Origin of the sequence: Terribium retamae, from assembly GCF_022347545.1 — a bacterium.
GTDB classification, from domain to species: Bacteria; Pseudomonadota; Alphaproteobacteria; order Rhizobiales; family Rhizobiaceae; genus Mesorhizobium; species Mesorhizobium retamae.
Map to the genome: position 1 here is coordinate 54,974 of NZ_JAKREW010000003.1, position 110,305 is coordinate 165,278.

Sequence of the window (110,305 nt, forward strand, 5' to 3'; positions counted from 1 at the left end):
GTGTGCTGACCCACATCCATCAATCCTATGCGCGGGAAATCCGGCTGGAGGAACTTGCCGGCATCGCTGCGCTCAGCGTTTCGGGGACGCACCGGCTGTTTCGCCGGCACATGCGCGCGACGATTTCAGACTACATCATCCGCCTGCGCATCGGCGACGCCTGCGCGCGCCTGTCAGGAACGAACCAGCCGATCCAGCACATCGCGAGTGCGATCGGGTACGGCTCATTCGCCAACTTCAACAGGCATTTCCGTCGCCTGCGCGGTATGTCGCCTCGCGACTACCGCGCAAAGTTCAGATCTTAGCGGTCTGCATACCGATCACGGACTGATCAATGCGTGGCTCTCTCTGCCCGCACCAGCGCGCCGGTTGGGCGCCAGCCGTCGCCGCTAGAGCATTTTGTAGCCAGGTGGAATCACTTGGCGTTACAAAAATGCGACGAAAACAAAAACTTAGAGCGTTTCCGCGTTTCCGTGAAAAACGGAAACGCTCTAGACCCGGCTGAGCAGGGCGGCGTTGAGCGCATCCATGTCCTTCTCGGCCGGCTGGGTCTCCAGCGAAAGCACCGGCAGCTGCCGGCGCAGATGGTCGTGATGCGTGCGCACACCATACTCCAGGTCGGACATGTAGAAGCCGGCGAAAGCCTCCGACAGCATCGATTCGTTCGACCAGACCGAAAGCTGAACATCTTCGGCCATGGTGTCGCGGTCGATGCGGAAGGCAAGATAGCGAGCGGCAGCCTGCTCGCGGCTCTCGTCGGCATAACGGTAGATGGCGCCGCGGAGCAGCGTTTCGCCGGTCGACAGCGGGAATTCCTGATAGAACTGCACCGATTCCGGGGTTACCGCGATGACGGCGTTGGGAAAGAGACCATAATAGATCCAAGCCTTCTTCTGCGCATCGGGAAGGTGGTCCGGTTGCGGCGCAATCCGGACATAGTTCTTGACGCTCCAGCGGCGGCCAGCATGCGGATTGTAGGTTGCATAGGAGCGCGAGACGCCATTGATGAAAGGCTCGTCGTAATAGGTTGAGCCATAAAGGTCTTGTAGCGCCGGATGCGCCATCGCGACGTGGTAGCCTTCATTGTCGACGTCACGCACCGACTTCCAGTTGACCGGGCTTTTCTGGGTCCAGATGCCCCAGGACGGAACCATGTCCGCGGCACGGTAGGGCACGAACTCTGCTTCGATCGGTTTCAAAAGCTCGGCCACCGAAGGCTGTGGACCGCCGTCTCGGAAACGGATGAAGATGAAGCCCATCCAGATTTCCAGATCGAGTGGCTTCAGGCCGAATTCGGTCTTGTCCAGTTCGGGAAAAGACCGAGGGCGGGCGGCGCCGCGCAGCGTGCCGTCGAGATTATAGACCCAGCCGTGGAAAGGGCAGACCAAGGCGTTGGCGCAATGGCCCTGAGTGTCGGCCACCACCCGGCTGCCGCGATGCCGGCACAGATTGTGGAAGCCACGCACGACGCCGTCCTTGCCGCGCACGATCAGCGCGCGTTCGCCGACCACATCCATGGTCAGATAGTCGCCCGGATTTGAGACGTCGGAGACGTGGCCGGCGATCTGCCAATGGGTGCGGAACAGATGCTCCTTCTCCAGTTCCAGCAGCGCATCGGAGTGATAGGCCCAGCCCGGCAAGCCGCTGCGATCCCAATTGTCGGGAATTGCCACATCGCGAAAATGTGGGTTCATGATGGATGCTTTCTTATTGAATAATCATTCAATATAAGCATATTTGTTATGGAAATGCAACGGCTTGTGATTTTCGTGGTTCGCACGTGCGAAAACGCCGAGGTGCTTGTGCAGGAATTTTTCTGGCTTTCCCGGTATTAATCGATGCTCGGTGCGGGCCGTTTTGCGCGCGAAAACGAAATGCCTTCGCCTCTTCGTGTGGGCCCGTTGACGAAGCGGCCTTGCGAAGGGTCAAGCAACGGTTATCCCGAAAGCCTTTGGCTGACTTTCGGAATGCGTTCTTGCAAGAGACGATCGTAGCGCCGGTTTATCCAGCTTTAGCAGGCGCTTTCGGCTTTGCCGCCTTCTTGGCGACCGGCTTTGCCTCGACCTTCGCCGTGGGTTTCGCGGACTTTGCCGGAGCCTTCGCCGTAGAAGCCGCCTTTGCGGGTGCGGCTGGCACCTTTGCAGGTTTCACCGCCTTCGGCTTGGCGGCCTTGGCGGGAGCTGCAGCCTTGGCGGATTTGGCGGCGGCATTTCGGGCGGGCTTTTTGCTCTCTTCGGCCTCGACCTCGCCCGCGGCCTGATGCCAGTGGCGTTCGTGCGCGCCATGCGGCCTGCCCTCGCGTTCCCAGATTTCATGGGCGCGCTGCCGGATGCGTTCTTGCCTGTCGTCTGCCATGGACATCTCTCCTGATGTTCGACGCATACCCGCGCGATGCAGCAAACCATGCGCAGCCGCAGGTTGAACATTTGCATATTTCCGCAAGGTGAGGGCGCTGGCAAGTGTCTGGGATCAGGCGGGTTTCTCGAAACGCACCGGGAGCTTGTTGCGCCACAGCTATCGGCTGGTCCAAAACGAAAACCCCGGCAGCCGCCGGGGTTTTGTGTATTCTGAGCAGGAAGTGTTCTAACTGTTTTTCTTCGTAATCAGCGTCAAAGTACCATCCTGTCCCATGCTCGTGGCCACGACCTGTGCCGATGTCGAGCCCTTGGCCTTCAGAGCGGCAGTGGCTTCGGGGACAGCGTCGATATTGCTGCGCAGCTGCTTGAGACTGTCATCGCTGCCTTGCGCAACGATCTGTTCGACCTCTTTCTGCGTCGCCTGGGGCAGTTCGCTGACATCGACTACGTTGATGCGCTGGATCTTGGGAGTGGCGCTTGGTGCGGACGCCGGCGGATTGGACGGTGCTTGTGGTGTCGACGATTGAGCGTTCGCCGCAAAGACGCCGACGAAAGAAATGCTTGCCGCAAGCAACAGAGCCTTATGCATGGGTTTCCCTTTCCGGTTGGCCCCCGCTGGCCAGCCAACAGAATACGACAATGAGTCCTCAAGCGGCCGCTCACCGGGTCATTTCGTGACCAATTGGTGTCCGCAATGTGGGGCGGCCCTCGACACTGGCACAGCGTCAGGGGAACCTCTATAAAGTTCGCGTGTTAACCAGTGTTCGCCCTCAAAAACGCTCGGGGCCGTTTTACTTCGGTTTACCAATCGGCTTCACCAAACGGCAGGCGACCATCGCTAAACTGTCTCAAGACAGGTTCACTCCCAGACGTTCTTCAATGACAAGCACTGTTTCTCAGCACGCGCAAACGACGACCTCTGCAACTGCGGCAACGGCTTTTGGCTCGAGCCGGAAGCGCGCCGAAAGCGCTTGGTCGCCGTGGCCGCGTCTCAGCAAGCGGGATCAAAGCCTGTACCCGAAGCTCTCCTTCAGCATTGGCCTGGCCATCCTGTGTGCGGCTGTGCTGGCGGCCATGATCCTGTCACGAGCCTGGAACGATTTCGTCGAGGCCAGGCAGAACCACTACGACATCCAGTACTTTCGCCAGATTCTCGATACTGCGAACTTCATTTCCGCTGAACGTGGCCCGGCCAATGACGCGATGTCGGATCCCAGCGAAACGGCGCTGAAGCGGCTCGCTGAATTTCGAGCGCGCAGCGACGCCGCGCTGGTCAGCCTCTCGGCGCCGCCGGAAGTGCCGATCCTGCTCCACGACCACCCGATTCCGCGCGATCTCATCGAGGCCGTCACCGAAAATCTGGCACTCGCAAGGACCAAGGTCGATCACGCAGCAACCGTTCAGGGTGGCGAGGCCAAGTTGCGGGCAATGCAGGCAGCAATCGAAGCAATGTTCGGCGTTTCGGATCGTTTTCGTGCCGTGACGACATGGCGTGCGAATGAGCTGATCGGCCATGACAGCGGACTGTCGGAGCCGGTGCTCGTTGGCCAGATGCTGGCGGATCTGCGTGAATATGGCGGCCGCATCGCCTCGGAAGTGATCGCGCCACTCGCGTCGCGCCAGCGCATCCCATTGGAAAACATCATCGACGCGCGCCGTGATCAAGGGCGCATCCATCAGATATGGGACATGCTGCGTGGTCAGACCGCGCTCAATGTCATGCCCGATCTTGCCAGGAACCAGGCCGCAATCGATACGCTGTTCTTCGGAGCTGGCATGAATATGGTCGACACCCTCATCAAGCAGGGCAAGGATTCCAGCAGCTACTCGATAACTGCGGTCGAACTGACCAGGGCCTTCGTGCCGACGATGAAGTCGATCGAGGATTATCGCACGGCCTTTCTCGATAAGACCGTGTCGAGGGTCGCTGCGGAGCGCGATGGTGCCCTAAAGCTTCTGGCCATTGTTTCTCTGGCGACCACGATCGTGCTTGCCGTGCTGATCGGTGTGCTCCTTTCGGTGCGCCGCGACGTCTTTCGCCCTCTGCTTCAAGCGCGCGAGGAAGTGATCGGTCTGGCGGAAGACCGCCCGCTGGCGGAAAGGCTTGCTTCTGGTGGTGCCGGTGAAATGACGCGCTTGTTCGATGCAATCGACGTTTTGCAGGATCGCATGCGCGAGCGTGCCTCGCTGACCAGCGAATTGCGCCAGCAAGCAGAAACCGACGGCCTGACCGGCGCGCTGAACCGGCGCACGCTCGATTACATTGCCCAAAACGGCAGCGACGGATCGCCGAAGGACGATGCGCTCGCCTTGATCATGATCGACTTGGACCATTTCAAGAGCATCAATGACACCCATGGCCATCTAGCAGGCGATCGGGTGCTGGTCGAAACGGCCAAGCTCTTGAAGCGGGAGGCTCCGATCGATTGTGTCGTTGCCCGTTTCGGTGGCGAAGAATTTGCCTTGCTGTTCCCCTGTTCGGATATCAACCAGGCCGGGCGTCTCGCTGAGAGCATCCGCGCTAAATTGGAGAACCATCGGTTCACCGTCTCCGAGGGCCGCCAGATCACCGTAACCGCCAGCTTCGGCGTGGCTTGCGGACAGCGGGGACCGAGCAGTTGGCGCCATCTGGTGGAACGGGCCGATAAAGCGCTTTACCGGGCCAAAGCGGACGGCCGCAATCGCGTCTCCATGGCTCCGATCTCTGTCGCCCGCCGGATGGGAGGCGAGGGTGATCAGCGCCTCCGAGCCTAGACGGGCTACCTTCAGCCCGCGGCCTGGCGTCTGCTTGCCAATCTGGTCTCCCAGAGGCTTGCCGCAAGCATGACTATGGTGGTCAGCCATCCCATGGCGAGAAGATCGACGTGGAAAGCCACCGGAAACAGTGCCGCCAAGGCGACAATGGCGGCAATGTGAGAAGCCGGGACCGAGCCGTACACCACTTTCTTGTAGATGGCGCTGCCGAGCAGGTAGATGGCAGGCCCGCCGCACAATGTCAGAGCATAGGCAGTCTTCAGCCCGTCATGTGGATGGGCAAGCACCAGATCGTTCCCCACGGCTGTGGCGATGATCCCACCGATCAGCACGGCGTGGATGTAGTGGAAATAGGCACCGAGCCGGCCAGGATCGTCGGAGTGCGTGATGGTCTCGGTGGCATCCTTGCTCGACGTGCCGAAATACAGCCACCACATCGCAAGCGTGCCGAGGAAGGTGGCTAGAAGCGCCGACAGCACCGCAGGTTCCCATACCTCGGCGCGCCCCAGTGTGGCGCCGGTGGCCAGCAGCGTCTCGCCCAGCGCCACGATGACGAACAACTGGCAGCGTTCCGCCAGGTGCCCGCCCTCGATCGTCCAGTCGCTGGTTCTGGAACGGCCCAACCCCGGCAGCGCGAAGCCGAACATCGGCGACAGATACTCGCAGGCGATCGCCACCGCCCAAAGGGCCGCGCGGGTCCAGTGTTCGGCAAGAGCGCCGGCGATCCAGAACACCGCTGCGATCAAAAGCCAGCCCAGCATGCGCCGATAGTTGGCGGAGAGCGGGTGGTTCGCTCCCAGTTCCCAGACGACGTAAGCTGTGCGGCCCACCTGTATCGCGACATAGGCCAGCGCAAAGACCAGCCCGCGGTCGCCAAAAGCGCCGGGGATGGCCGAGGCCATCACCAGCGCCGCCAGCATCACCGCGAACAGCGCTCCACGGATGCGCGGTGTCTCGGGATCGAACCAGTTGGTAAACCAGCATGTGTACTGCCAGCCCAGCCAGACCGCGAACCAAAGGATCAGGGTTTCGATGGCGCCGGTTGGCGTCAGGTTGGTGAGCAGTTCATGGCTGAGCTGAGTGACCGCGAAAACATAGACGAGATCAAAGAACAATTCCTCGAACGTGACCCGCGCATGGTGGCCGTCCCGACGCCGCAGCAAAGGGTGGTGTCCGGTCATCCTGTTCCCCTCAAAAAGACAACGCCAAATTGAACACCGACCCAGCCTGTGCGCAATCGTTGCAGACAGGGTTCTTCACAGGCTTGCGAAGATCCCGCCCGCGCGGAACGCTAGCTTACTTGGTGGTGTAGCCGCCGTTGACGAGGATGGTCTGGCCGGTCATCCACCAGCCCTCCGAAACCAGCATGCGGATCCATGGCACGATGTCCTCGATGTCCGTCAGGCCGGTCTTTGAGAAGCTGGATAATGCCGCCGCCGTCTTGTGATAGGCGACGGCATCCGCGCCTTCTGCGGGATAAAAGAAGGGCGTGTCCATCGGACCGGGGCCGATTGCGGTCACCGAGATGCCGCGTTCGCCAAATTCCTTGGAAGCCGCACGGGTGAAATGCTCTACCGGTGCTTTGGTCCCGGCATAGCTGGAATAGAATGGCGTGAAGGCGCCGAGCAGCGATGTCACCAGCGTGCAGATCTTGCCGTTGTCGTTGACGTTCTTGCCCGCCTCCTTGAGGAAGAAGAAGGCTGTCTTGGCGTTCACGGCGCTCATCTCGTCATATTCGGCTTCCGAAATCTCCACCATCGGCTTCTTCAGCACCTTGCCGACGGTGTTGATGGCGATGTCCGGGCGACCGATCGCTGCAACCGTGTCCGCAAACAGCTTTTCTACAGCGCCTGCCGTGGTGAGATCCGCCTGGAAGGGGAAGGCCTCCGCGCCCGCCGCTTTCACAGCGGCAAGCGTGGCATCGGCATCCGTCTTGGTGGCCGCGCTGTTGTAATGGATTGCAATTGCCTTGGCGCCATGTGCGGCAAGATCGCGTGCGATCAATCCGCCCAAATTCTTCGCTCCGCCTGCGATGAGAACGGTTTTGCCCTTGATGCTGTGATCGGTCATGGGTGGCCTCCTTTGCCTCTTGGCCTCTTGCGATGCCGCACGGCACCGATTTGGCAAAACTTATCGTCTGGAAATTCACGATAAAGTAGACGAAACTGACATCACTTGTCAGAATTGCCTACCAATTGCGAGGCGCAGGTGGACCGTATAGATCTGTTCCGCATTTTCACGCGCGTCGTCGAATGTTCCAGTTTCACGCGTGCGGCGGCGACGCTTGGCCTGCCGCGCTCTTCGGTGTCGGCGGCAGTCATCGAGCTGGAAGACCGTGTCGGCGCGCGCCTGCTGCATCGTACCACCAGACAGGTGTCGGTGACGCAGGACGGCACTGCCTTCTACGAGCGTTGCTTGGGCCTGATTGCCGATGTCGAGGAAACCGAAGGCCTGTTTCGGCATACCGCATCGAAACCATCGGGCAGGCTCAAGATCGACGTGCCGGGGCGTATCGGGCGTCTCATCATCATTCCCGCCCTTCCGGATTTCCTGGAGAAATATCCCGAGATCACCGTCGAGTTGGGCGTCACCGATCGCGCCGTCAACCTGATCGAAGACAGCGTCGATTGTGTCCTGCGGGTCGGCCCGCTCTCAGATTCCGGCCTCATCGCTCGCTCGATCGGGCAATTGCCGCTCGTCAATGTCGCGAGCCCTCTCTACCTCGAACGCCATGGCACGCCCCTGACGCCGGATGAACTCGAGATACATTGGGCGGTCAACTACGCGTCACCTTCGACTGGCCGTGTCGAAGATTGGGAATGGCTGGAAAACGGCATTTTGCGGACACGAACGATGCGCAGCCGGATTACCGCCAACAGCGCCGAGGCCTATATCGCCAGTTGCCTAGCAGGGCTGGGACTGATCCAGATCCCGGCCTACGATGTCCGCCCTCATCTTGAAGCCGGCACGCTTGTCGAGGTGTTGCCAGACTTTCGGGCGGAGCCGATGACCATGACAATCCTCTACCCGACCAGACAGCATCTGTCCCACCGCCTGCATGTCTTTGCCGATTGGCTGGAGGCTCTGTTGCGTGAAGCTGTCAGGTGAGCCTGTCGAGCTTGAATTCGCGTGTCTTTTCTCCCGCAGCAAATGCCTTGTGGCTGGAGATAAGCACGATGCGATCCTGGAAGTGGGCGATCAGGCGCTGGACGATGCGGTGAGCCTGTTCCTTGTCCAGATGTTCTCCGGGCTCATCGAGCAGCACGATGGGACACCGGCTCAGCACGGCGCGAGCGAGGTTGAGCCGATGCGCCTCGCCCAATGAAAGCGCATCCTGGGTGATCCACCCTTCCAGACCGCCCGCAAGCTGGATGCGTTCACGCAGTTCGACCATATCCAGCGCCGCCCAGCATTCGGCCTCGGTTGCGCCGGGCGCGAACAAATTCTCGCGTGCCGAATCCGAAAGCACTGCCGCATCGTGCAGACCAAGAAAAGCGAGCTCCATGCGCGAGGATGGCGTTAGTTGAACGCTGTCACCGACGAACTTCCCAATCCCGTCGGCCTCCAGCCACCCGGCGATCTGCTTCAACAAGGATGTCTTGCCGCTGCCGCTTGGCCCGGAAAGCACTGTCGGCCGCCCAGCTTCCAAGGCGAAATCCATCGTGGCGCAGAGCGGCCTGCCGTCCGGTGTGCAACGCGGCAAAGCGATGATGTCCAATCTGCGCAAGCGAGCTCCACGGCGCGTTGTCGCCGTGTCGGCCAGGATGCGTGGGACCCAGGCTCGCAACTGTTTCGACGCGGCACCTTCTTTGATCCGGGCGAGAAGGATGCGCGAGATGCCTTGCACGGCTTCCCCCAGGGCCAGCCACGCGAAGGCGACAAAGGCCGCAGGCAGCAGCGCTTCCCCGCGTTGACCGTCCAGCCATGCGATACCCAAGACAACCGAGCCGCAAATGGGGCCGAGCAGGCCGATAAGAGTATCTGCAGCGGCCATCTTGTGCCGAGACCGGAGAAGCCGTGCGTCGGCGCGCGAAAGAGTGACGAAGGATGTGGTCAACGCTTCCGACCAGGCCCGTTCTGCCTGAAGCGGAACAACCGCAGCCAGTCCCGCGCCAAGCCGCCGGCCTGCAGCCCGCTTCCGCAGCCGCACGCAATGCCAGTTCGACGTCAGGGCTGGCAGAATCCGAAGCGCGCAGACGGCTACGGCCAACAAGATGGGCAAGATAACGACCAAGGCCATAGGGGCGATAAAAACCGTGGCGACGACGGCGAAGGCAAGACCGCAGGCTGATGCCAGCAGCGGCAATTGCACCCTGAGCTTGGCGAAGTCCAAGTTCTCGACGTCGTCGACAAAATCCGCGAGCCTGTCCTGGTCGCCAAGTTGCCAACCTGCGCTGCGTACCTTTGGCGCGGCCGCCATCGCCGAGAACAGCATCGAACGGCGCGACACCTGATCGAGCAGGGCCGCCTTGTGGCCGACAAGGCGTTCGCCATATTTGGCCGCCGTGCGAGCCATGGCGAACAACCGGATCAGAGCTGCGGGAATGTGAAAATTGAAAGTGTAGGCAGCGCCGCCCGCGCCGGCCAATGCAACGGCGCCGAGAAACCACGCCGAAACACCGGTCAGCAGGACTCCCGCGAACAACGCCGCCAAGGCAAGCACCGCGGACAGACGCCACCAGGGGGTTGAACTGCGCGGACCTAGACTTTCGCTCCCGGCTTCAGTTGGAATGAGAGGGCTCATACCGCGACCTCCGCTAGGCTAGGCCGTTGCCGATCGAGATCGAAAACCAGCGTTGCCAGCGCCTCCAGTTCCGGGTCATGAGTCGCCACGACCACCAGCCTCTCGCGGGCACAATCTGCGAGGACTGTCCTGACGCGCGCAGCGTTGGCGGGGTCGAGCTTTGCAGTTGGTTCGTCGGCAAAAATCGGGCGATCGGATAATAGAGCGCGCGCGACGCCAATCCGGAGGCGCTGCCCGCCGGACAGGTTCTCGCCTCCAGCCCTTATCGGTGCGTCCAACCCGCCCGGCAGCAACGTATCGTCCAGCAGCGCGACGCGTTCTGCCGCAGACGGCAACTCCATCGGGTCGCAAACCCGATTCCAGGAGAGTGCATCCGCCAGCGTGCCGGCGGGGACCGGGATGTCGGTTGATATCCAGTCGACACCAGTCACAGACGGCGGTTGTCGGGTTTCTTTGGCCGGAGCCTCAATCCCCGCTAGCCGGCGCAACAATGTCGATTTTCCAGATCCGCTTTCGCCGACGATCGCCACGATTCCCTTTGGCGGCAGGCACAAGTTGCGATCGGTTCGGTGCAAGCCAAGAGGCATCGCCTGTTCCAAGGCGGTCGGCTCTGTCAGGAAGCCATCCATCGCCAGGGCTGCCGCATTGCCTTCCGCCTTGGCATGATACTGCTCCGCATAGCGGCGGAAGGGCGCGAAGAATTCCGGTGCCAGCATGAGGATGAACAGGCTTTGCCACAGCTGCATGCCCGAGAAACCGGGGATCTCGGCCAGCTTCAAATGTCCCAGGCCGAGGAAAACGGCTAGGATCGCGATCGAAAGCGACGAGAAGAAATCGATGACGCCGGCATTGAGGAAAGCCACCTTCATCATGCTCATGGTGCTGTCCGCGTAAGCCGCCATCCTGGCTTCCAGCTTTTTGCGTTCGCTATCCACGCCATGCGCGGAGAGAATGGTCGGCAATGTGCGGATGCGGTCGTCGAATTGCGTTGCGAGTTGCCCGAAGGCGCGCTCCTGTTTTTCTGCCCGGGCATGGATCGTTCTGCCGAGCAGCACGAAGAAGCCGACCATCACTGGTGTGGCAAAAAGCAGCGCCACCGCCGCCTGCCAAGACACCGCGACGATTGCGCACACCACCAGAACCGGAACGATGCCCAGCATGAGGGCCGCTGCGCGATGGCCGACGACAAGGGCTGCCAGCGCTTCCGGGTAGCGCTGGAGACCTGCAATCAAAGCACCAGCGGGCAGCGCCTGTACGGTCTGGGCCGGCATCGCGGCGAGCGTTTCGCGGGCGCTTTCGCGCAGGCCCTCAGCCACGGAAAATTCCGTCACCGCCTGCTGCCGATCGGCAAGAAAACCGCCCAGTGCGGCGAGAAGCAGCGCTGCAAGGCCGATGACGACTGCCATTTCCGAGACGTTTCCGGTTTCAATCATGACGCCGGCAAAGATTGCCAGCGTGCCAGCGAAAACCAGGCGCAACGCCGTGCGCGATATCTGCAGCAAAAGCGTAATCCGGAGCCCGCCGACTGCCAGCGAACGTGCCCGCACGAGCGTATCGGACGCCAGCGGGCTATCGGGAAATATGCGTTTCGAGGCTGGGCTCATTTGCCTTGCTGCAATCTACCTCTTGCTCATCCGGGCTTGCGTCGAAGAGGCACAAGGCAAGCTATTGTAATCAGCATTTTATGCTCGTCTTATAGTGAGCGTCGTGACGCTTATAGGGGACGCCTGATGACCGATCCGCTACTCGTCGAATTGTCGCGCCTGCAATTCGCACTGACCGCGATGTATCACTTCCTATTCGTGCCGCTGACCCTGGGTCTCTCCATCATGATTGCGATGATGGAAACGGTCTATGTCATGACCGAGCGTACCATCTGGCGCGACATGACAAAGTTCTGGGGGGTGCTGTTCGGCATCAACTTCGCACTTGGTGTCGCGACAGGCATCACGATGGAGTTCCAGTTCGGAATGAACTGGGCTTTCTATTCGCACTATGTCGGCGACGTGTTCGGCGCGCCACTCGCCATCGAAGGCCTGATGGCTTTCTTCCTGGAGGCCACATTCGTTGGGCTGTTCTTCTTCGGCTGGGACAAGCTTTCTCCCCGCGCGCATCTTGCCGTCACCTGGCTTGTCGCACTCGGCACCAACTTCTCCGCGCTGTGGATCCTGATTGCCAATGGCTGGATGCAGAACCCGGTCGGAGCCGCCTTCAACCCCGACACGATGCGCATGGAAGTCACCGACTTCATCGCGGTGCTGTTCAATCCCGTCGCACAGGCGAAATTCGTTCATACGGTTTCGGCGGGCTACGTCTGCGGTGCCACCTTCGTGCTTGGCATCTCGGCCTTCTACATGTTGCGCGGCCGGCATATCCAACTGGCCAAGCGTTCTTTCGTGATTGCGGCCGCTTTCGGCACGGCCTCGGCTCTTTCCGTGATCGTGCTCGGCGACGAGAGCGGATACGAGATCACCGACAACCAGAAAATGAAGCTGGCCGCCATGGAGGCCATGTGGGAGACCGAGCCGGCGCCGGCGTCCTTCACGGCCATCGGCATCCCCGACATGCAGGACAAGACCACGCATTTCGCGATCCGGATCCCTTGGGTGATGGGGCTGATCGGCACACGTTCGATCGACAAGCAGATTCCCGGCATATTCGAACTGGTAGAGCGGGCTGAAAAGCGCATCCGCGACGGGATTCCCGCCTATGATGCGCTTGAACAGCTGAAGGCCGATCGTAGCAACGCCGCCGCGCGCGCACGCTTCGACGCAACCAGCGCCGATCTCGGCTATGCGTTGCTTCTGAAGCGCTATGTCGCCGATCCACGCCAGGCGACGGAGGAGCAGATAAAGCAGGCGGCGTGGGATACGGTGCCTACGGTTCCCGCGATCTTCTTCACCTTCCGCATCATGGTGGCGTGCGGTTTCCTGCTGCTTGCCGTGTTCCTGACGTCCCTCTGGTACACGATGCGCGAGGCTCCGGCACCGCGCTGGCTGTTCCGCATGGCGCTGTTTGCCATGCCACTGCCGTGGATTGCGGTCGAGGTCGGCTGGTTCGTGGCTGAATTCGGCCGCCAGCCCTGGGTGATCGAAGGGGTGCTGCCGACGTTCCTGGCAACCTCTCACCTCAGCGTCAGCGATCTCATCATCACCATACTCGGCTTCACGCTCGCCTATGGCACGCTTGCCGTTATCGAAGTCCGGCTCATGCTGGCCGCCATCGCCAAGGGGCCGGCAACCGAACACACCGAGACGTCGCGCAGCGCCATACTTGTTCCCGCGCAATAGGCACCTGGATCAAGGAACACGGACATGATCGAGTTTCTTTTCGACTACACCACGCTTCGAATGATCTGGTGGATCCTGTTGGGTGTCCTGCTGATCGGCTTTGCCGTGACCGATGGTTTCGACATGGGGGTGGGCACGCTGCTGCCTTTCGTCGCCAAGACCGACATCGAGCGCCGCGTCGCCATCAACACCGTCGGTCCGGTCTGGGAAGGCAATCAGGTGTGGTTCATCCTCGGCGGCGGCGCGATCTTCGCTGCCTGGCCAGCGCTTTATGCGCTGAGCTTCTCCGGCCTCTACCTGGCGATGTTTCTCGTGCTGTTCGCGCTGATCCTGCGGCCCGTCGGGTTCAAATATCGGTCCAAGCGCGACAGCCGGCGTTGGCGCAACAATTGGGACTGGGCACTGTTCATCGGCGGCGCGGTGCCGGCGCTGATCTTCGGCGTGGCGGTCGGCAATGTGCTGCAGGGGGTGCCCTTCCATTTCACGGATGATCTGCGCCCCATCTATGAAGGCAACTTGTTCGGCCTGCTCAACCCGCTGGCGATTTTCTGCGGGCTGGTGTCGCTGGCGATGCTTGTCATGCATGGCGCCGCGTGGCTCGCCTTCAAGGCCGATGGTGTGGTGGGCGAGCGTGCCGCGGCGATCGGCCCCAAGGCAGCGCTGCTCGCCGCGATCCTGTTCGCGCTGGGCGGCGTTTTCATCTTCCTGGGCTGGTTCGGCGGCTATGAAGTGACAGGCCCGATCGTATGGGACGGACCATCCAATCCGCTCCGCAAGATCGCCGCCGCAAATGCCGGTGCGTGGCTGCACAACTTCCAGAACATGCCGCTGCTGTGGCTGGTGCCGCTATGCGGCGTGCTGCTGCCGTTGGTGGCCGCTGCGGGTTTCCGGGCACGCAAGGCCGGTCTGACCTTTTTCGCTTCGCAGCTTTCAATCGTCTGCATCATCGCCACGGTTGGATTGGCGATGTTCCCGGTCATCCTGCCGTCGAGCACAAATCCCAGCCATTCGCTGACGGTGTTCGATGCCTCGTCCAGCCGCGCAACACTGCGCAACATGCTGTTCGCAACCGTGATCTTCCTGCCGCTCATCCTGCTCTACACCGCCTGGGTTTACCGGGTACTCTGGGGCAAGGTGAGCGAGAAGGACGTGCACGACGCGGACCACGCTTATTGAGGAGCGGCCCATGTGGTACTTCGCCTGGATACTCGGTCTTGGCCTTGCCGCCACCGTCGGCATTCTCAACGCCCTTTGGTATGAACTGCGCGTCCTGCGTGACCAGCCACAGGACGTGATGCCAAAGCAGCCGACGCCTTAGTTGGGGCAACTGCTGCGATTTGGGTTGGAAGGTACTGAAAGCGTGGTGATCCCGACAGGAATCGAACCTGTGACCTACAGATTAGGAATCTGCCGCTCTATCCTACTGAGCTACGGGACCACGCGGGGCGAACACATAGCCGTTTCACGCCGCTTCGCCAAGTGCCGACGGGCCAAATTGAAAGCCTGGCGCCGCTGGATGCGCGTCCGGTCGCGATGCGGCAACCGCCGCCGATCGATGTACTCTCGGTCGTTCCGCTGGGGTCGGCCTCTCCCCGCTTTGCCAGGGAAGAGGCGCGAATGCCATGCGATCAGGCTGCCAGCGCCTTCTCGGCGAGTTTCACCCAGTAGCTGACGCCATGCGGGATGACCTCGTCGTTGAAGTCGTAGGCGGGGTGGTGCAGACCGGCGGTGTCGCCGTTGCCGATGAAGATGAAGGCGCCGGGGCGGGCCTCGAGCATGTAGGAGAAGTCCTCGCCACCCATCACGGGCTGGATCGTGCGCTGCACTTGCGCATCGCCGGCCACTTCGGCTGCGATATCTCCGGAAAAGACGGTCTCTTCGGGGTGGTTGAAGGTGACAGGATAGTTGGCGTCGTAATCGACCTCGATCGTCGTGTCGTGGGCGGCGGCAAGGCCGGCGCAGAGTTGCCGGATCCGTTCCTCAGCCTTCCTGGCCACTTCCTTCTTCAGCGAGCGCACCGTGCCGGCGATCTCGGCGGTTTCCGGGATAACGTTATAGGCATCGCCGGCGTGGAACTTGGTGACCGACACGACGACCGATTCGACCGGATCGGTGTTGCGCGAAGCGATCGTCTGCAGGGCGCCGACCAGCTGGCTGGCGATGACGATCGGGTCGATCGTGCCGTGCGGCATCGCCGCGTGGCCGCCGCGGCCTTTTACGGTGATGGTGAACTCGGCGGTTGCCGCCATGATCGGGCCTGGCCGGATGGCGAACTGGCCGACCGGCAGGCCGGGCATGTTGTGCATGCCGAACACCTTGTGGATGCCAAAACGGTCCATCATGCCGTCCTTGACCATTTCGTTGCCGCCACCGCCGCCTTCCTCGGCGGGCTGGAAGATGACGGCGACCGAGCCCGCAAAATTGCGTGTCTCGGCGAGATATTTGGCTGCCCCCAGGAGCATGGCGGTGTGGCCGTCATGGCCGCAGGCGTGCATCTTGCCCGGTGTCTGCGAGGCGTAGGGCTTGCCGGTGATCTCGGTGATCGGCAGCGCGTCCATGTCGGCACGCAGGCCAACGGTGGAGCCATTGCCCTTGCTTCCGCGGATGATACCGACCACGCCGGTCTTGCCGATTCCTGTCACCACCTCGTCGCATCCGAATGCTTTCAGCTTCTCGGTGACGAAAGCCGCCGTCTCGAACACATCGAAATTGAGTTCCGGATTCTGGTGGATGTGGCGACGCCAACCGGCGACCTCTTCCTGCAGTTCGGCGGCGCGGTTCAGAATGGGCATAGGTCTCAAACTCGCTATTGGCCCGGTTGTTAACCCGGCGTGGACAGAATTGTGATCGCGCTATGCTTTGCCTTGGTGATGTCACATAGGCTAGATAGCAGCGCGGCATTGCGGCCGGGAGACGGCCGAATGACGAAACCTGACGATCCGTGGTCAAATCTTACGGAGACCAGGGCGATGACGGCAAGAGCGATTCGGAACGTATGATGAGGCCAAGGCATTTGCTTAAGATTCTGGCAGCGGGCGCGGTGTTTGCCTCGGCTCTCGCGGTGCAGCAGGCCCAGGCCAACCCGACCGTGCTGTTCGATCTCGACAACGGACGCGTGCTTGAGCATCAGGACGCCTTCAAGCGCTGGTATCCGGCTTCCTTGACCAAGCTGATGACCGCCTATGTCGCCTTCAAGGCCATCGCCGACGGCGAGGTCGCACTCAATTCGCCGATCCGCATGACCAAGCTGGCCAGTAGCCAGCCCCCGTCGAAGATGGGTTTCAAGCCGGGTTCGGTGCTGAGGCTCGACACGGCGGTCAAGATCATGATCACCAAGTCGGCCAACGACGTCGCCATGGCGATCGGCGAGAATATCGGTGGTTCGCAGGAAGACTTTGCCGCACGCATGAACGCCACGGCAGCCCAGCTCGGCATGAGCGGCACACATTTCGTCAACCCCAACGGCCTGTTCTCCCCCGACCAGTACACGACCGCGCGCGACATCGCGTTGCTGGTGACGGCGCTGCGCCGCGACTTCCCGCAATATCAACCCTGGTTCTCGATCGAAGGCCTGTCGATCGGCAAGAAAAAGATCCCCAACTACAATCTGCTGGTCGGCCGCTATCCCGGCGCCACCGGCATGAAGACCGGTTTCGTCTGCCCGTCGGGCTACAACATGGTGGGCACGGCGACACGAAACGGCCGCACGCTTGCCGCCGTGGTGCTGGGCGAAAAGTCGGCGATCGCACGCGCCGATGCGGCCGCGAAACTGCTCGATCAGGGTTTCGGCACCTCGATGACGGCCTCCGTCAACCTTGCTGGATTGCAGCCCTATGGCGACACCCTGGCGGTCAACGACATGCAGGAAGAAGTCTGCAAGAAGCAGCCGAAAGAAGCCCAGTCCGAAGCGGCGCCGGCTCCGGATGCCAAGGCGCCGAAATCGCCATGGCGTGAAAAGCTCATCAATCCGAAGCTGGTCGCCGTCAGCCTCGGCGGTGCGACCGGACCGGTTCCGAGGGCAATGATCGGTCGCATCGAAGTCGCCGATACTGCTCCCGAAAGCGGCAAGGCCGCGAACGTTCCGGTTCCAGCCTGGCGGCCGGATCGTCCGTTGCCGGTGGCCGTGGCGCCGGTTGCGGCCGGCATGCAGGGCGACCAGCCGGTCAAGGTTGCCAACTGACGGCAAGGCAGGTGTAATAATGGGCGCGAGTTTCCCCATTCCCGTCACGGTGGTTACCGGATTCCTGGGCGCCGGTAAGACGACGCTGCTCAACCGACTGCTCAAGGATCCCGCGCTCACCGACACTGCCGTCATCATCAACGAATATGGCGAGGTAGCGATCGACCATCTTCTCGTCGAGCAGGCCTCGGACGGCATCATCCAGCTTTCCGACGGTTGCCTGTGCTGCACGGTGCGTGGCGAACTGGTCGACACGCTTGCCGACCTCGTCGACCGGCTGCAGACCGGGCGCATCGAGAAACTGGCCCGCGTGGTCATCGAAACGACGGGCCTGGCCGATCCAGCACCGGTGCTGCAATCGATCATGGCGCATCCGGCGCTGGTGCAGGCCTTCCGTCTCGACGGCGTCGTCGCGCTGGTCGACGCGGTTAATGGTGACGCCACGCTCGATGCTCACGAAGAGGCGCTGAAGCAGGCGGCGATGGCTGACCGGCTGGTGCTGACCAAATCCGATCTAGTCGATGCCGCTCAGGTCACGGCGCTGGCGGCGCGCCTGAAGGAGATCAATCCCGGCGCCCGGCTTCTCGATGTCCAGCAGGCCAACGCAGCGGCTTTGCTCGATTGCGGCCTCTACAATCCGGCCACCAAAGGCGCCGACGTGGCGCGCTGGCTAGGTGAAGCAGCAGAAGAGCATCATGACCATGGCGATCATGATCACCATCACCATGATCATCACCACCACGGTCACCGCCATGACTCGCGGGTGAAGACTTTTTCGCTGGTGCATGACGGACCGGTGGCATTCGCTGCGATCGACATGTTCTTCGACCTGCTGCGCTCCACGCACGGCGAGCAGCTCCTGCGCATGAAGGGCGTGATCGAGCTGAAGGAAGATCCGGCGCGTCCCCTTGTCGTGCATGGCGTGCAGAAACTTCTGCATCCGCCGGTGCGGCTGCCCGCCTGGCCGGATGGCCAGCGTGGCACCCGGCTGGTGCTGATCACGCTCGACATGCCGGAAGATTATGTGCGACGTCTGTTTTCGGCACTGACCGATCGTCCAGCCATCGACACACCTGACCGTGATGCCCTGACGAACAATCCGCTGGCGATTGCCGGCCGCTGACCGGCTTCAGGCGCCGCGTTCGACCAGGAAACGATGTCCGCCCGGCATGGCAACGCTCTCGACCAGCCGGTGGCCGCTGTCAGCGCAGAAGGCAGGAATGTCGATGACGGCGAGCGGGTCCGTCGTCTCCAGCCACAATAAACCGCCCGGCTGCATGTCGGTCAGGCGCTTGCGCGCCTTCAGGACCGGCAGCGGACAGTTCAAACCCCTGAGGTCATAGACGGCGGGCATCTCGGCGGCGGAGGCGATTTCCTGCGACATAGCAAATACCGGCTCAGCCGCCGAACATGCCGAGCAGCTTCTTCTTCATCTTCGAAAGGCGGCCTTCGTCCTCGACCGGCACTTCGGGCGCGGGCTGAACCTGGGCCGTCAAGGTCTCAGCCGGCTCGGAAGCCTTGTTCTTGGCTGCTTCCTTGGCGGCAAGCGCTTCTGCCTTGGCGCGTTCCTTTTCGGCCTTGGCAGCAAGGATTGCCGCCCTCTTCTCTTCTTCGGCCTTCTTCTTGGCGGCCTGCTCGGCCTCGAGCGCCGCCATCTTGCGTCCGGCCGGAGAATCGATGCGCCCCATGCGGGTGGTGTTTTCGGTCACTGAACCATCGTGGTTCATCGATGGAGGATCGATGGTGATGCGTTCGCCGCGGGCGCGGCGCTTTGTCCAGTCGGAAACGAGCTTGGCTTCCTTGATACCGGCGATCGAAGCCTTCGGTGCAGGCGTCGAGCCGTTCATAGCGCTGGCGAAGGCCGCATCGTAGTTCTTCTGATAGTTGGCGTAGGCCACTTTCAGCGGATCCGGCGTGGTGCTGGTTGGACAGGCGCCGGTCGGATTGAATTTCTGGCCGTCGGGCGCAACCTGGTTGAAGACATAGCGCTTCTCGCAGACGTCGACCTTCGGCGGCACCTTGGTGATCTCGAAATTGTCGTATCCCACCTTCAGCATCTTCCAGAACTCGTAGTTCGGGTCGTTGCGATAGCGTGCCATGTTGGCGGCGGTCATGCGGAAGGGATAGGCCTGGATCTGGAATTCGGTCTGGCCGCCCTTGAAGGCATCGCGGGCGAAAGCATAGATCTCTTCGATCTGCGGATCGTTCATCGAATAGCAGCCCGACGACGAACAGGCACCGTGCACCATCAGATTGGAACCGGTGCGGCCATTGGCGCGGTCATAGGCATTGGGATAGCCGATATTGAAGGAAAGATGATAGCCCGATTTCGGGTTCATCTGGCCGGGACGCACCGTGTAGAAGCCTTCCGGGGCCTGACGGTCACCTTCGGTATATTTCGGGCCGAGCTTGCCCGAATAGCGGCAGATCGGGTAGGTGGCGATGATGTCGTAGCGGCCGTTGGTCTTCTGCTTCCAGACCTCGACGACGTTCTCTTCCTTGAAGATGCGTCCGACGATCGGCGCCTCGCGATTCATGCCCTTGGAGCGCATCTCCGCCAGGATCTTTTCGGGCAGCTGCTTGTTGGCGCCCTGGGGTACGAAATCGGCAACGGACTTTTCGTTGCAGCCGGCCACGGCAAGAACGCTGATCATGAAGCCGGTGCGTGCGAGTTTCGCGAACATGGATGCGCTGTCGTTTTCCAATTGTACGCCACGGCCCTCAAGGCCCAGGCGCTACCCTGAACATCGGTGGACACTAAGCCCGTTAACCTTGAAATTTCCTTACTGCAAGCGGCTTGCGCCGCCTTCCCGACAAAGTGTCAGAGCCGACAGCGACGGCAATTTTGTGGCAAAAAATGGGTTCTCCGCCACATTTTAGAGGCGGTCGACGCCGGAAATGGCCCTGGGAGAAACCATTCGATCGCCCGGTGCAATCGTTAGGAGGGGTATTAGAGGGAACGGCCCATGGCGAGGTATTTCTCGCGGCGCTGCTCGCGGAAATCGACGTTCGAGCCGGCAAAGTCCTGCATCGTCTTGGCGACCAGGTCACCGGTGGCGGCAATAACCTTTTCCGGCTCGCGATGGGCGCCGCCGAGCGGTTCGGGAATGATGGCGTCGATGATCTTGAGTTCGAGCAGGTCCTGCGCGGTGATCTTCATGTTGGTTGCTGCGTCTTTGGAGCGGGTGGTGTCGCGCCAAAGGATCGAAGCCGCACCCTCCGGCGAAATCACCGAATAGATGGCGTGTTCGAGCATGTACACACGGTTTGCGGTGGCAATCGCAATCGCGCCACCCGAGCCGCCTTCGCCGATGACGATCGAGATCGACGGCACTTTCAGGGCTAGACCTGCCGAAGTGGAGCGGGCGATCGCTTCCGCTTGGCCACGCTCTTCGGCGTCGACGCCCGGGAAAGCACCCGCCGTGTCGACTAGAGTGATAAGCGGCACCTTGAAGCGATCGGCCAGTTCCATCACGCGGACCGCCTTGCGATAGCCCTCAGGCCGGACCGAGCCGAAATTGTGTTTCAGGCGGCTGGCGGTGTCGGAGCCCTTTTCCTGGCCAATGACGGCGACCGATTCCCCGCGGAAGCGGGCGAAACCGCAGACAATAGCCTGATCGTCGCCGAAACTGCGATCGCCGGCCAGCGGCGTGAAGTCGGTGAACAGGCCGCTGATATAGTCGAGGCAGTGCGGCCGGTCGGGATGGCGCGCCACCTGCACCTTCTGCCATGGCGTCAACGCCTTGTAGGCCTCGCGCAGCGCATCGCGTGCCCGCTTTTCCAGCCGCGCGATCTCGTCGGCGACATCGACGGCCTCGCCGCTTTCGGCGAGCTTCTTCAGTTCGAGGATCTTGCCCTCGAGATCCTGAACCGGTTTTTCGAAGTCGAGATAATTGTACATTCGTGAGGGGACCGCTGCGCCGGAAAACAAAGGGACAGGAAGCCGTGACGGCAGTGCCGAGCTATGAAACGTCGCCCTCACATAGCGATAGAGGGGCTAGTCGGCAAGCGGATGGTGATCGTTGACCAGCCGGACAAGCCTTTCCTCCAGCACATGGGTGTAGATTTGCGTGGTGGAGATGTCGGCATGGCCGAGCAGCTGCTGCACGGCGCGCAGGTCCGCACCGTTTTGCAAAAGATGGCTGGCAAAGGCGTGCCGCAGCACGTGTGGCGATATTTTCGATGCAGTGATGCCGGCGCGGGCAGCCAGACCTTTCAGTTCGCGTGCGAAAACCTGCCGAGGCAGATGGCCGCTATCGGATGAAGCGGGAAAGAGGAACGTGCTCTCGGCATAGGCAGGCACCTTCGCGCGTGCGGCGAGCCAAGCCGACATCGCGGCGCGCGCCTTGGCGGAGAGCGGTACCATGCGTTCCTTATTGCCTTTGCCACGCACCATGAAGAAGCGGTCGTCGCGTTGCGCCACGGTCACCGGCAGGCCGACAAGCTCCGAAACGCGCAATCCCGTGGCGTAGAGCACTTCCACCAGCGCATGCAGCCTGAGCGCCGCCAGGCGGTCGCTTCCCTGTGACGGGTCGAGCGCCTCAGCCGCAGCGCGGTCGAGCAGCCGACCGGCTTCGGCTTCTCCCATCGTCTTTGGTAACGAGCGCCCTTTCTTCGGGCTGTCCAGAGTGCCGGTCGGATCGTCCTGGCGCAGTCCTTCGGCATAGAGGAACTTGAAGAACTGCCGTAGCGCCGAAAGCTTGCGTGCCTGCGAGGTCGGTGCAAAACCCTGGGCGGCGATCCTGTCGAGATAGGCGCGGATGTCCTGCGGGCCGGCATTGGCCAGCCCGCCCTCGATCGCGGAAGCCGCGTCCTCCAGGTCGCGACGATAGCTGCTCAACGTGTTTTCGGCGGCGCCGCGCTCCGCACTCATCATTTCGAGGAACGCTTCGATGCGGGCGGCGCTGCTCATGGCGCGGGCTCTTCGCTAGTTTTTCTTTGGATTGAGTTTTTCGGCCGGAATACGCACGGAAAGCTCGGCCTGCTTGGGCGAAACAAACATCACCAATGCAAACATCGCGCCATAGGTGAGGCCGGCCAGGATCGCCAGGGTCACGACGAGGCGGAGCAGGGTCGGCATGACTTCGGATGGCGCCTTGATTCTGTGGTGTTGCCTGAGACGTCCCGTTATGGGACGGCGATTCCGCCATTTCAAGGGCAGGCAGCGCCTGTCACGGCCTGGGCCGCTTGACGCAAAGGGGCTTTTCATGTCGATACGCCGGCAATGAACCCGCAAAGCGCCATTCCGCAGGATGAAGCCCGTGTCGCGCTGGTAACGCAGCTCGCAGGGCGCTCGATCGTTTTTGTCGGGCTGATGGGCGCCGGCAAAACAGCCATCGGCCGCAAGACTGCAGGAGCTCTGGGCCTCGGCTTCATCGACAGCGATCAGGAAATCGAGGATGTGTCGCGCATGACCATCCCGGACCTGTTCGAGCGTTACGGCGAAACGGAATTCCGTGCGCTGGAGCAACGGGTCATCCTGCGCCTTCTGGAACAAGGGCCGCAGGTGCTTTCCACTGGCGGCGGCGCCTTCATGAACGCGCAGACGCGCGAGGCGATCGCAGCGCATGGTATTTCGGTGTGGCTGAAGGCCGATCTCGACCTCTTGATGGAAAGGGTTTCCAAGAAGCAGAACCGTCCGCTGCTGAAGACAGCCAATCCACGGGCCACGCTGCGGAAGCTGATGGACGACCGTTATCCCACCTATGCGCTGGCCGATATCACCGTGCCAACGCGCGACGAGCGCAAGGAAGTGATCGCCGACGAGGTGATAGCCGCCCTTTGCGGGCATTTCGGTATCCGGACAGCGATTGCTGCCGGCGAGGGGCAGCCATGAGCAAGACCGTCACCGTTGAGGTCGGATTGGGCGACCGCGCCTATGACATCCTGATCGGGTCAGGTCTCATCGCTCGCGCCGGCGAGACCATCTCGGCCCGGCTGCCGGGGACTCGGGTGGCAATCGTCACCGACGAGAATGTCGCAGCGAGCCATCTCGAAGCTCTGAAGAGCGGACTGGAAAGCGGAGGTGTCGCCGTGGCTGCGACCATTGCGCTGCCGGCCGGCGAAAAGACCAAGGGTTTTGCCTTTCTGCAGGAGGTGGTCGACGCCGTCCTTGGGGCCAGGCTGGAGCGTCGCGACGCGGTCGTGGCGCTTGGTGGCGGCGTGATCGGCGACCTGGCTGGCTTTGCTGCAGGCATCGTGCGGCGTGGCATGGATTTCGTGCAGATCCCGACTTCGTTGCTTGCGCAGGTCGATTCCTCTGTCGGTGGCAAGACCGGCATCAACAGTGCGCGCGGCAAGAACCTGATCGGCGTCTTCCATCAGCCGAAACTGGTGCTGGCTGACAGCGGTGTGCTCGACACGCTGCCGATCCGCGAGTTCCGTGCCGGCTATGCAGAGCTTGCCAAATACGGGCTGATCGATCGGCCGGACTTCTTCGCCTGGCTGGAGAAGAATTGGCGGGAGGTCTTTGAGGGGGGCGATGCGCGCATCGAAGCGATCGCCGAAGCCTGTCGGGCCAAGGCGGATGTGGTGGCGCGCGACGAATTCGAGACGGGTGACAGGGCCTTGCTCAATCTCGGCCATACGTTCGGGCACGCGCTTGAAGCTGCAACTGCCTACGACGGGGCAAGACTGGTGCATGGCGAAGGTGTCGCAATCGGCATGGTGCTGGCACACCGCTTCTCCGCACGGCTGAACCTGGCCAGCCCGGATGATGCCGTGCGCGTCGAGGCGCACCTGAAAGCGGTCGGCTTGCCGACCCGCATCGCTGACATTCCCGGTGAGATGCCGGGCGCGGACAAGCTCCTCGACTACATCACCCAGGACAAGAAAGTCTCGCGCGGCGCGTTGACCTTCATCCTGACGCGCGGCATCGGCCAGTCCTTCATCGCCAAGGATGTTCCGTCTTCGGAGGTGCTGGCGTTCCTGCGGGACAGCCTCGGATGATCGAGATGGCGGGATGGGTTACTGCCGCCGCACTGCTTGTCGCGGTGCTTGCGGCCATCCTGTTTCGCAAACCGCTGCTTGCCACATTCGGATTGCAACTGATCAGCCTGAAGCGGCGCCGCATGACCCAGCAGGAGGCGCGCGCAGTGATTTCCCGGTTGCGCAGCGAAGCGAAAGCCATGAAGGAAGATCGCAACCGCGTCGAGGCGCTTCTGGCGCTGCGTGAGCTGGAAGTCTCCGACGTCATGGTTCATCGCACCAACATGCGCTCCGTCAACGCCGATAACGCGCCTGAAGCGATCGTGCGTGAGGTGCTGCAGAGCCCGCACACGAGATTGCCGCTGTGGAAAGGATCGCTCGACAACATCGTGGGCATCCTGCACGCCAAGGATCTTCTGCGTGCCCTCAACGAAGTCGACAATGATTTTTCCCAGATCGACATCCTGAAGATCGCGGCGAAGCCGTGGTTCGTGCCGGACACGACCAGCCTGGAGGATCAGCTCAATGCCTTCCTGCGCCGCCGTGCGCATATCGCCATCGTGGTCGACGAATATGGTGAGGTCGAGGGGCTGCTGACGCTGGAAGACATCATCGAGGAGATCGTCGGCGAGATAGCCGACGAGCATGACATCGATGTCCAGGGCGTAAAGCAGGAGGCGGATGGCTCTGTGGTGGTGGAAGGCACCGTATCGATCCGTGACCTCAATCGCGCCTTGGGCTGGGTGCTGCCCGACGATGAGGCTACAACCATCGCCGGCCTGGTCATTCACGAGACGCAGTCCATCCCGGAAGAGAAGCAGGCCTTCACCTTCCACGGCAAGCGTTTCCTGGTGATGAAGCGCGACAAGAACCGCATCGCGCGCATCAGGATCAAGCCCGCGCCGGTGGAGATCCAGCAGCAAGAGGCTCAGAAGCCGCAGTAAGCTTCGGCCAGAGCAAACACGCAGCGAAGAATGATGCGAAACTGCCCAAGCTTCGTGCGACAATCCAGCCTGCAACATCGGTAGGCCTGATTTCCGCTGCCGTGAAACACGCGAGAGTTCTCAGGCGCGGAATAAGCCGCCCCAGTCGCTCGCGGAAGACAAGTTTCAATCTTTGGCGCTACCAGCGCGTCTTTTCGCCCGGTGCGGCAGGCTCGATGGCAAGCGCATGCAGGCCGGCTTTCAGTTCGTCTGCCAACAGTGCGTTGACGGCGCGATGGCGTTCGATGCGGGTCATGCCGGCAAAGGCAGGCGAAACGATGCGAATGCGGAAATGTGTCTCGCCGGTACCGTCGAAGGTGGCGTGATGGCCGCTTTCGACATGGTGATGGCCGGCGTGGAGGTGACTTTCGTTGACGACGGCCAGCCTTTCCGGCGCAAAAGCGTCGGTAAGCTTCTTTTCCATTGCGATTTGCATGGACATTGTCGTCCTCCTTCACCACATAGGCTCTACCGCCAACATTTCCGTCGCCGGCCGGCTGCTGTCCGCCCCTTTTAAGCCGCGATTCAGCGGTTAGGGCGATCATCGTCGAAATGTCAATTCTTGTATCGCCGGGCGAACAGCCCATAAATGGGGTCAGATGAAGCCCTATCCAAAATATTTCGAGAAAATCCGCATTCGTCCCGAGAAGGACGCGGAAGCGAAGGCGCATGCGCCGATTTGCCAGTGGGACGGCTGCAAGGAGCCGGGTACGCATCGTGCGCCGGTGGGACGCATGGCTGAGGGGCAGTATTTCAAGTTCTGCTTCGACCACGTGCGTGAATACAACAAGGGCTTCAACTACTTTTCGGGCGTTCCCGATTCCGAGATCGCGCGGTTCCAGAGGGAAGCGCTGACAGGACATCGCCCGACCTGGACGATGGGCACGAATGGCGGCGTACACACCGCGCCTGATTTTGCGCAGAAACGCTCGGGCCGCGCTGGCTACTACAACCGCATGCGCGACCCGTTCAACCTGTTCAATGAGCCACGGGACCGCGGCGCACCACGCGAACGCAAGGCAAGGCCGCTTGAGGCCAAGGCGCTGGAAACGCTTGGTCTTGACGCAAAGGCGACTGGCCAAGAGATCAAGGCGCGTTATAAGGAACTCGTGAAACGCCACCATCCGGATGCGAATGGCGGTGACAGAGGTTCGGAAGACCGGTTCCGCGATGTGCTGCAAGCGTATCGCGTGCTCAAGCAGGCAGGCCTGTGTTGAGCTCAAGCTGAGCTGAGGTCGTGCCTTTTTCCAACTATCATCGGGTTGGAAAAGGTTTTATGACCGCCCCGAACAATTTGGGTTGCCGGCGAAGCGCAACGCTTCGCCCGTGGAGACGTTGAGACGCATGAACAAGGTCGATCGCGATATCGCCAACCTGCCCGATACGACGGTGTCGGTGAAGGAGAAATTCGGCTTCGAATCCAAGATGGTCGTGCCGGCCTATTCGGTGGCCACCGAACATGTGCCTGACATCGATCCGGACTATCTGTTTGATCAGCACACCACGATGGCGATCCTAGCCGGCTTCGCTTACAACCGCCGCGTCATGGTGTCGGGCTATCACGGCACCGGCAAGTCGACGCATATCGAGCAGGTCGCCGCGCGCCTCAACTGGCCCTGCGTGCGCGTCAATCTCGACAGCCATGTCAGCCGTATCGACCTCGTCGGCAAGGATGCCATCGTCGTCAAGGAAGGCATGCAGGTCACGGAATTCCGCGACGGCATCCTGCCTTGGGCGTATCAGCACAATGTGGCACTCTGCTTCGACGAATACGATGCCGGTCGCCCGGACGTGATGTTCGTCATCCAGCGTGTGCTGGAATCGTCAGGCCGCCTGACGTTGCTCGACCAGAGCCGCGTCATTCGTCCGCATCCGGCCTTCCGCTTGTTTGCCACCGCCAACACCGTCGGTCTCGGCGACACCACCGGCCTTTATCACGGCACGCAGCAGATCAACCAGGCGCAGATGGACCGCTGGTCGATCGTGACCACGCTGAACTATCTGCCGCATGACAATGAAGTCGCCATCGTGCTGGCCAAGGCCAAGCACTACAAGAACGACAAGGGCAAAGACATCGTCAACAAGATGGTGCGCGTCGCCGACATGACGCGCTCTGCCTTCATCAATGGCGATCTGTCGACGGTCATGAGCCCGCGTACCGTCATCACCTGGGCTGAGAATGCCGAGATCTTCGGCAATGTCGGTATGGCGTTCCGGCTGACCTTCCTGAACAAGTGCGACGAACTGGAGCGTTCGGTGGTGGCCGAATTCTATCAGCGCGCTTTCGGTGAGGATCTGCCGGAAAGCTCCGCCAACGTGGTGCTTGGCTAAACAGGACATTCCATGGCCGGCCCCGGCGACAATACACGCAACAAGCCGAAGAACGGCTCGGACACGGACGCCTTCAAACGCGCCGTGACGGTGTGCATGCGTGCCATTTCCGGCGACAAGGAGATGGAAGTCGGCTTCGCCAAGGAGCGCCCGGCGTTGGCCGGCAGCCGTGCCCGCCTGCCGGAATTGCCGAAGAAGGCTTCGGCCGTCGACATTGCCGTGACGCGCGGCCTTGGTGATTCCATGGCGCTGAAACGCGCCTGCCATGATAGCCGCATCCACACCAAGCTGGCCCCGGAAGGCAAGCAGGCGCGTGCCATCTTCGACGCGGTCGAGCAGGCTCGTGTCGAGGCGATCGGCTCGCGCATGATGGCCGGCGTCGCCGACAACATCGGCACGATGCTGGAAGACAAATACGCCAAGGCCAATCTCGCCGACGTGCGCGACCGTGCGGACGCGCCGCTGGAGGAGGCTTTGGCCCTGATGGTGCGCGAAAAGCTGACCGGCCGTGCGGTGCCGAAGAGCGGCGAACGTCTGGTCGACCTCTGGCGCCCTTGGGTCGAGGACAAGGCAGGCGCCAATCTCGACGGATTGGCTGGCAAGCTGGAAGATCAGCAAGCCTTTGCCCGCGTCGTGCGCGACATGCTCGTTTCCATGGAAATGGCCGAGGAACTCGGCGACGACCAGGAAACCGAGGATACCGAGGACGACAACGAGAACCAGCCGCAGGGCGAGGAACAGAGCGAGGAGGGCGGCGAGGACGATTCCGGCTCCGACCAGTCGCAGGCCGAGGACGCAGATGCCTCGGACGACGATGAGGAATCCGCTGAGGCCGAAGCCACGGACGCCACCTCTCAGGACCTGTCCGACGAAGAAGAGGCTGACGCCGAGACTCCAGGCGAGGCCAAGCGCAACGACAATCCCTTCGCCACGATCTCGAAGGACGTCGATTACAAGGTCTTCACCACCGCCTTCGACGAGACGGTCGGAGCCGAGGAATTGTGCGACGAGGAGGAACTCGATCGTCTGCGCGCGTTCCTCGACAAGCAACTCGCCAACCTGCAGGGCGTGGTGGGGCGACTGGCCAACCGGCTGCAGCGTCGCCTGATGGCACAGCAGAACCGTTCCTGGGATTTCGACCTGGAAGAAGGCTATCTGGATCCGGCGCGCCTGGTGCGCGTCGTCATTGATCCGATGCAGCCGCTATCCTTCAAGCAAGAGCGCGATACCAAGTTCCGCGATACTGTGGTGTCGCTGGTGCTCGACAATTCAGGCTCGATGCGCGGTCGGCCGATTACGGTTGCGGCGACCTGTGCCGACATCCTGGCGCGTACGCTGGAGCGTTGCGGCGTCTCGGTGGAGATCCTTGGCTTCACGACCCGCGCCTGGAAGGGCGGGCAGGCGCGTGAGAAGTGGCTGAAAGAGGGCAAGCCGCCCGCACCCGGCCGTCTCAACGATCTGCGTCACATCGTCTACAAGTCGGCCGATGCGCCCTGGCGGCGCGCGCGTCGCAACCTCGGCCTGATGATGCGCGAGGGGCTGCTCAAGGAGAACATCGACGGCGAGGCGCTGTTGTGGGCACACAACCGCCTGATCGGCCGGCCGGAACAACGCAAGATCCTGATGATGATCTCGGACGGCGCGCCGGTCGACGACTCCACGCTTTCGGTCAATCCAGGCAACTATCTGGAGCGGCATCTGCGCGCGGTCATCGAATTGATCGAGGATCGTTCGCCGGTGGAACTGCTTGCCATCGGCATTGGCCATGACGTGACACGCTATTATCGCCGTGCCGTTACCATCGTCGATGCAGAGGAACTGGCCGGTGCCATGACCGAGCAGCTTGCCTCGCTGTTCGGCGAGGAAACTGCGCGCGATATGCGGCGCGGCGGCTTCAGGCGCGCTTCGTGATCCGTCCCCGGCGGGTGTCGATGTCAGGATGCCTACGACTCTTTTCTTGTCTTGTTACAGGCTTCCTCGTCACGTCCTCGGCTTTCGCCGCAGGCCGCCAGCCAGTCGAGCCGGTAGAAATCAGCGTCCGGCAAATCACGCAATTCCATATCGGCCGGGACGAAAGGAAGTTCGGGCCGCTGGAATTTGTCGGCGGACTGGAGATGACGGGTTCGTCGCGCGATTTCGGTGCGCTATCGGCTTTCCGGTTCCTCACTCCGGGCAGTGATTTCATCGGTGTGACCGACACTGGCTTCTGGTATTTCGGTTCGATTGCGCGAATGGCACAAGGCCAGCCTTTCGCGATCTTCAACTTCACCATGCAGCAGATGATGGATGAGGCCGGCCAGCCGATCGACAAGAAATGGGAGGTCGACGCCGAAGGCCTGAACGTCCGGGATGGCGTCGCCACCGTCGGCTTCGAGCGCAACCATCGTGTCGCGCAGTTCAAGATCGATCCGAAGGGCATGAAAGCGCCGTTCAGGTTGCTCGATTTCGTGGTGCCCGAGAACGAACTGCGCAGGAACCGCGGCTTCGAGACGGTGACGCGGGCGCCGGTCGACGGGCCACTGAAGGGCTCACTTGTGGTGGTGTCCGAAAAGAGCCTCGACAAGGATGGCAACATCTATGCGGCCATCCTCGAAGGGCCGGGCAGAGGCATCTTCAAAGTTCGCCGCAATGGCGAGTTCGATATCACCGATGGCGCATTCCTTCCCGGCGGCGACCTGCTTCTCCTGGAGCGGTCCTTCTCAATGGCTGGCGGCGTCAAGATGCGGCTGCGCCGCATCGCCGGCTCCGAGATCGCCAAGGGCAAGGTCGCCGACGGCTCGGTGCTTCTGGAGGCCGACATGGCCTACCAGATCGACAATATGGAAGGCATGGATGTCTGGCGTCGCGACGATGGCAGGCTGATCGTGTCGCTGGTTTCCGACGACAATCACTCGATCCTGCAGCGCAACCTTTATTTGGAGTTCATCCTGCACGAGGATTGAGAGGGTCATAGCTGCAATGTTAGGCTCCTGTCCGCACACTTTGAGGCTGTCCGATGCCTTCAAATCCCACAGACCTGATTGATCGCTATTGCGCTATCTGGAACGAACCCGATGATGCGCGCCGTGCTACGCTTCTCCACGCGGTCTGGGCCAAGGACGCGAGTTATACCGATCCCCGTGCGGATACGGTCGGGGCAGAAGAGTTGCTCGCTCACATCGTCAGGGTGAGAGCTGGCCGCCCAGGCGCTCGGATCGTCCGCACCACCGCAGTCGATGTTCATCATGGTATCGCGCGTTTCGGCTGGCGTGTGGTCGAAGCGGACGGCACGGAGATGCCGGAAGGACTCGACATTGCGATTTTAAGCCCGGATGGCAGCCGTATCGAGAGCATTATCGGCTTCTTCGGACCGCTGCAGCCTTTGAGCTAACCTGGCGAACTCCGCCCTTCAGGTATTCCCGAGTTCAAGGCGCATGACGGTCTCATCGCCCAGGATCTGGCCGGTCTCTCGAAAACCTTCCCGATGGTAAAATCCGGCGGCTGTCCGATTTTCCTGCATGACGCCGAGATAGATGGCGTTGCAGCCGGGAATGGCGGACATTCTTTCGACCACCGCACGCAAGGCAGCACGGCCGTAACCGCGCTTCTGAAACCGCTGGTCGATCATCAAACGGTAGATCCACCAGTTTCCATCGTCGGCGTCCAGGGTGTACATGGCGAAGCCGACCGGTTCGTCATCCACGAAAATGCCGAGCGGCACGCAGGCCGGGTTCTCGTCGGCTTCCTCCAGGGACTCGGCGTTGGTGGCGACGAAGTCGTCTTGGTCATCGGCAACGTGGAGAGCAATGACAGCTTTGCGCTCGGCTTCGCCGAGCGATCTCAAGGTGAGGCGCATTCAAATACCTGCTTTGGAAAGAAGGCTGCAGAATGATTGCGATTCGCATCGGAACTGTGGTTGGTGTTTGGCTCTTCCGGCCAAATCGGATGAGCCAGAGCGTCTTGCACAAGGGCGTCTAGCGCGGTTTGACGGCCAGCCAAATGGTGTGCTTGGCGCCGCGCTTGCCGTGGGCGCGCACTGTGACAGCCTCGGCAGCAAAGCCGCTCTGCTGCAGCCGGCGGGTGAAGCCGCGACCCGGTCCGGAAGACCAGACCGCCAGCACGCCCGCAGGCTTCAACGCATCGCGAGCGGCCTTGAGGCCGGCGAAGCTGTAGAGCGTGTCGTTGCTATCCTGGGTCAACCCTTCGGGCCCGTTGTCGACGTCGAGCAGGACGGCATCGAACTCTTGGCGGGCTGCATCGATCAAGCGGGCGACATCGCCTTGTTTGACGGTGACGCGCGGATCATCGAGACAACCGTTGAAGATTCCGGCCATCGGCCCGCGTGCCCAGTCGGTCACAGCCGGCACAAGTTCGGCAACGGTGACCTTTGCATCGTTGCCAAGTTCGGCGAGCGCCGCGCGCAGGGTGAAACCCATGCCGAGGCCGCCGATCAGCACATGAATGCGGTCACGCTTGCCGAGTTTCTCCAGCGAGAGGCGGGCGAGTGCTTCTTCCGAGCCGCTGAGACGGCTGTTCATCAGCTCGTTGGAACCGAGCATGATCGAGAATTCGCTGCCGCGCCGTTTCAGTCGCAGCTCCTGCTTGCCGTCAGGCGTCCTGGCAGTGTCGAGCTGCTCCCAGGGAATCAAGGCTGAACCGTCGCCGGCTGGCTCCAGCGCGCAGCGATCAACCGGTAAGGGATCAGTGCGACGACGGCGATGAGCAGCTTCACCGACAGGTCGCCCAGCGCCCAGGACAGCCAGCGCATGGTTTCCATCGGAAACACACCGAGCAAGGGAGCATTCTCCAATGCGAAAGCATCGTCAGGACCGATGAAGGCGAAGGCCGCGGAAAAAGCGATCGAGAAGAAGATCAGCGTGTCGAACACCGAGCCGACCAGTGTGCCGAAGATCGGTGCACGCCACCAGGTTTGGCGGCGCAGCCAGTTGAACACGGTGACATCCAGGAGCTGGGCGGTGAGGAAAGCCGCACCGGAGGCGCAGGCGATGCGCACCAGGCGAGCGGCAGCCGTGTCGAATTCGATCAGACCGGCGCGGAACAGCAGCGGCGGCGCGACGATGGAGCAGATGACGGCTGCCATGAAGCCGACGAAGACGATTCGGCGCGCCACAGCGGGTCCGTAGCGGCGGTTGGCAAGATCGGTGACAAGGAAGGCGAAGGGATAGGTGAACGCGCCCCAGGTCAGGATATCGGCCAGCGACAGTGCGCCGACCTGTCCCTGCATGGGGAACTGAACAAGGATATTCGAAGCCACGACGACAAGCGCCATGGCGACCACGAAGGGCAAATACTGCGAAAAGAAACGCATTTTTTTATCCTGGGTAATGGAACCAGTGGAGCACCTGGCCGGGACGGGCGGCGCATCCTTCATTCGAGCATCGGATGGTTCAAGCCAGGCTAGCCGATCCGACGCTCAGGCGGTCGTCCCCCGCCTGAAAGCAATCAGGCAGCGGCCTGTCCGGCGTTCTTCTTGGCGATCTGCTTCTTCAGCAGACGAGCGCGCTGCGACAGCTCCTTCTCGTCGGCCTTGGCCAGGAAGGCGTCGAGGCCGCCGCGATGCTCGACCGAACGCAGCGCGTTGGCCGAAATACGCAGGCGCACGTTCTGGTTCAGCGCTTCCGAGATCAGCGTGACATTGACCAGGTTCGGCAGGAAGCGACGCCGGGTCTTGTTGTTGGCGTGGCTCACATTGTTGCCGGTCTGGACGGCTTTGCCGGTGAGTTCGCAAGCGCGGGACATTTTTGCTACCTTCAGTTCATACCGAGCCAAACCTTCGAGCCGCGCCGTATGGCGCGCAATGCTGTCGGCGGCCTCATGGAAAAAGTTGGCGTTCCATAGTGGCATTTCGCCGAGGCGTCAAGCGTTGTTCGGCTTAGGAACAGGTAAGCCGCACTTCCTTGAAGCCGGAACCGGCGATGGTGCTGCACAGATCGAACCACTCGCAGCCGTGACAGGCTTGACGCGTTGATCCGGCGTGGAAGGCTACGCGCATGCGTTCGATCACCGACGCATCAAGGGAAAAGCGCGCGCCCTCGCGGATCGGGCGGTCCGCCAGGATTGCAACCGCATCGGCGGCAAGCCGATCGCGTTCGGTCACGGTATTCCAGAAACAATGAGGGTCGGTATCGCCAAGCAGTGGTTGGCAGATGTCGTCGGGACCGGCGACGAGGAGTATATCCTCGCCGCGGTTCAGCCGTTGCACCACCTCGTCATAGCCCTTCGTGAAGGCTTCGCTGTAACCCTTGCCAACATAGGTCAGCATGCACAGCAGGTGATGGGCGCGGATACGGACGGTCACGTCGGCTCCGCAAGAAGGGTATCAGAGCGAGATCTTGCCGCGGCGCACCGCTTCAAGGGTCGCAGTGGCCAGCACGGCTTTCAGGATGCCGCCGAGCACGAACGGCGCGAAACCGAACGTATAGGCTTTCTCTGCGCCGATCATGCCGGCCAGCACCAGTGTGCCGAAAACCAGGATGAAGGCATTGCCGGCCAGCATGGCGACAACGCTGCGTACCAGACGGCCCTCGGCGGTCCAGCCGCGCTCGGCCAGCCAGCCGACGAAGGCCGCTGCGATCGGGAAGGCTGCAAGATAACCGGCGGTCGGGCCGGCGAAATAGGCAAGGCCGCCGGCGCCGCCAGCCAGGACCGGGAAGCCGATGGCGGCTTCACCCAGCCAGGCCAGAACGGTGACGAGACCCAGACGCCAGCCGAAAAGCGCGCCGACCAGCGTGACGGCAAAGGTCTGCATGGTCATCGGCACGGGGAACATCGGCACTTCGATCCAGGACGAGGCGGCGAGGAACAGCGTGCCCAGAAAGACCGCGACCGCCTGGACGGTCAGCGAACGGCCAGCTAGGCGCAAGGGAACAAAAGTGGTGGAAGCTGCAGCGGGAGCGTTCATCGGGCCTCTCCGGGTCAAATTTTGGTTCGCCGGCTCTGCGGCGTTTTTGCAGGATGCATATTTCACAGGCTGATGGTGCAACGCAACAGCATTTGCGGCGTTGTGACCGAGGCCTGCATAATGCAGATGCCGGTCGGCTTCCCATAGATTTGCCGGATTTGGCGGTTTGAGAGACCGACAGGGACATCCAGAGCTGATGCTTGCCATCAGCAGACTGTGAAAGGAACGACGTTTCGATGCCGCGCCCCATGCTTGTCCTTGCTGCGCTGCTTGCCGGCACCGTCATGCCTACGCACGCCGCCTCCGCGGCAGAGGCCTTTCACGGCGAGTACACAGTCTCCTTTCTCGGAATCACCGTTGCCAGGTCGAGCTTCGACAGCCGCTATGAGGGCGACAAATACACGATCGACGGCCGCGCTTCGGCAGCCGGCTTGGCACGGATCTTCGATGATACGACCGGTACGCTGACGGCGAGCGGTCGCTTTTCGCGGGCCGGCATCCAGCCGCAGACCTTTCGCGCGGACTATACGTCGGGCAAGAAGGTCTCGATGGTGGATATCCGCTTTTCCGGAGGCACGGTATCTTCGTCCAAGGTCTTGCCGCCGCCAAAGCCACGCGGCGACGATTGGCTGCCCCTCGACGCAGGGGATTTGAAAGGGGTGGCTGATCCGATCGGTGCGACGGTCATACGCGCCGGCAGCCTGGATGAGGTCTGCGGTCGCACCGTGAAGATGTATGACGGCGAGATGCGCGCCAATCTGGTGCTGGCGCCGGGTAGCAAAAGCAAGATCGCGGTCAAGGGTTATCAGGGCCCAACCGTGAGCTGCCGCATGACCTTCCAACCGGTGTCCGGCTATGCCCAACGCCGCAAGGCGTTGAAGTTCCTGCGCGACCGTTCGAAGATCATGGTGACGTTTGCGCCGCTTGGCCAAACCGGGATATATGCGCCGATCTACGCAACTGTCGGCACGGAGATCGGTACGATCACCATCAAGGCGCGACGGTTCGAGGCGAAAAGCTAGGCGCGTGAAGACGCGCCACCGGAGGGGACATGGCGCGCGCGACACTGATTGGCTTCTCGGCCGTGGCGATGTGGGCGCTGCTGGCGCTGCTCACGGACGCCTCCGGAACGATGCCGCCGTTCCAGCTTTCGGCGATCACTTTCGCTATCGGCACCTGTGTAGGCCTTATCGCGAGGCTCTTCATGCCAGCCGCCGAGCGCGAGCCGGTCCCGTCGATCGTGTGGGTGATCGGCATTGCCGGCCTGTTCGGTTATCATTTCTTCTACTTCACGGCACTGCGTAACGCGCCCGCAGTCGAGGCGAGCCTGATCGCTTATCTTTGGCCGCTGCTGATCGTGCTGGGCTCGGCGCTGATGCCGGGAGAAAAGCTGGCCTGGAACCATATTGCGGGGGCGCTGCTCGGTCTTGCCGGCACCTTCCTGATCGTCACCAAAGGGGGTGAGTTGGCCTTCGATCCACGCTACGGTTTCGGCTATGCCATGGCTGCGGTCTGCGCGGTATTGTGGTCATCCTATTCGCTGCTGTCGCGGCGCTTTCCATCGGTTCCGACCACCATCGTGACCTGGTTCTGCCTGGCGACCGCGGTGTTGTCCCTGGTCTGCCACCTGCTGCTCGAGCAGACCGTGTGGCCGGAAAATGCCGGCCAATGGCTGGCCGTGCTCGGCCTCGGCCTGATGCCGGTGGGGGCTGCCTTCTACGCCTGGGACATCGGTGTGAAGCGCGGCAACATCCAGGTGCTGGGCGCCGCGAGCTATGCCGCTCCGCTTCTGTCGACGCTGGTGCTGATCGCCGCCGGCTTCGCCGAACCCAGCCTTCGCATCCTTGCAGCCTGCGTGCTTATCACCGGCGGTGCCGTGCTGGCGGCGAAGTCACTGCTTTTCGGCAGGCGCCAAGCGATCGAGAACGGAGCAGGCGCATGATGCCGTTTCCCGGCGGCATCGAAGCCACGCCGAACGGCACGCTGGTTTTTTCTTTCGTCGCGGCGGTGCTCTATGCCTTCGCCATCGACAGGCCACCGTCATTGAAACGCTCGGCGGCCAAGACGCTGGCTGTCGCGCTGCTCGCAATGCTCGCCTGGCTGCAAGGCGGGCCGGTGCTGCTTGTCGCGGCCCTGGGGCTCAGTGCGCTCGGCGATGCCTTCTTGTCGCAGGACGGCGACAAGGCGTTCCTCGGTGGGCTCGGCAGTTTCCTTACCGCGCACGTCGCCTATGGTGTGTTGTTCGCCGCTGCGGGTGGTGGGCTGGCGTCATTGACCGAAACGCCCTGGCATATCGTGGCAGCCGTGATCATGGCCGTTTTCGCACTCGCCACGTTGCGTTTGTTGTGGCATCGGATCGGGTCTGAGCTGAAAGCGCCGGTGGCTGTCTATGTCGCTGCCATCTTCGCCATGGGCGTAACCGCGCTGACCACCAATAGCGCGCTTGTGATCGCGGGTGCAGTGCTGTTCATGGCTTCGGACGCGCTGCTGGCGATCGAGAAATTCCTGGCCGAGGCGGTCGAACGGCATCGGCTCTGGATGCGATATGCGGTGTGGGCGCTGTACTATCTGGCGCAAGCGGCGATTACGCTGGGCTTCCTGCTCGTGGCCTAAGAGGGCTTCCAGTCGGGCTCGGCCATCTCGAACACTGCAAAATTGAAACCCGGCGCCACGGTGCAGCCAACCAACGTCCAATCGCCCAGGCTCTTTGCGGTCTGCCACCAGCCGGCCGGCACCACGATCTGCGGCCGTTCATCGGCAATAAGATCCACACCCAGAACATGCCGTGTCACGCCGTGGCCCTCCCGGTGCAACGACAGTTCCAATGGAGCGCCGGCATAGTGGTGCCAGACTTCGGAAGCATCCTTGACCCGATGCCAGGTTGAAACCTGGCCGCGTTCGAGCAGGAAGTAGATCGCCGTCGAATAGCCGCGGCCGCCTTGCGGTGCGTCTCGAAAGGTTTCGACATACCAGCCGCCTTCCGGGTGGGGCTGCATATCGAGGGCCGCGATGATTTCCGTCGGGGTCATGTCAGAACACGTCCTTGCGCTTGCGGATCTCGGCAAAGACCTCGGCATCGCCCGCTTTTTCCATGCCGAGATGACGACGGATCGCGGGGTCGTGCCAGCGCAGGAACGGGTTGGTCGACAATTCCTCGCCGATCGTCGTCGGCAAGGTCGGCTTGTCGTCCGCGCGCAGCTTCTCGATTTTTGCGGCGCGCTCCTTCAGTGCGGAATTGGTCGGGTCGACAGTCAGCGCGAAACGCGCGTTGGACAAAGTGTATTCGTGGCCACAATAGACTTTTGTGTCGGCCGGCAATGCGGCGAGCTTTTTCAGCGATTCAAACATCACACCGGCGGGTGCTTCGAACAGGCGGCCACAGCCTAGCGCGAACAGCGTGTCAGCAGTGAAGACGACTCCGGATTGCGGGAAGTAGTAGGAAACGTGGCCGGCCGTATGGCCTGGCGTGAAGATCACCTCGACCATTTCTTCACCCAGCTTGAAGCTGTCACCGCCCTTTACGGTACGATCGATGCCGGGAATCTTGGCTTTTTCCGCTTCCGGACCAATGATTTCGAGACCGAAGCGCTGCTTCAGCGGGAGGTTGGCCTCAACATGGTCGGCATGGTGATGGGTGGTCAGGATGGTCTTTGGCGTCCAGCCGGTGCGTTTGGTCGCAGCTAGGATGGATGCTTCTTCCGGAGCGTCGACAAGCGCCACCGAACCGCTTTTCGGCTCGCGCAGAAGCACGCCGAAATTGTCCTGGCGGCACATGAACTGTTCGATTTCGATCGCCATCGCCGGTCTCCTTGTCGTCCGCAGAGATAGGGTGATCAACTGTTCCTGTCACCCTTTAAAGATGCCGGCTCGACCCTACCTGTCCGAAGATAAGGCCAACAGCGCCGCAGTTTGTTGACACCAGCCTCCCCACAGATACGGTCCAGCCATGCATTCGGATATTGTCGATCTGCGCTCCTTCTACGCCTCGCCGCTCGGACAATTGGCCGAGCGCTCGATCACCATGGCGTTGTCGTCGGTCTGGGCCTCGGTGCCCAATGAGAGACTGGTCGGACTTGGCTATGCATTGCCATGGCTGGAGCGCTTCGGCGCTGACGCGGAACGGACGCTTGCCTTCATGCCGGCAACTCAGGGGGCAGTGATGTGGCCGCCAGCAGGCCCGTCGGCGACGGCGCTGGTATTCGACGAGGAGTTGCCACTGGTCGATTCGTCCATTGATCGGATGCTGCTCATCCATTCGCTGGAGCATACGGAAAATCCGCGCGAGACACTGAACGAGATCTGGCGTGTCTTGGCGCCGGCCGGCCACGTCGTTATCGTCGTGCCGAACCGGCGAGGCATGTGGGCACGTTTTGAACACACGCCGTTCGGTACCGGTCGGCCCTATTCGCGTGGCCAGATCGCCGAATTGTTGCGGGAAGCGAACTTCACACCGGCTGCCTGGTCGGATGCGCTCTATTTCCCGCCCTCCCAGCGTCGTTTCATGATGCGCTTCCAGTCATTGTTCGAAAGCGCCGGGCGGCGGATGTGGCCGATCTTTTCCGGTGTCATCGCAGTCTCGGCGCAGAAACGACTCTACCAGGGCGTGCCGGTGGCGCAGCGCGCGTCGCGTCGTGTCTTCGTGCCGGTGTTTTCACCGCAGGGCGCCACGCGGCTCGGTCGGCAGATGAACGAACCCAACCGGTTGGGTGTTCCGGGGGCACAACGGCGATGAGCGATACTACCGGCACCGTTCAGGCCGAAATGAGCAGCCTTCGGGATCAACTGGCGACGGTGCGACAGGGGTTGACGTTCTCTCCGGGGCGTCGTGCCCTGCTGGGCTTCGGCGGCGGCATCCTCGCGGTCATCCTGGCCACGGCCTATGGCCAGATCCTGCTCAACCGCTGGAACCAACCCTTCTACGATTCGCTGCAGCGGAGGGATCTGGCTGCCTTTCTCGATCAGTTGGTCGTATTCGCGATGATCGCCGGCGGCCTGCTCGTACTCAACATTGGTCAGCAATGGCTCAATCAGCGTTTCCGGCTGAAGCTGCGCGAGGCGCTGACAACCGACCTGATCGAGGAGTGGCTGAAGCCGAATAGAGCCTTCCGCCTCCTCAACGCAGGCGCCATCGGTGTCAATCCCGATCAGCGCATGCAGCAGGATGCCGGGCACCTGTCCGATCTTTCGACCGACCTCGGCGTCGGCCTGGTGCAATCCTTCATCCTGCTGGTGTCGTTCGTCGGTGTCTTGTGGGCGCTCTCCTCGGGTTTCGTCTTCAACATCGGTGGCCACACCATAGCCATTCCCGGCTACATGGTCTGGGCGGCGTTCCTCTACGCCGGCATCGCTTCCTGGCTGAGCTGGCTGGTCGGACGGCCGCTGATCGGGCTCAACAGCGACCGCTATGCGCGCGAAGCGGACCTGCGCTTTTCCATGGTGCGCGTGAATGAGAACATCGACGCCATCACGCTCTCGCGTGGCGAGGCGAGCGAGAAGCGGCGGCTTGCAGCCGATCTCGCCGCACTGGTCGCCTCGATCATGCGGATCTTCCGTGCCCAGATCAATCTCGGCTGGGTCACCGACACCTATGGCTGGATCACCGTGGTCGCGCCGATCCTGGTCGCGGCGCCGGTTTATTTTGCCGGTGACATCACCTTCGGCGGGCTGATGATGGCTGTCGGCGCCTTTAACCAGGTCCACTCCTCGCTGCGCTGGTTCGTCAACAATATCGGTGCGATCGCCGACTGGCGCGCCACGCTGATGCGTGTCGCCGACTTTCGCATGGCGCTGAAGGAGGCTGACCAATTGCACGGTAGCGAACAGCATATAGAGCTGTTCGAAACCAAGGACGGCACGATGGTGTTCGAGGACTTGATCGTCGGTGCGACATCCGGCTGTTCGAAACTGGCGGAAAAGTCGGTGACGATCAAACCCGGCGAGCATGTAGTGATCACAGGTGATCCGAGCGCAGGCAAGACGCTGTTCTTCCGCGCAGTGGCGGGGCTATGGCCGTGGGGGGCAGGCCGCATCGGCATGCCGGCAGGCGCCAATCTCGCCTTTATTCCACGCACCCCGTATTTCGCGCCGGGAACACTGCGCGAGGTGCTGATCGACGGTATGACGGGGATCGACGATGCCAGCGTCACGGGCGTGTTGGCCGAAATCGGTCTTGACCACCTTGCATCTTCCCTGGGTCGTCACGCTCGCTGGGACAGGGAGCTCAACGAGGAGGAACAGCGGCTGGTGGCCTTTGCGCGGCTCGCGCTGCAGAAGCCGGACTGGGTGATCATCGACGAAGCGATGGATACATTCAGCGGCACGATTGCCAAACGAGTGTTCGCCATGCTGGGCAAGCATCTGCCCAAGGCAGGGCTCCTCAACATCGGCCGTGGCCAGCACAACTACAACTTCTTTCCGCGGGCGCTCGAGATCATCAAATGCGCTGACCTGCCGGCGCTGAAACCGCCGCGGATACGGGCCGGCGCGCTGGAGCCGCCACCCGCCGTTCGGCAGCGCAAACGCAATGGAAACGGCGCCAAACAGCATGATGCCGATCTCGAGGCCGAAAAGGTGCTGTGAGCGCGCCAGAAAGCGGGCCGCAATCGACCGGCAGGCCTGCTGCGCCGGTGTTCAGCCGCGCAGGACAGTGATCAACTTGGCGTAGTTGCCGTTGCGCTGGGCGCCAAAAATATCCCGATGGCTCAGACGGCCATCGGCCATAGCGCCGACGATGCGATTGCAAAAGGCGGCAGGCAGTCTGGCGACCGAAACGCCGAGGAAAGCTGCCATATTGGCTTTGTCGGCGGCGCTTTCCCGCTTCATGTCTGCGATGCAGTCGGCGGTGATCTGCCTGCGCGTGGTCCCGCTTTCCTTCAGCACTACCTGAGCAGATTTGTATTCGCCTTCGGTGACAGTGCTGCAGCCTGCCACCGCCAGCAAGGCCAATGCCATGGCAATCCCGGAAATGGTCCTGATCATGATTTCCCCCGCGACGAGCCGTGACCGAGGTAGCTGAAAGTGGGCGCCGACACAACAGCCCGGCGCGCCACAGTGCGGGAAGTTAGAGCGGGTGGCTATGCGCTTGCGATATCGGCAGAGGGCGCGTCTTGCCCGAGCCGAAAATGATGTAGGACAGCGCGGCCAGCACCCATACGCCGAGGCCGCCATACAGCATCACCCAGCCGAAGCCTTCGACCAGCGCAGCATGCACGATGTCGGACGGTATGGGCAAAGCCGACTGGCCAGGAGCCTGAAGAGCCGTGGCGTTGCCAGCAGCGATCTTTTCGGCGGCCGCGCGCAGGTCGACCCCATCGAACGCGCTGGGCAGGGCCTTCTTCAGCCCATGCAGAATGCCTTCGACAAGGACAAAACCCATCACCGCGATGTTGATGGCAAGCGCGATCAGGCGGGCGCTGGTGTCGATGCCCGAAGCCATGCCGGCGCGGCTCGCTGGCACTGAACCGGTCGTCATGTTGGTGGCGGGCGTCGTGGTGAGGCCGAGGCCGATGCCGGCGATGAGAGCGCCGGGCAGCACGGTCAGGCCACTCGCTGCTTCGGAAGCGGAACCCAGCCACATCAGAATGAAGCCGAGGCCGATGGTGAACAGGCCGAGCGGAATGACGATACGTGCATTGAAACGCGCCAACAGGTACTGAGCGATGGGCGGCATCACTAGGAAAGGCACCGTATAGGCAAGCACCGCCAGACCCGTCCTGGTGCTGTCGTAGCCCAACCCGACCGAAAAATAGATCGGCAGATAGATCATGAACGGCCAGTAGCTGAAGTTCATGCCGACGCAGCCGACGATCGCGCCGGAAAAGTCGCGGATCTTGAAGACGGAGAAGTCGAACATCGGGTGGGCGTGATAGCGTTCAACCAGCACGAAAGCGATGAAGCCGATGATCGTCGCTGCAGCGATGCCGAGAGCCGCGGGGCTCAGGAAGCCGCCGAAATCGGGAGCCTGGGTGATGTAATAGGCAAGGCCGAAGACGGCGGCGCTCAGTGTGACGATGCCCAGCGCGTCTAGCTTCTTGGCCTGCGGATCGCGGGATTCGGTGACGCCAGCAAAGGTGAGGATCAGACATAGAACCGCCAGCGGCGCGTGAATGAGAAATACCCATTGCCAAGTAGACAGGGCGACGATGCCGCCACCGATGACCGGACCGAAACCCAGGCCAATGCCGGCAATAACACCCCAGATGGCGAAAGCCCTGCCGCGTTCCCTGCCGTCCTGGAACTGGTGCGAAAGGATAGCAATGGAGCAGATGAACATGGCGCCGCCGGCCATGCCTTGCAGGAAGCGCGCTGCAATGAGCAGTGAAGTGTCGGGAGCAAGGCCGCACATCAGCGAGGTCAGACCGAAAGCCGCGACCGTAATGGCAAAGACCAGTCTTCTGCCGAAGCGGTCGGCGAAAGTGCCGGTCGCCATCAATACGGTGGTGCAAGCGATGGTGTAGGCGTTCATGATCCACTGCATGGCTTTGAAATCAGCCTGCAGCACGCGTTCCAGCGTCGGCAGGATCACTGGCACACTTGAAATCTCCAGGCCGAACATCAGCGCGGACAAACATACGGCAGCCAGGACGAGGCCGTTTCTACTGGCGGTGTGCATCAAAACCTCCGGCGTCGGCGGAGGCGATGTCCACGCCCGCGCCGTCAATTGCGTTGCGAAATCCGAGTTTCAGATAGTTGCAGCTTGAACATAAGAAAATGCGATGTAAACCTATTTCAGAGATAACAAATTGGTATGCTGACAATGTTGTCACTAGACGTCGAAGCCGTGCAGGCTTTTGTCATGGTTGCCGATCTTCAGAGCTTCACCCGCGCCGCCGACGCGTTGGGCACAACGCAGGCAGCCATCAGCGTGAAGCTCAAGCGCCTTGAGGAAAAGGTCGGCCGCAGGCTGATCGAACGCACGCCGCGGCACGTGCGGCTTTCAGCGGAAGGGGCGGTGTTTATCCAGCCCGCGCGCGACTTTCTCGCTGCACATGACCGTGCCGTTGCCGGGCTTTTCTCCTGCGCCCGCCGCTTTGCGCTGGGCATCGCAGCCCATGTCGCCGGCCCGGAGGTCACGACACTGCTGGCGCGTCTCAACGAACATGATCCGGCGCTGACCATCGAGGTGCAGGTCGACAATTCCCGCAATCTGCTCGATGCGTTCGACCGTGGAGAACTCGACGCGGCGATCGTGCGGCGCGAGGACGATCGGCGCGACGGGGAGGTGTTAGGGCCAGAGCATTTCGGCTGGTTCGCAGCGCCCAATTTTCGTTGCCGCCCGGACGAGCCGATACGGCTTGCCGCCTTGTCGCCTGCATGCGGCGTTCGCGACATCGGCACGCATGCGCTCGATGACGCCGGCATCGCGTGGACCGAGGTGTTCCTGGGTGGCGGCTCTTCGGTCGTGATGGCGGCCGTCTCGGCAGGATTGGCCATGGCCGTATTCTCGGAGCGGCTTGCGCCGGTCGGTACGGTTGAAGTGAGCCGCAAGTTCAACCTGCCGCCACTGCCATCCTCGGAAATTGTGCTGCATTCGACGCTGACCGACCAGCGTTCGCGCGACGCGCTGCGCACCATCGCCTGCGCCTTCCGCGAACATCGCGCCGCGGCAGCGTAGACGCGCCCTGTCGGGCACGGTCCACGACCTGCCGCTAGAGCATTTTGTAGCCAAGTGGAATCACTTGGCGTCACAAAAATGCGACGAAAACAAAAACTTAAAGCGTTTCCGCGTTTCCGTGAAAAACGGAAACGTTCTAGCGATCCTTGCCGATGTTTTCCAGATCGTATGCCGTGGTTTGGTAGACCCGATTGATCCAGTTGCCGAACAGCAGGTGGGCGTGCGAGCGCCAGCGGTTGAGCGGCGGGCGGCTGGGATCGTCATCCGGATAATATTCATGGGGCACCGCGATCGAAACGCCGGCATTGATGTCGCGGTCGTACTCTTCCTTGAGCGATGTCGAGTCGTATTCGATGTGGTTGAACATATAGAGCCGGTTGCAGGCTTGTTCCGCCAGCAGGCTCAGGCCGGTCTCATCCGAGTCCATCAGGACTTCCAGGCCGGAACCCGCAGGGATGTCGGCGGTACGGACCTCAGTCCAGCGCGATACGGGAATCGCAAAGTCATCCGAGAAGCCGGCCAGATAGGGAGAGGCGGGCGCGTTGTTGCGGTGCCGGAATACGCCGAACGCCTTATCGGACAGCGTGTGCTTCGGGACTCGGTGAAAATGCCAGGCCGCCGCCATGGCGCCCCAACAGATGAAGAAGGAGGAATGCACGTTCGTCGTCGTCCAATCGAGGATGCGCTTGAGTTCGTCCCAGTAGGTCACGTCCTCGAACGGCAGCAGCTCGATCGGCGCACCGGTGATGATGAAGCCGTCGAACTTGCGATCCTTCACCTCGTCCCAGGTCTGGTAGAAGGTGATGAGATGATCTTCAGAGGTGTTCTTGGCCTTATGATTGCCGATTCGCACGAGGGTCAGTTCGACCTGCAGCGGCGTGGCACCGATCAACCGCGCGAACTGCGTCTCCGTCCTGATCTTGTTGGGCATCAAGTTGAGCAGACCGATTTGAAGCGGGCGGATATCCTGGCGCAGGGCGGTCTGCTCGTCCATGATGGACACGCCCTCTTTGACCAGAACTTCACGGGCGGGGAGCTGATCGGGGATTTTGATCGGCACTTTGCGAACTCCAAAAAACAAAACCGGCATTGCTGTCGCAAAGCCGGTTTACGGATCGCAAACGGCCCTTTAGCGACTTATTTAACGTGGCTGCAAGCCGACCGGCCAAATCACCACGGATCAAGCCCTGCTAATACGCCGACCAAGTGATGACGTCAATCGATGGCCCAACGCGTTGCTCAAACGCGTAGTTCAAACTGGGCCAGCCCGGGCACGGTTCCGGTTTTCCTCGACATTCGGCGGTGTGGGCGGTATTTCCGCCCTGGAGCATCTTTTGTGGCCAGGTGGAATCACCTGCGTCACAAAAATGCGGCCAAAACAAAAACTTAGAGCGTTTCTGCGTTTCCGCGAAAAACGGAAACGCTCTGGCCTCCGGCCGGAGGCGTCAATCACGGACCTTTCGACATGACCAAGGCAACCGACCCGCTTCGTCCGCAACCCCGTGCCGGTATCATGGATATCGAGGCTTATGTACCGGGCAAGGGCGCGGCGCACGGTGTCGCCAAGGTTCATAAACTCTCAGCCAACGAAAATCCGCTCGGTCCGTCGCCCAAGGCGGTCGAAGCAGCGCAGGAAGCCGCCGCCGGGCTGGAGCGCTATCCGGACGGACAGGCAACCAGACTGCGTCAGGCGATCGCCGACACGCATGGGCTGAATATCGCCAACATCCAGTGCTTCAACGGTTCGGACGAGGTGCTCGGTCTGCTCGCCCGGATTTATCTCGGGCCTGGCGACGAGGCGATCTATACCGAACACGGTTTTTTGGCCTATCCGATTTTCATCCTGGCGGCGGGAGCAACGCCCGTGGTGGCCAAGGAAGCGGGTGAGCGCGTCGACGTCGACGCTATCCTGGCTTCCGTTACCCCGCGCACGAAGATGGTATTCCTGGCCAATCCGAACAATCCAACCGGAACCTACATTGCCTTCGAGGAGGTGCGACGCCTGCATGCCGGCCTGCCGAAAAACGTGCTTCTGGTGCTGGATGCAGCCTATGCCGAATTCGTGCGCCGCAACGACTACGAGGCGGGCATCGAACTGGTTGCCAGCAATGAGAACGTCGTCATGACGCGCACGTTCTCAAAAGTGCACGGTCTCGGTGGCGCGCGCATCGGCTGGTCTTACGCGCCCGCGCATATCGTGGACGTGCTCGAGCGTGTGCGTGATCCCTTCAATGTCAGCAGCACGGCGATTGCCGCGGGCGAGGCGGCGATGCGCGACCGTGCCCATGTCGAGCGCTCGGTGCAGCATATCGAGACCTGGGTACCGTGGTTGACCGAGGAACTGACCAAGCTCGGCTTGCGAGTAACGCCGAGCGTCGGCAATTTCATCCTGATCCATTTCCCAGACGATCGGGAACATTCCGCACCTGAGGCGGACGGATATTTGAGTGAGCGAGGTTATATCCTGCGGCGCGTTGCCGGCTACGGTTTTCCCAACGCGCTGCGGATGACGGTCGGAACCGAAGAAGCCAACCGCGGCGTGGTCGCCGCACTCACCGAATTCCTGAAAAGCTGAAAAATGTCCGAACCCCTGTTTGAAAAGATCGCCCTTATCGGCATCGGCCTGATCGGCTCCTCGCTGGCGCGTGTGGTACGCCGCGAAGGACTTGCCGGCCACATCGCCATCTCGACCCGTCGCTCGGAAACGCTGAAACGCGCCGAGGAGCTGCAACTCGGCGACAGCTATACGACTGACGCAAAGCTGGCAGTGCGTGATGCCGATCTCGTCATCGTCTCGGTGCCGGTGGGCGCGTCCGGTGCCGTCGCAGAGGAGATCGCACCGGCACTGAAGAAGGGGGCGATCCTGACCGATGTCGGCTCCACCAAGCAGTCGGTGGTTGCACAGATGTCACCTTTCATACCGGAAGGCGTGCACTTCATTCCCGGGCACCCGCTCGCTGGCACCGAGAATTCCGGCCCGGATGCCGGTTTCCCGGATCTGTTCGACAACCGCTGGTGCATCTTCACGCCGCTGCCGGACACTGATCCGGACGCGCTTGAGAAATTGTCGGAGTTCTGGCGCCGCTGTGGCTCCAACATCGACACGATGACGCCCGAGCATCATGACATGACGCTGGCGATCGTCTCGCATCTGCCGCACATCATCGCCTACAACATCGTCGGCACGGCCGACGATCTGGCGAATGTGACGAAGTCCGAGGTCATCAAATATTCGGCTTCCGGTTTCCGCGATTTCACGCGCCTCGCCGCGTCGGATCCGACCATGTGGCGCGATGTATGCCTGCACAACAAGGATGCGATCCTGGAAATGCTGGCACGCTTCTCGGAAGATCTGTCCTCCCTGCAAAGGGCGATTCGATGGGGCGACGGCGATAAGCTGTTCGACCTCTTCACCCGCACCCGCGCCATCCGCCGCTCGATCATCCAGGCCGGCCAGGACATAGATGTGCCGGACTTCGGGCGCCAGGTGGTGGAACATCCGATCAAGTGAGGCAGTCGGCAATAGGCAGTAGGCAATAGCAACATGCTTGCGATTGTTGAAAGCACCAGCGAGCAGTTCGACTGCCGACTGCCGACTGCCGACTGCCGACTGCCGACTGCCGACTGCCGACTGCCGACTGCCGACTGCCGACTGCCTACTCTACCGGCTTGATCATCCCCAATGGAATGAAGCCCAGCGAGGCGCGGCCCTTCACCACTTTCAGCGGCATGGACGGTTCATTGCCGAGCATCGACAATGCAGCGAAACCTTGTTGGATCTGGCTTGCCTGTTCAGGAATAGCCGCGGCGAGAATGGCGGCCACCGCCTTCGGATTCTGCAGTTTGATGTTGAGGGTGGCGTCGATCAACCCGTCGGCATCGACCGCGATCGGACCTGCGACAACGATGCGCGCTTCGCCGGAAGACAGTTCGAGATTCCTGATCTCGGCAGACTGGCCGCGCAGGCTCTTTGGAGGGGTGCTGAGCAGGGCGATGCCGTTTTTCACCGTGGCGTCGCCCTTGCCGCTGAAAGGCGGCAGGACGCGGCCGCCGATCGTGTGGGCGTCGATCTCCAGGTCTGTGAAATCGTGGGTGAGTATCAGATCCTGCCCCGCAGGGCTGGCTGCGGCGGCGAGTTGCCCGACGCTGAACAACTGAACGGGATCGGTTTCGTCGGTCGGGTCGGTTTGGCCGTTGAAGCCTTCCGCAGTCACCGAAATGCGGCTGGGCAAGGGCCACCAAAGCCGTCCGCTGATGTCCAGTTGATCCCAGTCGATCCACAATGGCGGCATGTCGGGCACGGAGGTGCGCAACGGTCCGTCGAGATTGACGTTCGGCGCGAGAGGCTGGGCAAGGCTTGCCGTGGCAATCATGCCGCCCGCAGCGGCTGCAACGTTCCTGGCGTCATCCTGATAGGCGAGCCCGTCGCAGGTAACCACGAAACGTAAAGGATAACCGCTGACGGTCAAATTGGTGCAGTCGGCGTTGATGCCCTTGGCCGCGAGGGCGGCAACCGTGTTCGTTGCGTCGCTTCTGACGCGGCCGGCCAGCCAGTACCAGCCCGCGCTGTAGAGGCCGAAGAGGACGAGCAGAGCGAGGATCAGCCCGGCCAGCCAGCGCCGACGTTTTGGCTTGCTCTGGTCACTTGACGTCATGCTCTAGCCCTCGATAACGCAGAAGAACCGGCGACCATCCCGGCCGGAATGATTTTGGTGCGAACGATTGAGCCCGCCCAGGGCGGGAATGCGATGAAAATGAAGCGGCATTCCGCCCTATCTCTTTGCTTGTCGCATGATCTTTGTCCAAAAAGTCTGCGACCTCTTGGGATCACGCTTTAGGCTTGTCGATATGGGCGATTTTTGGGTTTTTGGCTACGGTTCGCTGATCTGGCGTCCCGGTTTCGCGCATGTCGAGACACAAAGGGCGCGCCTGCACGGCTATCGGCGCTCGCTCTGTGTCTATTCCTTCGTCCACCGCGGCACCCGCGAAAGACCCGGGCTGGTGCTTGGCCTCGACCGCGGCGGCTCCTGCATCGGATTGGCCTTCCGGGTGCCCGGCGAATTGCGTGACGAGGTCATCGCCTATCTGCGCGAGCGCGAACTGGTGACCAACGTCTACCTCGAACGCTGGGTCAAGGTGGCGCTGGAGGATGGCCGCGTGGCGGATGCGGTGACCTACGTCGCCGACCGCGGGCACGAGCAGTATGCTGGCGCCCTTGGCGAGGCGGAAGCCGCGGCCGTGGTGCGGGGCGCCGTCGGTCAATCCGGCGTCAATGAAGACTATGTCCTCAACACCATCCAGCATCTTGAAGCGCTTGGCATTCGCGATCGCTGGCTGGAAGAGGTGGCGCGGCGGATCGTTCCGGTTGAAAACGCTTCTGGCCCATTGAACCCCGCGCGATAGTCCCTAGCTTCCTGCTGGACCGGCGCCCCCGCCGGTATTAGAGCGTTTCCGTTTTAAGGAAACGCGGAAACGCTCTAATTCTTTGTTTTTTTGCGCAGTTCCGGGGCGGAAAACCGCTACGCACTTTTCCTGGAATTGCTCTTAGAGCGTTTCCGTTTTTCACGGAAACGCGGAAACGCTCTAAGTTTGTTTTCGCCGCATTTTTGTAACGCCAGGTGATTCCACCTGGCTACAAAATGCTCTAGGGAGATCAATCTTGGACAGACGCCTGCTCGGTCGCACCGACCTCGAAATCGCGCCCCTTGTGCTGGGGGGCAATGTCTTCGGCTGGACCGCCGACGAAAAGACGTCCTTCGATCTGCTGGACCGTTTTGTCGATGGCGGGCTCAACGCCATCGATACGGCCGACGTCTATTCGCGCTGGGCGCCCGGCAACAAAGGCGGCGAATCGGAAACCATCATCGGCAAATGGATGAAGGCGCGGGGCAATCGCGACAAGGTGGTCGTCATCACCAAGGTCGGCTCCGATATGGGACAAGGCAGGAAGGACCTCTCCGCCGGCCATATCGAACAGGCCGTGGAAGCCTCGCTAAAGCGCCTGCAGACCGATGTCGTCGATCTCTATCTCTCGCATTGGCCGGACCCGACCGTGCCTTATGAAGAGACGCTCGGCGCCTATCAGAAGCTTCTTGCCAAGGGCAAGGTTCGCCATATCGGCTGCTCCAATCTGGACGCCGGTCAACTGCGGGCCGCGCTCGATGTCGCCAAGCTGCGCAATCTGCCGCGCTACGAGGTTCTGCAGCCGGAATACAATCTCTATGACCGCGCTTCCTATGACGGCCCGCTGCGCGATCTTTGCATAGCAGAAGGGCTTGGCGTGATCACCTATTTCAGCCTCGCCAAGGGTTTCCTGTCAGGCAAGTACCGCAGCAAGGCCGACCTCGGCAAAAGTGCCGCGCGGGGCGAGGACGTGGAGAGCTATCTCAACAAGCGCGGCATGCGTATCCTGGCGGCACTCGACGCCGTCGCCGGGCGGCATGGGTCCAAGCCGGCCGAAGTTGCGCTCGCCTGGGTAATCGCCCGGCCGGGCGTGACGGCGCCGATCGCCAGCGCAACCACGCCGGAGCAGATGGCAAATCTGGTGCGTGCCGCGTCACTGAAACTCTCGCAGGTCGATATCGAAGAACTGGACAAGGCGAGCGCCTAGGGCAATTCCAACAAAAGTGTGTGACGGCTTTCCGTGCGGAGTTGCGTCAAGGCAAAGGCTTGGCGCGTTACCGTGAAACGGAAACGCTCCAAGCTCGCCTGACAAGGGGTCCGCGGAAGCAGAGACCGTCAGGCTGCCAGCGCGCGACCGACCCGGTCGCGGATTTCGGCCAGGGTGAAGGGCTTCTGCACGACATCCAGGATGATACCGTTCAATTCATCCGCACGCTCGCGCTGATCGGCGTAACCAGTCACCAGCATGATCTTGAGTTCAGGGAAAGCCGCTGCCGCCGCCTTGGCCATTTCGATGCCGTCCATCTCCGGCATGCGGATATCCGAGACGATGAGATCGTAATTGCCGTTGGCAGCACGGATGCTTTCAAGCCCCTGCGCACCGTCGGCGGCGATGTCGATGTTGTAGCCTGCGCGCTCGAGCGCGCGGGCGGCGAGAGTGCGGACGGATTCATCGTCCTCGACGATCAGGAGCTTTGCCATGCGCAGAGATTTGCCCTGCAAATGTTGACGTTTCCTGAAAGTCCGAGCGGCCCGCCAATTCTTTTCGCGAGGCTCGAAAAAGAGGTCAGGTGTCGTCCTTGACCACGCCCACGAAAGGCAGTTCGCGGAAAGCATGACCGACATCCATGCCATAGCCGACGACGAAATAGTCAGGGCAATCGAAGCCGACATAGTCGGCATTCAGGTCGGTCTGGCGGCGCATGCGTTTATCGAGCAGCACGGCGATGGAGCAGCTCCTTGCACCGCGTGACAGCATGAGTTCGCGGGTGAATTTGAGTGTCTTGCCGGATTCCAGTATGTCATCGATCAAGAGCACGTCGCGGCCCGCCACCTCGTTATCGATGTCGCGCAGCACGCGCACCTGGCCACTTTCGGTGCCGGCGCCATAGCTGGAGATGAAGATGAATTCGACTTCGGGCGACAGGCCGGCGTCGTGCATCGCGCGGATCAGGTCGGCGGCGAAAATGAAGGAACCCTTCAGCACCGAGATGACCAACAGGTCGTGGTAATCGTGGGCCGCGATTTCCTTGGCGAGTTCCAGATTGCGGCGTGCGATCGCTGACGCCGAAAACAGAACTTCGATATCCTTGCCGCGCACAATTGGCATGAAGACCCTTTCCTGGAACGCGGATCCGAGGGGCTTGGAAGCCGCCGGTTATCGCGCGAAAGTGACCGAGACGGCCGTTACGCCGTTTCTAGGCACCTCGAGCCGACTGGAAAAGGCAAATCTTTCGCCTGGCGGCAAGCTGCGGCCGGATGTCCCCAGCCCATACCGGGTAATGCGGCCATCATTGCCGGTCACACGGATCTCGAGCGGCGGCAAGACAGCTGCTTCCGCTCCATCATTGCCGGCTTCGCCATCGACCAGAAGCACCGGCTTGGAACCGGTACTATCGACACGCGAGGTCACGCTGGAGATGCTGAGTGCCGCAGCAGCGGTGTCGCCGTAGCCCAGGAACGCGGTTTGGTGAAACAGCGCATGGCCGCCCGAAATCCAGAAGGCGAGGAGGGCGATCGCAATACCACTGGTCCAGAACAATGCCCCGCCGGGTGCTGGGCGAGCCAGGTCGGGGCCCGTTTCGCCTTTACGCAACATATCCATGCCGTCGAGCGGAGGCGTCATTTCCGACTGCAGGGCAGCGGGTTGCGGTGGCAGCCGTTCAGCGATCCGGCTGGAATCGGAATCAAGCACGATGAAGTCGGCGTCAATCACGTCAACAGCCACAGCCGGGCCTTCGCGGCCGATCGTCGCCGCGGTCATGATTTCGCCGGAAACCGGGCGTGCCGTGCCGCGATCGGCCATCCTGTTCCTTGGTCGCCTCTGTTCGCCGTCTGTTTCAATTCCGTAGACAAAAATGGTTAATGCTTCCCCACCGGATTTGTTTTACAGCAGCGGTCGGCGTCAAAAATTAACCGGCGATTAACCATGCCGGTCGATGGTCGTTTCTAGAGCGCTGCGCGTCCAATCGGGGAAGCAAAGGACGCTCCAACACTTTGAGGTGGCGCATGATCCTTTCGAAAATCGGTTCGATTTTCGAGGTCATGCGCTAGATACGGGCGGACTGCCGCCCAATACAGTTCAGGTCGCCGCACGTGATCCGCTTCGAAAATGTCGGCCTCCGCTATGGCATGGGTCCGGAGATTCTCCGTGACATCACCTTGCATGTGCCGGAGCGCTCCTTTCAATTCCTGAGCGGGCCGTCCGGCGCCGGCAAAACGACCTTGCTGCGCCTTCTGTTTCTGTCGCTGAAACCGACACGGGGGCTGATCACGGTCTTCGGCAAGGATCGTGCGCGAATCACGCGCGAGGAACTGCCGCATCTGCGCCGTCGGATCGGCGTGGTGTTCCAGGATTTTCGTCTGCTCGACCATATGACGACCTATGAGAATGTCGCGCTGCCGCTGCGTGTACGCGGCCGTGAGGAGGCGAGCTATCGCACCGATGTCGTCGAGCTCCTGAAATGGGTTGGCCTTGGCGATCGCATGCATGTCTTGCCGCCGGTACTGTCGGGTGGCGAAAAACAGCGCGCCGCGATCGCACGCGCGCTGATTGAGCAACCGCAGCTCCTGCTTGCCGACGAACCGACCGGTAATGTCGATCCGCAACTGGCGCGTCGGCTGCTTCGGCTCTTCATCGAATTGAACCGGCTTGGCACGGCCGTTGTCATCGCCACACATGATCTCGGCCTCATGGAACAAGTCGACGCCCGGCGTTTGATCCTGTCGGGAGGAAGGCTGGACATCTATGATTGAGATGACGGCCGAACACGAAGAAGACGGCGAAGTCCGCGGCGCAGCAACGCCTCGGCGCGCGCAGCGCAAAATGGCGCCCATCGTGCCGGCACAGAACATCGCCGGCCGCGCGCTGGTGTTTGTCATCGCCATCATGACATTCCTGTCGTGCCTGACATTCGGAGCAGTGACTTTGGTGCGCAGCACCGCCGCCGTCTGGGAAAACCAGATCTCGCGCGAGGCGACGATCCAGATCAAACCTGTCGATGGGATGGACATGGAAGCGGCGCTGACAAGCGTTGCCGAAATCGCCGCCAGGTTTCCAGGCGTCAAAGCCACCAACATTGTCGATCGTGACGCTACCGCCCGGCTGCTTGCGCCATGGCTGGGCAGCGGCCTCAATATCGATGAACTGCCGGTGCCTCGCCTCGTGGTGGTCACCATCGACGAGAACAATCCGCCCAATTTCGCGGCGATGCGGGAGGCGTTGACGAATACCATCGCCAGCGCTTCGCTGGATGACCATCGAACCTGGGTGGATCGGCTGGTCGCGATGGCCCGCACCACGGTAACGATTGGCATGCTGGTTCTGGTGCTCATGCTTTCAGCGACCGTACTGACGGTGGTGTTCGCAACGCGTGGCGCCATGGCGGGCAACGGTCACATCATCGAAGTTTTGCATTTTGTCGGCGCTGAGGCGCGTTTCATCGCCCGCCAGTTCCGCCAGCAATTTCTGGTCACCGGGATGAAGGGGGCAGCGGCCGGTGGTGTGGCGGCGATTGTCGTCTTCCTGCTCTTTTCCTTCTGGGCGTCGCGAAATATGGCGACGCCGCAAGCCGACCAGGCTGTCGCTTTGTTCGGCAGTTTCGCCATCGGCTGGGCCGGATATCTCGGCGTCGTCCTGATGGTGATGGTTATCGGTGCACTCACGGCAGCGACATCGCATGCCACGGTGATCGCCTATCTCAGCGATCTCGACACGCGCCAGACCGACGGTGGTTGACGGAGGAGGCGATGACGCATTGCGGCTCCGAAATCAGATCGAGCGAAGGCGCTTTCTCCTACCAAAGGACGCAATTCGGCACTAATCATGAAGGTATGAGAAATCGCGATTCTGCCAACATGGCCGAAGCCGCGCCGGACACTTTAACTGTGCAGCACAGTCCGTCTCGATTGCGCAGGACGCTGCGGTCGTTGGGGATAGTCGTTCTGGCGACGATAGCGGTCTACGCGCTGGGTTTCGGTTGGTTTGCGAGCCATGTCAGCCGGCTTGTCACGCCTGCCGATCCCGAGCCGGCGGACGCCATCATCGTGCTGACCGGCGGCCAGTCGCGGCTGGATGCGGCCATCGGGCTGCTGGAATCCGGCAAAGGCGCCAGGTTGCTGATCAGCGGTGTGCATCCCACCGCCAGCCGCAAGCAGTTGCAGAAGGCGACCCGAAGCGACAACGAGCTGTTCTCTTGCTGCGTGGACATCGACCGCGCAGCCCTGGATACGATCGGCAACGCCGAGGAAAGCGCAAAATGGGTCGAAACCCATGGCTACAGCCGTATCCTTTTGGTCACCAACAACTATCACATGCCGCGCAGCCTGCTGGAGATGGGCAGGTTGTTGCCGTCGGCACGGCTGGTGCCCTATCCGGTGGTCAACAGCAATCTCGACAATGGCGGCTGGCTGATCAAGCCGGGCGCCTTGCGCGTGCTGTTCACCGAATACAACAAATACCTGCTGGCGCTCGGCCGCGTGATCCTGCCGATCCGGCCGGCCTTCGCCAGCCACAACATCGATTGAATTCATCGCTTCGAGAGTTCAGCGCGCAACCGATCGATTTCCGCTTCCAGGGTGGCGATGCGCTTATCGCGGTCGCCCAGGATAGCCGCGACGTCAGCCGCTTCGAAGCGCTGCGGAATGTGCTGAGGGCAGTTCGCGTCCCAGGTGGAAACGGTGAACAGGATCACCTGTTCGGGACGCGCCTTGTAATCCTGCGGCATAAGGCGGGCGAGAAGGTCGGGGTCGTTTTCGATGATCCGCGCCTCACCCCAGATCTTGATGCGCTGCCGTAGCATATAGTCGATCAGGAACAGGAAGGCCCGGTTGTTGTCGGCGAGATTGCCCTGCGAGATGAACTGCCGGTTGCCGGAGAAGTCCGCGAAACCGATGGTGCGGCTATCGAGCACCTGCAGGAAACCGGCGGGCCCGCCTCGGTGCTGGATATAGGGCTGGCCCTCGGCATTGGCCGTTGCGAAGAAGACGCTGGTCTGCGCGGCAATGAAAGCGGCGAGATCCGGCGTGATCTCTTCGTTCCAGCCACGTTCCTCGGAGCGCGCATAGGCCTGTCGCGAACCTTTGCGAGCCTGAATTGCCTTCACTGTCGGCGTAAAGGCAACGTCGCTCGCATAAACGTGGGAAGCGGTCATGATGGTCTCCCTCGATGGGCCCTGCGTGGGAATTTCACCGAAGCTGGTATCTTTCGCCTTTCATAAGTAGATGTCATATTTGGAAGGTATTATTCCAAATATTGGAAGGTTCATGGATCGCCTGGCATCGATGTCATTGTTCGTGACCGTGGCCGAAGCCGGTAGCCTGTCGGCGGCCGGACGCAGCCTCGCCGTGCCCTTGGCCACCGTCAGCCGCAAACTTTCCGATCTTGAAAGACATCTCGGCACACGGCTGCTCAACCGTTCCACCCGTCGTTTGGAATTGACCGAAGCGGGGCATGCCTACCTCGCTGCCTGCCGACGCATCCTGGAGGATGTCGAGGAGGCGGAGCAAACTGCGGCGGGAGAATACAGCCAGGCCCGCGGTGAACTGGTGGTGACGGCGCCGATTGTCTTCGGACGCCTGCACGTGCTGCCGGTGGTGGTGGACTTTCTCGCCGCCTATCCGGAAGTCGACGTCAGGCTGACGCAATCGGATACGCTACGGCGGTTGGTCGAAGAGCACATCGATGTGGCCTTGCGTATCGGAAAACTACCGGATTCCAGCATGGTGGCGACCCGCGTGGGCTCGATCCGCCGCGTGGCCTGCGCCAGCCCGACCTATCTCGAAACCCATGGTACGCCAAAGGTGCCGCAGGATCTGACGGCTCATCAATGTGTGACCTTCGAGCGGCTGGCGCTGCCGGCGGCATGGACCTTCACGGAAGGACAGGCGGAAATCGCGGTGCCGGTCCGGTCCCGCCTTTCGATCAACACGGCCGAGGCCGCCATCGATGCGGCGATCTCCGGCGTCGGGATTGTCAGGGTGTTGTCTTATCAGGCCGCCGATGCTGTTCGATCCGGAGCGCTGAAGCTGGTGCTGGAGGAATTCGAACCGGAGCCGTGGCCGGTCAGCCTGGTGCATGCCGGCCGCGGTCTGTTGCCGCTCAAGCTGCGCGCGTTCCTGGACTTTGCGGCGCCCCGATTGAGGGCGAGACTGGCTGGGCTCGGCATTTGAAAGAAGCCTGAAGCACGGTACGGATCGCCGACGCTGTCATTCCTTTTTGCTCGTTCATGGTGTAACGAACACGCGCTTCCTCACCAGGCTCGCTGCATGCTCTATATCCGCTCACTGGCGTTCAACTTCGTTTTCTATCTCAACCTGATCGTCCAAATGATCCTTTGGACGCCCTATTACTTCCTGTCACCGCGCGCATGGGCCTGGTTCGTGCCGAAGTTCTGGTCGCGCTCCAGCATGTGGCTCTACAAGATCATCGGGAACACGGACAACGAAATCACCGGCACGGAGAACCTGCCCGAAGGCTCCTTTATCCTGGCGCCCAAGCACCAGTCGTTCTGGGATACGATCGCCTTCTTCCCTTACCTGAAGGACCCGCTCTACATCCTGAAGCGCGAGCTCACCTGGATTCCTTTCTTTGGCTGGTACATCATGAAGATGCGCATGATCCCGGTCGACCGCGGCAGCCGTTCGAAAGCATTGAAGGCGGTGATTGCCGCCACCAGAGCGGAATTGGCTCGCAACCCGCGCCAGCTCATCATCTATCCGGAAGGCACGCGTCGCGCCCCTGGCGATGAGCCGGCCTATAAATACGGTATCGTCGAACTCTATTCGCAACTTGGCGTGCCGGTCGTGCCGGTTGCCCATGTCGCCGGCCTCTACTGGCCGCGCCGCAAGTTCCTGCGCTTTCCGGGCACCATCAAAGCGCGGTTCCTGCCGCCGATCCCGCCAGGCCTCGACAAGGAAGAGTTCATGCGTCGGCTGATCGATGAGACGGAGACTGCTTGCGACGAACTGCTCGCCGAGGCGGCCAATGCCGATAATCCGCCGCCAATGCCACCCACCGCCGCCAAGCGGCTTGCCGAACTGAGCGCCGCTGCCAAGACCTGAGGATTTCGGCGGCCGATACTCGCTCTATCTATTTGAGATTCAGCAATCGCTCGAGATAACTGCGCTCGATTTCCGGGCTCAGCGCATTGCCAAGTCGCTTGCGGATGGCGTCAAGGATTTCACGAGCGCGCTGCGTATCGACCTTGTCGAGGTTTTCGTTCCGACTCTGATTCTCCATGGGGCCTCTCTCTCCCCATGGCCTGTCGAGCGGATCCCGGTTGGCTCCGCGTTGTCTGTTGCCCCGCTGAGTGTCGCCCTGGTCGCCCTGCATCGCCTCCAATTGCTGCATCATGTCCTTGGCGCCACGGCGCAGTGCTTCCAGCGCGCGGCTTTGCTGGCCGACGGCCGCGCCGCTTTCGCCGCCGCCAAGCGATTGCTCCGCGTCACCCATGGCGCGCCCCGCCTCGCCAAAGCCTTCATTGGGCTCCAGGCCCATGCCTTCGAGGCTCTTCTTGAGCTTTTCGAGGTCGCTTTTCAGCTTGCCCTGGCCTTCTTGGAGTTGCTTCAGCGCATCGGCGAATTCTTCCGGCGTCATCGGCTTGTCGCCACCGCTGCCATTCTGCTGACCTTCGTTGTTGCCTTGCTGACCTTCCTGGCCAGGCATCTGCTGGTCGCCAGGCTGTTCATCTTGGCCCTGCTCGCCGCGCTGCATGCGATCTGTTCGGAACGTCTCGTTCATCATCTCCTGCTGGCGGCGCATGATCTCGCCCAGCTTGTCCATCTGCTGGCGCATCTCGCTGTTCTGCTGACCCTGACCCTGACGGCGGGCGGTGCGCAGATTGTTCATCATGTCCTGCAATTCGGACAGCAACTGCTGTGCCTTGTCGCGATCACCGGATTTCGCCAGATCCTCGATCTGGTCCATCATGCGCTTGAGGTCGTTTTCACTGAGGACGCGAGCGTCGTCCGGTAGAGGCTGTTCCTTGCCTTGGGGATTGCGTTGCGCGAACTCGCGCATGAAATCCGCCATGGCCTGGCGCAGCTCTTTCATGAGCTTGTCGATCTCCTCGTCGCTGGCGCCGTTCTGCAACGCGTCCTGCAGCGCCTGCTGTGCCTGGCGCAAGCGCTTTTCGGCATCCGACAGGCTGCCGTTCTCGATGCCGAGGGCGAGGTCCCACAGGTAGGAGACGACGCCGCGCAACTCATCGTCGCTCTTGGCCAGGTTCAGGCGGCTGCGGGCGCTCATCAGGCCGAGATAGTTCGGCATGGAATCGAAGGTGTCCTCGGGACGGAGGGTGATCGCGTCCATCAGGTCAAGAACACGCCGCTTCGCATTGGCGTCGAGCGCCAGCAAACGGCGTTGTTCAATCACCGCGCGTGCCAAGGGGTTGGCGAAGGGGCGCTCCGGCAGCGTCCAGCTCTTGGTTTCGCTGCGGGCAATCTGTCCGGCACCGTCCGTCGCTTCCAGTGTTACTTTCACGCCAGCGCCGGCCCAGACGTGATCGGTCAGGTCCTTGGTGGTACGGGCAGCGTTGTTCTTGGCTCCGCGTCGAGGCAGCGACAGCGGCATTTCCGGGGGACCGTAAAGTGGGCGTGCGTCGGGCGCCTGCTGCTCGGCCAGCTTGAATTCCGCGAGTGCTTTGGCCGGGCCGTAGTCATCGACGATTTCGTAATTGATCTCCGCCGTGCCGTTTGCTGCCCGACGGGGTTCGCCGGAGAAGCGGATCTGCGGAGCGGTATCCGGCGTCACGGCAAAAGCCCATCTGCCCAACTCGTCATTCGCCGATTTGAGAACCAGCACGCCATCTGTGATGAGCTTGCCATTGAACTGACGTGCGCCATTGGTCGGTGCGGGGTTGCTGGGCGCGGCATCATCTGCCTTCGCCGGGGCATCGGGCTTGATGTCGCGGCTGTTCCCGCTCGCCTCGTCATAGACGACGGTTTCGTCATCCGCACCGCCAGTGATGCGCACGGTCACATCGCTACCTTGCGGTACGGTGAAGGTGATATCCTTGCGCGTTGCGTCGGCAGTCAGGAATACCGGTGGCTTGCCGGTATAGTTGGGCGGCGTCACCCAGGCGTCGATACGTGGCGGCACGGCGTCGCGTGCGCCGGCAGCGAGGAAGGCATCGCTGAGGCGACCGCCTTGCGGGCCATAGGAAAAAGCCAGTGCCACGAACAAGAGCAGCGCAACCACCGCGCGGACGGCCCAGGGGTCGTGGCGCGCTACGCCGGTAGAAGGCAGGTCGGTGCCCAGCGAGCCGAGCTTTGCGGCCATACGCTTTTGATGTTCGCGCCATAGGGCCTGCGCAAAGTCGCCCGCCTCGCCGCCAGGCTTATCGGTCTGCACGCGCACGGGGCTGTGGAGCAGCGCGTTGGCCGCCTCGATGCGGGTGTCGACTTCGCTTGCGGTCGGCAGCCTGAAAAGGCGCAGGGGATAGAGCGATGCCAGCGCTGCGACGCCGAACAGGCCGACGAGGCCCAGGCGGGTAATGTCCGACAGACGTGGGAACAAGCCGAGCCAGGCAGCGGATACAAACAGTGCCAGGACAAGCAGGAACGGCAGGATCAACGGCCAGGCCCGCTCCACCATCATGACGACACGCGTCGCCAACCTGCTGGCCGCAAGCCGTGCCGTCAGGCTGCGATCGATGCCGGATGTGGGTCGCTCTGTCATCGGCTCTCCGGAAAGCCGGCCGGAATGGCGCGGCCTCACGATTCAAAATCATAGCAGCAAACACGGCAAAGGCGAGGCGACATCGCGAAAAGCCCGTTCACGTTCTCGTCGGCACCGGCAGTGGCGCTATCGCCACACCCTGTGAAATGCGATCGCAAAATCGCCCGAACATACTTGACTCAAATAGTCATATTTGTGAGGCGGGGCTGCACTCGAAAAAGGAGATACGAATGGGGTCGCAGTCACTGGTTCGCCGGCTTGAGATTTTGACGCTTGGAAGCGCGCTCGGATTCTTGCCGATGTCGGTTGTTGCGAACGCCCAGGACGGCAACGGCACGCTGCTCGAAAAGATCACGCTCGAGTCCGAGAGCGGCGATACGTTGAAACAGAATGGCTATGTCGCCAAACAGGATCGCGACGGCACCAAGGTCGACACGCCGATCGTGCAGATCCCGCAAGCGATCACGGTCATCACGCAAGATCAGATCGAAGACCAGAAACCACGCTCGCTCAACGAAGCGCTGAACTATACCGCCAGCGCCAATCCCAATGCCTATGGTTTCGACAGCCGCTACGACGCGTTTTTCCTGCGGGGCTTCCAGGCCTATTACAACGGCATGTTCCGCGATGGATTGCGCCAGTACAACGGCCCGTCCGCCTGGTTCAAGACCGAGCCTTACGGCATCGAAGGCGTTACCATCTTGAAGGGTCCCGCATCGTCGCTATACGGAGTCAGCGGCCCAGGCGGCATCGTCAACGTCATCACCAAGCGCCCGAAGGACGAGAATTTCCGGGAGATCGAAGTGCTCGGCGGCGAGTACAACCGCTACCAAGGTGCGTTCGATATCACCGGTCCGGCGAATGAAGACAAAAGCCTGCTCTACCGCTTCACCGGACTGGCTCGCAAAAGCGAGACGGAATTGCCTGGTTATCCGGACGATAAAGCTTATTTCGCGCCCGCATTCACCTTCAAGCCCGACGAAGACACCAAGCTCACCATCCTTGGCGAACTGTCGCGTTCGGTTACCGGCGGCACGGCCTCCTTCTACAATCCTTCATACGGTGCGCGCTCCGATCTCTATGAAGGAGACCCCGCCTGGAATGATTTCAGCCAGAACCAAGGCCGCATCGGCTACGAATTCGAACATCGCTTCAACGACCTGCTGACGGTACGCCAAAACCTTCGCTACAACGCCGTCGACAGCGACATGGAATACAGCCTCCACTATGCGCCTGGGCCGGACCAGCCGCTGGAGCGCTATTGGGGCCACTACAAGGAGGACATGAAGAACTTCGTCGTCGACAACATGGCGCAGTTCACCTTCGACACGGGCCCCATCAAGCACACTGCCGTTGCCGGCCTGGATTACAGCTGGGCTCGCTACGGCTCCTACAGCGCAACCTCTCTTGTTTCGGCCGCCGACGTCGCCAACCAGCCGGTGCCCTTTACACGTGGGCAGGAGTTGAACCAGACCGGCGTCTATGTGCACGACCAGATGGAATGGAACAACTTCACCCTGTTCGCGTCGGGCCGCTATGACTGGGTCGACACCGCCTCCACCGATGCGGAATACAACAAGAGCAAGCAGCGGGACCGCGACTTCTCCTGGCGGCTCGGTCTCTCCTATCGCACCGACTGGGGGATCATCCCTTATGCGAATTACTCGACCTCGTTCTCGCCCAACATCGGTTATGTCTACGACCCCGTGACCAACATCCGCCGCGTAGCGCGGGCCACGACAGCCGAGCAGATGGAAGTCGGCGTCAAATACGAGATCCCGGATACCAACGCTGTTCTCAGCGCTGCTTATTTCGACATCAGCCAGACGGATGGTCTCGTCTATGACGGCACCTTCGATGAGCAGGGCAACCAGCGCCAGCGCCAGCTCGACCTCAATTCGCGCGGCATTGAACTGGAGGCGAATGCTTCCTTCGACAACGGCTTCGGCTTGATCGCTTCCTACACCCATCTGCGCATGAAGATCGAAAAGGGCGCCGAAGGAACGATCGGCAAGGAATTGTCGGCCACACCGAACGACGTGCTGGCGCTGTGGGGGCACTACAAGTTCGAGGCTGACGCCTTGGCGGGGCTCGGTCTCGGCGCTGGTGTCCGTTATTCCAGCGAGAGCTATGGTGACGACACCAACAGCTTCAAGAATGCCGCCCGCACCTATGTCGATGCCGCGTTGTCCTATGATTTCGGCTATCGCAATCCCGACCTGCAGGGCCTGACGCTGCAGGTGAACGCCAAGAACCTGTTCAACAAGCAGGGCACCATCTGCCAGGCCGGCAGCTGCTACCGCGACGAAGGTCGCTCCGTATTCGGCAGCTTGAGGTATCGTTTCTGATGCACGGCACGGCCTCAAAGAAAGCGGCATCGCCGCTTGCCGTCCTGACGGCGGTTGGCGGACTTTACGTCGCCCAGAGCGTGATCGGCGGTATCACCTGGATCGGCCTGCCGGCCATCATGCGCAGCGAAGGCGTGCCGCTCGATCGCATCGGGCTGGTTTCGCTGATCGTGTTGCCCTGGGCGCTGAAGTTCCTGTGGTCGCCGGCGGTGGAACGCTATCGTCTCCCGGCGAACGGCCGCAATCGCACCTCAACCATCGTTTTTGCCGGTGGTATCATTTCGGCGATCGGCTTGTTCGCAGTCGGTGCGATCGGCCCTACGGCGGTGCTCCCGGTGCTTGCCCTGCTGACCGCCGTTGCCTTTGCAGCTTCGACCGTCGACATCGCATGCGACGGTTATGCCGTGCAGAGCCTCGCCAAGGAGTATCACGGCTGGGGCAATGCCGCGCAGGTCGGCGGCGCCTATCTGGGCTCTGCCCTCGGCGGTGGCCTGTTCCTGATGCTGGTCGATGTCTCAGGCTGGCAGATCGGCATCTGGGCGATGGCGGCACTGTTGTTGCTGCTCGGCCTGCCGTTTCTGGTTGCGCCCACGCCGATCATGCCGGACGAAGCGCGCGGTCACATGCCTTCGCTGCTCACCGCATTGAAGCGACCGGAAATCCGGCGTGGTCTCGCAGCCGCTGCGATCTATGTGGTCGCGCAGAAAGTGGCGCTGGGCATGCTGGGACCATTCCTCATAGACGCCGGACTGGATCTGACCGCCGTCGGTCTGATCAACGGTATCGGCTCGATGTTTGTCGGCGTCGCCGCGGCTCTTCTCGGCGGTGCGCTCGTGAAGTCTTGGGGCATGCGCAACGTGCTGGTGCTGGCACTGGCACTCCAGGCGGCAGGTCTGTTCTTCTTTGCCTGCTATGCTCTGATCGGCGGTATTTCCCAGACTGTGCTGATCGTGGTGGCTGTTTTTGCCTCTTCAGGCGTCATGGCGCTTGGCTTCGTAGCGCTCTATGCGCAGTTCATGCGCTGGTCCGATCCGAGGCAGGCCGGCGTGGACTTCACGCTGTTCCAGTGCATGGACGCGTTGGTCGGTATGGCGGGCGGCGTGATTGCCGGCTATGCCGCGCAATATTTCGGCTACGGGATCTTCTTCGCAGCCGCCGGGGTCATCGCTTTGGCGGCCATTCCGGCGATTTCGCGGGTCTCCGACCAGCGATGAGAGGAGGCTACAGCAATTCCAGCAAAAGTGCGCAGCGGTTTCGCGTCTGGGATTGCGGCAAACGAAGAATTGGGGCGTTTCCGTGAAAACGGAAACGCTCTAATCCTCGCCTCCCACGCCTTCCTCACCCGACGTTCCGCGGCGCCAGTAGGCGACGATCAGTTGACGGTCTTTCTTCAAGCCCCATTCCTTGCGCACGATCCGACGAAGCTCGCGGAAATCGCCGAACTCGCAGCCCGCCCAGACGAAGACGTCATCGGCCAACGAAGCCTGGTCGAGGCCCTTGAGTGCTTGCGAAAGCAGGTTGGTGGTGCCGGGCTCACGGCCATTCCTATACAGCCAGTTGATCTTGATATTGTCCCCTTCGGCCAAGGGAAGCGCGTCGGCGGGACTGTCGACCTCGATGAAGACGTCTGCGCGGCTTTCGGGCGCGAGGTTGTCCAGCGTGCGGCCGATTGCCGGCAGTGCCGTATCGTCCCCGAAAAGCAGGAGATTGCGCTGGTCGGACGCATCGCCGCCGCCTGGGCCGAACAGGCCGATGACCTCTCCGGCCTTCGCGTTGGTGGCAAAGGTAGCGGCGGGCGTATGGTCACCCTCGTGCAGGACGAAGTCGACATCGAACCAGCCGGCGACGGGATCGATTGCGCGGATGGTGTAGACCCGCACCGTCAGCGCATCGTCACCTGATGGCCAAACGATCATGCCGTCGCTGCCCATCGTCGGCCACACCGGCTTGCGGCCTTTGGGCGGCAACAGCAGGCGCACATGCAGGCCCCCACTGGTGAAACGGGCAAGATTGTCGCCGGTGAAACGCACACGCTGCATATGTGGCGAGATGCGGGTGGATGACTGCACCGTGACTTCGCGGAAGAACACCGGGGTACCGGCATCGGCTCCGTCGCCCTTCCAGCGAAGGCCGCGGGTCGTGCCGAGGAACTCGACGATGTGCCCGGCGACTGCCATCTTCATATAGGACAGGCAGGTCTCGTCTTCAGCAAAGACGCGGATCAATACGGTCCGGCCTTCCAGCATCGCGCTGAGCGAGCCGTAATATGTGCTGTATTCCCATTGATGTTCGACACCGGTCTCGACCGCATATTCCTCATGCTCGGCATGGAATCTTTCCATGGCAACGCGGATGTTGTCATCCTCGACGAGAGTTTCGGCAGTGAGTTGGCTCATGATCGACTTGTCCATTCGAATGCAGCGACGCGCCAGGCCGTTGCGCTATTCGCATCAGCCGAACAGGTTCTCCCATGCCACAGTCCCGGACAGGTTTCCAGTAAACTTGATTATTAAATTCATATTTATGATTGCCAGCCAATCGGCACGCGGCTAACCCGGAGCTAGAACTGCACCGCGGTGGTGTTGCCGCCGCACACAAGCACCGCCACCCGCTCGCCCGGAGCGGGCTGGTATTTGCCGGAAAGCATGGCGCCGAAGGCGGCAGCGCCGCCCGGTTCCGCGACAACCCGCACCGTGTCCCACAAGGCCTTTTGCGCGGCAACGATGTCGTTGTCGCTGACCAGAATCGAACGTTCGATGTAGCTCTGCGCGATCGGGAACATCAGCGAGCCGACACGCTTTGGCGCCAGCGAATCTGCCGCCACGCCTTCGGTCGGCGCATCGACCGGCTCGCCGGCGGCAAAGGCATAGTGCAGGGTCGGCGACCCTTCCGGTTCGACTGCGACGATGCGGATGCGTCCAGCCAGCCAGGCGGCCACGCCGCCAATCAGGCCGCCACCGCCGACGGCGACCAGCAGCGTGTCGATGTCGGGCAGGTCCTGTTCGATCTCCAGGCCAAGCGTGCCCTGGCCGAGCAGCGTTTCGACCTGCTCGAATGCATGCACGGAAAGCGCGCCGGTTCGGGCAACATGGACCTCGCTGGCCGCGAGCGCATCGGCATAACGGTCGCCGGCGATCACCAGCTCGGCACCATAGCCGCGAATGCGGTCGGTCTTCGCCTTTGGCGACACGCTGGGCACGAAGATCGTAGCAGGAACGCCAAGGCGCATGGCGGCATAAGCAACGGCTGCGCCGTGATTGCCGCCCGATGCCGCGACCACCCCAGCCTTCGGGATGTCGCGTTGCAGGAGATTGGAAAAGGCGCCGCGTGCCTTGAAGGAACCGGAATGCTGCAGGCATTCGAGCTTCAATTGCACCGGTAACGCAGCGTGGCCGAAGTCGACCATGTCGACCGACAGTACGGGAGTGCGCCTGATATGCGGCCTGATCAGCGTCTCGGTCCGGCTGATGCGGTCGGGCGTGATCTGGGTTTCGGCTGACATCGAGGGCTCCGGCATTCTGCTGTTGACATCAATTAGTAACTTGGCAAAATGCCTAAATGCAAGAGGCTGAAATCTTCAAGGCAATCGCCAATCCGCGCAGGCTGCAGATCCTCGACTGGTTGAAGGATCCGACGGCGCATTTCCCGCCCCAGGTGGACGGCGATCTGGTCAAGGATGGCGTCTGTGCGCTGCTGATAGCCGACAAGCTCGGCGTCACGCCCGCTACGCTCAGTGAGCATATGCGCGTGCTTTCCCTGGCCGGGCTGGTGCGCTCAAAGCGCATCAAGCAGTGGATCTTCTACCAGCGCGACGAGGACAGGATCGGCGCAGTGAAGGCCATGGTGCAGGAGTGCCTGTGAGACAGTTGCTAGGCTAACCAGTCCGGGATCGTGTCTAGGCCGATCAAATCCTCATAGCTGCGGCGTGGACGCACCACCGCAAAACGATCACCGTCTACCAGCACTTCCGGAACAAGCAGTCGCGTGTTGTAGGTGCTGGATTGGGTTGCGCCATAGGCGCCGGCGGTGCCGATGGCGATCAAGTCGCCGCTCTTCGGTTTCGGCAGGTCGCGGTCGTGACCCAGGTAGTCGCCGGTCTCGCAGACGGGACCCACCACGTCGGCGCGGATGCGCGGTCCGTCGGGCGAACCCAATCGCACCGGGCGAATGTCATGATAGGCGTCGTAAAGCGTCGGGCGGATCAGGTCGTTCATCGCGGCGTCGATGATGACGAAGTTCTTTGCCTCGGCTTCCTTGAGGTAGATCACCTCAGCCACCAGGATGCCGGCATTGCCGACGATCAGTCGCCCGGGTTCGAAGATCACCTTCAGCCCCAGTCCGCCGACATGCTTCTTCACGATGCCTGCATAGGCATCGGGCAACGGCGGCGGGTTGTTGTCGGTCTTGTATGGAATGCCCAGGCCGCCGCCGAGATCGATATGTTCGATGGCGTGACCATCGGCGCGTAGCGTCATGGCCAGTTCGGCAAGCAGCCGATAGGCATCGTCGAACGGCTGCAACTCGGTGATCTGGCTGCCGATATGGGTGTCGATGCCGATCGCCTTGATGCCCGGCAGTTCGGCCATACGCTTATAGACCTCGCGCGCCCGCTGCCACGGCACGCCGAACTTGTTCTCCGCCTTGCCGGTGGAGATCTTCTTGTGGGTCCTGGCGTCGACGTCCGGATTGACGCGCAGAGACACCGGCGCTGTTTTCCCAGCCGCCACGGCGCGTGCTGACAACAATTCCAACTCCGGCTCGGACTCGACGTTGAAGCAATGGATGCCGGCAGCGAGCGCGAAATCCATTTCGCGCGCGGTCTTCCCGACACCGGAAAAAACGATCTTATCGGCGGGAATGCCGGCCGCCAGTGCCCGGCGCAATTCGCCTTCCGAAACCACATCGGCGCCCGCGCCAAGCTTTGCCAGCGTGCGCAATACTGCCTGGTTGGAATTTGCCTTCGGGGAATAGCAGACCAATGCGTCGAGTTCGGCGAAAGCTTCAGAGAAGACGCGGAAATGGCGCGTCAGCGTCGCGGTGGAATAGCAATAGAACGGCGTGCCGACGCTTGCTGCGATGGCGGGTATTGCGACGTCCTCGGCATGCAGGATGCCGTCACGATATTCGAAATGGTTCACGAGAAATTCGTCCGGAAGGCTACTGGATCAGCTTGTCGAGAATGAACGGCTTATCCGTTTCCGGTCTCGTCGGTTCCGGCGGCAAGGGCTCCTTGGCCTTGGCGGCGTCCTTGCGTGCCTGCACGGCGGCTTCATAGGGCGTATCAAGGCCAGCACGTCGTCCGCAGGCCGTCACTGCCGTCACCGCCGCCAGAACCGTCAGCGTCACCAGTATTCTGCCTGCCGTCATCGTTGTTTCCGTCCGTGCGTTTCGAGCTGTCGCTTGTAGCGGAGTTTGTTAGGCATTGCATCCGGCATCAAGCCTTGGCGAGGCGCTTTTTCCAGTAACGGATCTGCTTGCGCACTTCCGATGGCGCGGTGCCGCCGAACGAGGTGCGGCTCTTGACCGAATTCTGAACAGACAGAACCGAGAAAATATCCTGGCTGATGCCTTCGTGGATCGACTGCAGGTCTTCCAGCGTCAGTTTTTCCAGGCCGACCTTCTTGTTCTCGGCAAGCGCTACCGCACGGCCGGTGACGTGGTGTGCTTCGCGGAAGGGCAGGCCAAGCGTGCGCACCAGCCAATCGGCAAGGTCGGTGGCCGTCGAATAGCCCGAGCCGGCGGCCTTCTTCATCGCCGCCACGTTGATCGTCATGTCGCCTACCATGCCGGTCATGGCTGCAAGCATCAGGTCGAGGGTTTCGGCTGCGTCGAAGACGGCTTCCTTGTCCTCCTGCATGTCCTTGGAATAGGTCAGCGGCAGGCCTTTCATGACGGTAAGCAGGCCGATGAGATGGCCGCTGACACGGCCGGTCTTGGCGCGCACCAGTTCGGCAGCGTCAGGGTTCTTCTTCTGCGGCATGATCGAAGAGCCGGTCGAGAAGGAATCCGACAGGCGTACGAAGCCGAATTGCGGTGTCGACCAGATGACGATTTCTTCCGCCAAGCGCGACAGATGGGTCGCCGAGATCGCTGCCACCGACAGAAACTCCAGCGCGTAGTCGCGGTCTGAAACGCTGTCGAGCGAATTGCGGGTCGGTTCGCGGAAGCCGAGCGCCCTGGCCGTCTGGTGACGGTCGATCGGGAAGCCAGTGCCGGCAAGGGCAGCCGCGCCCAGCGGGCTCTCGTCCATACGCTGGATCGCGTCGCGAACGCGCGACAAATCGCGGGCGAACATCTCGACATAGGCGAGGCAATGGTGTCCGAAGGTCACCGGTTGCGCCGTCTGCAGATGGGTGAATCCAGGCATGACGGTGGCGGCATGTTCCTCGGCTCGCACCAGGAAAGCGGCAATAAGTCCTCTCAGCGCTTCGGCCACACGGTGGAACTCGTCCTTGACCCAGAGCCGGAAGTCGAGCGCGACCTGATCGTTGCGCGAACGCGCGGTGTGCAGGCGCCCGGCTGCAGGACCGATCAATTCGGCCAAGCGGGCTTCCACATTCATGTGGATGTCTTCCAGCCGGGTCGAGAATTCGAACTGTCCTACCTCGATCTCTTTCAAAATCGTGTTCAGGCCGTGAGCGATCTTCTGTTGATCATCCGCCGAAATAATGCCTGTTTCGGCCAGCATTTCGCTGTGGGCGATCGAGCCGCGGATGTCCTGGGCGTAGAGCTTGCGATCGAATGAGATGGACGCGTTGATCGCTTCCATGATCGCAGCCGGGCCCGAGGCAAATCGTCCGCCCCACATCTGGTTGCTGGCCTTCTTGTCGCTCATCGCTATAACCCGATCCCCGGAGACATTTGGACATGGCAGACGGCAAGAAATTCTTTCCCGCCCCACGGCTGATCCTCGCCGCGGTTGTCGCCGGCGTGCTGGCTGGCGCGGTCGCGGTATATGTCAGGGAGAGCGGGTCTGGCAACAACACGCCTGTGCCGGCGGCTACGGCGTCCGCAAGCAAGGACGACGCGTTCTGTGCTGCCAAGACCGAGCGCGCCAAGAAGGTGGCGGCCGCCGCGACGGGCCAGGTCGCAGCGCTTCTGCCGGCCGATCCGCCGCAATCGTTGAAGGGGCTCGCCTTCAACGGACCGGACGGCAAGCCGATGACGCTGGCAGATCGCGCCGGAAAGACCGTACTGGTCAACCTCTGGGCGACCTGGTGTGCACCATGCCGCGCCGAAATGCCGGCGCTCGATGCGCTGCAGAAGGAGAAGGGTTCTGACAGGTTCGAGGTGATGACAGTCAATGTCGATATCGGCGACGATGCCAAACCGAAGGCCTTCCTCGATGAAATCGGCGTGAAGTCGCTGGCTCATTATCGCGACGCTTCAATGGACGTATTCAATGACCTGAAGAAACGGGGATTGGCACTCGGCTTGCCGGTGACACTTCTCGTCGACGGCGAGGGTTGCCTGATCGGCCATATGAACGGTCCCGCCGAATGGGCCGGCGATGACGCGAAGCGCCTGGTGGATACGGCGCTGGCTAATTAAAGCGCCTTTCCGAAGAGCTGCGGGCTTCCCAACCAGGCGCCGGATGAGGACTGCCGGCTAACGAATCTTGTGCAATTCGAAAGTCAGTCGCAAGCCAAACGATGCTACGATAGTCGCACTCGAAACAAAAACGTTGTCGGCTCATCGTATTCGACCCATACTCGCGCCGCGGGCTTAATCGGCCGCCAACGGATAACGGGAGAGAAACATGTCGTTTCGCGGTCTTGCGGCCGGGGTCGCCGCTACATTCGTCCTCTGCACCACCACTTCGGCTTTCGCGGTCACGCAGATCAGCTGGTGGCATGCCATGACCGGCGCCAACGCCGAAGTCGTCGACAAGATCGCCAAGGATTTCAACGCCAGCCAGAAGGACTATGAGCTGGTTCCGGTGTTCAAGGGCACCTATCCGGAAGCGTTGAATGCCGGTATTGCGGCTTTCCGGGCCAAGCAGGCGCCGGACATCCTGCAGGTGTTCGATGTCGGAACCGGTGTGATGATGGCTGCTGAAGGCGCGGTGAAGCCGGTGGCTGATGTGCTGACCGAATCAGGCGCACAGTTCGACAAGGGCCAGTATCTGCCGGGCATTGTCGCCTATTATTCGAAGCCCGACGGCACGATGCTGTCCTTCCCCTACAATTCCTCCTCGCCGATCCTCTACTACAACAAGGACATTTTCCAGAAGGCGGGGCTGGACGTTAACACGCCGCCCAAGACCTGGAACGAGGTCTGGGAGGCGGCCAAGAAGATCAAGTCGAGCGGCGCAGCCGCCTGCGGCTACACGTCAACCTGGCTGACCTGGATTCATACCGAAAACTTCGCGGCGTGGAACAATGTGTCGTGGGCGACACAGCAGAACGGTCTTGGCGGGGGTGACGTCGAACTGAAGATCAACGCGCCGCTCTACGTCAATCACTTCCAGGCGCTAGCCGATCTTGCCAAGGACGGCACCTTCAAATATGGCGGCCGCACCTCGGAGGCCAAGCAGCTCTTCCTTGCAGGCGAATGCGGCATCCTCACCGAATCTTCGGGCGGTCTCGGTGACATTGTCAAATCAGGCATGAACTACGGTATCGGTCAGCTGCCCTATGACAGCGATGCGCCGGGCGCTCCGCAAAACACCACGCCCGGCGGCGCCAGCCTGTGGGTTTTCGGCGGCAAATCCGAAGAACAATACAAGGGCGTAGCGGCCTTCTTCAGCTATCTGTCGAAGACGGAAGTGCAGGAATATCTGCATCAGAAATCCGGCTATCTGCCGGTGACGCTGGCTGCCTATGAAGCAACCAAGAAGTCTGGCTTCTATGAAAAGAACCCGGGCCGCGAAACGCCGATCCTGCAGATGATGGGCAAAGCGCCGACCGACAATTCCAAGGGCGTGCGCCTTCCGAACCTGCCGCAGGTACGCGATATCCAGAACGAGGAATATGAGAAGATGCTGGCCGGTCAGCAGACCGCACAGCAGGCACTCGACAATGCGGTCTCGCGCGGCAACGCCGCCATCAAGGAAGCGTTGGGGAATTGATGAGCGCCGGCGTACTCTCCCCCCTCGAGGGGGAGATGGCCGCGCAGCGGCCAGAGGCGGTCCAAGCGGGCGCGCGCAGACTTTGTTTCAAAGTGAGCGAACGGGCGGTTCTTCTTGACAGGACCCCCGCCGCCGCCCTTGGCGACACCTCCCCCTCAAGGGAGGAAAGGCTGCCATGACCCCCCGCGTCGTCTTCCCGAATAAGCTGCTGCCTTATCTTCTGGTGGCGCCGCAGCTCGCGATCACACTGGTGTTCTTCTACTGGCCTGCGGCGCAGGCGCTCTACCAGTCGATGCTCAAGGAGGACCCCTTCGGCCTGAAGTCGAAATTCGTCTGGTTCGACAATTTCAAAAAGGTGCTGGCCGACCCGAACTACCTGCATTCGATCAAGGTCACGGTGGTCTTTTCGGTGGCGACCGCAGCGGTCGCCATGATCGTCGCCCTCCTGCTTGCGGTGATGGCCGAAAAAGTGGTGCGCAGCAAAGGCTTCTATCGCACGCTTCTGATCTGGCCCTACGCGGTGGCTCCGGCCATCGCCGGCATGCTGTTTCTTTTCCTGTTCAACCCGTCGATCGGTTCGCTGGCGATCCTGCTGCGCAAGATGGGTATTGCCTGGGATCCCGTGCTCAACGGCACCGACGCGATGGTCCTGCTGGTCGCCGCCGCCGCCTGGAAGCAGATCAGCTATAACTTCCTGTTCTTCGTCGCTGGCCTGCAGGCGATCCCGAAGACGCTGATCGAGGCCGCGGCGATCGACGGCGCCAGAGAGGCGAAACGCTTCTGGACGATCGTCTTTCCGCTGCTCGCACCGACCACCTTCTTCCTGCTGGTCATCAACACGACCTATGCCTTCTTCGACACGTTCGGCATCGTTCACGCCGTCACTGGCGGCGGCCCCGGCAAAGCGACGGAGACGCTGGTCTACAAGGTCTACAATGATGGCTTCGTCAATCTGATCCTCGGGTCTTCAGCCGCACAGTCGGTCATCCTGATGATCATCGTCATCGCGCTCACCGCCATCCAGTTCCGCTACGTGGAGAGGAAGGTGCACTATGGCTGAGCCGAAGGCGCCCGGCAGCGGGCATGACAAGCTGATGATCGGCCAGTCGGCGAGCGGCATCTATGTCGCCCACGCCATCCTGATCCTCGGCCTGGTGATCGTGGCGTTCCCGATCTACTACACCTTCGTTGCATCCACCCAGACGCTGCAAACGATCCTCAGGCCGCCGCTGCCGCTCCTGCCCGGCAGCGAATTCTGGAACAATTACAGCGAAGCGCTGTTCGGCGGTGCCGGACGCCTGGGCGGTGTCGGTGCCGGTACACTTCTGTGGAACACGACGGTGATGGCATTGGGCATCGCGGTCGGCAAGATCGTGATCTCGATCCTGTCGGCCTATGCCATCGTATTCTTCCGATTCCCGTTCCGCATGGCGATCTTCTGGCTGATCTTCATCACGCTGATGCTGCCGGTCGAAGTCCGCATCCTGCCGACCTACAAGGTGATGGTCGACCTCGGCCTGATCGACACCTATGCCGGCCTGATCATTCCCTTGATCGCATCGGCGACGGCAACACTATTGTTCCGGCAGTTCTTCATGACCATTCCGGGCGAGTTGGTCGAAGCCGCGCGAGTCGACGGCGCCGGTCCTTGGCGCTTCTTCTTCGATATCCTGTTGCCGCTGTCGCGCACCAACATCGCGGCGCTGTTCGTCATCCTCTTTATCTATGGCTGGACGCAATATCTGTGGCCATTGCTGGTCACCAACCGCAATGACATGACCACCATCGTCATTGCGCTGAAGAAAATGGTGTCCTTTGCCGATGCCGACACGCAATGGCACCTGGTGATGGTGACGGCGATCCTCGCCATCGTGCCGCCGATCCTGGTTGTCGTGCTGATGCAGCGCTGGTTCGTGCGCGGTCTCGTCGATACGGAGAAATGAGAATAGATGGCGACAGTTGACCTGAAAGACGTGCGCAAGGTCTACCCCGGCGGGGTGGAGGCGGTGAAAGGCGTGTCGATAGCCATCCCTGACAAGGAACTTTGCGTGCTGGTCGGCCCGTCCGGCTGCGGCAAGTCCACGCTGCTGCGCATGATCGCCGGCCTGGAGACGATCTCGTCGGGCACCTGTGCCATCGACGGCAAGGTGGTCAACGCCGTTGGACCGACCGAGCGCGACATCGCCATGGTGTTCCAGAACTACGCACTCTATCCGCACATGAAGGTCTACGACAACATGGCCTACGGTCTGCGCAATCGCGGCACGCCGAAGGACGAGATCGATTCGCGTGTGCGCTCGACCGCCAAGGTGCTGGAACTGTCGCATCTGCTTGACCGGCGTCCGCGCGAACTTTCCGGTGGCCAGCGCCAGCGCGTCGCCATGGGCCGCGCCATCGTGCGCAATCCCAAGGTGTTCCTGTTCGACGAGCCGCTTTCCAATCTGGACGCCAAGCTGCGCGGACAGATGCGCGTCGAAATCAAGAACCTGCAGCGGTCGCTGGGCGTCACTTCGGTCTATGTCACGCATGACCAGTTGGAAGCGATGACGCTGGCCGACATCCTGGTGGTCATGAATGCCGGGCTGGTCGAGCAGATGGGCGCACCACTTGATATCTATGAGAAGCCGGCCTCGACCTTCGTAGCCTCCTTCATCGGCGCGCCGCCGATGAACCTGCTCGCCATTGCGGCCAAGCCGAACAGCCCGGTCGACACGGCGGAAAAGGTCCTCGCCAATGGCGAAGGGCTGGAGATCTCAGCGCCAGCGCATGCCGCGACGTTGGGTTTCCGGCCTGAAGATGCCGATGTCATCAGCGAAGGAACGACAGGCTCGCTTAAACTGTCGGCCACCGTCGAGGCCGTCGAGCCGGTGGGAGCGGAGAGCTTCCTCTATTGCGCGGCCGCCGGGGGGCGTATCGTGGTCAGGGTTTCCGGCCGTGCGGCGGCCAAGCCTGGCGACCAACTCAAGGTCATGGTGCCGGCTGGAAAGCTGCATTGGTTCGACAGCACGGGGAAGCGTGTCTAAGCCCGTACGCTGACCTTAAGCGGCGATCCGACGGGCGCTCAACTGAAGACATGCGCCTTGCCGACGACGCTGATGCGCACGATGTCGCCTACCGATGGTGCGTCGACACCTGGCTTTTTCAGGACCAGGGGTGTCGAGCCGATGGCTGCCGCCTCGGGCGGATCGGGTGTGTTGAGAAGCTTGATGGCGACCGCGCAGGATGCGCCGCCGAATTCCGATTCGGTTACTTCGCCGAAGAGCACGCCAGGCTGAGCCGCTGCGAGCTCGTTGCGCGAGGCCGCGGCAAGCAGAACCTGTTCGGGTCTCAGCATGATGCGGGCGATGTCGCGCGGCTCCCGGCCGTCCACGGCAATGCGGCCGAGCGTTGACTCGGCATAGCCATTGGCGATCTTCGCCGACAGCACGATGGCGTCGCCGAGGAACTCGGCGATCATGCGATCCTTGGGTCTGAGATAGAGATCGCGCGGCGTACCGATCTGTGAGAAGCGGCCCTCGCGCATGACGGCAACCTGATCGGCGAAGGAAAGCGCTTCCGTCTGATCATGCGTGACCAGGATGGTGGTGATACCGGCGCTTTCCAGCATTTCGGCCACCGCCTTGCGCATCGAGGCACGCAGGCCCGTGTCCAGTGCGGAAAAAGGCTCATCGAGCAGCATCAGGCGCGGTTTCATCGCCATCGCGCGCGCCAATGCCACGCGCTGCTGCTGGCCGCCGGAAAGCTGGTGCGGGCGGCGGGAGAGAATGCTTTTGTCGAGCCCGACGATGTAGGCCAGCTCGGCGATGCGCTCATCGCGCCGAGGCTCCTTACGGTCGAGGCCGAAGCCGATATTGCCAGCAATGGTCAGGTGCGGAAACAGCGCGCCATCCTGCGCCACGAGGCCTATTCCACGCAGATGCGCCGGTACGCTGGTGCCACCATTGGCGAGCAGCTTTCCGTCGAGCGTGATGCGGCCGCCATCCGGCGCTTCGAAGCCGGCGATGAGACGCAGCAATGTGGTCTTGCCGCAGCCGGAAGGGCCGACGATGGCTGTGCGGCTGCCGCTCGCGACGGCAAGGTCAATGCCGGTAACGGCAGCAACCGGACCATAGTTCTTCGACAATGAGGCGATTTCCAGGAAACTCATTGGCCAGCCAGTCGCTTCGACTGCACGTAGAGCAGCCAGGTAAGGGGCAGTGAGATCAACACCATGATTGCTGCATAGGGTGCAGCCGCCGCATAGTCGATCTCGCCGCTGTAATTCCAGAAAGCCATGGCCAGCGTGCGTGTGCCGTTGGGCGCAAGCATCTGCGTCGCCGTCAGTTCATTCATGATGCCGAGCGCTACCAGTGCCATGCCAGCCGCAGCGCCTGGTGCCGAGAGGCGGATTGTCGTTGCCCATAGCGCTTTCAACGGTGAGCGGCCGAGACTGCCGGCAGCGCGCTCCAGTTCCACCGGCGCCTGTGCGATCGAAGCGCGCAGCGAGACAAGCGCGCGCGGCAGGAACATCAGCGCATAGGCAAACAGGATGGTGGCAAGCGTCTGATAAAGCGGCTGGACGACGCGTACAGCGATGGTGACCAGCGCCAGCGCGACCACAACGCCGGGCAGCGCCCCGACTACGTAGTTGCAGCCCTCCAGGATGCGCTGCAGGCGGCCCGGGGCGCGGATCGAAAGCCAGGCCATCGGCGTGGCCGCGATTGTCGCAAGAATGCCGCCGGCAACGGCGAGGAACAGGGTCTGGCCGAGCGCAAGGCCGATCTCGTCCAGACGCCACACATCGCTGCCGCCGGCAATCAACCAGCGTCCAATCGTCAAAAAAGGCACGCCGATCGCGAGCAGCGTGACGACGATCGGTAAAGCCAGGCAGGGCAACGCGGCTCGACCGAGTGCCGTGCGTGGCTTCAGGCGGGCGGCGCCTGAACCGACGCGGGCGTAACGCTCCTCACCTCGCACCAGCACTTCAAGTGTCAGCAGCACGAGGCAGCAGGCGACAAGGACGCCGGCCAGCATGTTGGCGGCTGGACCGTTGAAGGTCGACTGGAACTGGTCGACGATCGCGGTGGTGAAGGTGTCGAAACGCACGAAGACGTAGAGGCCGTATTCGGCAAGCAGGTGCAGTCCGACCAGCAGCGCGCCGCCACACAGCGCCAAGCGCAGTTGCGGCAACACCACCCTGAAGAAAACACGCCAGGGGCTGAGGCCCAGCGACGCGGCAGCATCTTCCAGAGCCGGGTCGAGGCGACGGAAAGCAGCCGAAACCGGCAGATAGAGGAACGGAAAATAGGCGATCACCGAAACCCAGACGCCGGCGAAAAGGCCATTGAGGTCCGGCCAGAAGGTGATCCAGGCGTAAGAATGCACGAAGGCCGGTACGGCAAGCGGGGCCACTGCCAGCCAGGACCACAGCCGGGCGCCGGGCAGGTCGCTTCGCTCCGTCAACCAGGCCAATGCCACCGAAAGCACCGCGCAGATCGGCACGGCCAAGATGACCAGCAGAACGGTGTTGACGAGCAATTCGCCGACGCGCGGCCGGAACACCAGCTGGACGACCGTCGTCCAACCCGTCTGGATGGCGATGAAGATCACGAAAGCGAGCGGCAGCAATGCCAGAATGGAAATGATGATCGCGGTCAGCGTGATCAACGGAAAGGAGCGAGCAGGGGCCCGCTTTCCGGATACCAAGGCTGGCGTGTCGGCACGCGCGATCTCACCCGAAGCAGCCATCAAATCACCCGCACTGCTCCGGAAGGCGGATACGGCTGAAAGAAAGGACAAAGGGTGGTTTGGCCATCAGGGGATTTGGTCCCGGAAATGAAATGCTCCCGCGGGGACCGCGGGAGCGCTGTTCATGCGGTCCTTATTAGGACGAACGCCGGCTAAAGCAAGCCAGCCGCCGTCATCAGGTCGGTCACCTTCTTGGAGTTGAGCTTCTGCGGGTCGATCCTGGGTGCCTGCAAGTCGGCGAGCGGTACCAGCTTGGCGTTGGACTCTGCGCCATTGCCGATCGCATATTCGAAAGAGGTTCCGGTCTTGAGGATCTCCTGGCCACCCTTGCCCGCGAGCCACTTCACGAAGGCCTGCGCTTCCTTGGCGTGCTTGGATGAAGCCAACACACCGGCGCCCGAAACCGAGACGAAAGCGCCCGGATCCTGGTTCTTGAAATAGTGCTGCACGACATTGTTGCTGTTCTCGCCGGTCTTATTCTGATCGCCGAAATAGTAGTAATGATAGATCACGCCGCCATCGATCTGACCGGCGTTGACCGCCTTCAAGACCGTGCTGTTGCCCTTGAACGGCTTGAAGTTCTCCTTCATGGCCTTGAGCCAGGTGGTGGTTGCCTCTTCGCCCTTCAGCTCGAGCAGCGCCGAAACGATCGCTTGAAAGTCGGCGCCGGATGGCGAAGCGCCCCAGCGACCTTTCCAGCTGGCGTCGGCGAGATCGAGCAGCGACTTCGGCAACTGGTCTTCCTTCAGCTTGTCCTTGTTGTAGACAAAGACAGTGCTGCGCGCCGCGATGCCAACCCACTTGCCGTCAGACGGCCGATACTGTTCCGGCACCAGAGCCAGCGTGTCGGCATCGATGGGTGCGAACAGGCCAGCCGCATCGACCAGCGCCATGGCCGGCGAATTCTCGGTAAGGAAAACATCGGCCGGCGAGGCCTTGCCTTCCGCCACGATCTGGTTGGAGAACTCGCTGTCGCCGCCATTGCGCAGCGTTACCTCGATGCCGGTCTCCTTGGTGAAGGCTTCAGCCCATTCCTTGGCCAGGCTCTCATGCTGGGCGTTGTAAACAACGATGCCGTCGCCATCCGCTGCCAAGGCCGGCAACGCGGCGAGGCCGATCGAAAGCGCCGCGGCACCCGCCAGCATCGAAAAAATGGACTTCATCAAGGTCTCCTCGAGTGAGCGATCCGGTGTTGGAACAGCTACCAATACATGATCGACCTGGTCTACATTTTGTCAAATCAAACGGTGCGGCATGTCGTCTGTCGTGACCGTAGCCAAAAATCGCGTGGTGCGACGCTATGATCCTGACGCCTGCTGCCAGAGTTATGGGACTTTTGGCTGTTTGATTTGCCCGATGGCGGCGGAACGGTTGCGGGCGGCGAGGGTCTTCCAGCTCGTCATGGTTCACGTGGAGCGGCGATCGAGCAGGTACTCAATTGAGGTGTCCAACAAGGCCAGATGAGTTCTGGACTATGGCTGCAAGACAAAATCTACATGAATTTCAGATGATTGAAGGAAAAAGACTGAGCGTGAGGTTCTGATCCGGGCGATCTGTTGCGGTTGGCCGGTCCGGCTTAGGGCGCTTTGCATGACGAGCAAGAGTCCAATGCGGGACGATCGTTTGGCGGAAGCGTTGGCGTCTGTTTTGACAGCGCACAGCGAAGATGGCCGATGCTGAAAACTCTTTTCGTTTTCCAGTAAAATTGCCATCGATTTTCACGAAAATAATGACTTCGCTGGTCATAAACAGCCATGAACGAGCGGCCGTTCTTATTTTTACCACTGTCTAATAAGAGCGATTCATGTAGAAAGCGCGGTCTGCCGATCACGGTAATTTGAAGATCGCTACGCGCATTCCCATATCGAACGCGCGCCGACCGGAGACGCGGCGGGGGTTCACGTTTCACCGGATGACAACGATGTCGAAAATGAAGTTTCACAAGGTCGCAGCCATTGTGGTGCTTGTTGGCTTTGCAGCGTGGATGGGTACGGGTCACTTCTCGTCAGTGGGCAGCGCCGCTTCCGAAGAGCCTAAAACCGAGGCGAAGACGGAACAGGCGGAACAGAAAGCTTCGGCGCGTATCGTCAAAGTGGTGACGCCACCGCGCAGCGAGCATGCGCGGGCAATCCGCATCTCTGGCGTGACGGAGGCCGATAAGCGCGCCGTGCTTGCCACCCGCGTGGCGGGCGTCATCAGCGAACTGCCGGTCAAGCAGGGTGACCATGTCAAGATCGGCGATATCGTGCTCATGCTTGACGCCGAGGAAAAGATCTCGGCTGTCGAGAATGCCCGTCAGCTGAAGGGGCAGCGCCAGGCCGAGCTTGAAGCGGCCGAACGGCTGGCCAAGACCGGCAACCTTGCCAAGCTGCAGCTCGACAGCGCCCGTTCCGCCTTGGCCCTGGCATCGTCGCAGCTCGATGCTGCCGAGAGCGAGCTTGCCCGCAAGGAAGTGAAGGCGCCTTTCAACGGCGTCATCGATCGCGTGCCGGTGGAACTCGGCAGCGCTGTACCGCAGGGCGGCGAAGTAGCCACCATCCTCAGCCTCGATCCAGTGATCGCGCGCGGCGAAGTCAGCGAACGCGACCTTGGCTATCTCAAAATAGGCGACAAGGCCGATGTTCGGCTGGTCAGCGGGCAGGTGGTCGAAGGCACAGTGCGCTACATCAGCCGCGACGCATCGGCAGCTACCCGCACCTTCCGCGTCGAGATCGCCGTTCCGAACGCCGATGGCGCCATTCCCGCCGGCATGACGGCTGAAATCACACTGTCGGCCAAGCCGGCAGATGCGGTCATGCTGCCGCGCTCGGTAGTGACACTGGGCGACAAGGGCGATCTCGGCATCCGTGCTGTCAACAAGGACAACAAGGTGACTTTTTTTCCGATCGATCTGGTTGACGACACGCCGGCCGGCCTCGTGCTCGCCGGCATTCCGGCGGATGCGCGCGTCATCGTTGCCGGCCAGGAACTGGTGACGAACGGTGATGTCGTGCAGCCCGTGCAAGCTGATCCGCAGGAAATCAAGAAGCTGGTCGGCGGCGATGCCGCCGCCGGCACGCTGTAGTCGTTTTCATCGAATCCGAAATCGGGATCTGCCCCAATGGATATCGTCAAGCTTGCCATCCAGAATGCGCGGCTGACCATTTCGGTGCTGCTGTTCCTGCTGCTGGCAGGAGCCATCGCCTATATGTCCGTGCCGAAGGAAGCCGAGCCGGACGTGCCGATCCCCATGATGTACGTCTCACTGGTCTATCAGGGGATATCGCCGGAGGATTCCGAACGACTGCTGTTGAGGCCGGTCGAGACCAAGCTGAAGAGTTTGAAGGGGTTGAAGGAGATGCGCTCCGCCGCCTTCCAGGGCGGCGGCTATGTGCTGGTCGAGTTCGACCCGTCGACCAACCTTGCGCAGGCACTGCAGGACACCCGCTCCAAGGTTCAGGATGCCAAGGCCGACCTGCCGCAGGCGGCCGAGGAACCGACCGTCAACGAGGTCAACATCTCCGAATTCCCGGTGCTGGTCGTCACCCTGTCCGGTCATGTGCCGGAGCGTGTGCTGGCCAAGTCGGCGCGCGAACTGCGCGATCGCATCGAGGAAGTTCCTGGCGTTCTGGAAGGCACGTTGCAAGGTTCGCGCGACGACCTCGTCGAGGTCGTCGTCGATCCGGTCAAGCTTTCCTCTTACGGTCTGCAGCTCGACCAGTTGATGCAAGGGGTCGGCCAATCCAACAGCCTGGTTGCCGCCGGCAACATCGAAGGCTCGGAAGGCAAATATGCCGTCAAGGTCCCGTCTTTGATCGAGACGCCGGAAGATGTCGCCAACCTGCCGGTGGTGGCGCGGCCCAATGCGGTGGTGCAGGCGAAGGATGTCGCAACCATTCGTTCCACCTTCAAGGATGCCGAAACCATCACGCGTCTGGACGGCAAACCCGCGATCGCCATCGAAGTGAAGAAGCGCATCGGCGCCAACATCGTCGAAACGATCGAGGGAGCGAAGAAAGTCGCCGACGAGTTCGTCAAAATCGCGCCGGCGGGCATGGAGGTCACGTATACGCAGGACAAGTCCGTGTTCGTGAAGCAGTTGCTGAACGACCTGCAGAACCACGTCCTGATCGCCGTCATCCTGGTCTTCATCGTCATCCTCTACGCGCTTTCGGGCCGTGCCTCGCTGCTTATCGGCCTGGCCATTCCGTCATCGTTCCTGATCGGCATCCTGCTGCTTGCCATGATGGGCTACACGATCAACATGATCGTGCTGTTTTCGCTGATCCTGGCGGTCGGCATGCTGGTGGACGATGCCATCATCGTCACCGAATTCGCCGAGCGGCGCATGACGGAAGGCATGCCGAAAGAGGAGGCCTTTGCGCTGGCCGCCAAACGCATGGCCGGCCCGGTCATCGCCGCCACCATGACACGCATCGCCGCCTTCTCGCCGCTCCTGTTCTGGCCCGGCATCATCGGCGACTTCATGAAATACCTGCCGATCACACTGATCGTCACCCTTGCCGCCTCGATGCTCTACGCCCTGGTTTTCACGCCGACGCTCGGCGCGCTCTTCGCCAAGGCGGACCTTCACGGCGAGGAAGAGCGCAAGGACGGCGCTTACATGGCCGTGGTGCGCAAGGCCGTGCAGTTTCCCAAGACGGTGCTGGTGCTTACCGTCGCACTGCTGGTCGGTGTGCAGTTCGCCTATTCGAAATATGGTGCCGGCGTCGAGTTCTTCCCCAATGTCGAGCCGGATTACGGCCTGCTTTATGTGCATGCGCGCGGCAACCTTTCTCTCGCTGAGATGGATGCAGCGACGCACACCGCGGAAGAAAAGCTGCTCGGCTGGCCCGGGATAAAATCGGTCTACACCCGCGTCGGCAAGACCCAGGGTGGTGGCGCGGACATCCCGGAAGACGTCGTCGGTGTCATCCAATATGAGTTCGTCGACTGGCGTGAGCGCAAGGCCGCCAATCAGATCCTCGACGATTTGCGCAAAGCCACGGCCGGCATCCCCGGCGTCGATGTGGAGGTGCGTGTGCCGGAAGCCGGTCCGCCGACGGGCAAGCCGATCCAGGTGCGCATCTCCGCCGTCGATCCGGCCGGTATCGAAAAAGTGGCCCGCGATGTTGCGACCCATATCGCCAAGGTGCCAAACGTCATCGACGTCTCCGATGGCCTGCCGCCACCCGGCATCGACTGGGCGCTGGAGGTCGACCGCAGCAAGGCAGCGCAATACGGTGTCAACCCGACGTCGGTAGGCACTGTCGTGCAGCTTGTGACCAACGGACTGAAACTCAGCGAATATCGTCCCGCCGGCGCCGACGACGCCGTCGACATCCGCCTGCGTTTGCCGGAAGACCGGCGTACGCTGTCGACGCTGGACGAATTGCGCGTGCAGACCAGCCAGGGATCGATACCGATCTCGAACTTCGTCATTCGCAAGCCTGAACCGCGTGTCGGCACGCTAAACCGCATTGACGGTGCCCGTACCGTGGTTGTGCAGGCAAACGTCGCTGCGGGCGCTCAGGTTGCTGCTGTGCAGGCAGAAGTGACCAAGGCGATCGCCGATCTGGGTCTTCCCGACAACTTCCGCTGGAAGCTCGCCGGCTCCAATGAAGACAGCGCGGAAGCGAGCGCCTTCCTTTCGCAGGCGTTCGGTGCCGCAATCTTCCTGATTTTCCTGGTCCTGCTGGCACAGTTCAACAAGTTCACCTCCGTCTGGCTGGTGCTGTCCTGCGTGGTCATGGCGACGATCGGTGTGTTCCTTGGGCTTATGCTGACTGGCCAGCCCTTCGGCATCGTCATGTCCGGCATCGGCGTGATCGCGCTGGCGGGCGTGGTGGTGAATAACAACATCGTGTTGATCGACACCTACGATCGCCTGCGCGAAGAAGGCTGGGACAAGACGGAAGCGGTGCTGCAGACCTGCCGCGAACGCGCGCGTCCGGTGGTGCTCACCGCCGTATCGGCGATCCTCGGCGTTTTGCCGATCGCCTTTGGCCTTGGCCTTGAGATATTCCACCACGAAACGACGATCAACGCGCCGTCGACACAATGGTGGATCTCGCTGTCGTCCGCGATCGTGTTCGGGCTGTCTTTCGCGACACTGCTGACGCTGGTGGTGACGCCGGCCATGCTGATGGTGTTCACCCGCGCCAAGCGCAGACCCGGACAGCGCAGCTGGCTCGGCCGGCTGTTCCGTCGCGGTCGCGACACGGCGTCAAACGACGACGCACCGGATCTCGGGCCAGCCGGCGCATTGCCGAAGGCCGCCGAATAGGCCAACGCAGCAAGAAATGAAGAAGGCCGTCGAGGTTTCAACTCGGCGGCCTTTCTCATTGGACTTCAACAAGGCACCCTCACGCAGCCTCCCTCCGCTCGGGGAGGCTGGCGACGGGGATCCCAAGGTCAGTCAGCGCCTCGGCAACGGCACGGTCGAGCGGCGTGTGCGGGATATGCCCGATCAATCCTTCCAGCCGTCCAGAAACCAGCCGATGCGGCTCGAAGCGTAGATATGACATCTGCACGATCGCCTTCCACATCGGTATGAAGGGCGCAGCGACCTTGAACACCCACCAAGGCATCGAGGCCAGGCCGAGCTTGCGACCAACGGCACGCTCCAGGGCGGCTTTCATTTCCAGGTCGCTGATGGCGTGACCGGGAAAGTGCAGGTTCTCATAGTCGCCCAGTTGATCCAGGCGATCCGCAAGCGCGACAAAGGCATCGGCGAGGTCGGGCAGGTAAGCCCATTCGTGCACGATGTCGACCGGGCCCGCGGCGGTATAGACGCCTTTTTCGATCTTCGAGACCATCACCAGATCAAACCACGATCCGGTCCCGGTGCCGCCGAAGAAATCGCCCGCACGCAGCAGGATGGTGCGCAGGCGCCCGGCATCCGCTTCCGCGCGCAGTAGATCCTCGACTGCGACACGGATACGGCCTTTTTCGGTTGTCGGCTTGATGGGGGCATCTTCGGTGATCATTTCGGGGACGGGGGAGCCGTAATTGTAGACGTTGCCCGGGAAGAGCAGGACTGCGCCGTTGGCCTCACAGGCGGCAACGACATTCTCGGCCATCGGCAGAACCGTACTCCAGTCCGAATAGATCGGGTTCAGACCGTGAAAAACGATGTCGACGCCGGCCGTGGCACGGATCAGCGCCTCGCGGTCGAGAGCGTTGGCGGCGATGCCGGTTGCGCCGGCGAGATCGGCGGGCAGTCTGCCGCTGCGGGTAATGCCGCGGACGTCGTAGCCGGCCTGAACGAATGCCCTGCCGACGGCGCGGCCAAGCCGCCCGTTGGCGCCGAGGATTGCGATGCTGGTCATGTCGGGTCTCCTTGTCGGTGTTGTGATGCTCCTATTTTCTGTTTTCATAAACGAATGGAAATTGACTGTTTCCGTCTTTGTGATATTCATTTTTGAATATGAAGGATATCGACTGGAACCTCATCAAAAGCTTCGTGGCAGTTGCCGAGACCGGCAGCCTGTCGGCTGCGGCGCGCAAGCTTTCCGCCAGTCAGCCAACGCTTGGACGGCATATCGGCGAACTGGAGCAGGCACTTGACGTGACGCTGTTCCGGCGTGGCCGGCAAGGCCACGAGCTTACCGAAGCGGGCGCGTTGCTTTACGAGCGTGGCCAAGCGGTTGCCGAGCAGGCAACCGCATTCTCCCTGCTTGCGCTCGGTTCGGTGGAAGCAATCGAGGGCACTGTCAGGATCGCCGCCAGCGAAGTTGTGGCGGCTTTCGTCCTGCCCGAGATCCTTGCCCGGCTTGGTCAGGAGGAACCCGGAATCGAGATCGAAGTGGCCGCTTCCAACCAGGTCGAGAACCTGCTGCGTCGCGATGCCGATATCGCCATCCGCATGGTTCGACCTGTGCAGAACGAGTTGGTAGCCCGCAAGGTCACGGACATTGCACTGTGTGCCTGTGCCGCAACCCGCTATATCGAGAGACGGGGGCGGCCGGAAACCGTAGCGGATGTCGTCAACCACGACATTGTCGGCTTCGATCGCGATGACAGCATCATTCGCGGTTTCGCTGCAGCGGGCGTCACATTGGAGCGCAGCGCATTCCGTTTTCGTTGCGACAACCAGATCGTCCACTGGCAGGCCGTACGCGCCGGTAACGGCATCGGCTTCACGCAGCGCCCGCTGGTGGATCGCGAACCGCTGGTCGAGCCGTTATTGCCCGACCTCGAGCTGCCGTCTTTGCCGGTATGGCTTGCCATGCACCGCGACGTGCGCGGGTCTCTGCGCATCCGCCGCGTCGTGGATTTCTTGCACGAGGCGTTGAAGCGCTATTCCGCCGGCTGAGCGGCGAAATCGGCGGTGTGGGCCAGGCTCGACATCAGGAAGACGATGACGAGGAAGCCGGAAAGCACCACGAACACCGTCGAGAAGCCGATATGTTCGGCGGCGAAGCCGATCAGCGATGGCGCCAGCAGGATGCCGGAATAGCCCATTGTGGTGACCACGCTCATGCCTGTACCAGAGGCCATGCCAGGCTGGTTACCGCCGGCTGAGAAAGCAATCGGTACCATGTTGGCGATGCCCAGCCCGGAAAAGGCGAAGGCCGCGATCACCAGCCAGGGCCAGGGAGACAGCGCTGCGACGAGCATGCCGGAGGCTGCGATCAGCGAGGAAAAGCGCAGGGTGGTTACGGCGCCGAAATGGTTGCGAACACCATCGCCGGCAAAGCGCATCAACGCCATCGTGCCGGAGAAGAAGGCGTAGGCAAGGCCAGCGGCGGCGAGTTCCGCGCCAAGCTCCTGCTGCAGATAAAGCGCAGCCCAATCGAGCACCGCGCCTTCGGGGATCATCGACATCAGCGCCATCAAGCCAACGAGATAGACGGTAGCGGTCTTCGGCAGCGTGAATTTGTGATGCTCCTGCGCCACCGGTTTCCGGTCGGTGATCAGGTACCGCCAGGCGATTGCGAGCAAAACGATGGCGACGATGGTGACGATGATGGCGTGAGTCACATGACCGTAATGCTGGATGATAAGACCGCCGGCTCCGCCGCCGGCAAAACCGCCCAGGCTCCAGAAGGCATGCGAGGACGACATCACTGCGCGCGACAGCCGGCGCTCCACCGTGACGGCATTGGCGTTCATGGCGACATCCATGCCGCCGATCAAACCACCGAACAGGAACATCGCCACGACTGCCACCGGAACGCTCGGCGCCAGCGCCACCAGTAGCAGGCCGAACACACAGACGGAGGCAAAACCGCGCACCACGGCGCGGGAGCCATATCTGGACATCAGATAGCCGGACAACGGCATGAAGGTCAGCGCACCAAGGCCGAACAGAAGGATGAGGAGGCCGAGCGTCGCCTTGCTGATGTCGAGACGGGTCAGAAAAACCGGGATCTGCGGCGCCCAGCTGCCGGTCAGGAGGCCGTTGATGAAGAACATCGCCGCCACCGCCCAGCGACCGCGCGCGGCGTTTTGCAGGGAGGAGGCTGCGGTCATGGCGGTGGCTCGAATAAAAATTGGAACGATTCAATCGTTAGATCGATTCAAGATCATCGTCAAGAGAGCCGGAAGCCGATGCCGCGAGCCGGGGGGCGCGTGCCCGGGCCTTAATGATCTTTGGGACGATTGGTCACGAAGGCGGCTTTCTGTGCGTCCGACGCTTCGGTCTGGTGCTGTGCCTGCCATTCGCCATAGGGCATTCCATAGACGATTTCGCGGGACTGGTCCTTCGACAAGGGAACACCTTCCGCCTCGGCCGCCTCACGGTACCAGTTGGAAAGGCAGTTGCGGCAGAAGCCCGCGAGGTTCATCAGGTCGATGTTCTGCACGTCGCTGCGTTCGCGCAGATGCTCGACCAGCCGGCGGAAGGCTGCGGCTTCGAAATCGCGCTTCTGTTCGTCGCTCAGGTCGGTCATGGCGGTATCCTCTCGGCGCGTAGAGCAATTCCAGGAAAAGCGTGCAGCGGTTTTCCGTCCGGAATTGCGTAAAACAAAGAGCTAGAGCGGCCCGGTGCGCGAGCCGAACATCTTCACCGCCTGTATATCGGGACGACGATTGACCGCGTCAACGATCGGGGCCAGCCGTTCTGCCCAGGCAACTGCGCCGCCTGTGTCGGCGATCAGGTCCTGGCGAATCTCGATCAGGGCGTGCGCGAAACCATTCACGATTGCGTGGCGGAACATGGTGTCGCCGCGCAGGGCGCCATCGTAGGGCTCGTTGTCGCCGACGACGAGATCCTTGTCCGCAGCCAGTGCTTCGATGATCGCGCGCGGAGCGCGGTGGTCAAGATCCCACAAGATGCCGACGTGCCAGGGTCTTGCGCGGCCCTGCATGACCGGAGTGAAGGAGTGGACCGAGAAGATGAAAGGCGCGCGCCCCGATTCCCTTGCTACCGAGGCGACGACAGCGGCGACGGCGTCATGATAAGGGCGGTAGAAGCGCTCCAGCCGCTTTTCACGTTCCTCGGCCGGCATCGGGTAGTTACCCGGCACGACGGTGCCGTCATAAAGCTGGCGGATCAAGGTGGGGTCGTCTTCGCCCCTGTTTGGATCGATCAGAAGCCGTGAGAAATTGGCAAGCACTGCCGGCACGTCGAGCAGGGCGGCCAACTCGCGCGTTACTGCCTCGACACCGATATCGTAGGCGATATGACGTTCGAATTCAGCTGCCGGCAGGCCGAGCGCGCCATATTCCTCCGGCAAATCGCGCCGGGCGTGGTCGGCCACCAGCACAATGCCGCGACTACGGTCGCCTTCGATCAGATCAAACGGCGCAAAAACTGTGGATCGGGTCATGGCACGGGGAAAATCAAGCGGTGGCGTCTCGAGGCGGGATGGTAACGTGATCCCATGAAGCGGAAGTCCGCGCAATGCCGTTGTTTGGTCAAGGTTTTTGCGAAAAACTTTCATCCTCCGGCATAGCATGCGCCGGCTTGCCAATTAAATCGATTGGATTCACAGTAGGGCGCGCGTTGACATGCGCCCGGACATCTTCGAAAAGGGCGCCTGATCATGCAAGTTTCACTCAGCGAGGGGTCTCGAATGGCATCCGCCAGCCGGCAGCGTAGGCGAAAGGGCATCGCCCTCTTGCTGCCGCTGCTCGTCCTGTTCGCGGCTCCCTTGGTGATGGCTTCTCCAGCCAGGGCCGATTTCCGGGTCTGCAACGCTACCCAGAATCTGGTCGGCGTCGGCATCGGTTATCGCGCCAAGACGGGCTGGATCACCGAGGGCTGGTGGCACATCGAAGGTTCGACCTGCAAGACGCTGATCGAGGGCCCGCTGTCATCGAGGTTTTATTATCTCTATGCAGAAGATGCCGAGCGTGGCGGCCGTTGGGATGGTCCGATCTCGATGTGCGTGGCCGAGAAGGAATTCAAGATTGCCGGCGTAACCGATTGCGTCGCCCGGGGCTTTCAGCGCGCCGGATTCCAGGAATACGACACAGGCGAGCAGGGAAGCTGGATGGTCCAGCTGACCGAGCAGCCCACTGCGGATGGCGGTACCCCGGCCGCTCCGCCAAGCAATGGTCAGAACAGTCAATGAGACGCAGCCGCAAGGTCAAGATCCTAGCCACCATCGGTCCCGCTTCCTCCGAGGAAGCGATGCTGAAGAAGCTCTTCGAGGCAGGCGCGGACGTGTTCCGCATCAATATGAGCCATGCCGATCATGACCTGATGCGTACGCTTGTCGGCCGTATCCGCTCGGTGGAAGCCGCTGTCGGCCGCCCGATCGGCATCCTGGCCGATCTGCAAGGACCGAAGCTGCGTGTCGGCAAATTCGTCAACGGCAAGGAAGAACTGAAGGTTGGCCAGACTTTCACCTTGGACGACAATCCGGAACTCGGCGATTCCAACCGCGTTCACCTGCCGCATCCCGAAATCCTGCGCTCAGTCGCCGTCGGCGACCGGTTGCTGATCGACGACGGCAAGGTCGAGCTGAAGGCCGTGAAGGTCGACGGCCGTTCGATCGTCGCCACCGTGGTGGTGGGCACGAAGATTTCCGACAAGAAGGGCGTGTCGCTGCCCGATACCGAACTGCCTGTCGGCGCGCTGACCGAGAAGGATCGCGCCGATCTCGATGCCGTATTGGCGGCCGGTGTCGACTGGGTTGCGCTTTCTTTCATCCAGCGCCCTGAGGATCTCGCAGAGGCGCGCAAGATCGCACGCGGCCGGGCGTTGCTGCTTTCCAAGATCGAGAAGCCGCAGGCCGTGGCACGACTGGCCGAGATCATCGAATTGTCCGACGCGCTGATGGTGGCGCGTGGCGATCTCGGTGTCGAACTGCCGCTGGAAGCGGTGCCGGGCATCCAAAAGCAGATCACCCGCGCGGCGCGCCGTGCCGGCAAGCCGGTAGTGGTAGCAACGCAAATGCTGGAATCAATGATTTCCGCACCGGTGCCGACCCGCGCCGAAGTGTCCGACGTGGCGACCGCCGTTTTCGAAGGGGCCGATGCCATCATGCTATCGGCCGAATCCGCCGCCGGTTCCTATCCGGTCGAAGCGGTGGCCACCATGAACCGCATCGCCGAACGCGTCGAACGCGACCCGACCTATGCCGGTATCATCAACGCCCAGCGCTCCGAGCCGGAGGCGACAGGCGCCGACGCCATCTCGCTGGCCGCCCGCGAGATCGCCGAGACGCTCAAGCTTTCGGCGATCGTCACCTACACCGCTTCCGGCACGACGGGCCTGCGCGCTGCCCGCGAACGGCCGCAGGTGCCGATCATCGCACTGTCGCCGATCCTTGCCACTGCGCGGCGTCTTTCGCTGCTGTGGGGCACGCATTGCGTGGTTTCGGAAGATGCGACCGATCTCGACGACATGGTCGATCGCGCCTGCCGCATCGCTTCCGAGCAGGGCTTCGGCAAGGCGGGAGACCGCATCATCATCACGGCCGGCGTGCCGTTGAGGACGCCAGGCTCCACCAACATGCTGCGGATTGCGTATCTCGGCTCAGATGTGAGGCAGTGAAGATTGAGGGAGTAGTGAGATAGCCAGTCGCGAGATAGTGACAGAGATTTCCCCTATTCACTACTCGCTATCTCGCTACTCCCTCAAATCGCTTCTCCCGCCAACTCCTCCGACAGCTTCGACACCTGGTCCTGCGCGTTGCGCAGCATCGGGTAGAGGTCGAGCACCTTCTGCCAGGCGTCGAGAGCCGCCTGTTTGCGGCCGGTCTCCATCATGATCTGGGCGATGCCCGACAGAGCGCCGAAATGGCGTGGCTCCAGTTCCAGCGCCTGCTCGATATCAGCCATAGACTTGGCATAGTTCTTCATCAGGAAATGCGCGGTCGCACGGCGATTCCAGCCCTCGGCATATTTGGGCTGCAGCGTCACCACCTGATCAAGGAAGTCGAGCGCCACGTCGAACTTCTTGTCCTCGATGGCTTTCTGCGACCATTGCATCATCAGGTCGACCGATGCGCTGCCGGAGCGATTCCATTCATTCCAGATGCGGCCGGCGACAAGCTCGGCCGACCTTGGACTGCGCGCGTGTTTGAGATCGGAGAAAAGCTGGTCGACGCGCTGTTCGCGCGTCTGCGCTAGCGCAGGCTTGGCGGCATTGTCGGCCGCGTTGACCGACATCGGCGAGAGGGAGAGAGAAAAAGCCGTACAAACGGCAAACAACGTCCGCATGCCCGGATTCTATCTCCGGGATGCCGGACGTTCAAACTGAATCTGAGTTCAGCCTCATCAAGCGGCGCCTATCAATACGCGCCACAGCAGGATCAGCCCTGACGTGCCTTGTAGCGCGGGGCGGTCTTGTTGATGATGTAGATGCGGCCCTTGCGGCGGACCAGGCGGTTGTCACGGTGACGCGCCTTGAGCGCCTTGAGCGAATTCTTGATCTTCATGGTCTTGCCCGTCGGTATTAGCCCGGTTTCGGGCTGAACTTGAAAGGCGCGCCCGAAGACGCGCCCTGTTGCGATCGGCTCATACCGGGGTGCCCCGTGCATGTCAACCTCGCAGGCGGCTTGATCACGCTTTCAGCCGGCGAATGGGCGTATGCGGGTGAAGTGCCCCATCTTGCGCCCCGACCGGGCTTCAGCCTTGCCGTAGAGATGCAGCATCAGGTCAGGTTCGGCGAGCAATGCCGGCACTTGATCGATGTCGTGCCCGATCAGGTTTTGCATGACGCAATCCGAGTGCCGGCCGGCATCGCCAAGCGGCAAACCGGCGACGGCACGGATGTGCTGTTCGAACTGCGAAACCGTGCAGGCGGCCTCCGTCCAATGTCCGGAATTGTGAACGCGCGGAGCCATTTCATTGGCAAGAAGGCTACCGTCGGGGAGCACGAAGAACTCGATGCCGATGACGCCGACATAGTCGAGTGCCGTGATGATTGTCATTGCCGCCTGCTTGGCCGCATCCGCAGTGGCAACCGATATTCCGGACGGTACTGTCGAAGTGTGCAGGATGCCGTCGCGGTGCACGTTGCGGGCCGGGTCATAGACGGCGAGAGCGCCATCGGCACCGCGTGCGGCGATGATGGAGATTTCGTAGTCGAAGGCGATCAGCGCTTCAAGGATCAAGGGAACGTCGCCCATCGCCCTGTAGGTGCCCTCTATGTCCCTAACGCCACGCAGCACGCGCTGACCCTTGCCATCGTAACCGAGGCGCCTGGTTTTCAGCACGCCGTCGCCGCCGAAAGCGTCGAGCGCGGCGGCAAGGTCGGCATCATTGTCGACGGCGCGGAACGCTGCGGTCGCAACGCCGACATCGTTGAGGAACTGCTTTTCGATCACACGGTCCTGGGCCACTTGCAACGCTCGTGCCGAGGGCCGTACGGGCCGTGTGGCGGAAAGCGTTTCGGCGGCGATAACCGGAACATTCTCGAATTCGTAAGTCACCACCGCGCAGGCGTCGGCAAGTTCGGCAAGGGCGGACGGATCGTCATAAGCCGCCACGATCTGCCGGTTGGCAACCTGGGCTGCAGGACAATCCGGTTGCGGTTCGAGGATGATGGTCCGGTAGCCGAGTTTGGCTGCCGCCATTGCCAGCATGCGGCCAAGCTGACCGCCACCGATGATGCCGATGACAGAACCTGCGGAAAGAGCTGCGGTCACGGCTGGTCCACCGGCTCCACGGCGACCCGGGCGGTCTGGCCGGCGCGCCAGCCATCCAGCCGTTCGGCTAAAGCCTTGTCGTTGAGGGCAAGTACAGCCGCAGCCAGCAACGCTGCATTTGCCGCACCCGCCTTGCCGATTGCCAGTGTGCCCACCGGGATGCCGGCCGGCATCTGCACGATGGAAAGCAGCGAATCCTGGCCCGACAGCGCCTTCGATTCCACCGGCACGCCGAACACCGGCAAGGAGGTCATTGCGGCGGTCATTCCGGGTAGGTGAGCGGCGCCGCCGGCGCCGGCGATGATCACCTTATAACCCGCGGCTTTGGCGCCTTTGGCGAATTCATAGAGCCGATCCGGCGTGCGATGGGCCGAAACGATCAGCGCCTTGTGCGGAATTTCCAGCACCTCCAGCAATTCCGCGGCGTGCCGCATGGTCGCCCAGTCGGACTGGCTACCCATGATGATGGCGACATCGACTTCGTGCGCGGCCAAATTGCTCTCCCCGGCGACAAAAAGGCGAGGTAGCGGAATTTGCCTTGTGGGGCAAGGATTGCGGTGGCGTCAGCAGTGCTCAGGCGATGATATCGGGAATGATGCGATCTTCAAGCGCACTCAGCCGGTCCTTGAGCGCCAGCTTCTTCTTCTTCATGCGCTGTATCTGCAGAGGGTCGCAGCCCGTGGCGATCATCGCATTGATGGCCGCGTCGAAATCGGCATGTTCCTGCTTCAAGCGTGCAAACTCGAGACGAATCTCGGCCTGTTCCTGTTCCGACATATCCACCGTTCTGCTGGCTCCGGCGCCCATGCGCGCCTGATGGGCGGGGGCCGCCGACCTTCGCCAGCGGCGCGAACGCATTATCACATTTCATGACGCGGTGGAATGCTACCACATGGTATTCGACAAGGCGAAGTAATGGTGGCACACTGTCATCTGGCCGTCACGCGGGCGCCCGCGGTGGACGTCGTGCGTCGGTCGCTGGCAAGGAATATGAAAGGGAGAACCATTCATGTCTCTAGCGTCCCATCTTGAAGAGCTTCAGCGGAAACACAGCGACATCGAACGCGAGATCGATGACGCGCTGCTGCATCCGTCGGTGGACGATCTTGAAATCGTATGCCTCAAGCGACGCAAGCTGGCCATTAAGGACGAAATGGAAAAACTGAAGGCGAGACCTTCAACGCACTAAAATCGGTCCCAGAATCGGCACGACCGTGCCGAAGTGCTCCCGGCGGCGCATAGCCGCCGGCCAGAGCCTTTCAAGTATCCCTCTGAGCGTGTCACTTGGTGGGGATATGGGATTCACCCACAATTTCGCTGTTGCTGCCGCGTGACAGGCGGTGGAAGCTGCTGTTGTATGGCAATTTGACCAGCCCCGGTCCAGCTTGCCATTGACAAGGCTGTGCCGCTCCTCCACCTCATCCCCGGACGCATTTCTCATGAGGCGACCGGCATGACCGGGTATTTTTCCTCTCCATTTCCACGCCGGCAGTCGGTTGGCGTTGACGTCGGCGGCGTGGTTGTCGGCGGTTCCGCCCCTGTCGTCGTGCAGTCGATGACCAACACCGACACTGCCGACATCGATCAGACCGTGGCTCAAGTCGCGGCACTTCATCGCGCCGGATCGGAGATCGTTCGCATCACTGTCGACCGTGACGAGAGTGCTGCGGCGGTGCCGAAGATCCGCGAGCGGTTGGAGCGGCTCGGCGTCAATGTGCCGCTCGTCGGGGATTTCCACTATATCGGTCACAAGCTTCTGGCCGATCATCCGGCCTGTGCCGAGGCTCTGGCCAAATACCGCATCAATCCGGGCAATGTCGGTTTCAAGGACAAGAGGGACAAGCAGTTCGCCGAAATCGTCGAGACCGCGATCCGCTACGACAAGCCCGTGCGCATCGGCGTCAACTGGGGGTCGCTCGACCAGGAGCTGTTGACCCGGCTCATGGACGAGAACCAGGAAAAGGGCTCGCCGCTGACGGCCAATCAGGTCATGCGAGAGGCGATCGTGCAGTCCGCTATCCTGTCTGCTGAACTGGCCGAGGAAATCGGCCTTGGCCGCGACAAGATCATCCTATCGGCCAAAGTCAGTGGCGTGCAGGATCTGATTGCGGTCTACACCATGCTTGCGACCCGTTCCGACCACGCGCTGCATCTCGGCCTCACCGAAGCTGGCATGGGGTCGAAAGGCATCGTCGCTTCGTCGGCGGCGATGGGCATTCTTCTTCAGCAAGGCATCGGCGATACGATCCGTATTTCGCTGACGCCGGAACCCGGCGGCGACCGCACACGCGAGGTGCAGGTGTCGCAGGAATTGCTGCAGACCATGGGCTTCCGCCAGTTTGTGCCGATCGTGGCGGCTTGTCCCGGTTGCGGTCGAACGACATCGACCGTTTTCCAGGAACTCGCGCAGTCAATCCAGGAAGATCTGCGCAAGAACATGCCGGTCTGGCGCGAAAAATATCCCGGTGTCGAGGAACTGAAGGTCGCGGTGATGGGCTGCATCGTCAACGGCCCTGGCGAATCCAAGCATGCCGACATCGGCATTTCGCTGCCGGGTACCGGGGAGACACCGAGCGCGCCGGTATTCATCGACGGCCGCAAGGCAGCGACGCTGCGCGGGCCGAATATCGCCGCCGATTTCGAGAAGATGGTGGCAGACTACATCGAGCAGCGGTTCGGCCAGCATGGCCAGGCGGCTGCTGAATAGCGCCGATGCGGCGTCTGGCCGGAATTGCACTGTCGATTGCGTCGGCGTTGCTGGCGTCCTCGCCGGTCGAAGCCGATCCTCCGCATACGCGTTCGGCGCAAAAGCGCCTCATCGGCCGCGTCTGCGACCTCATCGAAGCTCAGGCAACAGAGCAAGGGTTGCCCAAGGAATTTTTCGCGCGGCTGATCTGGAAAGAAAGCCGCTTCGATCCGAACGCGGTGAGCCCGGCCGGTGCGGAAGGCATTGCGCAGTTCATGCCGGGAACGGCCAAGATGAGGGGCCTCGCAAACTCCTTCGACATCGAGCAGGCCATACCGGCATCCGCAAAATACCTTTCGGAACTGAAAGTCGGTTTCGGCAATCTGGGGCTTGCCGCCGCAGCCTACAATGCCGGCGAGAACAGGGTAGCGCGCTGGCTTGGCTCCGGCGGGTTCCTGCCGCTGGAAACGGAAGAGTATGTGCTCGACGTGATGGGCGAGCCGGCTGACAAATTCTCCGACAAAGCCTATGCGGGCGTGGTGCTGCCTCTCGATCCCAAGCAGCAGAATTTTTCCATCGCCTGCCGGCGGCTTCCGGTGAGCAAAGCAACGACAGTGCCGATGGCGGCGGTGCATGTTAAGCCCTGGGGCGTACAGGTGGCGGGCAACTTCCGCCGTTCTGCTGCCGTGCGGCAATGGCAGCGGGTGCAGGCACGCTTTCCCGCGATACTCGCCGATGTGGAGCCGGTTGTCAGCCGCGTGCGCACGCCGATGGGGCGGCGTGGTGTCTATGCCGTGCGCATTGGTGCCGACGACCGCAAGGCGGCCCATGCGATCTGCGACAAACTGCACAGCGTTGGCGGCTCATGCGTGGTGCTCAGGAACAGATAGCAGCTGGGTGAAGCCAAGTGACCGTCGACCTTCTCTATAACGACCCGGCCCTTGTCGACTTCTATGATCTGGTCAACACCGGTGATGCCGAGCTCAAGCGTTGTCTCGCATTGGCGGGCGATGCGCGCTCGGTGCTCGATCTTGGCTGCGGCACTGGCCAGTTGGCTGTGGCGTTCGCCGAGGGTCGCGCGGTGGTCGGCGTCGATCCGGCAGGCGCGATGCTCGACGTGGCGCGCAGGCGATCAGGTGGCGATAAAGTCGAATGGATCGAAGCCGATGCCCGCTCCGTCAGGCTTGGACGCCGCTTCGATCTGGTTGTCCTGACGGGGCACGCTTTCCAGGTGTTCTTGAGTCGACAAGATCGACAGGCCGTGTTCGCAACCATTGCAGCGCATCTTGCGCCGAACGGACACTTTCTTTTCGACAGTCGCAATCCGGCGATCGAAGCTTGGCGCGAATGGACCCCTGAGCGTTCTGAAGAAATGGTGGACCACCCCCGCTTCGGGATGGTCAAGAGTTGGTACGATGCCCGTATGGAAGCAGACGGGATCGTCGCCTACCGGACCTGGTACGAGATCGCTGCGACAGGCCAGATACTGACGGCGGAATCGAAAATCGCTTTTCCGTCGAAGGAAGACATCGCCGCTGGCATCGAAGCAGCGGATCTCTTCGCCGAACGCTGGTTCGGTGACTGGGACGGTGGGCCGTGGACGCCGGCCTCACGCGAGATCATCCCGTTCGGCCGGCTCCGATAGTCAGGTCGAATAGTCAGGCAGTCTTGGCTACCGTTTCGCTGAGCCATGTGCCGATCTTGGCGCCGAGCCGATCCGGCGAGACCGGTTTGGCCAGATAATCGTCCATGCCGGCTTCGATGCATTTGTCGCGGTCGCCCTTGAGTGCATGGGCGGTAACGCCGATGATCGGCGTGCGGGTGCCGTTGGCTGCTTCGATCGAACGGATGGCACGTGTCGCTTCGTAGCCGTTCAATTCCGGCATCGAGACGTCCATCAGCACCAGTTTCGGGTTCAGCGTCTTGTACATCTCGACTGCGGTGCGGCCGTTGGCAGCGATTCGGTAGCTCAAACCCAACCCGTTCAGGATCTGCCCGAAGACCAACTGGTTCACTTCATTGTCTTCGGCGATCAGAATATCGATTGGGCGGCCGGGATTGGCCAGCGCTTCCGGCTTAGGCGTCGGCGCCGGTGTGCCGCGAATGACCGTAAAGGCCGGTTGCGCCGTCGGCGCGACCTGGATCGGCTCGCGTATGAAATGCGCCTTGCCTGCCTGGCTGCGCGCCTTCTGGATGACGGAAATAACGGTCCCCAGCAGAACGGCCGAGCGCGATGGCTTGGTGAGATGCGCGGCGATACCGAAATCGAGGATAAGCTTGGCGAAGTCGACCTGATCGACCGAGGTCAACAGGATGACGGGAATGGAAGAGAGCCGGCTGTCCGCGGCGATCGCCTTGGCGACGTCGGCGCCATTCATACCCGGCATCTGGTAGTCGAGGATGACACAATCGACAGAAGCGCCGAGCTGATTGGCGCGATCAAGGAAGGCAAGGCCAACTGCTCCGCTTTCAGCCGCCGCACAGTCGAAGCTCCAGCTGCGCAATTGTTCCAGCAAGATTTCACGGTTGACTGGATTGTCGTCGATGACGAGCACGCGTGCACCGGTAACGTCGACGGGCACGATGTCTTCGTTGCCGGTTGCTTCGTGAACAGGAAGCGGTACGGCGAACCAGAATACCGAGCCGCGGCCGATCTCACTCTCGACGCCGATCTGGCCACCCATGAGATCGACCAGGCGGGCGGCGATGGCCAGACCTAGCCCGGTGCCTTCGTGGCGCCTGGTCGAAGAGGAATCCACCTGAGCGAATTTTTCGAACACGCTCTGCAACTTGTCTGCCGGAATGCCGATGCCGGTGTCCTCGACACGGACCTTCATCTGGACATGGGAGTCCACGACCTCGCCGGAAACATCGACCAGCACGTGGCCCTTCTCGGTGAATTTCACCGCGTTGCCGAGCAGGTTGGTGATGATCTGGCGGAAACGGCCGACATCGCCGACGACATGGTGCGGCAGACGCGGGTCGACGCGTACGATGAGTTCCAGGTTCTTCTCGGCGACGCGTGCTGAAACCAGCGTGGCGACATCTTCCACCGCTTCCGCGAGGCGGAAGGGTGCAGGGTCGAGCGTCAGCTGGCCAGCATTGATCTTGGAGAAATCCAGAATGTCATTGATGATGGTGAGGAGTGCATTGCCCGATTTGACGATAACATCGGTGAAGGTCTTCTGACGAGGATTGAGCTCGGTCTTGGCAAGCAATTCGGCCATGCCGAGCACGCCGTTCATCGGCGTGCGGATTTCGTGGCTCATATTGGCCAGGAATTCCGACTTGGCGCGATCGGCAGCTTCGGCTTTGAACAGCGATTCCGCCGTCTCGGCAAAAGCCCGGCGAATGGCCTTCTCCATCGGACGGAAGATCCAGAAGGCGACCGCGACCAGGGCAGCGCAAAGCGACAGGCTTACCCAAAGAAGCAGCCGGTCGCTGCGACCTTCCGCCATGCGGCGCTCGACATCCATCGCGGTTCTGGCGCGCGCAAGCATGGGCTGGGCGAACAGGTCGTTCTGATTGCGGATCTCGCGGTAGTTCCAGTCTTCGGCGCGTGTCGCGGCAATCATCAGATCGAAGTTGCGCAAGATATCGCGCGCTGACCACAGCAGGTAACCATTCACGGAAGCCGCATTCAATTCGTCCTGGGTAGGCTTGGACAGCTTCGGCGCGATGACCGCAAGTTCGGCGGAAAGGGATTCCATGCCAGCCTTGAGGCGTTGGGCGTGATCCTTGGCGGATTTGGCAAGTTCGACGCGCGTGCTTGGGCCCCAGGTGCTGACGGCTGTCTCGGCAAAGCCGGTGGCATTGTTGAGATCGCGGGCGAAGGTGACGATGTGGCTGCTCAGCGCGTCGATCTCGGCGCGATAGGCCCCGGCGCGGTTGAGCGCGAAGATGGTAGCGGTAACGGCGACCGCCAGTATCAACAGGCCAGAAAGATAGCGAATCCGGATCGACCGGATGAAAGACGAATATTCAGGCATGCGTAACCCCAACCCATACGCATTTTAACGGCCGGGATTACGCTCTATTACCATTAAGATTTCGTTCCAGAGCGAACGCTCAGTTGTTGCGGTTCGCAATGAACGCCGCGGCCGCCTTCAACATCGAAGCCTGCTCGCCATAAGGCTCAAGCAAGGCATGGGCCTGTTCGACCAATCCGTTCAGCTGTTTGCGCGCCCACACCTGCCCATGCAGGGCAACCAACGTGCCCTTGCCGGCTGCTGCGTCCTTGCCGGTTGCCTTGCCCATGGTGCCGGCGTCGGCAGTCAGGTCGAGCAGATCGTCCGCAAGCTGGAAGGCAAGGCCGATGGCCGAGCCGAATTCCGCCAGACGCTCACGGTCTCCCGTTGACGCTCCGGTCAGGATCGCACCCGCCTCGCAGGCGAAGCGGATCAAAGCGCCCGTTTTCATGGCTTGCAGGCGGATAATGCCGGCTTCGTCGGGAGCGGATTTCTCGGCTTCGATGTCGAGCATCTGGCCACCGACCATGCCGCCGGCTCCGGCGGCGCGCGCCAGCGCCAGCACAAGAGCGGCGCGGCGATCCGAGGGCAGGTCGATGGCATCGTCAGCCAATGTGTCAAAAGCAAGCGTCAGCAGCGCATCGCCGGCCAGGATTGCCGTGGCCTCGTCGAAGGCCCTGTGGACGGTGGGCTGACCACGGCGCAGATCGTCATCGTCCATGGACGGCAGGTCGTCATGGATCAGCGAATAACAGTGGATGCATTCCAGTGCTGCGGCCACAGTCAGTGCTGGGGTCTCGTCATGACCGGGGGCGAGCAGTGCTGCACTTTCCAGAACGAGAAAAGGGCGCAGACGCTTGCCGCCATTCAGGACGCCGTGACGCATAGCCGAAACAAGGCGTTCCGGGCGAACGATCTCTCCCGATAGCGGGCGGCTGTCGAGCAGCGCCCGCAAACGCGTCTCTACCTGTTCGGCGCGCGCAAGGAGAGCTGCCTCGAAGGGAATGTCGGTGTCCGTTGCCATGGTGGCGAGCGGTAGCCGACAGTCAGACGTTGCGCAAGAAGCCAAGCGCCTTTATGCGGGGGGATGCTGTGACAGGATTAGGCGGGTGGCAGAGCCGATCATCGATCACGAGACCGAAGGGTTGGACATGGCGTCGCGACCGAGGGGCAGACGCGGTGACTACTGGCGCTGGCTTCGGCGGGCGCTGCGTGTTGCCGTCGTGCTGGCCGTCATTCCAGCCGTCCTGACCTTTCTTTACATGCCTTCCTTCGTGCATCCGGTTTCAACGCTGATGCTCAAGGACCTCGCCACCTTTTCGGGCTACGACCGGCGCTGGGTTTCGATCGATGATGTAGCGCCGGTGCTCGCCAATTCCGTCCTCATGTCGGAGGATGGCCAGTTCTGTTTCCACAGAGGCGTCGACCTGGGCGAGCTCAAAGGCGTGGTCGATGATGCCATGTCGGGCGAGATCACGCGTGGCGCCTCGACAATCACCATGCAGACGGTGAAGAACCTGTTCTTGTGGTCGCGGCCACTGGGCAGCGTGCGCAAGGTCATCGAGCTGCCGCTGGCCGTCTATTTCGATGCCCTGATGTCGAAACGGCGCATCATGGAAATCTATCTCAACATCGCGGAATGGGGACCGGGCATCTACGGCATCGAGGCGGCGGCGCGTTACCATTTCGGCGTTTCGGCCAAGAACCTTTCGCGCCGGCAGGCAGCCCTGCTTGCGGTTGCCTTGCCCAATCCCATCACGCGTGATCCCGGCAAGCCTGGCCCCGGGCTGAGGCGCTTGGCATCGCTGATCGAACGGCGTGCATCGCGATCCGGTGCCTATGTCGGCTGCGTTCAGTGAGCCAGTTCAAAAAAAGTCGCGACAACACTGGCCAAAAGTCCATCAGCCGTGTATAGGCACGCCACTTTCTTCTAGAACTCGGCTGTACGCGGCCCTTTCACGAGGGCGCCGCGGGCCATTGACTGATCGAATGGAGCATATCCATGGCTGTGCCGAAACGAAAAACCTCCCCGTCCAAGCGTGGCATGCGTCGCGCCGCCGACGCGCTCAAGGCCCCGACCTATGTCGAGGACAAGAACTCCGGCGAAATGCGCCGCCCGCACCACGTTGACCTGAAGACCGGCATGTATCGCGGCCGTCAGGTTCTGGAGCCGAAGGAAAGCTAAGCAGCTCTCCTCGACGGGACGAACGAAAAGACCGGCCAGTGGCCGGTCTTTTGGTGTTTGTACCGCAACTGCTTCCGTTCAGCCGGCATCTGCCGTCAGGCCTGCGGTTTCGATGCCGGCGATGGCGGCAATCTCGTCATTGTCGGAAGTATCGCCCGAGATGCCGACGGCACCAATAACCGTGCCTGCGTTGTCGCGGATCAGAACGCCTCCGGCCACCGGCAGGATCTTGCCGCCCGACAGATCGGAAACGCCGGCCGTCAAATGTGGCCGCTCCCTGGCTATGGCCTCGACCCGACGGCCGCCCATCCCGACCGAGAGAGCCGCGTAGGCTTTGCCCGAGGACATCTGTGGACGCAGGAAGGAAGCACCATCTTGGCGCTGGAAGGCGACGAGATGTCCGCCGGCATCGAGAACCGACACCCCAAGCGGCTTCAACTTCAATGCAGCTGCCTTGGCAAAGGCGCCAGTGATGATCTGATTGGCTTTGTTGATCGGAAAAGTGGTCATGATGGAGTCTCCTGCGCTCTAGGCACGACGATTGCCGACCCGGCCGGGATCTTCAGCTTCGGAGATTTAGAGGGCAACCCGCCATCCGCTTGAAACTGCTTCTTGCGCTTGGTGCGCTGCAGTTGACTGGGCGAATTCAGGACGCCTTGCGCGCCTGCGCTTCGACGACCGCCTGATAGGCAGCGTGCAATCTGGCGCGCACCGTGGTGCCGGCGGGTTTCGGCGTGCCGATGCCCAGGTGCTCGAACCGCAACTCGTTCATGAAATCGTCCCAAAGGGACGGGCCGCCTTCCTCCAGAAGCTTCGCGCGGATAGACAAATCCTCCGTGACGGGCAGCCAGACACGACCCCAGGCGCCGAGCTGTGCCATGATCGGCACCAGCGTGATCGACATTTCGGTCAGGCTGTAGATCGCTTTCTGCTTATGGGTCGGATCATCGGTCCTGGTCAGCATACCGAGTTCGACCAACCGCTTCAGCCGGTCGGCGAGGATGTTGGAGGCAATGCCTTCCATTGAATGATTGAGCAATTCGCGGAAATGGCGCCTGCCGCCGAAGATCATGTCGCGCAGGATGATCAGACTCCAACGATCGCCGAAGACCTCCAGCGAAAGATTGATCGGGCAGCCGGAGCGGCGGTCGAGTGTCATGCGATACATCCTGCAAAAACCAGTTGCATTATAGGATCGGTTTTATTATGGTTCAACCAATTGCAAAATGCAATCAGTTTGGAGGATGCCGTGCAGCTGGAGATCATTCTTCCCGGAGAAGTCCGGATCGCGACGCAAACATTCGGCGAGCCGCACAACCCGTCCGTGCTTCTGATCATGGGCGCCATGGCCTCGATGCTGTGGTGGCCGGACGAGTTCTGCGAGACCCTCGCGCAGAAGGGGCTGCATGTGGTTCGCTACGACAACCGCGACACCGGGCTCTCGACGAAATATCCGCCCGGCAAACCCGGCTATGCGTTCGGCGATATGGTTGACGATGCCGTTGCGGTGCTTGATGGACATGCTGTCGCCAAGGCACATGTCGTTGGCATGTCGATGGGCGGCATGCTGGCGCAGATGCTGGCACTGCGATATCCGACGCGCACCGCCTCCCTTACCGCCATCAGTACTTCACCGGTCGGTGTCGATACGTCGAAACTTCCGGGAATGACCGAGGCCTATCAAACACATTCTGCCAAGGGCGCTGATGTGGGCTGGTCGAACAGAGCCCAGGTGATCGAGTTCATGGTGGAGGACAGCCGGATGCTGGCAAGTATCGCGCACCCATTCGACGCCACGGGGCTTCGCGACTTCGTCGGCCGCGACTATGATCGCGCTGGTGGTCTGGCGAGCGCGACCAATCATTTCATGCTCGCGGATGGCGCTGCCAGCGAGAGTATCGGCGATCTCTTGGCGCCGCTTCTGGTCATTCACGGTACCGCAGATCCGATCTTCCCAATCGAGCATGGCCGGGCGCTGGCGTCAGCGGTGGCGAATGGCAGATTGGTCGAAGTGCCGGGCGGTGGGCATGAGCTGCACCGTAACGACTGGCCGATCATCATCGATGCAATCGTGGCGCACATCCAAGCGTCGGTTAAAACATAAAGCAAACAGACGTCGAGAACTGCAGCCGGGTGGATATCAGCCGCAAGAGTTCTTCACTGGCGTGTATTCGCCTCTCTTTCACTCTTCCCAGAACTGGTCGAGCCATAGGTTCAGTTTGAAGAAGCCCCCATTGGCAACGGTGTAGATCCGCCTTGTGCCGTCAGCCTTGGCGCTGACCAGCCCGGCCTCGAGCAAAACCTTGAGATGTTGGGAAACCGCGGGTCTGGAAACGGGTAGGCCCGAGGCCAATTCGTTGACTGTTTTGGGGCCTCGTCTCAATTCTTCCAGAAGATAACGCCGGTTGGGATCAGCAATGGCGACGAAAGCATCGGAAAGCATCATGCCCCATTTGTGAGGCAAGTTGCAGTAAATCTCAACAGGAAACGTTTAGGTTGTTTCAGGTTTCGTGCGGGGGTCCAATCGGACCGCTTCCGGCGTAAGCGCGCGCTCCGCCGGCTGGGTCTTGAAGGCTTCGCGTGCCTCGAGCGGCACCGGTGCCCGGCGGCTGATGCGTAGCGCCGTGTAGCCGGCAAGCGCGATGTGTGCGAGCGCCGTTGCCAGGAACAGTCCTTCCGGTCGGACCCAGTCCATCAAGGCCGCGGCAAGCAGTGGCCCGATCATCGTGCCGAAGCCGTAAAGCAGCAGAAGACCGCCCGAAACTTTGACGAATTCCTCCGGGGCGGCGTGATCATTGGCATGGGCGACAGCGATCGAATAGAGCGTGTAGGCAAAGGCGCCATAGGCAGCGGTGAAGGTAATCACCAGCGTGCCGGTGCGGAATTCGAACAGGAACATGATGAGGGCGCAAAGCGCGGCACCCACTGCGGCAGCGGCGAGCACGTAACGGCGGTCGGTGCGGTCGGAAATGCGTCCGGCCGGGATTTGCATCGCGGCGCCTGCCACCACGACGAGGCTCATCATCAGCGCGATCTGCGCCGTCGAAATGCCGATGCGCGCGCCATAGACCGCGCCGAGGGTGCCCCATGCGCCGTTGGCGACGCCAATAAGCACGCAAGCCACCGCCGACACAGGCGAGTTGGAGTAGAGGCCTTTCAGATCGAGCTTCACATCCTGCAACGGCTTGGGATGGGAGGCGCTGGAGACGGCAGTCGGTATCAGTGAAAGACAGAAGAAGATGCCGGTGATCATGAACAGCGACGCGGATTTTACGTCGCCGCCGGCCACGATCATCTGCCCGCCCATGATCGATGCGTAGGTGACCATCATATAGAGGCCGAAGACGGTACCGCGATTTTCGTTCGTGGCCTTCTCATTCAGCCAGCTTTCGATGACCATGAAGGCACCGGCCATTGTGAAACCCGTGAAGGCGCGCAGTGCGATCCAGGTGTATTCGTCGATCAGAAGGCCGGTGAGCAGTGCGATGATCGCGCCCACGGAGGCAAAGGTGCTGAAAGCGCGCACGTGCCCCGCCCGACGCACCAGGCGCGGTGCGAAGAAACAGCCGGCGACAAATCCGCCCGCCCAGGCCGTACCCATCAAGCCGAGCGAGGTGGTGGAAAAACCTTCCACCTGCCCGCGCAGCGGCAACAACAGCCCGTGCAGGCCGGAGGCAGCAAGAAGGAAAGCCGTGCCGCGAAGCAGGGAGAGAATCGGTCGGTAGGCAGCGAACATCAGATCGGTCCAGTGCGCGAATCAGGCGGAGCCAGTGGAGACGATGTTTTCAGGCATTTCGACGGCATGTTGCCGCCGTTGCGACGATCAGCGGCGGAACAGCGCCTCAGCCGCAGACTTGGTCGCGCCCTTCTGGACGAGTTCAGCTTCCAGCCGTGCAATCTCGCCGCGCAAGAGGTCGATGCGTTCTGTGAGTTCTCCCACCGAAAGCAGGGCAAGATCCTGACCGATCTCATGGGTGCGTGCTTTCTTTGCGGGTTCGTCGTCGAAGATCGCCATCGTCGCTCCTCCGTTGTTTTGCGGTTTGCCTGCCCCGCCAATCCGCATACATAGGAAAGCATACATGTGGCATGGGCCAAAATCATCCCGCCGGAAGGGCGGAGCAAATTGGTAAGGAACATGGTGAACGGACAGAAAATCCCGGCAAAGATGACAGCGGTGGCGATATCGACCCCCGGCGGCCCCCTGGTGCTGAAGCCGGAGAAACGCGACGTGCCGATGCCCGAGGCCGGTGAAATCCTGATCCGCGTCCATGCCGCCGGCGTGAACAGGCCCGATGTGATGCAACGCAAGGGCGCTTATCCGCCGCCGCCGGGTGCTTCGGATTTGCCGGGCCTGGAAGTGGCCGGCGAGGTTGCTGCACTTGGCGAGGGGGCTATACGCTGGCGTATCGGCGACCAGGTCTGTGCGCTGACGCCAGGCGGCGGCTACGCCGAATATGTCAAGGTTCACGCTTCCAATGCGCTGCCCTTGCCGGCGGGCTTTACCTACACCGAAGCGGCGGCGGTGCCGGAAACCTATTTCACGGTCTGGCACAATGTGTTCGAGCGCGGTGCGCTGAAGCCCGGTGAAACGGTGCTTATCCATGGTGGGTCTTCGGGCATCGGCACCACCGCCATTCAACTCGCCTCGGCGCTGGGCTCCTACGTCATCGCGACCGCCGGCAGCGCGGAGAAATGCGAAGCCTGCCTGAAGCTTGGCGCCGATCGGGCGGTGAACTACCGCGAGGAAGATTTCGTCAAGGCGGTGAAGGAAGCCACCGGCGGCAAGGGCGCCAATGTCATCCTGGATATGGTCGGCGGCGATTATATCGGCCGCAACTACGATGCCGCGGCGGTCGAGGGGCGTATCGTTCAGATCGCCACGCAGGGCGGTGCGGTCGCTTCGGCCGATTTCTCCAAACTGATGGTCAAGCGGCTTGTCCACACCGGTTCGACGCTGAGGCCACGGACGGTCGAGTTCAAGGGTGCGGTTGCATCGGCCCTGGAGGCGCAGGTCTGGCCGCTGCTGGCCACTCGCCGCGTGGCCCCCGTAATGGACATGATCTTCCCGCTCAAGGAGGCCTGGCGTGCGCATGAACGCATGGAAGAGGGCGACAACATCGGCAAGATCGTGCTCGACGTGGGCTAGGGGTTTGAAACGGGTCGATTGGCTCGGCTCTCCGGACGCCGACTAAAGCACCTGCTCGATTCTCGGCGTCACTCGATAGGCGCAGCGACGGGCGCCGGCGAGGATGTGGTCCAGCCGCTCGACGGTGGCATGGGGGCCTATCACATCCTGGAAGACGGCGAGTTCCGACCGGCAGAAATTCTGGCAGGCGAGGGCGGCGGCGCAGATCGGGCAATGGTTCTCGATCAACATGAACGTGCCGTCCTCCTCGCGCCATTCGGCCATGTAGCCCTCGCGGGAACGGATCTCCGCGAGTTTTGAAACGCGGTCCTTGATATCGTTTATCCCATCCATCTCACGTCGGTAATTTGCCAGGGTCTCGCTTTCTCGATCGTCGATCAACCTGTCGAGCCCTGCGGGCCCGAACGTGTTCCGCACGGCGCGCAGCAGCTGCACCGTCAATTCCGCGTGCGCGTCCGGGAAACGGGCGTTGCCGGCTTCGGTGAGCTGCCATAGCTGAACCGGGCGGCCGACGCCGCGTGTTTTGGAATGCGCTTCAGCAAGCCCTTCCGCTGCGAGCTTCAAGAGTTGTTGGCGCGCATTCTCCCCCGTCGTTCCCAAGGTCTTGCCGAGGTCGGCGGCGGTTTGAGGGCCGCGCGTCTTCAGCAGGGTCAGCAGCCGGTCGGCCACGGGACGCGGAGACGGATTTCTTTTTTCCAAGTCACTGCTTGACATATTGGAGGCGGGCTCAATATTAAACCAAGGCTTCTCTTTGAAAATAGTCAACGTCGAAGACCTGCGCAAGCTCGCTTCGACCAAGGATCCTCTCATGTCCCAAGAACAGGAAACAGGCTGGGGTGCTTTGCTCTCCGGCTCGAACGCCGTCCGCACTCTGGCCCTTGCCGGCGGCGTCGCGCTTCATGCCATCAACGTCTATGTCGCCACCACCATTCTGCCATCGGTGGTCAAGGATATTGGCGGTATCGATTATTATGCGTGGAACACCACGATATTCGTCGCCACTTCCATCCTGGGTTCAGCCCTTTCGGCAAAACTGCTTGGAATCGCTGGACCGCGCGGTGCCTATCTGGTCGCGGCTCTGATCTTTGCCGTTGGCACATTGTTCTGCGGTTTTGCGCCGTCCATGCCGGCGTTGCTCGCCGGTCGTGCCGTGCAAGGTTTCGGTGGCGGATTCCTTTTTGCGCTTTCCTACGCGATGATCCGCATCGTGTTCCCCGAAACGCTTTGGCCGCGTGCCATGGGGTTGGTGTCGGGCATGTGGGGCGTCGCAACGTTGGTCGGCCCGGCCATCGGCGGCATCTTTGCTGAATACGGCGTCTGGCGGGCGGCCTTCTGGTCGCTGGCGCCGATCGCCATCCTGTTTGCCGTGCTGGCCACCGCCGTTCTGCCGGGCCAAAACCCTGACAAGAATGAACGCACGACGGTGCCTGTCCTGCAGCTGGCACTCCTACTTGCCGCCGTGCTTGCGGTCTCGGCTGGCAGCGTGTTGTCCGATCCAGTTTTCAATCTCTTCGGTCTCGGTGCTGCGGTCGTGTTGGTTGCGTTGCTGATCGGGGTCGAAAGCCGCGCGCGCAGTCGGCTTCTGCCGCGTGGTTCGTTTCGTCCCTCCACGGCTCTTGGCGCGCTCTTTGCCACGATGGCACTGCTCGGCGTGACTGTGACCGGGTCTGAAATCTTTATCCCGCTGTTCCTGCAGGTATTGTACGAGCAGACCCCGCTGATAGCCGGGTATCTGGCAGCCATCATGTCGGCCGGCTGGACGCTTGGCTCGATCTGGAGTTCGGGCGCCCAGGGCAAGGGCATTGACCGAGCGATCTTCTCGGCACCTATGCTCAGTTTCCTGGGTATGGCGGCTCTTGCTGTGCTGTTTCCGCTCGGCAAGGGTCAGGACTGGCTGTTGCTCGCGCCAATCTGTGTTGCCTTTGGTGCGATAGGACTCGGTGTCGGCATTGCTTGGCCGCATATCCTGACACGCATCTTCAAGGCTGCACCGGAGGATGAACAGGACATCACGTCGGCGTCCATTTCCACCGTCACATTGTTCGCCACGGCATTCGGTGCTGCGCTTGCCGGCATGGTCGCCAACCTCGGCGGCTTGCTCGACCCGGGTGGTGTGGTGGGCACGGCGAATGCTTCACGCTGGCTGTTTGGCCTGTTCGCGCTGGCGCCGCTTACCTGCTTCATCACAGTCCGTCAGGTCGCTCGTACATGCCCTGTGAAGACGGCGATCGTGGCGGAACCGGAGGCGGCCTGAACCACCTCGCGCTGAACTTGTTAACGCCCGGGCACGCGACAGCCCGGGCGTTTTCTTTTTGGTAATGTTGCAATGCAGCAAAGCATTGCTGCCATGCAAAAGCGTCTGTTCAACAAATGAGCAGGAATGCCTATTTGAGCGGCATACAGAGATTGTGAAACTTAGGAGGGACAGATGAACCTGATCCGCAGCTACAAGAATTGGCGCCGTTATAACCAGACCGTTCGTGAACTGAGCCGTCTCAACAACCGCGAACTGGATGACCTCGGCATCAGCCGCTCTGACATCGAGAGGGTCGCTCGCGCGGCCATCTAAGCAGAGCCGACGCCTGGCGCGATTTATCAGCGCCGCCGGTTCCAAGCCCGCTGGACCCCGTCCGGCGGGTTTTGTTTTCAGGTGGCCTTCTTCGGCCTCCAAAACCCACAACGAAAATGGCCACGGCGGTGATGCCGTGGCCATTTTTTTGCTCGGGGGAGGTCACCCGGGGCAGGGAGCTCAGGCGGTTCACCGTTCTACGGAAACGGAGCCCCGCTTTATCAGTTCGACGCAATTCCGGACGAAAAACTCAGTTCGTCTTGACGCTGTTGCCGAGATTCAGGAACAGGGTTTCGCCGGAGGAGTCGTCAACGCCATCATTGTCGGTCACGACATAGGCATTGCCCTGTTTGTCGATGGTGAAGCCTTCAACCTTGTCGACGACAAAACCGTTGGTGGCCGATTTCAGATCGGACACCAGGTCACGCACCAGGGTCTTTTCGACGACCGGCAGTTCGCCGCCGAGTTTTGCTGGCTTGAAGCCGTCGAGCGCCACGCTGTAGATGCGCTTCACCTTGGCTTCGGAGCCAATGAGATTGTCGCGTTCGATGACATAGAGCTTACCGTCATGGGCCGTGATCTCCGAAAGGCCCATCCAGCCTTTGTCCGCCTTCTCCAAAGGATAGCGCACGGCCGACCATTCCTTGGCCTTCGGCTTGTAGGCGAGCAGCTTTACCTGGCCTTTCGGATCGTCCTTCCATTCGCGCTGGACAGCCGCGACCAAGGTAAGGTCGTCACCCTCGCCGATGGCGGTAATGCCTTCAAGGCCGAAGCGGGTTTCGTTGGCCAGCAGTTCCGCAGGGAAGGCGATCTCCTGCTTGATCTCGCCCTTTTCGTCGACACGGTAGATGGCATGCGGCACCAGCTTTTCACTGTTGCCTTCCGAGGCCAGCCAGAAGCCGCCCTTGCCGTCCGGCGCAATCCCTTCGAGGTCGAGCTTCTGGGCCGGATTGCCGTTGCGGGTGACGACGATTTTGCCGGTGATCTTCGCTGGCGTCTGCGTGGCGTCGATCGTGTAGATCGCCGCCTGGTTGCCATAAACTGAATCGGAGACTGCATAGAGCTTGCCGGCTGTTTCCGGATCTGCAGCGAGGCCGGACAGTGCGCCCCAGCCCAGCGGCACCCCCTTGTCGGTCAAGTCCGCGGTGATCATCGGATAGGCTGGCTTGCCCTCGGCACGTTCGAAAACCATCACATGCG

Annotated in this window: 112 protein-coding genes, 1 tRNA gene and 1 riboswitch (2 of these 114 cut by a window edge); of the genes, 54 read left to right on the forward strand and 59 right to left on the reverse strand. The window is 61.6% G+C overall.

Features of this window, described 5'->3' with window-relative positions:
* A protein-coding gene (locus tag L4923_RS05190) for a helix-turn-helix domain-containing protein (protein ID WP_239362575.1) crosses the window boundary here: on the forward strand, window positions 1–305 show its final stretch. Its footprint begins 556 nt before the window's first position; 305 of the gene's 861 nt are visible here — the last part of the coding sequence; its start codon lies beyond the left edge, outside the window; its stop codon occupies window positions 303–305.
* 186 nt (window positions 306–491) lie between these two features.
* Here L4923_RS05190 and L4923_RS05195 read toward each other — a convergent pair whose 3' ends face one another.
* The 3 genes from L4923_RS05195 to L4923_RS05205 form a co-directional block, all read right to left on the reverse strand.
* A complete protein-coding gene (locus tag L4923_RS05195; RefSeq protein WP_239362576.1) occupies window positions 492–1,694 on the reverse strand; it encodes an aromatic ring-hydroxylating oxygenase subunit alpha in 1,203 nt (400 codons plus the stop codon).
* A 307-nt stretch (window positions 1,695–2,001) separates the two neighbouring features.
* Window positions 2,002–2,355, reverse strand: a complete 354-nt coding sequence (locus tag L4923_RS05200) for a DUF2934 domain-containing protein (RefSeq protein ID WP_239362577.1) — start codon at window positions 2,353–2,355, stop codon at window positions 2,002–2,004.
* Window positions 2,356–2,583: 228 nt separating this feature from the next.
* Entirely contained in the window at window positions 2,584–2,946 is a 363-nt protein-coding gene (locus L4923_RS05205) for a hypothetical protein (RefSeq protein ID WP_239362578.1), read from the reverse strand.
* A gap of 290 nt (window positions 2,947–3,236) precedes the next feature.
* Here L4923_RS05205 and L4923_RS05210 point away from each other — a divergent pair, with 290 nt between their 5' ends.
* A complete protein-coding gene (locus tag L4923_RS05210; protein ID WP_239362580.1) occupies window positions 3,237–5,111 on the forward strand; it encodes a GGDEF domain-containing protein in 1,875 nt (624 codons plus the stop codon).
* A gap of 11 nt (window positions 5,112–5,122) precedes the next feature.
* On the opposite strand, the gene L4923_RS05215 is transcribed toward L4923_RS05210, so the two are convergent.
* Window positions 5,123–6,292: a low temperature requirement protein A gene (locus L4923_RS05215; protein ID WP_239362581.1), complete on the reverse strand. Its 1,170-nt coding sequence runs from the start codon at window positions 6,290–6,292 to the stop codon at window positions 5,123–5,125.
* Window positions 6,293–6,407: 115 nt separating this feature from the next.
* Window positions 6,408–7,181: an SDR family oxidoreductase gene (locus L4923_RS05220; RefSeq protein WP_239362583.1), complete on the reverse strand. Its 774-nt coding sequence runs from the start codon at window positions 7,179–7,181 to the stop codon at window positions 6,408–6,410.
* Between the two features lie 138 nt (window positions 7,182–7,319).
* On the opposite strand from L4923_RS05220, the gene L4923_RS05225 reads away from it, so the two are divergent.
* Complete coding sequence (locus tag L4923_RS05225) at window positions 7,320–8,219, forward strand: LysR family transcriptional regulator (protein ID WP_239362584.1); 900 nt, start codon at window positions 7,320–7,322, stop codon at window positions 8,217–8,219.
* On the opposite strand, the gene L4923_RS05230 is transcribed toward L4923_RS05225, so the two are convergent.
* The gene (locus L4923_RS05230; RefSeq protein WP_239362585.1) at window positions 8,212–9,855 is read right to left on the reverse strand and encodes an ATP-binding cassette domain-containing protein; all 1,644 of its coding nucleotides are present in this window, start codon (window positions 9,853–9,855) and stop codon (window positions 8,212–8,214) included. The two genes, L4923_RS05225 and L4923_RS05230, sit on opposite strands and share 8 nt — an antisense overlap.
* On the reverse strand, window positions 9,852–11,459 hold the full coding sequence (locus tag L4923_RS05235) for an ATP-binding cassette domain-containing protein (protein WP_239362586.1): 1,608 nt from the start codon (window positions 11,457–11,459) through the stop codon (window positions 9,852–9,854). Before L4923_RS05235 ends, L4923_RS05230 begins: the two co-directional genes overlap by 4 nt.
* Window positions 11,460–11,585: 126 nt before the next feature.
* Between L4923_RS05235 and L4923_RS05240 the strand changes: the two genes are divergently transcribed.
* Genes L4923_RS05240 through cydX form a run of 3 tightly spaced genes read left to right on the forward strand, consistent with a single transcriptional unit; the run spans window position 11,586 to window position 14,463 of the window.
* Window positions 11,586–13,145: a cytochrome ubiquinol oxidase subunit I gene (locus tag L4923_RS05240; RefSeq protein ID WP_239362587.1), complete on the forward strand. Its 1,560-nt coding sequence runs from the start codon at window positions 11,586–11,588 to the stop codon at window positions 13,143–13,145.
* 24 nt (window positions 13,146–13,169) lie between these two features.
* Window positions 13,170–14,321: a cytochrome d ubiquinol oxidase subunit II gene (cydB, locus tag L4923_RS05245; RefSeq protein WP_239362588.1), complete on the forward strand. Its 1,152-nt coding sequence runs from the start codon at window positions 13,170–13,172 to the stop codon at window positions 14,319–14,321.
* A 10-nt stretch (window positions 14,322–14,331) separates the two neighbouring features.
* On the forward strand, window positions 14,332–14,463 hold the full coding sequence (gene cydX, locus L4923_RS05250) for a cytochrome bd-I oxidase subunit CydX (protein WP_239362589.1): 132 nt from the start codon (window positions 14,332–14,334) through the stop codon (window positions 14,461–14,463).
* A gap of 43 nt (window positions 14,464–14,506) precedes the next feature.
* Here cydX and L4923_RS05255 read toward each other — a convergent pair.
* Both L4923_RS05255 and L4923_RS05260 read right to left on the reverse strand, forming a co-directional pair.
* Window positions 14,507–14,583: transfer RNA gene (locus L4923_RS05255), tRNA-Arg, on the reverse strand.
* A 190-nt stretch (window positions 14,584–14,773) separates the two neighbouring features.
* Entirely contained in the window at window positions 14,774–15,937 is a 1,164-nt protein-coding gene (locus L4923_RS05260; protein ID WP_239362590.1) for a M20 aminoacylase family protein, read from the reverse strand.
* Window positions 15,938–16,143: 206 nt separating this feature from the next.
* On the opposite strand from L4923_RS05260, the gene L4923_RS05265 reads away from it, so the two are divergent.
* Together L4923_RS05265 and L4923_RS05270 are read left to right on the forward strand one after the other, a co-directional pair.
* Window positions 16,144–17,325, forward strand: coding sequence for a D-alanyl-D-alanine carboxypeptidase family protein (locus tag L4923_RS05265; RefSeq protein WP_239362591.1), 1,182 nt, complete (start codon window positions 16,144–16,146; stop codon window positions 17,323–17,325).
* Window positions 17,326–17,344: 19 nt separating this feature from the next.
* Complete coding sequence (locus tag L4923_RS05270) at window positions 17,345–18,448, forward strand: CobW family GTP-binding protein (protein ID WP_239362593.1); 1,104 nt, start codon at window positions 17,345–17,347, stop codon at window positions 18,446–18,448.
* A gap of 6 nt (window positions 18,449–18,454) precedes the next feature.
* Here the strand turns inward: L4923_RS05270 and L4923_RS05275 are convergent, their stop codons facing one another.
* From L4923_RS05275 to L4923_RS05295, 5 genes are all read right to left on the reverse strand, one after another.
* Window positions 18,455–18,709 carry a sulfurtransferase TusA family protein gene (locus L4923_RS05275; protein WP_239362594.1) on the reverse strand — a complete coding sequence of 85 codons (255 nt, stop codon included), beginning with the start codon at window positions 18,707–18,709 and terminating at the stop codon, window positions 18,455–18,457.
* 13 nt (window positions 18,710–18,722) lie between these two features.
* A complete protein-coding gene (locus tag L4923_RS05280) occupies window positions 18,723–20,009 on the reverse strand; it encodes a L,D-transpeptidase family protein (RefSeq protein WP_239362595.1) in 1,287 nt (428 codons plus the stop codon).
* Between the two features lie 266 nt (window positions 20,010–20,275).
* On the reverse strand, window positions 20,276–21,226 hold the full coding sequence (locus L4923_RS05285) for an acetyl-CoA carboxylase carboxyltransferase subunit alpha (protein WP_239362596.1): 951 nt from the start codon (window positions 21,224–21,226) through the stop codon (window positions 20,276–20,278).
* Window positions 21,227–21,322: 96 nt separating this feature from the next.
* Window positions 21,323–22,237, reverse strand: a complete 915-nt coding sequence (locus L4923_RS05290) for a site-specific tyrosine recombinase XerD (protein WP_239362597.1) — start codon at window positions 22,235–22,237, stop codon at window positions 21,323–21,325.
* 15 nt (window positions 22,238–22,252) lie between these two features.
* Window positions 22,253–22,405, reverse strand: a complete 153-nt coding sequence (locus L4923_RS05295; protein WP_101935673.1) for a histidine kinase — start codon at window positions 22,403–22,405, stop codon at window positions 22,253–22,255.
* Between the two features lie 144 nt (window positions 22,406–22,549).
* On the opposite strand from L4923_RS05295, the gene L4923_RS05300 reads away from it, so the two are divergent.
* Genes L4923_RS05300 through L4923_RS05310 form a run of 3 tightly spaced genes read left to right on the forward strand, consistent with a single transcriptional unit; the run spans window position 22,550 to window position 25,196 of the window.
* The gene (locus L4923_RS05300) at window positions 22,550–23,161 is read left to right on the forward strand and encodes a shikimate kinase (RefSeq protein ID WP_239362598.1); all 612 of its coding nucleotides are present in this window, start codon (window positions 22,550–22,552) and stop codon (window positions 23,159–23,161) included.
* Window positions 23,158–24,273 carry a 3-dehydroquinate synthase gene (gene aroB / locus L4923_RS05305; RefSeq protein ID WP_239362599.1) on the forward strand — a complete coding sequence of 372 codons (1,116 nt, stop codon included), beginning with the start codon at window positions 23,158–23,160 and terminating at the stop codon, window positions 24,271–24,273. Before L4923_RS05300 ends, aroB begins: the two co-directional genes overlap by 4 nt.
* Window positions 24,273–25,196: a transporter associated domain-containing protein gene (locus L4923_RS05310; RefSeq protein ID WP_425530906.1), complete on the forward strand. Its 924-nt coding sequence runs from the start codon at window positions 24,273–24,275 to the stop codon at window positions 25,194–25,196. The genes aroB and L4923_RS05310 overlap by 1 nt, the downstream gene beginning before the upstream one ends.
* Before the next feature lie 178 nt (window positions 25,197–25,374).
* On the opposite strand, the gene L4923_RS05315 is transcribed toward L4923_RS05310, so the two are convergent.
* A complete protein-coding gene (locus tag L4923_RS05315) occupies window positions 25,375–25,677 on the reverse strand; it encodes a BolA family protein (RefSeq protein WP_239362601.1) in 303 nt (100 codons plus the stop codon).
* Window positions 25,678–25,834: 157 nt separating this feature from the next.
* On the opposite strand from L4923_RS05315, the gene L4923_RS05320 reads away from it, so the two are divergent.
* The 5 genes from L4923_RS05320 to L4923_RS05340 all read left to right on the forward strand — a co-directional run bounded on the left by L4923_RS05320 (window position 25,835) and on the right by L4923_RS05340 (window position 30,936).
* Window positions 25,835–26,452: a J domain-containing protein gene (locus L4923_RS05320; protein ID WP_239362603.1), complete on the forward strand. Its 618-nt coding sequence runs from the start codon at window positions 25,835–25,837 to the stop codon at window positions 26,450–26,452.
* 127 nt (window positions 26,453–26,579) lie between these two features.
* Entirely contained in the window at window positions 26,580–27,566 is a 987-nt protein-coding gene (gene cobS, locus L4923_RS05325; RefSeq protein WP_239362605.1) for a cobaltochelatase subunit CobS, read from the forward strand.
* 12 nt (window positions 27,567–27,578) lie between these two features.
* Window positions 27,579–29,477, forward strand: a complete 1,899-nt coding sequence (cobT, locus tag L4923_RS05330; RefSeq protein WP_239362606.1) for a cobaltochelatase subunit CobT — start codon at window positions 27,579–27,581, stop codon at window positions 29,475–29,477.
* A gap of 20 nt (window positions 29,478–29,497) precedes the next feature.
* Window positions 29,498–30,508 carry an esterase-like activity of phytase family protein gene (locus L4923_RS05335; protein ID WP_239362607.1) on the forward strand — a complete coding sequence of 337 codons (1,011 nt, stop codon included), beginning with the start codon at window positions 29,498–29,500 and terminating at the stop codon, window positions 30,506–30,508.
* Window positions 30,509–30,561: 53 nt separating this feature from the next.
* Window positions 30,562–30,936: a nuclear transport factor 2 family protein gene (locus L4923_RS05340; RefSeq protein WP_239362608.1), complete on the forward strand. Its 375-nt coding sequence runs from the start codon at window positions 30,562–30,564 to the stop codon at window positions 30,934–30,936.
* An 18-nt stretch (window positions 30,937–30,954) separates the two neighbouring features.
* Here L4923_RS05340 and L4923_RS05345 read toward each other — a convergent pair whose 3' ends face one another.
* From L4923_RS05345 to L4923_RS05370, 6 genes are all read right to left on the reverse strand, one after another.
* Window positions 30,955–31,401 (reverse strand): GNAT family N-acetyltransferase, encoded by a 447-nt coding sequence (locus L4923_RS05345; protein WP_239362609.1) that lies wholly within the window; start codon window positions 31,399–31,401, stop codon window positions 30,955–30,957.
* 118 nt (window positions 31,402–31,519) lie between these two features.
* Window positions 31,520–32,194, reverse strand: coding sequence for a spermidine synthase (locus L4923_RS05350; protein ID WP_239362610.1), 675 nt, complete (start codon window positions 32,192–32,194; stop codon window positions 31,520–31,522).
* Window positions 32,191–32,874 (reverse strand): queuosine precursor transporter, encoded by a 684-nt coding sequence (locus L4923_RS05355; RefSeq protein ID WP_239362611.1) that lies wholly within the window; start codon window positions 32,872–32,874, stop codon window positions 32,191–32,193. Before L4923_RS05355 ends, L4923_RS05350 begins: the two co-directional genes overlap by 4 nt.
* A gap of 134 nt (window positions 32,875–33,008) precedes the next feature.
* Entirely contained in the window at window positions 33,009–33,305 is a 297-nt protein-coding gene (rpmB, locus tag L4923_RS05360) for a 50S ribosomal protein L28 (RefSeq protein ID WP_129412814.1), read from the reverse strand.
* Between the two features lie 133 nt (window positions 33,306–33,438).
* A complete protein-coding gene (locus L4923_RS05365; protein ID WP_239362612.1) occupies window positions 33,439–33,864 on the reverse strand; it encodes a DUF1284 domain-containing protein in 426 nt (141 codons plus the stop codon).
* A 21-nt stretch (window positions 33,865–33,885) separates the two neighbouring features.
* Entirely contained in the window at window positions 33,886–34,467 is a 582-nt protein-coding gene (locus tag L4923_RS05370; protein WP_239362613.1) for a biotin transporter BioY, read from the reverse strand.
* Between the two features lie 236 nt (window positions 34,468–34,703).
* Here L4923_RS05370 and L4923_RS05375 point away from each other — a divergent pair, with 236 nt between their 5' ends.
* From L4923_RS05375 to L4923_RS05385, 3 genes are read left to right on the forward strand one after another with little or no spacing between them, the layout of a single operon-like run.
* On the forward strand, window positions 34,704–35,489 hold the full coding sequence (locus tag L4923_RS05375) for a DUF3108 domain-containing protein (RefSeq protein ID WP_239362614.1): 786 nt from the start codon (window positions 34,704–34,706) through the stop codon (window positions 35,487–35,489).
* 29 nt (window positions 35,490–35,518) lie between these two features.
* Window positions 35,519–36,409: an aromatic amino acid exporter YddG gene (yddG, locus tag L4923_RS05380; protein ID WP_239362615.1), complete on the forward strand. Its 891-nt coding sequence runs from the start codon at window positions 35,519–35,521 to the stop codon at window positions 36,407–36,409.
* Window positions 36,406–37,080, forward strand: a complete 675-nt coding sequence (locus tag L4923_RS05385; RefSeq protein WP_239362616.1) for a lysoplasmalogenase — start codon at window positions 36,406–36,408, stop codon at window positions 37,078–37,080. Before yddG ends, L4923_RS05385 begins: the two co-directional genes overlap by 4 nt.
* Here L4923_RS05385 and L4923_RS05390 read toward each other — a convergent pair.
* Both L4923_RS05390 and gloB read right to left on the reverse strand, forming a co-directional pair.
* Window positions 37,077–37,496 carry a cupin domain-containing protein gene (locus L4923_RS05390; protein ID WP_239362617.1) on the reverse strand — a complete coding sequence of 140 codons (420 nt, stop codon included), beginning with the start codon at window positions 37,494–37,496 and terminating at the stop codon, window positions 37,077–37,079. The two genes, L4923_RS05385 and L4923_RS05390, sit on opposite strands and share 4 nt — an antisense overlap.
* 1 nt (window position 37,497) lies before the next feature.
* Window positions 37,498–38,265: a hydroxyacylglutathione hydrolase gene (gloB, locus tag L4923_RS05395; RefSeq protein ID WP_239362618.1), complete on the reverse strand. Its 768-nt coding sequence runs from the start codon at window positions 38,263–38,265 to the stop codon at window positions 37,498–37,500.
* 148 nt (window positions 38,266–38,413) lie between these two features.
* Between gloB and L4923_RS05400 the strand changes: the two genes are divergently transcribed.
* Complete coding sequence (locus L4923_RS05400; RefSeq protein WP_239362619.1) at window positions 38,414–39,199, forward strand: class I SAM-dependent methyltransferase; 786 nt, start codon at window positions 38,414–38,416, stop codon at window positions 39,197–39,199.
* Window positions 39,196–41,046, forward strand: a complete 1,851-nt coding sequence (locus L4923_RS05405; RefSeq protein WP_239362620.1) for an ABC transporter ATP-binding protein/permease — start codon at window positions 39,196–39,198, stop codon at window positions 41,044–41,046. Before L4923_RS05400 ends, L4923_RS05405 begins: the two co-directional genes overlap by 4 nt.
* 51 nt (window positions 41,047–41,097) lie before the next feature.
* On the opposite strand, the gene L4923_RS05410 is transcribed toward L4923_RS05405, so the two are convergent.
* Window positions 41,098–41,445: a hypothetical protein gene (locus L4923_RS05410; protein WP_239362621.1), complete on the reverse strand. Its 348-nt coding sequence runs from the start codon at window positions 41,443–41,445 to the stop codon at window positions 41,098–41,100.
* 82 nt (window positions 41,446–41,527) lie between these two features.
* The gene (locus L4923_RS05415) at window positions 41,528–43,078 is read right to left on the reverse strand and encodes an MFS transporter (protein ID WP_239362623.1); all 1,551 of its coding nucleotides are present in this window, start codon (window positions 43,076–43,078) and stop codon (window positions 41,528–41,530) included.
* A 144-nt stretch (window positions 43,079–43,222) separates the two neighbouring features.
* Here L4923_RS05415 and L4923_RS05420 point away from each other — a divergent pair, with 144 nt between their 5' ends.
* Window positions 43,223–44,080 (forward strand): LysR family transcriptional regulator, encoded by an 858-nt coding sequence (locus L4923_RS05420; protein ID WP_239362625.1) that lies wholly within the window; start codon window positions 43,223–43,225, stop codon window positions 44,078–44,080.
* A gap of 136 nt (window positions 44,081–44,216) precedes the next feature.
* Here the strand turns inward: L4923_RS05420 and metA are convergent, their stop codons facing one another.
* Window positions 44,217–45,140, reverse strand: a complete 924-nt coding sequence (metA, locus tag L4923_RS05425) for a homoserine O-acetyltransferase MetA (protein WP_239362627.1) — start codon at window positions 45,138–45,140, stop codon at window positions 44,217–44,219.
* A 49-nt stretch (window positions 45,141–45,189) separates the two neighbouring features.
* Window positions 45,190–45,267, reverse strand: a riboswitch (SAM riboswitch).
* A gap of 278 nt (window positions 45,268–45,545) precedes the next feature.
* Here metA and hisC point away from each other — a divergent pair.
* Both hisC and L4923_RS05435 read left to right on the forward strand, forming a co-directional pair.
* Window positions 45,546–46,655, forward strand: a complete 1,110-nt coding sequence (hisC, locus tag L4923_RS05430; RefSeq protein ID WP_239362628.1) for a histidinol-phosphate transaminase — start codon at window positions 45,546–45,548, stop codon at window positions 46,653–46,655.
* A 3-nt stretch (window positions 46,656–46,658) separates the two neighbouring features.
* On the forward strand, window positions 46,659–47,591 hold the full coding sequence (locus L4923_RS05435; RefSeq protein WP_239362629.1) for a prephenate/arogenate dehydrogenase family protein: 933 nt from the start codon (window positions 46,659–46,661) through the stop codon (window positions 47,589–47,591).
* Window positions 47,592–47,736: 145 nt separating this feature from the next.
* On the opposite strand, the gene L4923_RS05440 is transcribed toward L4923_RS05435, so the two are convergent.
* Entirely contained in the window at window positions 47,737–48,735 is a 999-nt protein-coding gene (locus tag L4923_RS05440) for a DUF2125 domain-containing protein (protein WP_239362630.1), read from the reverse strand.
* A 193-nt stretch (window positions 48,736–48,928) separates the two neighbouring features.
* Here L4923_RS05440 and L4923_RS05445 point away from each other — a divergent pair, with 193 nt between their 5' ends.
* The gene (locus L4923_RS05445) at window positions 48,929–49,483 is read left to right on the forward strand and encodes a gamma-glutamylcyclotransferase (protein ID WP_239362631.1); all 555 of its coding nucleotides are present in this window, start codon (window positions 48,929–48,931) and stop codon (window positions 49,481–49,483) included.
* Window positions 49,484–49,739: 256 nt separating this feature from the next.
* Window positions 49,740–50,690 carry an aldo/keto reductase gene (locus L4923_RS05450; RefSeq protein ID WP_239362632.1) on the forward strand — a complete coding sequence of 317 codons (951 nt, stop codon included), beginning with the start codon at window positions 49,740–49,742 and terminating at the stop codon, window positions 50,688–50,690.
* Between the two features lie 128 nt (window positions 50,691–50,818).
* On the opposite strand, the gene L4923_RS05455 is transcribed toward L4923_RS05450, so the two are convergent.
* From L4923_RS05455 to L4923_RS05465, 3 genes are all read right to left on the reverse strand, one after another.
* A complete protein-coding gene (locus L4923_RS05455) occupies window positions 50,819–51,184 on the reverse strand; it encodes a response regulator (protein WP_239362875.1) in 366 nt (121 codons plus the stop codon).
* Window positions 51,185–51,269: 85 nt separating this feature from the next.
* Window positions 51,270–51,812, reverse strand: a complete 543-nt coding sequence (hpt, locus tag L4923_RS05460; RefSeq protein ID WP_239362633.1) for a hypoxanthine phosphoribosyltransferase — start codon at window positions 51,810–51,812, stop codon at window positions 51,270–51,272.
* Between the two features lie 48 nt (window positions 51,813–51,860).
* Window positions 51,861–52,508 (reverse strand): hypothetical protein, encoded by a 648-nt coding sequence (locus tag L4923_RS05465; protein WP_239362635.1) that lies wholly within the window; start codon window positions 52,506–52,508, stop codon window positions 51,861–51,863.
* Between the two features lie 290 nt (window positions 52,509–52,798).
* Between L4923_RS05465 and ftsE the strand changes: the two genes are divergently transcribed.
* The 3 genes from ftsE (at window position 52,799) to L4923_RS05480 (ending at window position 55,228) form a co-directional block, all read left to right on the forward strand.
* Entirely contained in the window at window positions 52,799–53,458 is a 660-nt protein-coding gene (gene ftsE, locus L4923_RS05470; RefSeq protein ID WP_239362636.1) for a cell division ATP-binding protein FtsE, read from the forward strand.
* The gene (locus L4923_RS05475; RefSeq protein ID WP_239362638.1) at window positions 53,451–54,440 is read left to right on the forward strand and encodes a cell division protein FtsX; all 990 of its coding nucleotides are present in this window, start codon (window positions 53,451–53,453) and stop codon (window positions 54,438–54,440) included. Before ftsE ends, L4923_RS05475 begins: the two co-directional genes overlap by 8 nt.
* A 119-nt stretch (window positions 54,441–54,559) precedes the next feature.
* Window positions 54,560–55,228: a YdcF family protein gene (locus L4923_RS05480; protein WP_239362877.1), complete on the forward strand. Its 669-nt coding sequence runs from the start codon at window positions 54,560–54,562 to the stop codon at window positions 55,226–55,228.
* 2 nt (window positions 55,229–55,230) lie between these two features.
* On the opposite strand, the gene L4923_RS05485 is transcribed toward L4923_RS05480, so the two are convergent.
* Window positions 55,231–55,854, reverse strand: a complete 624-nt coding sequence (locus L4923_RS05485; RefSeq protein ID WP_239362639.1) for a pyridoxamine 5'-phosphate oxidase family protein — start codon at window positions 55,852–55,854, stop codon at window positions 55,231–55,233.
* Between the two features lie 112 nt (window positions 55,855–55,966).
* Between L4923_RS05485 and L4923_RS05490 the strand changes: the two genes are divergently transcribed.
* Entirely contained in the window at window positions 55,967–56,872 is a 906-nt protein-coding gene (locus L4923_RS05490) for a LysR family transcriptional regulator (protein WP_239362640.1), read from the forward strand.
* A gap of 96 nt (window positions 56,873–56,968) precedes the next feature.
* The gene (locus tag L4923_RS05495; RefSeq protein WP_239362641.1) at window positions 56,969–57,763 is read left to right on the forward strand and encodes a lysophospholipid acyltransferase family protein; all 795 of its coding nucleotides are present in this window, start codon (window positions 56,969–56,971) and stop codon (window positions 57,761–57,763) included.
* 28 nt (window positions 57,764–57,791) lie between these two features.
* Here L4923_RS05495 and L4923_RS05500 read toward each other — a convergent pair whose 3' ends face one another.
* The gene (locus L4923_RS05500; protein ID WP_239362642.1) at window positions 57,792–60,380 is read right to left on the reverse strand and encodes a TIGR02302 family protein; all 2,589 of its coding nucleotides are present in this window, start codon (window positions 60,378–60,380) and stop codon (window positions 57,792–57,794) included.
* Between the two features lie 299 nt (window positions 60,381–60,679).
* Between L4923_RS05500 and L4923_RS05505 the strand changes: the two genes are divergently transcribed.
* Window positions 60,680–62,728 carry a TonB-dependent siderophore receptor gene (locus L4923_RS05505; protein ID WP_239362643.1) on the forward strand — a complete coding sequence of 683 codons (2,049 nt, stop codon included), beginning with the start codon at window positions 60,680–60,682 and terminating at the stop codon, window positions 62,726–62,728.
* Window positions 62,728–63,942 carry an MFS transporter gene (locus tag L4923_RS05510; RefSeq protein ID WP_239362644.1) on the forward strand — a complete coding sequence of 405 codons (1,215 nt, stop codon included), beginning with the start codon at window positions 62,728–62,730 and terminating at the stop codon, window positions 63,940–63,942. The genes L4923_RS05505 and L4923_RS05510 overlap by 1 nt, the downstream gene beginning before the upstream one ends.
* 99 nt (window positions 63,943–64,041) lie before the next feature.
* On the opposite strand, the gene L4923_RS05515 is transcribed toward L4923_RS05510, so the two are convergent.
* Together L4923_RS05515 and L4923_RS05520 are read right to left on the reverse strand one after the other, a co-directional pair.
* Entirely contained in the window at window positions 64,042–65,124 is a 1,083-nt protein-coding gene (locus tag L4923_RS05515) for a siderophore-interacting protein (protein WP_239362645.1), read from the reverse strand.
* Window positions 65,125–65,288: 164 nt separating this feature from the next.
* Window positions 65,289–66,230 carry a threonine/serine dehydratase gene (locus L4923_RS05520; RefSeq protein WP_239362646.1) on the reverse strand — a complete coding sequence of 314 codons (942 nt, stop codon included), beginning with the start codon at window positions 66,228–66,230 and terminating at the stop codon, window positions 65,289–65,291.
* 56 nt (window positions 66,231–66,286) lie between these two features.
* On the opposite strand from L4923_RS05520, the gene L4923_RS05525 reads away from it, so the two are divergent.
* Window positions 66,287–66,589 (forward strand): ArsR/SmtB family transcription factor, encoded by a 303-nt coding sequence (locus L4923_RS05525; RefSeq protein WP_239362649.1) that lies wholly within the window; start codon window positions 66,287–66,289, stop codon window positions 66,587–66,589.
* A gap of 8 nt (window positions 66,590–66,597) precedes the next feature.
* On the opposite strand, the gene lysA is transcribed toward L4923_RS05525, so the two are convergent.
* The 3 genes from lysA to argH all read right to left on the reverse strand — a co-directional run bounded on the left by lysA (window position 66,598) and on the right by argH (window position 69,563).
* Window positions 66,598–67,866: a diaminopimelate decarboxylase gene (gene lysA / locus L4923_RS05530; protein WP_239362651.1), complete on the reverse strand. Its 1,269-nt coding sequence runs from the start codon at window positions 67,864–67,866 to the stop codon at window positions 66,598–66,600.
* Window positions 67,867–67,885: 19 nt separating this feature from the next.
* Window positions 67,886–68,095, reverse strand: coding sequence for a hypothetical protein (locus L4923_RS05535; protein ID WP_239362652.1), 210 nt, complete (start codon window positions 68,093–68,095; stop codon window positions 67,886–67,888).
* Between the two features lie 67 nt (window positions 68,096–68,162).
* Window positions 68,163–69,563 carry an argininosuccinate lyase gene (gene argH / locus L4923_RS05540; protein ID WP_239362653.1) on the reverse strand — a complete coding sequence of 467 codons (1,401 nt, stop codon included), beginning with the start codon at window positions 69,561–69,563 and terminating at the stop codon, window positions 68,163–68,165.
* 32 nt (window positions 69,564–69,595) lie between these two features.
* On the opposite strand from argH, the gene tlpA reads away from it, so the two are divergent.
* The 5 genes from tlpA (at window position 69,596) to L4923_RS05565 (ending at window position 74,821) form a co-directional block, all read left to right on the forward strand.
* On the forward strand, window positions 69,596–70,279 hold the full coding sequence (tlpA, locus tag L4923_RS05545) for a thiol:disulfide interchange protein TlpA (RefSeq protein ID WP_239362654.1): 684 nt from the start codon (window positions 69,596–69,598) through the stop codon (window positions 70,277–70,279).
* 208 nt (window positions 70,280–70,487) lie between these two features.
* Window positions 70,488–71,798, forward strand: a complete 1,311-nt coding sequence (ugpB, locus tag L4923_RS05550; protein ID WP_239362655.1) for a sn-glycerol-3-phosphate ABC transporter substrate-binding protein UgpB — start codon at window positions 70,488–70,490, stop codon at window positions 71,796–71,798.
* A 175-nt stretch (window positions 71,799–71,973) separates the two neighbouring features.
* Window positions 71,974–72,858, forward strand: coding sequence for a sn-glycerol-3-phosphate ABC transporter permease UgpA (ugpA, locus tag L4923_RS05555; protein ID WP_239362656.1), 885 nt, complete (start codon window positions 71,974–71,976; stop codon window positions 72,856–72,858).
* Window positions 72,859–72,892: 34 nt separating this feature from the next.
* On the forward strand, window positions 72,893–73,741 hold the full coding sequence (ugpE, locus tag L4923_RS05560; RefSeq protein ID WP_239362878.1) for a sn-glycerol-3-phosphate ABC transporter permease UgpE: 849 nt from the start codon (window positions 72,893–72,895) through the stop codon (window positions 73,739–73,741).
* Between the two features lie 6 nt (window positions 73,742–73,747).
* A complete protein-coding gene (locus L4923_RS05565; RefSeq protein WP_239362657.1) occupies window positions 73,748–74,821 on the forward strand; it encodes a sn-glycerol-3-phosphate import ATP-binding protein UgpC in 1,074 nt (357 codons plus the stop codon).
* A gap of 38 nt (window positions 74,822–74,859) precedes the next feature.
* Here the strand turns inward: L4923_RS05565 and L4923_RS05570 are convergent, their stop codons facing one another.
* The 4 genes from L4923_RS05570 to L4923_RS05585 all read right to left on the reverse strand — a co-directional run bounded on the left by L4923_RS05570 (window position 74,860) and on the right by L4923_RS05585 (window position 79,271).
* Window positions 74,860–75,945, reverse strand: coding sequence for an ABC transporter ATP-binding protein (locus L4923_RS05570; protein WP_239362658.1), 1,086 nt, complete (start codon window positions 75,943–75,945; stop codon window positions 74,860–74,862).
* Window positions 75,942–77,525 (reverse strand): ABC transporter permease, encoded by a 1,584-nt coding sequence (locus L4923_RS05575; RefSeq protein ID WP_239362659.1) that lies wholly within the window; start codon window positions 77,523–77,525, stop codon window positions 75,942–75,944. The genes L4923_RS05570 and L4923_RS05575 overlap by 4 nt, the downstream gene beginning before the upstream one ends.
* Before the next feature lie 152 nt (window positions 77,526–77,677).
* On the reverse strand, window positions 77,678–78,688 hold the full coding sequence (locus L4923_RS05580; protein WP_239362661.1) for an iron ABC transporter substrate-binding protein: 1,011 nt from the start codon (window positions 78,686–78,688) through the stop codon (window positions 77,678–77,680).
* A 340-nt stretch (window positions 78,689–79,028) separates the two neighbouring features.
* The gene (locus L4923_RS05585; protein ID WP_239362664.1) at window positions 79,029–79,271 is read right to left on the reverse strand and encodes a hypothetical protein; all 243 of its coding nucleotides are present in this window, start codon (window positions 79,269–79,271) and stop codon (window positions 79,029–79,031) included.
* A gap of 175 nt (window positions 79,272–79,446) precedes the next feature.
* On the opposite strand from L4923_RS05585, the gene L4923_RS05590 reads away from it, so the two are divergent.
* Together L4923_RS05590 and L4923_RS05595 are read left to right on the forward strand one after the other, a co-directional pair.
* The gene (locus L4923_RS05590) at window positions 79,447–80,589 is read left to right on the forward strand and encodes an efflux RND transporter periplasmic adaptor subunit (RefSeq protein WP_239362666.1); all 1,143 of its coding nucleotides are present in this window, start codon (window positions 79,447–79,449) and stop codon (window positions 80,587–80,589) included.
* A 36-nt stretch (window positions 80,590–80,625) separates the two neighbouring features.
* Complete coding sequence (locus tag L4923_RS05595) at window positions 80,626–83,790, forward strand: efflux RND transporter permease subunit (protein ID WP_239362668.1); 3,165 nt, start codon at window positions 80,626–80,628, stop codon at window positions 83,788–83,790.
* Between the two features lie 79 nt (window positions 83,791–83,869).
* Here L4923_RS05595 and L4923_RS05600 read toward each other — a convergent pair whose 3' ends face one another.
* Window positions 83,870–84,835: an NAD-dependent epimerase/dehydratase family protein gene (locus L4923_RS05600; protein ID WP_239362670.1), complete on the reverse strand. Its 966-nt coding sequence runs from the start codon at window positions 84,833–84,835 to the stop codon at window positions 83,870–83,872.
* A gap of 98 nt (window positions 84,836–84,933) precedes the next feature.
* Here L4923_RS05600 and L4923_RS05605 point away from each other — a divergent pair, with 98 nt between their 5' ends.
* Complete coding sequence (locus L4923_RS05605) at window positions 84,934–85,821, forward strand: LysR family transcriptional regulator (protein WP_239362880.1); 888 nt, start codon at window positions 84,934–84,936, stop codon at window positions 85,819–85,821.
* Here the strand turns inward: L4923_RS05605 and L4923_RS05610 are convergent.
* The 3 genes from L4923_RS05610 to L4923_RS05620 form a co-directional block, all read right to left on the reverse strand.
* The gene (locus tag L4923_RS05610; RefSeq protein WP_239362672.1) at window positions 85,806–86,981 is read right to left on the reverse strand and encodes an MFS transporter; all 1,176 of its coding nucleotides are present in this window, start codon (window positions 86,979–86,981) and stop codon (window positions 85,806–85,808) included. The genes L4923_RS05605 and L4923_RS05610 overlap by 16 nt on opposite strands.
* A gap of 110 nt (window positions 86,982–87,091) precedes the next feature.
* Window positions 87,092–87,400 carry a DUF1244 domain-containing protein gene (locus tag L4923_RS05615; RefSeq protein ID WP_239362673.1) on the reverse strand — a complete coding sequence of 103 codons (309 nt, stop codon included), beginning with the start codon at window positions 87,398–87,400 and terminating at the stop codon, window positions 87,092–87,094.
* Window positions 87,401–87,481: 81 nt separating this feature from the next.
* Window positions 87,482–88,279 (reverse strand): N-formylglutamate amidohydrolase, encoded by a 798-nt coding sequence (locus L4923_RS05620; RefSeq protein WP_239362674.1) that lies wholly within the window; start codon window positions 88,277–88,279, stop codon window positions 87,482–87,484.
* Window positions 88,280–88,525: 246 nt separating this feature from the next.
* Between L4923_RS05620 and L4923_RS05625 the strand changes: the two genes are divergently transcribed.
* Both L4923_RS05625 and pyk read left to right on the forward strand, forming a co-directional pair.
* A complete protein-coding gene (locus L4923_RS05625; RefSeq protein ID WP_425530902.1) occupies window positions 88,526–89,026 on the forward strand; it encodes a DUF1036 domain-containing protein in 501 nt (166 codons plus the stop codon).
* Complete coding sequence (gene pyk, locus L4923_RS05630; RefSeq protein WP_239362675.1) at window positions 89,023–90,453, forward strand: pyruvate kinase; 1,431 nt, start codon at window positions 89,023–89,025, stop codon at window positions 90,451–90,453. Before L4923_RS05625 ends, pyk begins: the two co-directional genes overlap by 4 nt.
* A gap of 83 nt (window positions 90,454–90,536) precedes the next feature.
* On the opposite strand, the gene L4923_RS05635 is transcribed toward pyk, so the two are convergent.
* The 5 genes from L4923_RS05635 to L4923_RS05655 form a co-directional block, all read right to left on the reverse strand.
* Window positions 90,537–91,121 carry a tetratricopeptide repeat protein gene (locus L4923_RS05635; protein WP_239362676.1) on the reverse strand — a complete coding sequence of 195 codons (585 nt, stop codon included), beginning with the start codon at window positions 91,119–91,121 and terminating at the stop codon, window positions 90,537–90,539.
* A 92-nt stretch (window positions 91,122–91,213) separates the two neighbouring features.
* The gene (ykgO, locus tag L4923_RS05640) at window positions 91,214–91,339 is read right to left on the reverse strand and encodes a type B 50S ribosomal protein L36 (protein ID WP_040974291.1); all 126 of its coding nucleotides are present in this window, start codon (window positions 91,337–91,339) and stop codon (window positions 91,214–91,216) included.
* Between the two features lie 132 nt (window positions 91,340–91,471).
* Entirely contained in the window at window positions 91,472–92,551 is a 1,080-nt protein-coding gene (locus L4923_RS05645; protein WP_343302651.1) for a 5-(carboxyamino)imidazole ribonucleotide synthase, read from the reverse strand.
* A complete protein-coding gene (gene purE, locus L4923_RS05650; RefSeq protein ID WP_239362883.1) occupies window positions 92,548–93,012 on the reverse strand; it encodes a 5-(carboxyamino)imidazole ribonucleotide mutase in 465 nt (154 codons plus the stop codon). The genes L4923_RS05645 and purE overlap by 4 nt, the downstream gene beginning before the upstream one ends.
* Window positions 93,013–93,124: 112 nt before the next feature.
* Window positions 93,125–93,328 carry a YdcH family protein gene (locus L4923_RS05655; protein ID WP_239362677.1) on the reverse strand — a complete coding sequence of 68 codons (204 nt, stop codon included), beginning with the start codon at window positions 93,326–93,328 and terminating at the stop codon, window positions 93,125–93,127.
* A gap of 232 nt (window positions 93,329–93,560) precedes the next feature.
* Here L4923_RS05655 and L4923_RS05660 point away from each other — a divergent pair, with 232 nt between their 5' ends.
* The 4 genes from L4923_RS05660 to L4923_RS05675 all read left to right on the forward strand — a co-directional run bounded on the left by L4923_RS05660 (window position 93,561) and on the right by L4923_RS05675 (window position 96,882).
* The gene (locus L4923_RS05660) at window positions 93,561–93,740 is read left to right on the forward strand and encodes a YdcH family protein (protein ID WP_239362679.1); all 180 of its coding nucleotides are present in this window, start codon (window positions 93,561–93,563) and stop codon (window positions 93,738–93,740) included.
* Between the two features lie 264 nt (window positions 93,741–94,004).
* Window positions 94,005–95,258 carry a flavodoxin-dependent (E)-4-hydroxy-3-methylbut-2-enyl-diphosphate synthase gene (gene ispG / locus L4923_RS05665; RefSeq protein WP_239362681.1) on the forward strand — a complete coding sequence of 418 codons (1,254 nt, stop codon included), beginning with the start codon at window positions 94,005–94,007 and terminating at the stop codon, window positions 95,256–95,258.
* A gap of 5 nt (window positions 95,259–95,263) precedes the next feature.
* Entirely contained in the window at window positions 95,264–96,127 is an 864-nt protein-coding gene (locus L4923_RS05670) for a lytic transglycosylase domain-containing protein (protein ID WP_239362682.1), read from the forward strand.
* A 17-nt stretch (window positions 96,128–96,144) separates the two neighbouring features.
* The gene (locus L4923_RS05675) at window positions 96,145–96,882 is read left to right on the forward strand and encodes a class I SAM-dependent methyltransferase (protein WP_239362683.1); all 738 of its coding nucleotides are present in this window, start codon (window positions 96,145–96,147) and stop codon (window positions 96,880–96,882) included.
* 13 nt (window positions 96,883–96,895) lie between these two features.
* Here the strand turns inward: L4923_RS05675 and L4923_RS05680 are convergent, their stop codons facing one another.
* Together L4923_RS05680 and L4923_RS05685 are read right to left on the reverse strand one after the other, a co-directional pair.
* Window positions 96,896–99,226: a response regulator gene (locus L4923_RS05680; protein ID WP_239362685.1), complete on the reverse strand. Its 2,331-nt coding sequence runs from the start codon at window positions 99,224–99,226 to the stop codon at window positions 96,896–96,898.
* A gap of 79 nt (window positions 99,227–99,305) precedes the next feature.
* Window positions 99,306–100,229: a polyprenyl synthetase family protein gene (locus L4923_RS05685; protein WP_239362687.1), complete on the reverse strand. Its 924-nt coding sequence runs from the start codon at window positions 100,227–100,229 to the stop codon at window positions 99,306–99,308.
* A 76-nt stretch (window positions 100,230–100,305) separates the two neighbouring features.
* On the opposite strand from L4923_RS05685, the gene L4923_RS05690 reads away from it, so the two are divergent.
* Together L4923_RS05690 and rpmF are read left to right on the forward strand one after the other, a co-directional pair.
* On the forward strand, window positions 100,306–101,064 hold the full coding sequence (locus tag L4923_RS05690) for a transglycosylase domain-containing protein (protein WP_239362884.1): 759 nt from the start codon (window positions 100,306–100,308) through the stop codon (window positions 101,062–101,064).
* Between the two features lie 143 nt (window positions 101,065–101,207).
* Window positions 101,208–101,390 carry a 50S ribosomal protein L32 gene (gene rpmF, locus L4923_RS05695; RefSeq protein WP_024922770.1) on the forward strand — a complete coding sequence of 61 codons (183 nt, stop codon included), beginning with the start codon at window positions 101,208–101,210 and terminating at the stop codon, window positions 101,388–101,390.
* A 78-nt stretch (window positions 101,391–101,468) separates the two neighbouring features.
* On the opposite strand, the gene L4923_RS05700 is transcribed toward rpmF, so the two are convergent.
* Window positions 101,469–101,900, reverse strand: coding sequence for a GlcG/HbpS family heme-binding protein (locus L4923_RS05700; protein ID WP_239362689.1), 432 nt, complete (start codon window positions 101,898–101,900; stop codon window positions 101,469–101,471).
* Window positions 101,901–102,036: 136 nt separating this feature from the next.
* A complete protein-coding gene (locus L4923_RS05705) occupies window positions 102,037–102,549 on the reverse strand; it encodes a winged helix-turn-helix transcriptional regulator (RefSeq protein ID WP_239362690.1) in 513 nt (170 codons plus the stop codon).
* Window positions 102,550–102,639: 90 nt separating this feature from the next.
* Between L4923_RS05705 and L4923_RS05710 the strand changes: the two genes are divergently transcribed.
* The gene (locus L4923_RS05710; RefSeq protein WP_239362691.1) at window positions 102,640–103,494 is read left to right on the forward strand and encodes an alpha/beta fold hydrolase; all 855 of its coding nucleotides are present in this window, start codon (window positions 102,640–102,642) and stop codon (window positions 103,492–103,494) included.
* Between the two features lie 78 nt (window positions 103,495–103,572).
* Here the strand turns inward: L4923_RS05710 and L4923_RS05715 are convergent, their stop codons facing one another.
* The 3 genes from L4923_RS05715 to L4923_RS05725 all read right to left on the reverse strand — a co-directional run bounded on the left by L4923_RS05715 (window position 103,573) and on the right by L4923_RS05725 (window position 105,405).
* Window positions 103,573–103,836 (reverse strand): ArsR/SmtB family transcription factor, encoded by a 264-nt coding sequence (locus tag L4923_RS05715; RefSeq protein ID WP_239362692.1) that lies wholly within the window; start codon window positions 103,834–103,836, stop codon window positions 103,573–103,575.
* 45 nt (window positions 103,837–103,881) lie between these two features.
* The gene (locus L4923_RS05720; RefSeq protein ID WP_239362693.1) at window positions 103,882–105,126 is read right to left on the reverse strand and encodes an MFS transporter; all 1,245 of its coding nucleotides are present in this window, start codon (window positions 105,124–105,126) and stop codon (window positions 103,882–103,884) included.
* Between the two features lie 87 nt (window positions 105,127–105,213).
* Window positions 105,214–105,405, reverse strand: coding sequence for a DUF1192 domain-containing protein (locus L4923_RS05725; protein WP_239362694.1), 192 nt, complete (start codon window positions 105,403–105,405; stop codon window positions 105,214–105,216).
* A gap of 120 nt (window positions 105,406–105,525) precedes the next feature.
* Here L4923_RS05725 and L4923_RS05730 point away from each other — a divergent pair, with 120 nt between their 5' ends.
* Complete coding sequence (locus L4923_RS05730) at window positions 105,526–106,536, forward strand: NAD(P)H-quinone oxidoreductase (RefSeq protein WP_239362885.1); 1,011 nt, start codon at window positions 105,526–105,528, stop codon at window positions 106,534–106,536.
* 42 nt (window positions 106,537–106,578) lie between these two features.
* Here L4923_RS05730 and L4923_RS05735 read toward each other — a convergent pair whose 3' ends face one another.
* Complete coding sequence (locus L4923_RS05735; RefSeq protein WP_425530907.1) at window positions 106,579–107,235, reverse strand: helix-turn-helix transcriptional regulator; 657 nt, start codon at window positions 107,233–107,235, stop codon at window positions 106,579–106,581.
* A 109-nt stretch (window positions 107,236–107,344) separates the two neighbouring features.
* Between L4923_RS05735 and L4923_RS05740 the strand changes: the two genes are divergently transcribed.
* A complete protein-coding gene (locus L4923_RS05740; protein WP_239362695.1) occupies window positions 107,345–108,790 on the forward strand; it encodes an MFS transporter in 1,446 nt (481 codons plus the stop codon).
* A gap of 174 nt (window positions 108,791–108,964) precedes the next feature.
* Window positions 108,965–109,105, forward strand: a complete 141-nt coding sequence (locus tag L4923_RS05745; protein ID WP_082407659.1) for a DUF1127 domain-containing protein — start codon at window positions 108,965–108,967, stop codon at window positions 109,103–109,105.
* Window positions 109,106–109,355: 250 nt separating this feature from the next.
* Here the strand turns inward: L4923_RS05745 and L4923_RS05750 are convergent, their stop codons facing one another.
* Window positions 109,356–110,305: the final stretch of an esterase-like activity of phytase family protein gene (locus L4923_RS05750; RefSeq protein WP_239362696.1), read on the reverse strand. It continues 1,252 nt past the right edge of the window; 950 of the gene's 2,202 nt are visible here — the last part of the coding sequence; the start codon falls outside the window, past its right edge; it ends in the stop codon at window positions 109,356–109,358.

What these genes read in the sequence shown, in the direction of transcription:
- L4923_RS05195 (WP_239362576.1), bottom strand. Translation starts at nt 1,694, where the DNA reads ATGAACCCACATTTTCGCGATGTGGCAATTCCCGACAATTGGGATCGC.
- L4923_RS05200 (WP_239362577.1), bottom strand. Translation starts at nt 2,355, where the DNA reads ATGGCAGACGACAGGCAAGAACGCATCCGGCAGCGCGCCCATGAAATC.
- L4923_RS05205 (WP_239362578.1), bottom strand. Translation starts at nt 2,946, where the DNA reads ATGCATAAGGCTCTGTTGCTTGCGGCAAGCATTTCTTTCGTCGGCGTC.
- L4923_RS05210 (WP_239362580.1), top strand. Translation starts at nt 3,237, where the DNA reads ATGACAAGCACTGTTTCTCAGCACGCGCAAACGACGACCTCTGCAACT.
- L4923_RS05215 (WP_239362581.1), bottom strand. Translation starts at nt 6,292, where the DNA reads ATGACCGGACACCACCCTTTGCTGCGGCGTCGGGACGGCCACCATGCG.
- L4923_RS05220 (WP_239362583.1), bottom strand. Translation starts at nt 7,181, where the DNA reads ATGACCGATCACAGCATCAAGGGCAAAACCGTTCTCATCGCAGGCGGA.
- L4923_RS05230 (WP_239362585.1), bottom strand. Translation starts at nt 9,855, where the DNA reads ATGAGCCCTCTCATTCCAACTGAAGCCGGGAGCGAAAGTCTAGGTCCG.
- L4923_RS05235 (WP_239362586.1), bottom strand. Translation starts at nt 11,459, where the DNA reads ATGAGCCCAGCCTCGAAACGCATATTTCCCGATAGCCCGCTGGCGTCC.
- L4923_RS05240 (WP_239362587.1), top strand. Translation starts at nt 11,586, where the DNA reads ATGACCGATCCGCTACTCGTCGAATTGTCGCGCCTGCAATTCGCACTG.
- cydB (WP_239362588.1), top strand. Translation starts at nt 13,170, where the DNA reads ATGATCGAGTTTCTTTTCGACTACACCACGCTTCGAATGATCTGGTGG.
- cydX (WP_239362589.1), top strand. Translation starts at nt 14,332, where the DNA reads ATGTGGTACTTCGCCTGGATACTCGGTCTTGGCCTTGCCGCCACCGTC.
- L4923_RS05260 (WP_239362590.1), bottom strand. Translation starts at nt 15,937, where the DNA reads ATGCCCATTCTGAACCGCGCCGCCGAACTGCAGGAAGAGGTCGCCGGT.
- L4923_RS05265 (WP_239362591.1), top strand. Translation starts at nt 16,144, where the DNA reads ATGAGGCCAAGGCATTTGCTTAAGATTCTGGCAGCGGGCGCGGTGTTT.
- L4923_RS05270 (WP_239362593.1), top strand. Translation starts at nt 17,345, where the DNA reads ATGGGCGCGAGTTTCCCCATTCCCGTCACGGTGGTTACCGGATTCCTG.
- L4923_RS05275 (WP_239362594.1), bottom strand. Translation starts at nt 18,709, where the DNA reads ATGTCGCAGGAAATCGCCTCCGCCGCCGAGATGCCCGCCGTCTATGAC.
- L4923_RS05280 (WP_239362595.1), bottom strand. Translation starts at nt 20,009, where the DNA reads ATGTTCGCGAAACTCGCACGCACCGGCTTCATGATCAGCGTTCTTGCC.
- L4923_RS05285 (WP_239362596.1), bottom strand. Translation starts at nt 21,226, where the DNA reads ATGTACAATTATCTCGACTTCGAAAAACCGGTTCAGGATCTCGAGGGC.
- L4923_RS05290 (WP_239362597.1), bottom strand. Translation starts at nt 22,237, where the DNA reads ATGAGCAGCGCCGCCCGCATCGAAGCGTTCCTCGAAATGATGAGTGCG.
- L4923_RS05295 (WP_101935673.1), bottom strand. Translation starts at nt 22,405, where the DNA reads ATGCCGACCCTGCTCCGCCTCGTCGTGACCCTGGCGATCCTGGCCGGC.
- L4923_RS05300 (WP_239362598.1), top strand. Translation starts at nt 22,550, where the DNA reads ATGAACCCGCAAAGCGCCATTCCGCAGGATGAAGCCCGTGTCGCGCTG.
- aroB (WP_239362599.1), top strand. Translation starts at nt 23,158, where the DNA reads ATGAGCAAGACCGTCACCGTTGAGGTCGGATTGGGCGACCGCGCCTAT.
- L4923_RS05315 (WP_239362601.1), bottom strand. Translation starts at nt 25,677, where the DNA reads ATGTCCATGCAAATCGCAATGGAAAAGAAGCTTACCGACGCTTTTGCG.
- L4923_RS05320 (WP_239362603.1), top strand. Translation starts at nt 25,835, where the DNA reads ATGAAGCCCTATCCAAAATATTTCGAGAAAATCCGCATTCGTCCCGAG.
- cobS (WP_239362605.1), top strand. Translation starts at nt 26,580, where the DNA reads ATGAACAAGGTCGATCGCGATATCGCCAACCTGCCCGATACGACGGTG.
- cobT (WP_239362606.1), top strand. Translation starts at nt 27,579, where the DNA reads ATGGCCGGCCCCGGCGACAATACACGCAACAAGCCGAAGAACGGCTCG.
- L4923_RS05335 (WP_239362607.1), top strand. Translation starts at nt 29,498, where the DNA reads ATGTCAGGATGCCTACGACTCTTTTCTTGTCTTGTTACAGGCTTCCTC.
- L4923_RS05340 (WP_239362608.1), top strand. Translation starts at nt 30,562, where the DNA reads ATGCCTTCAAATCCCACAGACCTGATTGATCGCTATTGCGCTATCTGG.
- L4923_RS05345 (WP_239362609.1), bottom strand. Translation starts at nt 31,401, where the DNA reads ATGCGCCTCACCTTGAGATCGCTCGGCGAAGCCGAGCGCAAAGCTGTC.
- L4923_RS05355 (WP_239362611.1), bottom strand. Translation starts at nt 32,874, where the DNA reads ATGCGTTTCTTTTCGCAGTATTTGCCCTTCGTGGTCGCCATGGCGCTT.
- rpmB (WP_129412814.1), bottom strand. Translation starts at nt 33,305, where the DNA reads ATGTCCCGCGCTTGCGAACTCACCGGCAAAGCCGTCCAGACCGGCAAC.
- L4923_RS05370 (WP_239362613.1), bottom strand. Translation starts at nt 34,467, where the DNA reads ATGAACGCTCCCGCTGCAGCTTCCACCACTTTTGTTCCCTTGCGCCTA.
- L4923_RS05375 (WP_239362614.1), top strand. Translation starts at nt 34,704, where the DNA reads ATGCCGCGCCCCATGCTTGTCCTTGCTGCGCTGCTTGCCGGCACCGTC.
- yddG (WP_239362615.1), top strand. Translation starts at nt 35,519, where the DNA reads ATGGCGCGCGCGACACTGATTGGCTTCTCGGCCGTGGCGATGTGGGCG.
- L4923_RS05385 (WP_239362616.1), top strand. Translation starts at nt 36,406, where the DNA reads ATGATGCCGTTTCCCGGCGGCATCGAAGCCACGCCGAACGGCACGCTG.
- L4923_RS05390 (WP_239362617.1), bottom strand. Translation starts at nt 37,496, where the DNA reads ATGACCCCGACGGAAATCATCGCGGCCCTCGATATGCAGCCCCACCCG.
- gloB (WP_239362618.1), bottom strand. Translation starts at nt 38,265, where the DNA reads ATGGCGATCGAAATCGAACAGTTCATGTGCCGCCAGGACAATTTCGGC.
- L4923_RS05400 (WP_239362619.1), top strand. Translation starts at nt 38,414, where the DNA reads ATGCATTCGGATATTGTCGATCTGCGCTCCTTCTACGCCTCGCCGCTC.
- L4923_RS05405 (WP_239362620.1), top strand. Translation starts at nt 39,196, where the DNA reads ATGAGCGATACTACCGGCACCGTTCAGGCCGAAATGAGCAGCCTTCGG.
- L4923_RS05410 (WP_239362621.1), bottom strand. Translation starts at nt 41,445, where the DNA reads ATGATCAGGACCATTTCCGGGATTGCCATGGCATTGGCCTTGCTGGCG.
- L4923_RS05415 (WP_239362623.1), bottom strand. Translation starts at nt 43,078, where the DNA reads ATGCACACCGCCAGTAGAAACGGCCTCGTCCTGGCTGCCGTATGTTTG.
- L4923_RS05420 (WP_239362625.1), top strand. Translation starts at nt 43,223, where the DNA reads ATGTTGTCACTAGACGTCGAAGCCGTGCAGGCTTTTGTCATGGTTGCC.
- hisC (WP_239362628.1), top strand. Translation starts at nt 45,546, where the DNA reads ATGACCAAGGCAACCGACCCGCTTCGTCCGCAACCCCGTGCCGGTATC.
- L4923_RS05435 (WP_239362629.1), top strand. Translation starts at nt 46,659, where the DNA reads ATGTCCGAACCCCTGTTTGAAAAGATCGCCCTTATCGGCATCGGCCTG.
- L4923_RS05440 (WP_239362630.1), bottom strand. Translation starts at nt 48,735, where the DNA reads ATGACGTCAAGTGACCAGAGCAAGCCAAAACGTCGGCGCTGGCTGGCC.
- L4923_RS05445 (WP_239362631.1), top strand. Translation starts at nt 48,929, where the DNA reads ATGGGCGATTTTTGGGTTTTTGGCTACGGTTCGCTGATCTGGCGTCCC.
- L4923_RS05455 (WP_239362875.1), bottom strand. Translation starts at nt 51,184, where the DNA reads ATGGCAAAGCTCCTGATCGTCGAGGACGATGAATCCGTCCGCACTCTC.
- hpt (WP_239362633.1), bottom strand. Translation starts at nt 51,812, where the DNA reads ATGCCAATTGTGCGCGGCAAGGATATCGAAGTTCTGTTTTCGGCGTCA.
- L4923_RS05465 (WP_239362635.1), bottom strand. Translation starts at nt 52,508, where the DNA reads ATGGCCGATCGCGGCACGGCACGCCCGGTTTCCGGCGAAATCATGACC.
- L4923_RS05475 (WP_239362638.1), top strand. Translation starts at nt 53,451, where the DNA reads ATGATTGAGATGACGGCCGAACACGAAGAAGACGGCGAAGTCCGCGGC.
- L4923_RS05480 (WP_239362877.1), top strand. Translation starts at nt 54,560, where the DNA reads ATGGCCGAAGCCGCGCCGGACACTTTAACTGTGCAGCACAGTCCGTCT.
- L4923_RS05485 (WP_239362639.1), bottom strand. Translation starts at nt 55,854, where the DNA reads ATGACCGCTTCCCACGTTTATGCGAGCGACGTTGCCTTTACGCCGACA.
- L4923_RS05490 (WP_239362640.1), top strand. Translation starts at nt 55,967, where the DNA reads ATGGATCGCCTGGCATCGATGTCATTGTTCGTGACCGTGGCCGAAGCC.
- L4923_RS05495 (WP_239362641.1), top strand. Translation starts at nt 56,969, where the DNA reads ATGCTCTATATCCGCTCACTGGCGTTCAACTTCGTTTTCTATCTCAAC.
- L4923_RS05500 (WP_239362642.1), bottom strand. Translation starts at nt 60,380, where the DNA reads ATGACAGAGCGACCCACATCCGGCATCGATCGCAGCCTGACGGCACGG.
- L4923_RS05505 (WP_239362643.1), top strand. Translation starts at nt 60,680, where the DNA reads ATGTCGGTTGTTGCGAACGCCCAGGACGGCAACGGCACGCTGCTCGAA.
- L4923_RS05510 (WP_239362644.1), top strand. Translation starts at nt 62,728, where the DNA reads ATGCACGGCACGGCCTCAAAGAAAGCGGCATCGCCGCTTGCCGTCCTG.
- L4923_RS05515 (WP_239362645.1), bottom strand. Translation starts at nt 65,124, where the DNA reads ATGAGCCAACTCACTGCCGAAACTCTCGTCGAGGATGACAACATCCGC.
- L4923_RS05520 (WP_239362646.1), bottom strand. Translation starts at nt 66,230, where the DNA reads ATGTCAGCCGAAACCCAGATCACGCCCGACCGCATCAGCCGGACCGAG.
- L4923_RS05525 (WP_239362649.1), top strand. Translation starts at nt 66,287, where the DNA reads ATGCAAGAGGCTGAAATCTTCAAGGCAATCGCCAATCCGCGCAGGCTG.
- L4923_RS05535 (WP_239362652.1), bottom strand. Translation starts at nt 68,095, where the DNA reads ATGACGGCAGGCAGAATACTGGTGACGCTGACGGTTCTGGCGGCGGTG.
- argH (WP_239362653.1), bottom strand. Translation starts at nt 69,563, where the DNA reads ATGAGCGACAAGAAGGCCAGCAACCAGATGTGGGGCGGACGATTTGCC.
- tlpA (WP_239362654.1), top strand. Translation starts at nt 69,596, where the DNA reads ATGGCAGACGGCAAGAAATTCTTTCCCGCCCCACGGCTGATCCTCGCC.
- ugpB (WP_239362655.1), top strand. Translation starts at nt 70,488, where the DNA reads ATGTCGTTTCGCGGTCTTGCGGCCGGGGTCGCCGCTACATTCGTCCTC.
- ugpA (WP_239362656.1), top strand. Translation starts at nt 71,974, where the DNA reads ATGACCCCCCGCGTCGTCTTCCCGAATAAGCTGCTGCCTTATCTTCTG.
- ugpE (WP_239362878.1), top strand. Translation starts at nt 72,893, where the DNA reads ATGATCGGCCAGTCGGCGAGCGGCATCTATGTCGCCCACGCCATCCTG.
- L4923_RS05565 (WP_239362657.1), top strand. Translation starts at nt 73,748, where the DNA reads ATGGCGACAGTTGACCTGAAAGACGTGCGCAAGGTCTACCCCGGCGGG.
- L4923_RS05570 (WP_239362658.1), bottom strand. Translation starts at nt 75,945, where the DNA reads ATGAGTTTCCTGGAAATCGCCTCATTGTCGAAGAACTATGGTCCGGTT.
- L4923_RS05575 (WP_239362659.1), bottom strand. Translation starts at nt 77,525, where the DNA reads ATGGCTGCTTCGGGTGAGATCGCGCGTGCCGACACGCCAGCCTTGGTA.
- L4923_RS05580 (WP_239362661.1), bottom strand. Translation starts at nt 78,688, where the DNA reads ATGAAGTCCATTTTTTCGATGCTGGCGGGTGCCGCGGCGCTTTCGATC.
- L4923_RS05585 (WP_239362664.1), bottom strand. Translation starts at nt 79,271, where the DNA reads ATGACCAGCGAAGTCATTATTTTCGTGAAAATCGATGGCAATTTTACT.
- L4923_RS05590 (WP_239362666.1), top strand. Translation starts at nt 79,447, where the DNA reads ATGTCGAAAATGAAGTTTCACAAGGTCGCAGCCATTGTGGTGCTTGTT.
- L4923_RS05595 (WP_239362668.1), top strand. Translation starts at nt 80,626, where the DNA reads ATGGATATCGTCAAGCTTGCCATCCAGAATGCGCGGCTGACCATTTCG.
- L4923_RS05600 (WP_239362670.1), bottom strand. Translation starts at nt 84,835, where the DNA reads ATGACCAGCATCGCAATCCTCGGCGCCAACGGGCGGCTTGGCCGCGCC.
- L4923_RS05605 (WP_239362880.1), top strand. Translation starts at nt 84,934, where the DNA reads ATGAAGGATATCGACTGGAACCTCATCAAAAGCTTCGTGGCAGTTGCC.
- L4923_RS05610 (WP_239362672.1), bottom strand. Translation starts at nt 86,981, where the DNA reads ATGACCGCAGCCTCCTCCCTGCAAAACGCCGCGCGCGGTCGCTGGGCG.
- L4923_RS05615 (WP_239362673.1), bottom strand. Translation starts at nt 87,400, where the DNA reads ATGACCGACCTGAGCGACGAACAGAAGCGCGATTTCGAAGCCGCAGCC.
- L4923_RS05620 (WP_239362674.1), bottom strand. Translation starts at nt 88,279, where the DNA reads ATGACCCGATCCACAGTTTTTGCGCCGTTTGATCTGATCGAAGGCGAC.
- L4923_RS05625 (WP_425530902.1), top strand. Translation starts at nt 88,526, where the DNA reads ATGGCATCCGCCAGCCGGCAGCGTAGGCGAAAGGGCATCGCCCTCTTG.
- pyk (WP_239362675.1), top strand. Translation starts at nt 89,023, where the DNA reads ATGAGACGCAGCCGCAAGGTCAAGATCCTAGCCACCATCGGTCCCGCT.
- L4923_RS05635 (WP_239362676.1), bottom strand. Translation starts at nt 91,121, where the DNA reads ATGCGGACGTTGTTTGCCGTTTGTACGGCTTTTTCTCTCTCCCTCTCG.
- ykgO (WP_040974291.1), bottom strand. Translation starts at nt 91,339, where the DNA reads ATGAAGATCAAGAATTCGCTCAAGGCGCTCAAGGCGCGTCACCGTGAC.
- purE (WP_239362883.1), bottom strand. Translation starts at nt 93,012, where the DNA reads ATGGGTAGCCAGTCCGACTGGGCGACCATGCGGCACGCCGCGGAATTG.
- L4923_RS05655 (WP_239362677.1), bottom strand. Translation starts at nt 93,328, where the DNA reads ATGTCGGAACAGGAACAGGCCGAGATTCGTCTCGAGTTTGCACGCTTG.
- L4923_RS05660 (WP_239362679.1), top strand. Translation starts at nt 93,561, where the DNA reads ATGTCTCTAGCGTCCCATCTTGAAGAGCTTCAGCGGAAACACAGCGAC.
- ispG (WP_239362681.1), top strand. Translation starts at nt 94,005, where the DNA reads ATGACCGGGTATTTTTCCTCTCCATTTCCACGCCGGCAGTCGGTTGGC.
- L4923_RS05670 (WP_239362682.1), top strand. Translation starts at nt 95,264, where the DNA reads ATGCGGCGTCTGGCCGGAATTGCACTGTCGATTGCGTCGGCGTTGCTG.
- L4923_RS05680 (WP_239362685.1), bottom strand. Translation starts at nt 99,226, where the DNA reads ATGCCTGAATATTCGTCTTTCATCCGGTCGATCCGGATTCGCTATCTT.
- L4923_RS05685 (WP_239362687.1), bottom strand. Translation starts at nt 100,229, where the DNA reads ATGGCAACGGACACCGACATTCCCTTCGAGGCAGCTCTCCTTGCGCGC.
- rpmF (WP_024922770.1), top strand. Translation starts at nt 101,208, where the DNA reads ATGGCTGTGCCGAAACGAAAAACCTCCCCGTCCAAGCGTGGCATGCGT.
- L4923_RS05700 (WP_239362689.1), bottom strand. Translation starts at nt 101,900, where the DNA reads ATGACCACTTTTCCGATCAACAAAGCCAATCAGATCATCACTGGCGCC.
- L4923_RS05705 (WP_239362690.1), bottom strand. Translation starts at nt 102,549, where the DNA reads ATGACACTCGACCGCCGCTCCGGCTGCCCGATCAATCTTTCGCTGGAG.
- L4923_RS05715 (WP_239362692.1), bottom strand. Translation starts at nt 103,836, where the DNA reads ATGATGCTTTCCGATGCTTTCGTCGCCATTGCTGATCCCAACCGGCGT.
- L4923_RS05720 (WP_239362693.1), bottom strand. Translation starts at nt 105,126, where the DNA reads ATGTTCGCTGCCTACCGACCGATTCTCTCCCTGCTTCGCGGCACGGCT.
- L4923_RS05725 (WP_239362694.1), bottom strand. Translation starts at nt 105,405, where the DNA reads ATGGCGATCTTCGACGACGAACCCGCAAAGAAAGCACGCACCCATGAG.
- L4923_RS05730 (WP_239362885.1), top strand. Translation starts at nt 105,526, where the DNA reads ATGGTGAACGGACAGAAAATCCCGGCAAAGATGACAGCGGTGGCGATA.
- L4923_RS05740 (WP_239362695.1), top strand. Translation starts at nt 107,345, where the DNA reads ATGTCCCAAGAACAGGAAACAGGCTGGGGTGCTTTGCTCTCCGGCTCG.
- L4923_RS05745 (WP_082407659.1), top strand. Translation starts at nt 108,965, where the DNA reads ATGAACCTGATCCGCAGCTACAAGAATTGGCGCCGTTATAACCAGACC.